96 protein-coding genes, 1 tRNA gene and 2 pseudogenes (1 of these 99 running past the window's edge) are annotated in these 115,343 nt (G+C 71.3%); 54 read left to right on the top strand and 45 right to left on the bottom strand.

All coding sequences use genetic code 11. From position 1 onward, the window contains the following. The 5 genes in view from ABZ818_RS06535 to ABZ818_RS06515 are tightly spaced (at most 8 nt apart) and all read right to left on the bottom strand, a layout consistent with a single transcriptional unit that may run on beyond the window. Positions 1-242, bottom strand: the 5' portion of a protein-coding gene (locus tag ABZ818_RS06535) for a CoA transferase (RefSeq protein WP_361411565.1). 976 nt of this gene lie to the left of the window's left edge; the window shows 242 of its 1,218 coding nt (coding positions 1-242); the start codon lies at positions 240-242; its stop codon lies beyond the left edge, outside the window. After that, complete coding sequence (locus tag ABZ818_RS06530; RefSeq protein WP_361411563.1) at positions 239-1,630, bottom strand: ADP-ribosylglycohydrolase family protein; 1,392 nt, start codon at positions 1,628-1,630, stop codon at positions 239-241. Before ABZ818_RS06530 ends, ABZ818_RS06535 begins: the two co-directional genes overlap by 4 nt. After that, positions 1,618-2,805 carry an ADP-ribosylglycohydrolase family protein gene (locus ABZ818_RS06525; RefSeq protein ID WP_361411561.1) on the bottom strand — a complete coding sequence of 396 codons (1,188 nt, stop codon included), beginning with the start codon at positions 2,803-2,805 and terminating at the stop codon, positions 1,618-1,620. Before ABZ818_RS06525 ends, ABZ818_RS06530 begins: the two co-directional genes overlap by 13 nt. Positions 2,806-2,813: 8 nt before the next feature. Beyond that, the gene (locus ABZ818_RS06520) at positions 2,814-3,929 is read right to left on the bottom strand and encodes an ADP-ribosylglycohydrolase family protein (protein WP_361411559.1); all 1,116 of its coding nucleotides are present in this window, start codon (positions 3,927-3,929) and stop codon (positions 2,814-2,816) included. After that, the gene (locus ABZ818_RS06515) at positions 3,926-5,029 is read right to left on the bottom strand and encodes an ADP-ribosylglycohydrolase family protein (RefSeq protein WP_361411557.1); all 1,104 of its coding nucleotides are present in this window, start codon (positions 5,027-5,029) and stop codon (positions 3,926-3,928) included. Before ABZ818_RS06515 ends, ABZ818_RS06520 begins: the two co-directional genes overlap by 4 nt. Before the next feature lie 284 nt (positions 5,030-5,313). Between ABZ818_RS06515 and ABZ818_RS06510 the strand changes: the two genes are divergently transcribed. The 3 genes from ABZ818_RS06510 to ABZ818_RS06500 all read left to right on the top strand — a co-directional run bounded on the left by ABZ818_RS06510 (position 5,314) and on the right by ABZ818_RS06500 (position 12,481). Beyond that, positions 5,314-6,045 carry a VIT1/CCC1 transporter family protein gene (locus tag ABZ818_RS06510; protein ID WP_361411555.1) on the top strand — a complete coding sequence of 244 codons (732 nt, stop codon included), beginning with the start codon at positions 5,314-5,316 and terminating at the stop codon, positions 6,043-6,045. A 468-nt stretch (positions 6,046-6,513) separates the two neighbouring features. Beyond that, on the top strand, positions 6,514-11,025 hold the full coding sequence (gene gltB, locus ABZ818_RS06505) for a glutamate synthase large subunit (RefSeq protein ID WP_361411667.1): 4,512 nt from the start codon (positions 6,514-6,516) through the stop codon (positions 11,023-11,025). Further along, the gene (locus tag ABZ818_RS06500; protein WP_361411553.1) at positions 11,018-12,481 is read left to right on the top strand and encodes a glutamate synthase subunit beta; all 1,464 of its coding nucleotides are present in this window, start codon (positions 11,018-11,020) and stop codon (positions 12,479-12,481) included. Before gltB ends, ABZ818_RS06500 begins: the two co-directional genes overlap by 8 nt. A gap of 122 nt (positions 12,482-12,603) precedes the next feature. Here the strand turns inward: ABZ818_RS06500 and ABZ818_RS06495 are convergent, their stop codons facing one another. From ABZ818_RS06495 to ABZ818_RS06485, 3 genes are all read right to left on the bottom strand, one after another. After that, complete coding sequence (locus tag ABZ818_RS06495) at positions 12,604-13,509, bottom strand: chitosanase (protein ID WP_361411551.1); 906 nt, start codon at positions 13,507-13,509, stop codon at positions 12,604-12,606. A gap of 22 nt (positions 13,510-13,531) precedes the next feature. Next, positions 13,532-14,452, bottom strand: a complete 921-nt coding sequence (locus ABZ818_RS06490) for a rhomboid family intramembrane serine protease (protein ID WP_361411549.1) — start codon at positions 14,450-14,452, stop codon at positions 13,532-13,534. Between the two features lie 121 nt (positions 14,453-14,573). After that, the gene (locus ABZ818_RS06485) at positions 14,574-15,473 is read right to left on the bottom strand and encodes a hypothetical protein (RefSeq protein ID WP_361411547.1); all 900 of its coding nucleotides are present in this window, start codon (positions 15,471-15,473) and stop codon (positions 14,574-14,576) included. Positions 15,474-15,644: 171 nt separating this feature from the next. Between ABZ818_RS06485 and ABZ818_RS06480 the strand changes: the two genes are divergently transcribed. The 5 genes from ABZ818_RS06480 (at position 15,645) to ABZ818_RS06460 (ending at position 22,981) form a co-directional block, all read left to right on the top strand. After that, on the top strand, positions 15,645-15,992 hold the full coding sequence (locus ABZ818_RS06480; RefSeq protein ID WP_361411545.1) for a chorismate mutase: 348 nt from the start codon (positions 15,645-15,647) through the stop codon (positions 15,990-15,992). Between the two features lie 105 nt (positions 15,993-16,097). After that, positions 16,098-18,611 (top strand): aminopeptidase N, encoded by a 2,514-nt coding sequence (gene pepN, locus ABZ818_RS06475; protein WP_361411543.1) that lies wholly within the window; start codon positions 16,098-16,100, stop codon positions 18,609-18,611. A 199-nt stretch (positions 18,612-18,810) separates the two neighbouring features. Further along, positions 18,811-20,142 carry a transposase gene (locus ABZ818_RS06470; RefSeq protein WP_361411541.1) on the top strand — a complete coding sequence of 444 codons (1,332 nt, stop codon included), beginning with the start codon at positions 18,811-18,813 and terminating at the stop codon, positions 20,140-20,142. Positions 20,143-20,174: 32 nt separating this feature from the next. Continuing rightward, a complete protein-coding gene (locus ABZ818_RS06465) occupies positions 20,175-21,563 on the top strand; it encodes an aminotransferase class V-fold PLP-dependent enzyme (RefSeq protein ID WP_361411539.1) in 1,389 nt (462 codons plus the stop codon). Beyond that, positions 21,560-22,981 (top strand): SidA/IucD/PvdA family monooxygenase, encoded by a 1,422-nt coding sequence (locus tag ABZ818_RS06460; RefSeq protein WP_361411537.1) that lies wholly within the window; start codon positions 21,560-21,562, stop codon positions 22,979-22,981. Before ABZ818_RS06465 ends, ABZ818_RS06460 begins: the two co-directional genes overlap by 4 nt. A gap of 26 nt (positions 22,982-23,007) precedes the next feature. On the opposite strand, the gene ABZ818_RS06455 is transcribed toward ABZ818_RS06460, so the two are convergent. Continuing rightward, positions 23,008-24,831, bottom strand: a complete 1,824-nt coding sequence (locus ABZ818_RS06455; RefSeq protein ID WP_361411535.1) for a 5'-nucleotidase C-terminal domain-containing protein — start codon at positions 24,829-24,831, stop codon at positions 23,008-23,010. 138 nt (positions 24,832-24,969) lie between these two features. Between ABZ818_RS06455 and ABZ818_RS06450 the strand changes: the two genes are divergently transcribed. Then, the gene (locus ABZ818_RS06450) at positions 24,970-25,689 is read left to right on the top strand and encodes an SIMPL domain-containing protein (RefSeq protein WP_361411533.1); all 720 of its coding nucleotides are present in this window, start codon (positions 24,970-24,972) and stop codon (positions 25,687-25,689) included. Positions 25,690-25,847: 158 nt separating this feature from the next. Continuing rightward, on the top strand, positions 25,848-27,284 hold the full coding sequence (pyk, locus tag ABZ818_RS06445; RefSeq protein WP_361411531.1) for a pyruvate kinase: 1,437 nt from the start codon (positions 25,848-25,850) through the stop codon (positions 27,282-27,284). A 29-nt stretch (positions 27,285-27,313) separates the two neighbouring features. On the opposite strand, the gene ABZ818_RS06440 is transcribed toward pyk, so the two are convergent. Continuing rightward, a tRNA-Leu gene (locus ABZ818_RS06440) sits at positions 27,314-27,386 on the bottom strand. 105 nt (positions 27,387-27,491) lie between these two features. Between ABZ818_RS06440 and ABZ818_RS06435 the strand changes: the two genes are divergently transcribed. Beyond that, positions 27,492-28,163, top strand: coding sequence for a response regulator (locus ABZ818_RS06435; protein WP_361411529.1), 672 nt, complete (start codon positions 27,492-27,494; stop codon positions 28,161-28,163). Between the two features lie 88 nt (positions 28,164-28,251). Here ABZ818_RS06435 and ABZ818_RS06430 read toward each other — a convergent pair whose 3' ends face one another. From ABZ818_RS06430 to ABZ818_RS06395, 8 genes are all read right to left on the bottom strand, one after another. Beyond that, positions 28,252-28,968 (bottom strand): ABC transporter ATP-binding protein, encoded by a 717-nt coding sequence (locus ABZ818_RS06430; RefSeq protein WP_361411527.1) that lies wholly within the window; start codon positions 28,966-28,968, stop codon positions 28,252-28,254. Continuing rightward, positions 28,965-29,903 (bottom strand): ABC transporter ATP-binding protein, encoded by a 939-nt coding sequence (locus ABZ818_RS06425; RefSeq protein ID WP_361411525.1) that lies wholly within the window; start codon positions 29,901-29,903, stop codon positions 28,965-28,967. The genes ABZ818_RS06430 and ABZ818_RS06425 overlap by 4 nt, the downstream gene beginning before the upstream one ends. 3 nt (positions 29,904-29,906) lie before the next feature. Next, positions 29,907-31,739, bottom strand: coding sequence for a branched-chain amino acid ABC transporter permease (locus tag ABZ818_RS06420; RefSeq protein WP_361411523.1), 1,833 nt, complete (start codon positions 31,737-31,739; stop codon positions 29,907-29,909). A 5-nt stretch (positions 31,740-31,744) separates the two neighbouring features. Continuing rightward, positions 31,745-32,677: a branched-chain amino acid ABC transporter permease gene (locus ABZ818_RS06415; protein WP_361411521.1), complete on the bottom strand. Its 933-nt coding sequence runs from the start codon at positions 32,675-32,677 to the stop codon at positions 31,745-31,747. Positions 32,678-32,789: 112 nt separating this feature from the next. Beyond that, positions 32,790-34,022: a branched-chain amino acid ABC transporter substrate-binding protein gene (locus tag ABZ818_RS06410; protein WP_361411519.1), complete on the bottom strand. Its 1,233-nt coding sequence runs from the start codon at positions 34,020-34,022 to the stop codon at positions 32,790-32,792. A 287-nt stretch (positions 34,023-34,309) separates the two neighbouring features. Then, the gene (locus ABZ818_RS06405; RefSeq protein WP_361411517.1) at positions 34,310-34,942 is read right to left on the bottom strand and encodes a Tat pathway signal sequence domain protein; all 633 of its coding nucleotides are present in this window, start codon (positions 34,940-34,942) and stop codon (positions 34,310-34,312) included. A gap of 574 nt (positions 34,943-35,516) precedes the next feature. Next, complete coding sequence (locus ABZ818_RS06400; protein WP_361411515.1) at positions 35,517-35,993, bottom strand: hotdog fold thioesterase; 477 nt, start codon at positions 35,991-35,993, stop codon at positions 35,517-35,519. 83 nt (positions 35,994-36,076) lie between these two features. After that, the gene (locus tag ABZ818_RS06395) at positions 36,077-38,356 is read right to left on the bottom strand and encodes an FdhF/YdeP family oxidoreductase (RefSeq protein WP_361411513.1); all 2,280 of its coding nucleotides are present in this window, start codon (positions 38,354-38,356) and stop codon (positions 36,077-36,079) included. A gap of 201 nt (positions 38,357-38,557) precedes the next feature. On the opposite strand from ABZ818_RS06395, the gene polA reads away from it, so the two are divergent. Both polA and ABZ818_RS06385 read left to right on the top strand, forming a co-directional pair. Then, positions 38,558-41,284 carry a DNA polymerase I gene (polA, locus tag ABZ818_RS06390; protein WP_361411511.1) on the top strand — a complete coding sequence of 909 codons (2,727 nt, stop codon included), beginning with the start codon at positions 38,558-38,560 and terminating at the stop codon, positions 41,282-41,284. A gap of 825 nt (positions 41,285-42,109) precedes the next feature. After that, positions 42,110-42,496, top strand: coding sequence for a hypothetical protein (locus ABZ818_RS06385; protein WP_361411509.1), 387 nt, complete (start codon positions 42,110-42,112; stop codon positions 42,494-42,496). Between the two features lie 34 nt (positions 42,497-42,530). On the opposite strand, the gene ABZ818_RS06380 is transcribed toward ABZ818_RS06385, so the two are convergent. Continuing rightward, on the bottom strand, positions 42,531-43,457 hold the full coding sequence (locus tag ABZ818_RS06380; protein WP_361411507.1) for a DUF4184 family protein: 927 nt from the start codon (positions 43,455-43,457) through the stop codon (positions 42,531-42,533). A gap of 283 nt (positions 43,458-43,740) precedes the next feature. Between ABZ818_RS06380 and ABZ818_RS06375 the strand changes: the two genes are divergently transcribed. Further along, positions 43,741-45,543: a lytic transglycosylase domain-containing protein gene (locus tag ABZ818_RS06375; RefSeq protein ID WP_361411505.1), complete on the top strand. Its 1,803-nt coding sequence runs from the start codon at positions 43,741-43,743 to the stop codon at positions 45,541-45,543. A gap of 122 nt (positions 45,544-45,665) precedes the next feature. On the opposite strand, the gene ABZ818_RS06370 is transcribed toward ABZ818_RS06375, so the two are convergent. Next, positions 45,666-48,419, bottom strand: a complete 2,754-nt coding sequence (locus tag ABZ818_RS06370) for an ATP-dependent helicase C-terminal domain-containing protein (RefSeq protein ID WP_361411503.1) — start codon at positions 48,417-48,419, stop codon at positions 45,666-45,668. A gap of 56 nt (positions 48,420-48,475) precedes the next feature. Beyond that, the gene (locus ABZ818_RS06365) at positions 48,476-49,363 is read right to left on the bottom strand and encodes a class I SAM-dependent methyltransferase (protein WP_361411501.1); all 888 of its coding nucleotides are present in this window, start codon (positions 49,361-49,363) and stop codon (positions 48,476-48,478) included. A 317-nt stretch (positions 49,364-49,680) separates the two neighbouring features. On the opposite strand from ABZ818_RS06365, the gene rpsA reads away from it, so the two are divergent. The 4 genes from rpsA (at position 49,681) to ABZ818_RS06345 (ending at position 53,425) form a co-directional block, all read left to right on the top strand. Continuing rightward, positions 49,681-51,171, top strand: coding sequence for a 30S ribosomal protein S1 (gene rpsA, locus ABZ818_RS06360; RefSeq protein WP_358732746.1), 1,491 nt, complete (start codon positions 49,681-49,683; stop codon positions 51,169-51,171). Positions 51,172-51,349: 178 nt separating this feature from the next. Then, positions 51,350-52,288, top strand: coding sequence for a PAC2 family protein (locus ABZ818_RS06355; RefSeq protein WP_361411498.1), 939 nt, complete (start codon positions 51,350-51,352; stop codon positions 52,286-52,288). Between the two features lie 88 nt (positions 52,289-52,376). Further along, on the top strand, positions 52,377-53,012 hold the full coding sequence (coaE, locus tag ABZ818_RS06350; protein ID WP_361411496.1) for a dephospho-CoA kinase: 636 nt from the start codon (positions 52,377-52,379) through the stop codon (positions 53,010-53,012). Between the two features lie 50 nt (positions 53,013-53,062). Beyond that, on the top strand, positions 53,063-53,425 hold the full coding sequence (locus tag ABZ818_RS06345) for a tetratricopeptide repeat protein (RefSeq protein WP_141361911.1): 363 nt from the start codon (positions 53,063-53,065) through the stop codon (positions 53,423-53,425). 39 nt (positions 53,426-53,464) lie between these two features. On the opposite strand, the gene ABZ818_RS06340 is transcribed toward ABZ818_RS06345, so the two are convergent. Continuing rightward, on the bottom strand, positions 53,465-53,731 hold the full coding sequence (locus ABZ818_RS06340) for a DUF6343 family protein (RefSeq protein WP_361411494.1): 267 nt from the start codon (positions 53,729-53,731) through the stop codon (positions 53,465-53,467). A 143-nt stretch (positions 53,732-53,874) separates the two neighbouring features. On the opposite strand from ABZ818_RS06340, the gene ABZ818_RS06335 reads away from it, so the two are divergent. Continuing rightward, positions 53,875-54,570: a class I SAM-dependent methyltransferase gene (locus ABZ818_RS06335; RefSeq protein WP_361411492.1), complete on the top strand. Its 696-nt coding sequence runs from the start codon at positions 53,875-53,877 to the stop codon at positions 54,568-54,570. A 94-nt stretch (positions 54,571-54,664) separates the two neighbouring features. Next, positions 54,665-55,135, top strand: coding sequence for a DoxX family protein (locus ABZ818_RS06330; RefSeq protein ID WP_361411490.1), 471 nt, complete (start codon positions 54,665-54,667; stop codon positions 55,133-55,135). Between the two features lie 40 nt (positions 55,136-55,175). Here ABZ818_RS06330 and ABZ818_RS06325 read toward each other — a convergent pair whose 3' ends face one another. Next, positions 55,176-55,670: an RNA-binding S4 domain-containing protein gene (locus ABZ818_RS06325; protein ID WP_361411488.1), complete on the bottom strand. Its 495-nt coding sequence runs from the start codon at positions 55,668-55,670 to the stop codon at positions 55,176-55,178. Positions 55,671-55,725: 55 nt separating this feature from the next. Between ABZ818_RS06325 and ABZ818_RS06320 the strand changes: the two genes are divergently transcribed. Further along, positions 55,726-56,424, top strand: coding sequence for a uracil-DNA glycosylase (locus ABZ818_RS06320; protein WP_361411486.1), 699 nt, complete (start codon positions 55,726-55,728; stop codon positions 56,422-56,424). 59 nt (positions 56,425-56,483) lie between these two features. Further along, positions 56,484-57,446 carry a prolyl aminopeptidase gene (gene pip / locus ABZ818_RS06315; protein ID WP_361411484.1) on the top strand — a complete coding sequence of 321 codons (963 nt, stop codon included), beginning with the start codon at positions 56,484-56,486 and terminating at the stop codon, positions 57,444-57,446. A 16-nt stretch (positions 57,447-57,462) separates the two neighbouring features. Here the strand turns inward: pip and ABZ818_RS06310 are convergent, their stop codons facing one another. The 5 genes from ABZ818_RS06310 to ABZ818_RS06290 form a co-directional block, all read right to left on the bottom strand. Next, positions 57,463-57,921, bottom strand: coding sequence for a GNAT family N-acetyltransferase (locus tag ABZ818_RS06310; protein WP_361411665.1), 459 nt, complete (start codon positions 57,919-57,921; stop codon positions 57,463-57,465). Between the two features lie 248 nt (positions 57,922-58,169). After that, entirely contained in the window at positions 58,170-60,932 is a 2,763-nt protein-coding gene (locus tag ABZ818_RS06305) for a bifunctional YncE family protein/alkaline phosphatase family protein (protein ID WP_361411482.1), read from the bottom strand. A gap of 4 nt (positions 60,933-60,936) precedes the next feature. Next, complete coding sequence (locus ABZ818_RS06300; RefSeq protein ID WP_361411480.1) at positions 60,937-62,295, bottom strand: ABC transporter permease; 1,359 nt, start codon at positions 62,293-62,295, stop codon at positions 60,937-60,939. Then, positions 62,292-63,233 (bottom strand): ABC transporter ATP-binding protein, encoded by a 942-nt coding sequence (locus ABZ818_RS06295; RefSeq protein ID WP_361411478.1) that lies wholly within the window; start codon positions 63,231-63,233, stop codon positions 62,292-62,294. The genes ABZ818_RS06300 and ABZ818_RS06295 overlap by 4 nt, the downstream gene beginning before the upstream one ends. A 164-nt stretch (positions 63,234-63,397) precedes the next feature. Beyond that, entirely contained in the window at positions 63,398-63,850 is a 453-nt protein-coding gene (locus tag ABZ818_RS06290) for an ATP-binding protein (RefSeq protein WP_361411476.1), read from the bottom strand. Between the two features lie 279 nt (positions 63,851-64,129). Here ABZ818_RS06290 and ABZ818_RS06285 point away from each other — a divergent pair. From ABZ818_RS06285 to ABZ818_RS06270, 4 genes and pseudogenes are all read left to right on the top strand, one after another. Continuing rightward, positions 64,130-64,225 (top strand): annotated as a pseudogene (locus ABZ818_RS06285) (helix-turn-helix transcriptional regulator); the annotation flags it as partial. 78 nt (positions 64,226-64,303) lie between these two features. Next, the gene (locus ABZ818_RS06280; protein ID WP_361411474.1) at positions 64,304-64,885 is read left to right on the top strand and encodes a DUF5753 domain-containing protein; all 582 of its coding nucleotides are present in this window, start codon (positions 64,304-64,306) and stop codon (positions 64,883-64,885) included. Further along, positions 64,882-65,070 carry a DUF397 domain-containing protein gene (locus ABZ818_RS06275; RefSeq protein WP_361411663.1) on the top strand — a complete coding sequence of 63 codons (189 nt, stop codon included), beginning with the start codon at positions 64,882-64,884 and terminating at the stop codon, positions 65,068-65,070. The genes ABZ818_RS06280 and ABZ818_RS06275 overlap by 4 nt, the downstream gene beginning before the upstream one ends. Before the next feature lie 250 nt (positions 65,071-65,320). Then, a complete protein-coding gene (locus tag ABZ818_RS06270) occupies positions 65,321-65,506 on the top strand; it encodes a hypothetical protein (RefSeq protein ID WP_361411472.1) in 186 nt (61 codons plus the stop codon). A gap of 30 nt (positions 65,507-65,536) precedes the next feature. On the opposite strand, the gene ABZ818_RS06265 is transcribed toward ABZ818_RS06270, so the two are convergent. Together ABZ818_RS06265 and ABZ818_RS06260 are read right to left on the bottom strand one after the other, a co-directional pair. Beyond that, positions 65,537-65,989: a hypothetical protein gene (locus ABZ818_RS06265; protein ID WP_361411470.1), complete on the bottom strand. Its 453-nt coding sequence runs from the start codon at positions 65,987-65,989 to the stop codon at positions 65,537-65,539. After that, positions 65,980-66,618, bottom strand: coding sequence for an ATP-binding protein (locus ABZ818_RS06260; RefSeq protein WP_361411468.1), 639 nt, complete (start codon positions 66,616-66,618; stop codon positions 65,980-65,982). Before ABZ818_RS06260 ends, ABZ818_RS06265 begins: the two co-directional genes overlap by 10 nt. Before the next feature lie 245 nt (positions 66,619-66,863). Here ABZ818_RS06260 and ABZ818_RS06255 point away from each other — a divergent pair, with 245 nt between their 5' ends. From ABZ818_RS06255 to ABZ818_RS06245, 3 genes are all read left to right on the top strand, one after another. After that, positions 66,864-67,724, top strand: a complete 861-nt coding sequence (locus ABZ818_RS06255; protein ID WP_361411466.1) for a helix-turn-helix transcriptional regulator — start codon at positions 66,864-66,866, stop codon at positions 67,722-67,724. Continuing rightward, entirely contained in the window at positions 67,725-67,997 is a 273-nt protein-coding gene (locus ABZ818_RS06250) for a DUF397 domain-containing protein (protein WP_361411464.1), read from the top strand. A 92-nt stretch (positions 67,998-68,089) separates the two neighbouring features. Beyond that, entirely contained in the window at positions 68,090-68,878 is a 789-nt protein-coding gene (locus tag ABZ818_RS06245) for an SAM-dependent methyltransferase (RefSeq protein ID WP_361411462.1), read from the top strand. Positions 68,879-68,947: 69 nt separating this feature from the next. On the opposite strand, the gene ABZ818_RS06240 is transcribed toward ABZ818_RS06245, so the two are convergent. Then, positions 68,948-70,435: a glutamate synthase subunit beta gene (locus ABZ818_RS06240; protein WP_361411460.1), complete on the bottom strand. Its 1,488-nt coding sequence runs from the start codon at positions 70,433-70,435 to the stop codon at positions 68,948-68,950. 171 nt (positions 70,436-70,606) lie between these two features. Beyond that, positions 70,607-71,297 (bottom strand): annotated as a pseudogene (locus ABZ818_RS06235) (DUF2293 domain-containing protein). Positions 71,298-71,378: 81 nt separating this feature from the next. Here ABZ818_RS06235 and ABZ818_RS06230 point away from each other — a divergent pair. After that, positions 71,379-72,020, top strand: coding sequence for a uridine kinase (locus ABZ818_RS06230; protein ID WP_361411458.1), 642 nt, complete (start codon positions 71,379-71,381; stop codon positions 72,018-72,020). Positions 72,021-72,035: 15 nt separating this feature from the next. Here the strand turns inward: ABZ818_RS06230 and ABZ818_RS06225 are convergent, their stop codons facing one another. After that, complete coding sequence (locus ABZ818_RS06225) at positions 72,036-73,127, bottom strand: magnesium and cobalt transport protein CorA (RefSeq protein WP_361411456.1); 1,092 nt, start codon at positions 73,125-73,127, stop codon at positions 72,036-72,038. Positions 73,128-73,282: 155 nt separating this feature from the next. On the opposite strand from ABZ818_RS06225, the gene ABZ818_RS06220 reads away from it, so the two are divergent. Next, positions 73,283-74,233, top strand: a complete 951-nt coding sequence (locus ABZ818_RS06220; RefSeq protein ID WP_361411454.1) for a methyltransferase domain-containing protein — start codon at positions 73,283-73,285, stop codon at positions 74,231-74,233. Between the two features lie 100 nt (positions 74,234-74,333). Here ABZ818_RS06220 and ABZ818_RS06215 read toward each other — a convergent pair whose 3' ends face one another. Next, entirely contained in the window at positions 74,334-75,563 is a 1,230-nt protein-coding gene (locus ABZ818_RS06215) for an FAD-dependent monooxygenase (RefSeq protein ID WP_361411452.1), read from the bottom strand. A 149-nt stretch (positions 75,564-75,712) separates the two neighbouring features. Between ABZ818_RS06215 and ABZ818_RS06210 the strand changes: the two genes are divergently transcribed. Both ABZ818_RS06210 and ABZ818_RS06205 read left to right on the top strand, forming a co-directional pair. Next, positions 75,713-76,321, top strand: coding sequence for a hypothetical protein (locus ABZ818_RS06210; protein WP_361411450.1), 609 nt, complete (start codon positions 75,713-75,715; stop codon positions 76,319-76,321). Positions 76,322-76,498: 177 nt separating this feature from the next. Further along, positions 76,499-77,071, top strand: a complete 573-nt coding sequence (locus ABZ818_RS06205; RefSeq protein ID WP_361411448.1) for a TetR/AcrR family transcriptional regulator — start codon at positions 76,499-76,501, stop codon at positions 77,069-77,071. A gap of 455 nt (positions 77,072-77,526) precedes the next feature. On the opposite strand, the gene ABZ818_RS06200 is transcribed toward ABZ818_RS06205, so the two are convergent. Continuing rightward, positions 77,527-78,441, bottom strand: coding sequence for a PfkB family carbohydrate kinase (locus ABZ818_RS06200; RefSeq protein ID WP_361411661.1), 915 nt, complete (start codon positions 78,439-78,441; stop codon positions 77,527-77,529). Between the two features lie 11 nt (positions 78,442-78,452). Then, on the bottom strand, positions 78,453-79,358 hold the full coding sequence (locus tag ABZ818_RS06195; RefSeq protein ID WP_361411446.1) for a pseudouridine-5'-phosphate glycosidase: 906 nt from the start codon (positions 79,356-79,358) through the stop codon (positions 78,453-78,455). Between the two features lie 101 nt (positions 79,359-79,459). On the opposite strand from ABZ818_RS06195, the gene ABZ818_RS06190 reads away from it, so the two are divergent. Continuing rightward, complete coding sequence (locus ABZ818_RS06190) at positions 79,460-79,906, top strand: VOC family protein (RefSeq protein ID WP_361411444.1); 447 nt, start codon at positions 79,460-79,462, stop codon at positions 79,904-79,906. 76 nt (positions 79,907-79,982) lie between these two features. Here the strand turns inward: ABZ818_RS06190 and ABZ818_RS06185 are convergent, their stop codons facing one another. Both ABZ818_RS06185 and ABZ818_RS06180 read right to left on the bottom strand, forming a co-directional pair. Continuing rightward, entirely contained in the window at positions 79,983-80,558 is a 576-nt protein-coding gene (locus ABZ818_RS06185) for a methylated-DNA--[protein]-cysteine S-methyltransferase (RefSeq protein ID WP_361411442.1), read from the bottom strand. 110 nt (positions 80,559-80,668) lie between these two features. Further along, a complete protein-coding gene (locus ABZ818_RS06180; protein WP_361411440.1) occupies positions 80,669-81,547 on the bottom strand; it encodes a glycerophosphodiester phosphodiesterase family protein in 879 nt (292 codons plus the stop codon). A gap of 287 nt (positions 81,548-81,834) precedes the next feature. On the opposite strand from ABZ818_RS06180, the gene ABZ818_RS06175 reads away from it, so the two are divergent. The 7 genes from ABZ818_RS06175 (at position 81,835) to aroQ (ending at position 90,714) form a co-directional block, all read left to right on the top strand. Continuing rightward, on the top strand, positions 81,835-82,713 hold the full coding sequence (locus ABZ818_RS06175; RefSeq protein WP_361411438.1) for an MHYT domain-containing protein: 879 nt from the start codon (positions 81,835-81,837) through the stop codon (positions 82,711-82,713). 40 nt (positions 82,714-82,753) lie between these two features. Further along, the gene (gene uvrB, locus ABZ818_RS06170) at positions 82,754-84,910 is read left to right on the top strand and encodes an excinuclease ABC subunit UvrB (RefSeq protein WP_361411436.1); all 2,157 of its coding nucleotides are present in this window, start codon (positions 82,754-82,756) and stop codon (positions 84,908-84,910) included. 132 nt (positions 84,911-85,042) lie between these two features. Continuing rightward, on the top strand, positions 85,043-85,621 hold the full coding sequence (locus ABZ818_RS06165) for a TerD family protein (protein WP_361411434.1): 579 nt from the start codon (positions 85,043-85,045) through the stop codon (positions 85,619-85,621). A gap of 71 nt (positions 85,622-85,692) precedes the next feature. Next, the gene (locus tag ABZ818_RS06160) at positions 85,693-87,795 is read left to right on the top strand and encodes a TerD family protein (RefSeq protein WP_361411432.1); all 2,103 of its coding nucleotides are present in this window, start codon (positions 85,693-85,695) and stop codon (positions 87,793-87,795) included. A 170-nt stretch (positions 87,796-87,965) separates the two neighbouring features. Further along, positions 87,966-88,985, top strand: a complete 1,020-nt coding sequence (locus ABZ818_RS06155) for a TerC/Alx family metal homeostasis membrane protein (RefSeq protein WP_361411430.1) — start codon at positions 87,966-87,968, stop codon at positions 88,983-88,985. Between the two features lie 70 nt (positions 88,986-89,055). Next, positions 89,056-90,156 (top strand): ionic transporter y4hA, encoded by a 1,101-nt coding sequence (locus ABZ818_RS06150; protein ID WP_361411428.1) that lies wholly within the window; start codon positions 89,056-89,058, stop codon positions 90,154-90,156. Between the two features lie 81 nt (positions 90,157-90,237). Then, complete coding sequence (gene aroQ, locus ABZ818_RS06145; RefSeq protein ID WP_361411426.1) at positions 90,238-90,714, top strand: type II 3-dehydroquinate dehydratase; 477 nt, start codon at positions 90,238-90,240, stop codon at positions 90,712-90,714. 231 nt (positions 90,715-90,945) lie between these two features. On the opposite strand, the gene ABZ818_RS06140 is transcribed toward aroQ, so the two are convergent. After that, a complete protein-coding gene (locus ABZ818_RS06140; RefSeq protein ID WP_361411424.1) occupies positions 90,946-91,602 on the bottom strand; it encodes an MBL fold metallo-hydrolase in 657 nt (218 codons plus the stop codon). Positions 91,603-91,650: 48 nt separating this feature from the next. Continuing rightward, positions 91,651-92,337, bottom strand: coding sequence for a maleylpyruvate isomerase family mycothiol-dependent enzyme (locus ABZ818_RS06135; RefSeq protein WP_361411422.1), 687 nt, complete (start codon positions 92,335-92,337; stop codon positions 91,651-91,653). Between the two features lie 234 nt (positions 92,338-92,571). Here ABZ818_RS06135 and uvrA point away from each other — a divergent pair, with 234 nt between their 5' ends. Beyond that, complete coding sequence (gene uvrA, locus ABZ818_RS06130) at positions 92,572-95,595, top strand: excinuclease ABC subunit UvrA (RefSeq protein ID WP_361411420.1); 3,024 nt, start codon at positions 92,572-92,574, stop codon at positions 95,593-95,595. A 65-nt stretch (positions 95,596-95,660) separates the two neighbouring features. Here uvrA and ABZ818_RS06125 read toward each other — a convergent pair whose 3' ends face one another. Continuing rightward, a complete protein-coding gene (locus ABZ818_RS06125; RefSeq protein ID WP_361411418.1) occupies positions 95,661-96,572 on the bottom strand; it encodes a carbohydrate kinase in 912 nt (303 codons plus the stop codon). 170 nt (positions 96,573-96,742) lie between these two features. Between ABZ818_RS06125 and ABZ818_RS06120 the strand changes: the two genes are divergently transcribed. After that, the gene (locus tag ABZ818_RS06120) at positions 96,743-97,171 is read left to right on the top strand and encodes a Rieske (2Fe-2S) protein (protein WP_361411416.1); all 429 of its coding nucleotides are present in this window, start codon (positions 96,743-96,745) and stop codon (positions 97,169-97,171) included. A gap of 23 nt (positions 97,172-97,194) precedes the next feature. On the opposite strand, the gene ABZ818_RS06115 is transcribed toward ABZ818_RS06120, so the two are convergent. After that, positions 97,195-98,142, bottom strand: a complete 948-nt coding sequence (locus ABZ818_RS06115) for a hypothetical protein (RefSeq protein ID WP_361411414.1) — start codon at positions 98,140-98,142, stop codon at positions 97,195-97,197. 275 nt (positions 98,143-98,417) lie between these two features. Here ABZ818_RS06115 and uvrC point away from each other — a divergent pair, with 275 nt between their 5' ends. The 11 genes from uvrC to pgi all read left to right on the top strand — a co-directional run bounded on the left by uvrC (position 98,418) and on the right by pgi (position 111,528). Continuing rightward, positions 98,418-100,523, top strand: a complete 2,106-nt coding sequence (gene uvrC, locus ABZ818_RS06110) for an excinuclease ABC subunit UvrC (RefSeq protein ID WP_361411412.1) — start codon at positions 98,418-98,420, stop codon at positions 100,521-100,523. Continuing rightward, the gene (gene rapZ / locus ABZ818_RS06105; RefSeq protein WP_361411410.1) at positions 100,520-101,521 is read left to right on the top strand and encodes an RNase adapter RapZ; all 1,002 of its coding nucleotides are present in this window, start codon (positions 100,520-100,522) and stop codon (positions 101,519-101,521) included. The genes uvrC and rapZ overlap by 4 nt, the downstream gene beginning before the upstream one ends. Further along, entirely contained in the window at positions 101,518-102,612 is a 1,095-nt protein-coding gene (gene yvcK / locus ABZ818_RS06100) for a uridine diphosphate-N-acetylglucosamine-binding protein YvcK (RefSeq protein WP_361411408.1), read from the top strand. The genes rapZ and yvcK overlap by 4 nt, the downstream gene beginning before the upstream one ends. After that, positions 102,603-103,592 carry a DNA-binding protein WhiA gene (whiA, locus tag ABZ818_RS06095; RefSeq protein ID WP_141362000.1) on the top strand — a complete coding sequence of 330 codons (990 nt, stop codon included), beginning with the start codon at positions 102,603-102,605 and terminating at the stop codon, positions 103,590-103,592. Before yvcK ends, whiA begins: the two co-directional genes overlap by 10 nt. Positions 103,593-104,279: 687 nt before the next feature. Further along, positions 104,280-105,287, top strand: coding sequence for a type I glyceraldehyde-3-phosphate dehydrogenase (gene gap, locus ABZ818_RS06090; protein ID WP_361411406.1), 1,008 nt, complete (start codon positions 104,280-104,282; stop codon positions 105,285-105,287). A gap of 164 nt (positions 105,288-105,451) precedes the next feature. Then, positions 105,452-106,663: a phosphoglycerate kinase gene (locus tag ABZ818_RS06085; protein ID WP_361411404.1), complete on the top strand. Its 1,212-nt coding sequence runs from the start codon at positions 105,452-105,454 to the stop codon at positions 106,661-106,663. A gap of 6 nt (positions 106,664-106,669) precedes the next feature. Beyond that, entirely contained in the window at positions 106,670-107,446 is a 777-nt protein-coding gene (gene tpiA / locus ABZ818_RS06080) for a triose-phosphate isomerase (RefSeq protein ID WP_361411402.1), read from the top strand. A gap of 157 nt (positions 107,447-107,603) precedes the next feature. Further along, positions 107,604-107,840 carry a preprotein translocase subunit SecG gene (gene secG / locus ABZ818_RS06075; RefSeq protein ID WP_361411400.1) on the top strand — a complete coding sequence of 79 codons (237 nt, stop codon included), beginning with the start codon at positions 107,604-107,606 and terminating at the stop codon, positions 107,838-107,840. 215 nt (positions 107,841-108,055) lie between these two features. After that, positions 108,056-108,391, top strand: coding sequence for an RNA polymerase-binding protein RbpA (locus ABZ818_RS06070; RefSeq protein WP_073952427.1), 336 nt, complete (start codon positions 108,056-108,058; stop codon positions 108,389-108,391). Positions 108,392-108,528: 137 nt separating this feature from the next. Beyond that, positions 108,529-109,809 carry an MFS transporter gene (locus ABZ818_RS06065; RefSeq protein WP_361411398.1) on the top strand — a complete coding sequence of 427 codons (1,281 nt, stop codon included), beginning with the start codon at positions 108,529-108,531 and terminating at the stop codon, positions 109,807-109,809. Between the two features lie 66 nt (positions 109,810-109,875). Next, positions 109,876-111,528 carry a glucose-6-phosphate isomerase gene (pgi, locus tag ABZ818_RS06060; RefSeq protein ID WP_361411396.1) on the top strand — a complete coding sequence of 551 codons (1,653 nt, stop codon included), beginning with the start codon at positions 109,876-109,878 and terminating at the stop codon, positions 111,526-111,528. Positions 111,529-111,649: 121 nt separating this feature from the next. Here the strand turns inward: pgi and ABZ818_RS06055 are convergent, their stop codons facing one another. The 3 genes from ABZ818_RS06055 to ABZ818_RS06045 form a co-directional block, all read right to left on the bottom strand. Then, positions 111,650-113,932: an FtsX-like permease family protein gene (locus ABZ818_RS06055; protein ID WP_361411394.1), complete on the bottom strand. Its 2,283-nt coding sequence runs from the start codon at positions 113,930-113,932 to the stop codon at positions 111,650-111,652. A 109-nt stretch (positions 113,933-114,041) separates the two neighbouring features. Then, positions 114,042-114,797 carry an ABC transporter ATP-binding protein gene (locus ABZ818_RS06050; RefSeq protein ID WP_100569501.1) on the bottom strand — a complete coding sequence of 252 codons (756 nt, stop codon included), beginning with the start codon at positions 114,795-114,797 and terminating at the stop codon, positions 114,042-114,044. Further along, entirely contained in the window at positions 114,794-115,309 is a 516-nt protein-coding gene (locus ABZ818_RS06045) for a PadR family transcriptional regulator (protein ID WP_361411392.1), read from the bottom strand. The genes ABZ818_RS06050 and ABZ818_RS06045 overlap by 4 nt, the downstream gene beginning before the upstream one ends. Positions 115,310-115,343: the final 34 nt, after the last annotated feature.

Genomic DNA, 115,343 nt, shown 5'->3' with positions numbered 1-115,343 from the left:
AGCGTGATGGTGTGCTTGTTGCGGCCGAGCAGTTTCCACCACAGGCCGACCCCGTCCTTCGAGGGCCCGTGGCCCCGGGACGGGTCCGGCTTGACCGGGTGCTCCACCTTGATCACCTCGGCGCCGAAGTCACCGAGCATGGTGGCGGCGATGGGTCCGGCGAAGAGGGTGGCGAGGTCGAGCACGCGCAGACCGGCGAGCGGCCCGGTGGCGTCGGGTGCGGCGTCGTGGGGCGCGGTCATGAGGTGAGCCGGTCGATGTCGCTCATGGGGCGGGACGCCTCCAGGTGCGTGAGGTGGGCCAGGGTGTCGAAGCCGGTGCCGTCGAAGTCGCCCACCGATGTGGCCAGCCGGTTCTTGAGTGGCGCCGTCCAGCGGTTGGGCAGCGCGTGCGGGGATCCGGCGAGGAGGGCCGCGACACCGCCGGCCGTGGCACCGTTCGAGTCGGTGTCCCAGCCGCCGGAGACGGCGCGGCAGACGGAGCCGGTGAAGTCGCCGTCGGCGTGGGTCAGGGCGGCGGCGATCAGCGCGGTGTTGGGGACGGCGTGCACCCAGTGGCAGTCGGCGTGGGTGGCGTGGAGTTCGTCCACGACCGTCTCGAAGTCCTCGTGGGCTCTCGCCAGTTGGACGGCGTGGCGCACGGCGCGGGCGAGTCGGGAGCCGGGCGGTACGACGGTCAGGCCGGTGGCCAGGCAGGTGTGGACGTCGTGGGTTCCGGTCGCCGCGGTGGCGATGGCGGCGGCGGCGAACATCGCGGCGTAGACACCGTTCGCGGTGTGGGTGAGGGTGGCGTCGCGGTGGGCCTGCGCGGCCGCGGCCGCCGGGTCGCCGGGGTTGGTCCAGCCGTGCATGTCGGCGCGGATCAGAGCGCCGATCCACTCGCGGAAGGGGTTGCGGTGCCGCGCGGTGTGCGGGGGGTCGATGCCGAGCAGCAGGTTGCGGTAGGCGACGCGTTCGGCGGTGAAGGTGCGGCCTGCGGGGAGTTCGTCCAGCCAGAGGCGGGCGGTGTCGGTGGTCGTGAACCGCTTCCCGTGGCGTTGCAGCAGGAGGAGGTTGAGCAGGGGATAGTTGAGGTCGTCGTCCTCGGGCATGCCGTCGATGTTCTCGGCCAGGGAGTTGGCCGCCGAGCGGCGGTTCCAGGGGTACGCGGCGGCCAGGTCCTCGGGTACGCCCTTGCCCGTGAACCAGGTGCTCAGGGGCCAGTTGCCGGTGGCCCGGGCGAGTTGGCGGATGCCGGTGAGGGGCAGTTTCTCCACGGGTTTGCCCAGCAGGCAGCCGGCGGCCCGGCCGAGCCAGGCGGCCTCCAGGGGCTCGGCCGTCCCCGTGGGCGCGAGGGCGCCCGGCTGCTCGGGCCAGGCCGTGCACAGGGCCTTGATCGCGGCCAGGTCCGTCGGTTCCGCGTCCGCCAGCCGGCTGGGGAGTTCGGCCAGTTCGTCCAGGAGGTCCTCCGCGAGGAGGCGCAGGTAGCGGGAGGCGCGTCCTGGGGACGCGCCCGCGCGGGCCGGGGCCTCGGGTCCGCCCGCCGCGCGCCAGCGGGCGGCGATCGCCGACGGTTCGCGGCCGTCCTGCACCGCCTGGCGCAACTCGTGGCCGAGCAGGTCCTCCGGCTGGATCCAGGTCAGTCGGAGCATTCCGGGCCTCTCATTCCGGCGAACGCCCGCTCGTGTGCGCGCCTTCGCCGTACGTCCTTCTCGAAGATCTCCCGGGTCACTCCGGCCAGCGTGCGCGCCGGATCCCACAGGTCCAGGCGGCTGGCCTCGGACACCGTCTTCGCCCAGTCCTGAGGGACGGGTGAGCCCAGCGCGCCCGCCAGCGCCCCGGCCATCGTCGCGATGGAGTCGCAGTCGCGGCCGTAGTTCACCGCACCGAGGACGGCCTGGCGGAAGTCGCCGCGCGCCACCGTCAACATGCCCAGCGCGACGGGCAGTTCCTCGATCGCGTGCAGTCGGGAGGGGCGGCGGGCGCCCAGGGACGGGTTCCGGTAGTCCGGCCCGACCGTGTCGTACGGCGCCACCGCCTCCCGCAGCGGGCCCAGCGCCGACTCGAAGTCCGTGCGGCCGCGGGCCACTTCGCAGACCCGCTCGATCGCGGCGCGGGTGCCGTCCTTGGCCAGCGACAGGCACGCGGTCACCACCGACTCCGGACTCGCCCCCGGCGCGCACGCGGCCGCGACCCCGGCCGCCAGGACGCCTGCCGCCTCCCTGCCGTAGGACGACTGGTGGGCGCCCGCGATGTCCAGGGCCTCGGCGTAAGCGGCCGCCGGATTGGCCGCGTTGACCAGGCCCACCGGCGCCATGTACATCGCGGCACCGCAGTTGACGATGTTTCCGGTGCCGGCCTCGCGCGGGTCGACGTGGCCGTAGTGCAGTCGTGCCACGAGCCACTTCTCCGCCAGGAAGACCCGGTGCAGCGGCAGCGCCTCCGCCTGGAGTTCCGGGATCCAGCGCGGGTTCGTCATCAGGTCGGGCACCAGGTGGTCGGCGATCGCGTAGGCGTCGAGGTGGTCGCGGACGCGTGCGTACACCCGCACCAGGGCGTGCGTCATCAAGGTGTCGTCGGTGACGTGGCCGTCGCCCTTGTGGTACGGGGCGATGGGGCGGGCGGAGCGCCACCGTTCGCCGTGCCAGGGGCCGACGACGCCGTGCACGCGGCCGCCGTGGCGCTCGAGGATCTGGTCGGGGGAGTAGCCCTCGACGGGGCCGCCGAGCGCGTCGCCGACGGCCGCTCCCACGAGCGCGCCGACGATCCGCTCCTCCAGGTCCGCGTCCCGGACCACGCCTCGGCTCTGTTCTCCTTTGGGCGTCATGCCCGGAATCATCCTCCTGGAGGGGCCGGTTGTGCGGCTTCCAGGAGTTCGGCGAGTTCCACGAGGTCGGTGCCGGTGAGGCGGGGCAGCACGCAGCCGGACAGGGTGCGGCAGGCTTCCCGCCAGGACTCCGGGATCGCCTCGCCGCCGCCCAGCGCGCCGGTCAGCGCGCCCGCCAGGGCCGGGGCGGAGTCGGCGACCCGGGACAGGCAGGCCGCCGCCGGCAGCGCCTCGGCGATCCGGCCGTCCGCCGCCGTGGCCAGGGCGAGGGCGACCGGAACCGTCTCGGCGGCGGCGATGCCGTAGCTGTAGACGTGGTCGACGATCCGGTGCTCCAGCAGCGGGACGAGCGCGAACGCGCCCTCGGTGTCCCGGGCCAGGCGCAGCGCGTGCCGGGCGTTGCGGCCGATCTCCGTCCGCTCGGGCAGTTCGGCCAGCGCCGCCGTGACGCACGCCCCGACCTCCGCGCCCGCCAGTGCCTCGGCGAGTGCCGCCGCCATCGCGCGGGCTCCGTGGACGCCGTCGCCGTCCTGGGTGTACCGGGCGTCGAACTCGGCCAGTTCGGCGGCGCACCGGGGGTCGCCCGGGTGGGCCGTGGCCAGCACACAGGCCCGTACGCAGGCGGCGTCGTCGAAGTAGTGCGGGTTGTCGTGCCCGCTGGCGGGCGGGCGCAGTCCGGTCGCCAGGTTGCCGAGCCCGGCCCGGACGGAGATACGGGCGCGCAGCGGCAGTACCGCCGACTCGACCTCTGGGGCGCGTTCGGCCGCCGCCGCGACCTCGCCGGCGACGGCGTTCCAGGTCAGGTCGATCGCGGCCCGGATACGCCGCTCCCGGCCGAGGTCGCCGAGCGCCCCGTCGTCCCCGGCCCGCAGCAGGGCCTCCGCGGCGAACACCGCCCACTCCGCGTCGTCGGAGGGGCCGAGGCGCAGCGGCTCCGGAGGCTGGTTGAGCGCGATGGGCACGGGCAGCGTCGTCGTCGCGTTCAGCTCGGCGAACGTGTCCAGTTCCCGGGTGAGCCGCCGGGTCCACTCCGGCATCCGAGCGGCCCGGTGCCGCGCGGCGGGCCACCCGGCGGCGTCCCCGGCGGCCAGCCCCAACAACAGCCCTTCGACCCGCCGCGTCACGGCCGCGCCTCCTCTTCTCCTTCTCCGGCGGTGAGTGCGTACGCCGACCGGTCCGGAGCGGGGAGTGCCTCAGGTCGTACGGGGGCTTCGTGCCGCGGGAGACCGGTGGAGGCGCTCACCAGCAGGTCCGCCACGTCCAGTACGTGCCGGCCCGCCATCGACGGCAGGCAGCTGCCCCGGGCGGGGCCGATGGCCGTCGCCCACTCGTCCGGGATGGCCGAGAGGCCCTGCGTCGCGCCGGCCAGCGCGCCCGCGACCGCCGCCGTGGTGTCGGCGTCGCGGCCCATGTTGACGGCGGCGAGGACCGCCTCGCGGAAGTCGCCGTCGGCGGCGGCGTACGCGCCGAAGGCCAGGGCGACCGCTTCGGGGGCCAGGTCGGTCCAGGGATAGCCGCCGATGACCACCGCGGAGCGGACCGCGCGTTCGCCGCGGTGGGCGGCGGCCGTGGCCCGGCGCAGCGAGCGGGCCGTCCAGGAGTCGTCCGGGACGGCGGCGAGGGCGGCGGCCACGACCGCGACCGGCGGCGCGCCCGCCATCGCCGCCGCGACCCCGGCGGCCACCGACCGGCCGCCGTGGATGCCCTCGCCCTCGTGGCTGACCGAGCCGTCGATCGCCACCAGCCGGGCCGCCTCGGCGGGCCGCCCGGCGGCGAACACCCCGAACGGCGCCGCCCGCATGGCGAGCCCGTCGCTCCAGGCGTGCCGGTGCTGGGCGGAGATGGGGGCGGCCAGCCCCCGGCGCAGGTTCTCCAGCGTGCCCCGCTCGCTGAATCCGGCCCCGCGGAAGGGGCCCTCGGCGCGGTCGGCGATGAACTCGTGCCAGGCCGCCTCCACCAGGGCAGGGGTGAGCGCATGGCCGTGCCGGGCCAGCAGCAGCCCGGAGAAGATGGCGTACTCGGTGTCGTCCGTGCCGGCCGGCCGGTCGGTGACGTAGCCGGTGATCCGGCCCCAGCGGGCGCGGATCTCGGACGGCTTCAGGTTCTCCGCGGGCGCCCCGAGCGCGTCTCCGACGGCGAGGCCGAGCAGCGCGCCGCGTGCCCGTTCGCGCGAGGCAGCCGGGGCCGGCGCCGGGGTCTGCGGGGCGCGGATGGTCGATCCCATGGCGGGCTCTCCTCTCGGGGCGACCCGCAGGGCGGGGAGCCCTCAGCGGAACTGTCCCCGGCGCGGGGCCCTGTGCAGCCTCGGGAACCTCACCATCACCCGTACGACATCTGTGCGCATCACGTCACGGATGAGCGCCGCGGCGCAAAACCGCAGGTTAGCCCAGCCTTCCCTTGCTGGCGGCGGTGAAATTTCCAGCGTAGATTCGGCGTTGTCAAAAAGTAGAACTCGTCCAAAAGTCAGCCTTACCTAAGTTCTCGCCCAGCGCTCAGGGGGACCTCGCCATGGCCATCATCGACACCGAAGCGACGCTCCACGAGGCGCACCGCGACAACCACACGCACCGCGACGTGAACGGTGGCTGGCTGCGTCCCGCGGTCTTCGGCGCGATGGACGGCCTGGTCTCCAACCTCGCCCTGATGACCGGTGTGGCGGGCGGCGCGGTGGGCCAGCAGACCATTGTCCTCACCGGCCTCGCGGGCCTGGCCGCGGGTGCCTTCTCCATGGCGGCCGGCGAGTACACCTCCGTCGCCTCGCAGCGCGAGCTGGTCGAGGCCGAACTGGACGTCGAGCGCCGCGAGCTGCGCAAGCACCCGGAGGACGAGGAGCGGGAGCTGGCCGCCCTGTACGTCTCGCGCGGCGTGGAACCCGGGCTCGCCCAGGAGGTGGCCCGGCAGTTGTCGAAGGACCCGGAGCAGGCCCTGGAGATACACGCCCGCGAGGAGCTGGGCGTCGACCCCGGCGACCTGCCCTCCCCGCTGGTCGCCGCGGTGTCGTCGTTCGGCTCGTTCGCGCTCGGCGCGCTTCTGCCGCTGCTGCCGTACCTGCTGGGCGCCAGCGCGTTGTGGCCGGCCGTGCTGCTCGCCCTCCTCGGGCTGTTCGCCTGTGGCGCGGTGGTGGCCAAGGTGACGGCGCGCAGCTGGTGGTACAGCGGTGTGCGGCAGCTCGCCCTGGGTGGTGCCGCCGCCGGTGTGACCTACGCCCTGGGTACCCTGTTCGGCACCGCCGTAGGATAGGCGCTGGAACTTATGCGGATAGTCGTATAAGTAAGCCGTTGCTCGTTACCCGTTGGTTTCGGCCGTGTGACCACGGGGCATGAGCCGTAAGCACCCGCAGGCAATGAGGCCTGTCGCGCATGCGCAGGGCCGGGCGACTCCGTCCTCCCTGTTCCCCCGGGCCGACGGACATCGATCCGACCGATCTCGTCCGCCCGCCCCACAGCTTTCACCGCCGGTCGCGGTACCCCCTGTCGACCCACGGTGCCCGCATGTTGGAACGGAGTTTCCGATTCCCGAGAAACCGCCCATCATGTAACCTGCACGAAATTTCGCATTTCAGGCAGAGGGCCAACGTCGTCCCTCGGCACTCGCACTTGCCACATGACGACGACGGGAGAGCCGATGCGTATGCCGCGCCAGCCGTCCCAGCATCCCGCGAACGACCAGAACTGGTCGTTCATGGATGCTCGCCCTGCCGCGCAGGGTATGTACGACCCCCGCAACGAGCACGACGCCTGCGGCGTCGGCTTCGTGGCCACCCTCACCGGCGAGGCGAGCCATGCGCTGGTCGAACAGGCGCTCACGGTTCTCCGCAACCTGGAACACCGCGGCGCGACGGGCTCCGAGCCCGACTCCGGCGACGGCGCCGGTCTGCTCTCCCAGGTGCCCGACGCGTTCCTGCGCGAGGTGGCCGGATTCGAACTGCCCGCGGCCGGTGCCTACGCCGTCGGCATCGCCTTCCTGCCCGAGGACGGCACCGAGGACACCGTCTCGCGCATCGAGGCGATAGCGGGGGACGAGGGCCTGACCGTCCTCGGCTGGCGCGAGGTCCCGGTCGCCCCCGAGCTGCTCGGCGCCACCGCCCGCTCCACCATGCCCGTCTTCCGCCAGCTGTTCGTCACCGACGGCGTGAGCGAGGGCATCGCCCTGGACCGCAAGTCGTTCGTGCTGCGCAAGCGCGCCGAGCGCGAGGCCGGCGTCTACTTCCCGTCGCTGTCGGCCCGCACCCTCGTCTACAAGGGCATGCTCACCACCGGCCAGCTCGAGCCCTTCTTCCCGGACCTGTCCGACCGCCGCTTCGCCTCGGCCATCGCGCTCGTCCACTCCCGCTTCTCCACGAACACCTTCCCGAGCTGGCCGCTCGCGCACCCGTACCGCTTCGTCGCGCACAACGGCGAGATCAACACCGTCCAGGGCAACCGCAACTGGATGCGCGCCCGTGAGTCCCGGCTGGCCTCCGGCCTGTTCGGTCCCCAGGAGACGCTGGAGCGGACCTTCCCGGTGTGTACGCCGGGCGCCTCCGACTCCGCCTCCTTCGACGAGGTCCTGGAGCTGCTCCACCTCGGCGGCCGCTCGCTGCCGCACTCCGTGCTGATGATGATCCCGGAGGCGTGGGAGAACCACGACGCCATGGACCCGGCCCGGCGCGCCTTCTACGAGTACCACTCCACGATGATGGAGCCCTGGGACGGCCCGGCCTGCGTCACCTTCACCGACGGCACCCAGGTCGGCGCCGTGCTCGACCGCAACGGTCTGCGCCCCGGCCGCTACTGGGTCACCGACGACGGCCTCGTCGTCCTCGGCTCCGAGGTCGGCGTGCTCGACATCGACCCGGCCAGGGTCGTCCGCAAGGGCCGGCTCCAGCCCGGCCGCATGTTCCTCGTCGACACCGCCGAGCACCGCATCATCGAGGACGACGAGATCAAGGCGACCCTCGCCGCCGAGGAGCCCTACGCCGAGTGGGTCCAGGCCGGCGAGATCGAGCTTGGCGACCTGCCCGAGCGCGAGCACATCGTGCACACCCACGCCTCGGTCACCCGCCGCCAGCAGACCTTCGGCTACACCGAGGAGGAGCTGCGCGTCCTGCTCGCGCCGATGGCCAAGACCGGCGCCGAGCCGATCGGCTCCATGGGCACCGACTCGCCGATCGCGGCCCTCTCCGAGCGCCCGCGGCTGCTCTTCGACTACTTCACCCAGCTGTTCGCGCAGGTCACCAACCCGCCGCTGGACGCGATCCGCGAGGAGCTGGTCACCTCCCTGCGCAGCTCGCTCGGTCCGCAGGGCAACCTGCTCGAACCGACCGCGGCCTCCTGCCGCAGCGTCGTCCTGCCCTTCCCGGTGATCGACAACGACGAGCTGGCCAAGCTCATCCACATCAACGCCGACGGCGACATGCCCGGCTTCAAGGCCGCGACCCTCTCCGGCCTGTACCGGGTCTCCGGTGGCGGCGAGGCGCTGGCCGCGCGCATCGAGGAGATCTGCGCCGAGGCCGACGCCGCCATCGGCAACGGCGCCCGCCTGATCGTCCTGTCCGACCGCCACTCGGACGCCGAGCACGCCCCGATCCCGTCGCTGCTGCTCACCGCGGCCGTCCACCACCATCTGATCCGCACCAAGCAGCGCACCCACGTGGGCCTGCTGGTGGAGGCCGGCGACGTCCGCGAGGTCCACCACGTCGCCCTGCTGATCGGCTACGGCGCCGCCGCGGTCAACCCGTACCTGGCGATGGAGTCCGTCGAGGACCTGGTCCGCGCGGGCACCTTCCTGCCGGGCGGCGAGCCCGAGGACGCCCTGCGCAACCTGATCCACGCCCTCGGCAAGGGCGTGCTGAAGGTCATGTCCAAGATGGGCATCTCCACCGTCGCCTCCTACCGCGGCGCCCAGGTCTTCGAGGCCGTCGGGCTGGACGAGGCCTTCGTCGACAAGTACTTCGACGGCACCGCCACCAAGATCGGCGGCGTCGGCATGGACGTCGTCGCCAAGGAGGTCGCCGCCCGCCACGCCAAGGCCTACCCGGCCTCCGGGATCGCCCCGGCGCACCGCGCGCTGGAGATCGGCGGCGAGTACCAGTGGCGCCGTGAGGGCGAGCCGCACCTGTTCGACCCGGAGACGGTCTTCCGCCTCCAGCACTCCACGCGCACCGGCCGCTACGACATCTTCAAGCAGTACACGGACCGGGTGAACGAGCAGTCCGAGCGCCTGATGACGCTGCGCGGCCTGTTCGGTTTCGCTTCCGACCGCGCGCCGATCCCCGTCGAGGAGGTCGAGCCGGTCTCCGAGATCGTCAAGCGCTTCTCCACCGGCGCGATGTCGTACGGCTCCATCTCCAAGGAGGCGCACGAGACCCTCGCCATCGCCATGAACCAGCTGGGCGGCAAGTCCAACACCGGTGAGGGCGGCGAGGACGCGGACCGCCTGTACGACCCGGCCCGCCGGTCCGCCATCAAGCAGGTGGCCTCCGGCCGCTTCGGGGTGACCAGCGAGTACCTCGTCAACTCCGACGACATACAGATCAAGATGGCCCAGGGCGCCAAGCCCGGCGAGGGCGGCCAGCTGCCCGGCCACAAGGTCTACCCGTGGGTGGCCAGGACCCGGCACTCGACCCCCGGCGTCGGCCTGATCTCCCCGCCGCCGCACCACGACATCTACTCCATCGAGGACCTGGCCCAACTGATCCACGACCTGAAGAACGCGAACCCGCGGGCGCGGATCCACGTCAAGCTGGTCTCCGAGGTCGGTGTCGGCACGGTGGCCGCCGGCGTCTCCAAGGCGCACGCGGACGTGGTCCTGATCTCCGGTCACGACGGCGGTACCGGTGCCTCCCCGCTGACCTCGCTGAAGCACGCGGGCGGCCCCTGGGAGCTGGGCCTGGCCGAGACCCAGCAGACGCTTCTGCTCAACGGGCTGCGGGACCGCATCGTCGTGCAGACCGACGGTCAGCTCAAGACCGGCCGCGATGTGATGATCGCGGCGCTGCTGGGCGCCGAGGAGTTCGGCTTCGCGACCGCGCCGCTGGTCGTCTCCGGCTGCGTCATGATGCGCGTGTGCCACCTGGACACCTGCCCGGTCGGCATCGCCACCCAGAACCCGGTGCTGCGCGAGCGGTTCTCCGGCCAGGCCGAGTACGTGGTGAACTTCTTCCGGTTCATCGCCGAGGAGGTCCGCCAACTGCTCGCCGAACTGGGCTTCCGCTCCGTCGAGGAGGCCGTCGGCCACGCCGAGGTCCTCGACGTGACCCGGGCGGTCGACCACTGGAAGGCGCAGGGCCTGGACCTGGAGCCGCTGTTCCACGTGCCCGAGCTGCCCGAGGGTGCGGTACGCCACCAGGTGACCGCCCAGGACCACGGCCTGGAGAAGGCGCTCGACAACGAGCTGATCAGGCTCGCCGCCGACTCCCTGGCCGCGCCCGGCGCCGCCGACGCCCAGCCGGTGCGCGCCCAGGTCGCCATCCGCAACATCAACCGCACGGTCGGCACGATGCTCGGCCACGAGGTGACGAAGAAGTTCGGCGGTGCGGGACTGCCCGACGACACCATCGACATCACCTTCACCGGCTCGGCCGGCCAGTCCTTCGGCGCCTTCGTCCCGCGCGGCATCACGCTGCGCCTGGAGGGCGACGCCAACGACTATGTCGGCAAGGGTCTTTCGGGCGGCCGGATCGTGGTCCGCCCGGACCGCGCCGCCGACCACCTCGCCGAGTACAGCGTCATCGCGGGCAACACCCTCGCCTACGGCGCGACCGGCGGCGAGATGTTCCTGCGCGGCAAGACCGGTGAGCGGTTCTGCGTGCGCAACTCCGGCGCGCTGGTCGTCTCCGAGGGCGTGGGCGACCACGGCTGCGAGTACATGACCGGCGGGCGCGCGGTGGTCCTCGGCGAGACCGGCCGCAACTTCGCGGCCGGCATGTCCGGCGGCATCGCCTACGTCGTCGACCTCGACCGCGACAACGTCAACCCCGGCAACGCCGACGCGGTCGAGCCGCTGGACGACTCCGACCGGCAGTGGCTGCACGACGTGGTGCGCCGGCACCAGGAGGAGACGGGCTCGACCGTCGCCGAGAAGCTGCTCGCCGAGTGGGACACCGCGGTGGAGCGCTTCAGCAAGATCATCCCCAGCACGTACAAGGCAGTGCTCGCCGCCAAGGACGCCGCCGAGCGGGCCGGTCTGTCCGAGACCGAGATCACCGAGAAGATGATGGAGGCGGCGATCCATGGCTGACCCGAAGGGCTTTCTGAACCACGGCCGCGAGGTCGCCGAGTCCCGCCCGGTCGAGGAGCGCAAGAGGGACTGGAACGAGGTCTACGTTCCCGGCTCGCTGCTGCCGATCATCAGCAAGCAGGCCGGCCGGTGCATGGACTGCGGCATCCCGTTCTGCCACAACGGCTGCCCGCTCGGGAACCTGATCCCGGAGTGGAACGACTACGCCTACCGCGGGGACTGGGCCGCCGCCTCCGAGCGGCTGCACGCGACGAACAACTTCCCCGAGTTCACGGGCCGGTTGTGCCCGGCGCCCTGCGAGTCGGCCTGTGTGCTCGGAATCAACCAGCCGCCGGTCACCATCAAGAACGTCGAGGTCTCGATCATCGACAAGGCGTGGGAGAGCGGCGACGTCGCCCCGCGGATCCCCGAGCGCCTGTCCGGCAAGACCGTCGCGGTCATCGGCTCCGGCCCGGCGGGCCTGGCCGCCGCCCAGCAGCTGACCAGGGCGGGCCACACCGTCGCCGTCTACGAGCGCGCGGACCGCGTCGGAGGCCTCCTGCGCTACGGCATCCCCGAGTTCAAGATGGAGAAGCGGCACATCAACCGCCGTATCGAGCAGATGCGCGCGGAGGGCACCCGCTTCCGTACCGGCGTCGAGATCGGACGCGACCTGAAGGCCACCGACCTCAAGAAGCGCTACGACGCGGTCGTCATCGCCGCCGGCTCCACCACCGCCCGCGACCTTCCCGTCCCCGGCCGCGAACTCAAGGGCGTCCACCAGGCGATGGAGTACCTGCCCCTGGCCAACAAGGTCCAGGAGGGCGACTACGTGGTGGCGCCGATCTCGGCGGAGGGCAAGCACGTCGTCGTCATCGGCGGCGGTGACACGGGCGCGGACTGCGTGGGCACCGCCCACCGCCAGGGCGCGGCCTCCGTCACCCAGTTGGAGATCATGGCCCGCCCGAACGACGAGCGGCACCCGGTCGACCAGCCCTGGCCGACCTTCCCGATCCTCTACAAGGTCACCTCCGCCCACGAGGAGGGCGGCGAGCGGATCTACTCGGCCTCCACGACCCACTTCGAGGGCGACGAGGACGGCAACGTGCAGTGGCTGCACCTGGCCGAGGTCGAGTTCGTGGACGGCAGGCCGGCCCCCAAGCCGGGCAGCGAGCGCAGGATCCCGGCCCAGCTGGTCACCCTGGCCATGGGCTTCACCGGAACCGACCGGGAGAACGGCTTGGTCGACCAGTTCGGCCTGGAGCTGGACGAGCGCGGTAACATCGCCCGTGACGCGGACTTCCAGACCAACGTGCCCGGTGTCTTCGTCGCCGGTGACGCCGGCCGCGGCCAGTCCCTCATCGTGTGGGCGATCGCCGAGGGCCGCTCGGCCGCCCGCGGCGTCGACCGCCACCTCATGGGCGCCGGCGACCTGCCGGCCCCGATCCGCCCGACGGACCGCTCGCTGACGGTCTGACGGCACAACGGTGACCTGACGGTCGCTCATGTACGTCCCACACAAAGGCGTGTGGAACACAGGCGGCGCCCGCCCAGTCCCCGACCGGACCACAGGGCAGGCGCCGCCGCATGTCCCAAGAGCTAGGACGCCTTGTACGTCTCCCCGTACACCTTCCACACCAGCGGGGTCTTCAGGTCCATGTTCCCGTCGTACAGGAACTGCCGCTGGGCGGTGTCGATGCGGCTGGTGTCGCGGTTCGTCTTCCGGGCCTTCATGGCCTCGCGGCGGACGTCCAGGAAGACGTCGAGGTAGCTCTTCTCCCGGCCGCCCGCGGCCGGGGTGTCGGCCTCCTTCAGGGCGTGCTCGCGCAGGGCGTAGAAGCCGTCCTTGTCGACGCCGGGGCCGTGGAAGACCATCGCGTCGTAGTAGATGAACTGGCCCAGCGTGCCGAGGCCGTCGAGCTTGGCTAGGCGGACGGCCGGGTTGAAGTAGGCGCGGTCGCGCTCGTCCTCCTGGGCCTTGCGGAACGCCGGACGTTCCGACTCCGCCTTCCACGCCGCGGTGAAGTCCGGGTCCAGGCCCTCGTGGGAGTCCGTGCCGTCGACCTCGCGCAGCGCCGGCAGGAACCGGGCGAGGCCGTTGTCCGGGTGGGCCTTGGTGTAGCGCTCGACCAGGGTGAGCAGGTCGTGGGTACCGGTGCAGTAGCCGACGATCCCCGCGGTGTAGCCGTCGCCGTCGTCGACGTCCTCGATATAGCCGTAGGTGCTGCGCCAGTCGAGCGTGGAGTTCTCGGCGCTCGCCACGAGCCGCTGGGCCAGCTCCTTCTTCGCGGGCGCGGCCAGGCCCGGCGGTGCCTCGGCGACCACCTCGTCGTCCTGGGCCTTCTCCGACCGTTCGGCCCGCGCCTTGGCGTCCGCACGGGACTCGTGCGCGGCCGTGTGCTGCTTCGGCGTGGACGGGTCCGGGTCCCGCGGATCGAAGGCGAGCAGAACCGCCAACGCGACGACCGGAGTGGCCGCCAAAAAAAATATTCCAGGACGTTTCATGTCAATTACCGTGCGGCCCTGATCAGGCCGCCCCTCCCGACAGTTCCGAGACCTTCGCCCAGCTGAGCGCCATGAGCAGGACCAGCAGGGCCACGCACACGCCCGCCTGGACCAGAGTGCGACGGCCGCCGCGCGGCGCGTAGGCGTACGCCAGGGTCACCACGCCGCCCGCCAGCAGGCCACCGAGGTGCGCCTGCCAGGAAGTGAGCCCGGCGGAGATCACCAGCCACAGCAACAGGCCTGCCATGTACCGGTTGACGCCGTTCATGTCGTAGCCCAGCCGGCGGGCCATGACGTAGTACGCGGCGCAGAGACCGAAGATCGCGCCGGACGCGCCGACCGTCAGGGCGTCCGGTGCGATCAGCAGGACCAGGACCGAGCCGCCGAGCGCCGACAGCAGGTACAGGGCGAGGTAGCGGGCGCGGCCCAACTGCGCCTCGACCACGCGGCCGGTGTTCCACAGCGCCGCCATGTTCATCACGATGTGCAGGATGCCGAACGTCCCCTCGGTGGCCGGCATGTGCAGGAACGCGCCGGTCAGCAGCCGGTACCACTCGCCGCCGACCAGCCCCTCCGCGTGCATGTCGGAGCCGTACGGGTACTCCCACAGGTAGTGGCCGCCGTCGGTCCCCGCCAGTCCGCGCCCGAGCATCCCCAGACTGTCCACGACCGCCGGGCGCACCAACTCGCCCAGATAGGCGAGGACGTTGAGCCCGATGAGGACGTACGTCACGACCGGCACCGCGCTGATCCGGCCGCCGAACGCCGTCCGCGCCTGCCGCACCGACCGGGCGCCCTCCCTCACACACTCCGGGCACTGGTGGCCGACGGAGGCCTCCCGCATGCAGTCCGGGCAGATGTACCGGTCGCAGCGGACGCAGCGGACGTGGGACTCCACTCTGTGGTGGCGGTAGCAAGTGGTGACGGCGGACTCGGCATCCACGACCGGCTCCTCGGGCAACGCGGGGACATGGCTGAGCCGGTGGGGACGGCGGCGAACAAAATAGCGAAGTGCTGTGACAGATGGTAAAGGTGGGGCCTGCGATCCCGGAACCGCGATCAGGTCAGGTGTCGCACTCCAGGACGGTGCGGCACAGGGCGCACCGGGCGCGCATACGGCCGCCGACCGGGACCCTGATGCGCTGGTGGCAGGTGGGGCAGGAGAAGGACACCCGCAGGAGCTCCGGGCCGCCGCTGCTGAAGGAGTACGGCGCCTCCGGCTGGACGAGCGGCGCACGGCCGTGGTCCTGGGCGTGCCGGCGGTCGCGGGCGTACCGGCGGCGGCCCGCCCAGCCCGCCGCCGTCAGGGGCGGCTGCTGCTCGTCACTGCGGGCCCGGGCCATGCCCTTGACGTACGCCTCGTACCCCTGGGGGCTGGTGAACCACGTCGAGGGATCCTCGCCGAACACCAGCGCCCGCTTGGCCAGCACGTAGCCGAACTCCTCCGGAGTGAGGTAGCCGAGCTTCTGCGACGACACGCCGTCCTCCCGGAAGGCGTCCAGCAGCAGCCAGCCCGCGCCCAGGTACGTCGCCACCGTGTCGGTGAGGATCTCGTTGTCGCGGGTGCTGGGGAAGGTCAGGTCCAGGCGGTGCAGGTAGACGTGGGTCACCTCGTGGGCGAGGGCCGCGCCGATGTCCCGGCGGTGGGTGCGGAAGCGGTCGTTCAGCTCGACGAAGTACTCGGGGCCCGCCGCCAGCTCGACGTTCGCCGCGTGCGTCATCTCGCGGAAGCCGACGATCATGCGGGCATCCGGCAGCCGGTAGTGGCGGACCAGTTCGCGGGCCACGCGCTGGGCCCCCAGATGCAGGTCGTCGGTGTCGCAGAAGGCCACGTCGGCCGGGGCCACGCTGGTCGCGAACGTCTGCACGGTGCCGTAGGAGAGCCGCTTGTACAGGGAGGTGATCGCGGCCCGCACCGTCACCAGATGCGGGTAGCCGTGCACCACCGGTCCGCCGTTCGCCACGTCCGAACCCCCAAAGACGCCCTGAACTCTCTCCCACTTTATGCGCGGGAGCCCCGATTCCGCCTGGCGTCCGCGCCCCGCGGCACCTGGCGCCCGCCGTCCGCACCCGCTGTCGCCCACGGGTCGGACGCTCATGATCGGAGCGCCGCCCACCCCGTAGGGTTGGAGCCCATGACCACCAGCAGCACCGGTACCGGTGACGTCGCCCCCGCCGTTCACGAGGAGCTCGCGCGGCTGCGCGAGAGCATCGACAACATCGACGCGGCCGTCGTCCACATGCTCGCCGAGCGGTTCAAGGCGACCCAGCAGGTCGGCCACCTCAAGGCCGCCCACCAGCTGCCGCCCGCCGACCCGGCCCGCGAGGCCCGGCAGATCGCCCGGCTGCGCGCCCTCGCCGAGGACGCCAAACTGGACCCGGCGTTCGCCGAGAAGTTCCTGAACTTCATCATCGCCGAGGTGATCCGCCACCACGAGCGCATCGCGGAGGACGCCGGCAACGGCGAGACCCCGGCGACCTGACGTCGCTTGCCTGCCCGCGCGCCGTCGAACGCGCCCCCGCGGACCGCGAACGCCTTGCGTCCCCCGGCGACACCCCCTCGTGCCCGCTCCGGGCCATCAGGCAGCATGGCCTCCATGTCCGTACTCACGCGCGACGAAGCGCAGACCCGTGCCAAGCTCCTCGACGTCCACCGCTACACCGTCGACCTCGACCTGACCGGCGGGGACGACACCTTCGACTCCCGGACCGCGATCCGGTTCTCCGTACGGGCAGACCGGGACAGCACGGACACGTTCGTCGAGCTCAAGCCCGCCCACCTGCGCTCCGCCACCCTCGACGGACAGCCCCTCGACCCACGCGATCTCACCGGTAACCGCCTGCTGCTGAAGAACCTCGCCCCCGGTGAGCACGAGCTGCGCGTCGACGCCGCCATGCGCTACTCCCGCACCGGCGAGGGCATGCACCGCTTCACCGACCCCACCGACGGCGAGGCCTACGTCTACACGCAGCTGTTCCTGGACGACGTCCAGCGCGTCTTCGCCGCCTTCGACCAGCCCGACCTCAAGGCCGTCTTCGAACTCGCCGTCACCGCCCCCGAGGGCTGGACCGTCCTCGCCAACGGCGTCACCGAGCACACCGGCGACGGCGTCTGGAAGGCCGCGCCCACCCCGCTGATCTCCACCTACCTCGTCGCCGTCGCCGCCGGCCCCTGGCACTCCGTACGCACCGAGCACCGCGGCCTGCCCTTCGGCATCCACTGCCGCCGCTCGCTGGCGCCCCACCTCGACGCGGACGCCGACGAGATCCTCGACGTCACCCGCGCCTGCTTCGACCGCTACCACGAGAAGTTCGACGAGCCCTACCCCTTCGACTCCTACGACCAGGCCTTCGTCCCCGAGTTCAACGCGGGCGCCATGGAGAACCCGGGCCTGGTCACCTTCCGCGACGAGTTCGTCTACCGCTCCGCCGTCACCGACACCGAGCGGCAGACCCGCGCCATGGTCATCGCCCACGAGATGGCCCACATGTGGTTCGGCGACCTGGTCACCCTCAGGTGGTGGGACGACATCTGGCTGAACGAGTCCTTCGCCGAGTACATGGGCTACCAGACCACCGCCGAGGCCACCCGCTTCACCGGCACCTGGACCGACTTCGGCGTCGCCCGCAAGTCCTGGGGCTACGACGCCGACCAGCGCCCCTCCACCCACCCCGTCGCCCCGGACGCCGTCGACGACACCGCCTCCGCCCTGCTCAACTTCGACGGCATCTCCTACGCCAAGGGCGCCTCCGCGCTGCGGCAACTGGTCGCCTGGCTCGGCGAGAAGGACTTCCTGGCCGGTATCAACACCCACTTCAAGCGGCACCGGTTCGCCAACGCCACCCTCGCCGACTTCATCGACTCCCTCGCCTCCGCCACCGACCGCGACGTGCACGCCTGGGCCGAAGCCTGGCTGCGCACCACCGGCGTGGACACGCTCACCGCGTCCGTCGACGCCGTGCCCGGCCAGTGGACCCTCGCCCTCGACCGCGACGGCAGCCGCCCGCACCGCGTCACCGTCGGCGTCTACGACCGCGACCTGGGCGACGGCCGCAGCCTGGTCGTCCGGGAGCGCTACGAGACCGACGTCCCGCAGGACGGCACCGGCCGCGCGCGCTCCGGCACCCGGCCCGCCCTGGTCGTGCCCAACGACCAGGACCTGACCTACGCCAAGATCCGCCTGGACGAGACCTCCCTGGAGACCGCCCTGCGCGGCCTGTCCGGCGTCCCCGACGCGCTCACCCGCGCCGTGGTGTGGAACACGCTGCGCGACATGGTCCGCGACGGTGAACTCGCGCCCGCCGACTATCTGGCGACCGCCGCCGCCCATCTGCCCGAGGAGACCGACCTCGCCCTCGTCCAGGGCGTCCTGGCCTTCGCCACCGGGCAGATCGCCGACCGGTACGTCGACCCCGGGCAGCGGCCCGCCGCCGTCGCCGCCCTCGGCTCCCTGTGCCGCGACCTCATCCGCCGCACCGAGGACGGCGACAACCCCGGCCTGCGCCTGATCGCCGTGCGCCACTTCATCGACGTCGCCGCCCACCCGGACACCATCGCCGCCTGGCTCGCCGACGGCACCGTCCCCGGCGGCCCCGAACTCGACCCGGAGCTGCGCTGGCGCGTCCTGAGCCGCCTCGCCGTCCTCGGCGCCGTCGACCAGGCCGCCATCGCCGAGGAACTCGACCGCGACCCGTCCGCCACCGGCCAGGAGGGCGCCGCCCGCTGCCGGGCCGCGCTGCCCGACGCCGAGGCCAAGCGCGCGGCCTGGGAGTCGATGTTCGCCACCGACGAGCGCACCGACCTGTCGAACTACCTGTTCATCGCCACCGCCCAGGGCTTCTGGCAGCCCGAACAGGCCGATCTCGTACGGGACTACGTCCCCCGCTTCTACCAGGACGCGGTCGCCCTCGCCGACCGCCGCGGCCCCGCCATCGCCGAGGCCGCCGGACGCTGGGCGTTCCCGGTGCACACCGTCGACGCCGAGCACCTGCGGCTGGGCGAGGCCTGCCTGCACGACGGCGCCCCCACCCCGGCGCTCCGCCGCAAGCTCGTCGACCAGCTCGACGACCTGTCCCGGACGCTGAAGGTACGGGAGGCGTAGAACACGACCGGTCGCCGCCGGTCTGCGGGCCGGCGACGACCGGGATCACCGCCCCGCTGTGGGCAGCCCGCGAAGCCGGCCCTCCTGCTCTCCTCCCCGAAGACCGGCGCTACGTCGAGCCCGTCCACCACCCCCTTTCCGAGGGGACGCCCGGCTGTTCAGGGCGGTGGTGTGGTGGTCACTCGTTCGTGTGGGCCTGGTGGGATTCGAAGAGGGGAGCGAGCGGTGGGATTACGTTGACGGCATGTCACGTTTTCGTATGTATCCGACGAGCGAACAGGCGGGCATCATGCTCGAACACTGCGCGCACGCCCGGTACGTGTGGAACCTGGCCGTCGAGCAGCACGCTCACTGGGCGCCGGACAGGAACCCCGCCCCGGGGTTTGCCGAGCAGTGCCGTCAGCTGACCGAGGCGCGCCGGGCAAGTGAGTGGCTGCACGCGGGGAATGCTGATGTGCGGCAGCAGGCATTGAAGGATTTCGCCAGGGCGAAGAACGCGCGGTTCACCTCCGGGCTCGGCGAGCCGACGTGGCGGAAGAAGTTCGTGCACGAGGGTTTCCGCGTGATCGGCACGGATCGCATGCCGGAGTTCGAGGGCGACGGTAGGCCGAAGCTGAACGCCAGGGGCAGGCAGGTCATGAGCCGGTTGGTGGTGGTGCAGAAACTCAACCGGCGCTGGGCTCAGGTGAGGGTTCCCGGCTGTGGCTGGGTACGGTTCAGGACCACCCGCCCGGACCTGCCCAAAGCGAAGACGTTCCGTGTCACCTTCCGCAACGGTCAGTGGCACATCGCGTTCGCGGTCATCCCCGAGCCGATCGGTGCATCCGGCACGGGTGGAGTCATCGGCGTCGACCGGGGAGTCAGGATCACCTCCGCGTTGTCGGACGGGCGGAAGCTGAACTGCCCGCAGCTCACCGTCCGGGAGCGTGCCCGGATCCGTAAGCACCAGCGTCGGGCGGCCCGCGCCCCGAAGGGAAGCGAGTGCAAGCGGGCCGAGCACGCCAAGGTGGCCAAGCTCAAGGCCCGCGAAGCCGGCCGACGCAAGGACTGGTGCGAGAAAACCTCGACGATGCTCGCCCGCAGCTATGACCTGGTGCGGTTCGAAAAGCTGAACATCAAGAACATGACCGCCTCAGCGAAGGGGACCATCGAGCAGCCCGGCAGGCATGTACGAGCCAAGGCTGGGCTGAACCGGGCGATCCTTGCCCAGGGCTGGGGCCTCCTGCGTCGTCGGACGCAGGAGAAGGCCCCTGGCCGGGTCGAAGACGTACCCGCCCAGTACACGTCTTTGCGCTGCAGTGCCTGCGGATGGATCGAGAAGAACTCGCGCAAGAGCCAAGCCGAGTTCGTCTGCGTGTCCTGCGGGTTCAGCTGCAACGCCGATGAGAATGCAGCACAGAACGTCGCGGCAGGACAGGGCGGCATTCCCCGCCCCCGGCGCACAGCCGGTGCCGGAGGGGTGACAGCGGCCACCAGCCGCTCGAGCGCCCGTGAACCTCAACCCGCCTGGGTTGGAATCCCCCTCTTTTGAAAGAGGGGGAGGATGTCAAGGAGGACAGTCCCATGAGCACCCCGCCGCCCCCGGAGCACCCCGCCCGTCTCGCCTCCGGTCCCGACGGCCCGCATGCCCTGCGGCCCCTGCTCGACACCGTGCTCGACGCCCTCGACAGCGGCCGCCGCGCCCGCGGCGGCCCCCTGCCCGCGGGCGGGCCCGAGGCGGTCGCCGCCCGAGTGCGCGACGCCGTGGGCGAGGTCCTGCCCGAGCACGGCGACCCGGACGCCCTGCGCGGCCTCGTGCACGCCCTCGCCGAAGGCGCCGCCGACCCCGCCGACCCGCTGTGCGCGGCCCATCTGCACTGCCCGCCGCTCGCCGTGGCCACCGCCGCCGACCTCGCCGTCAGCGCCCTCAACCCGTCCCTGGACTCCTGGGACCAGGCACCCGCCGCCTCCGAACTCGAAGCCCTCGTCACGCGGACGCTCGCGCACGAGGCAGGACTCGCCGACTCCGTCGTCACCACCGGCGGCACCGAGTCCAACCAACTCGCCCTGCTGCTCGCCCGCGAGTCCTGCGGCGGCGGCCTCCGCCTGGTCTGCGGCGCCAACGCGCACCACTCCCTGCCCCGCGCCGCCTGGCTGCTCGGCCTGCCCGAACCCGTGGTCGTGCCCGCACCCTCCGGCACCCTCGACCCCGCCGCGCTGCACAGCGCCCTCACCGACCTCGGCGGACCGCGCGGCTCCCTCCTCGTGGCCGCCACCGCCGGCACCACCGACGCCGGCCTCATCGACCCTCTCCCGGAGATCGCCGGACTGTGCGCCGCCCACGGCGCTCGGCTGCACATCGACGCCGCCCACGGCGGGGGACTGCTGTTCAGCGAACGCCACCGGGACAAGCTGACCGGGCTCGAAGCCGCTCATACCGTCACCCTCGACCTGCACAAACTCGGCTGGCAGCCGGTCGCCGCCGGACTCCTCGCCGTCCGCCACCCCCGCGACCTCGCCGCCCTGCACCAGCGCGCCGACTACCTCAACGCCGGGGACGACACCGAGGCCGGCCTGCCCGACCTGCTCGGCCGCTCCCTGCGCACCACCCGTCGCCCCGACGTCCTCAAGATCGCCGTCACCCTCAAGGCCCTCGGCCGCCGCGGCCTCGGCGCCCTCGTCGACCAGGTCTGCGCCCGCGCCCGCGAGTTCGCCGACCTCATCCACGACCACCCCGGCTTCGAGCTCCACGACCGGCCCACCATCAGCACCGTCCTGTTCCGGCCCGCCGGCGCCACCGACGACGCCGTCGCCGCCGTACGCCGCCGACTCCTCACCGAAGGCCGCGCCGTCCTCGGCCGCGCCCGCCTCGACGACCGGCTCTGGCTCAAGGCCACCCTGCTCAACCCGGACACCCGGACCGAAGACCTCGCCGCCCTGCTGAAACTGGTGGAAGGAAGCACCCCCCGATGAACCATCCCGCGCACCACACCTCCCAGGCCCCCCGCGACCTGGTCGGCATCGGCATCGGGCCGTTCAACCTGTCCCTGGCCGCGCTCGCCCACCCGCTCACCGGCCTCGACACCGTCTTCTACGAGCGGCGCCCCCGTTTCCACTGGCACCCCGGCCTGCTCATCGACGGCTCCCGCGTCCAGGTGCCCTTCCTCGCCGACCTGGTCACCCTCGCCGACCCGGCCAGCGAGTGGTCCTTCCTCAACTACCTCAGGACCCGCGGCCGGCTCTTCCCGTTCTACTTCGCCGAGCGCTTCCACATCCAGCGCGCCGAATACGACGCCTACTGCCGCTGGGTCTCCGAGAACCTGCCCGCGGTGCGCTGCGGCCACCAGGTCGACGCCGTCCGCTGGAACTCCGAACTCGCCCTCTTCGAGGTCGACTTCACTCAGCTCGACGCCGACGGAGAAGCACAGGCCGTCGGCCGCGCCCACACCCGCAACGTCGTCCTCGGCATCGGCACCGAACCCCATGTGCCCGCCCCGCTCAGGCCCCTCGTCGACGCGTCCGGCGTCCCCGTCGTCCACGCCGCCGACTACCTCGGCCACCGCGACACCCTGCTCGCGGCCGGCCACATCACCGTCGTCGGCTCCGGACAGTCCGGCGCCGAGGTCTTCCTCGACCTGCTGCGCCACCGCCGGGCCTGCGGCGAGCGGCTGCACTGGATCGGCCGCACCGAGGCCTTCGCCCCGATGGAATACTCCAAGCTCGGCCTGGAGCACTTCACCCCCGACTACATGCGCTACTTCCACGGCCTGGCCGAACCCGTGCGCGACCGGCTCGTCGACGGCCAGTGGCAGCTCCACAAGGGCGTCGACGCCGACACCCTCGCCGCCATCCACGACGAGCTCTACCGCCGCACGCTGGACGGCGGCTGGCCCGACGCCGTCCTGACCCCCGGCGTCCGGGTCCGCACCGCCGGCCGGGTCGCCGGCTCCCGGATCGAACTCCACCTCGAACACATGCAGCAGGGCACCCGCACTCGCCTCACCACCGACGCCGTCGTCCTCGCCACCGGCTACCGCGAACGCCCCGTCACACCCCTGCTCACCGGTCTCGACCCCTGTCTGCGCCGCGACGGCAAGGAACGCCTCCGTGTCGACGAGCAGTTCCGCCTCGCCCTCGACCCGGCCATCACCGCCACCGGCTGCCATGTCTACGTGCAGAACGCCGAACGCCACACCCACGGCGTCGGCGCCCCCGACCTGGGCCTCGCCGCCTGGCGCAGCGCGACCATCCTCAACGCGGTGACCGGAACACAGGCCTACCCGCTGCCCGCCCGGACCGCCTTCACCACCTTCGGCCTGGAACGGGAACGGCCCCAGATCCCGCCGTCCCGCCAGGTCAAGGCGCTGACGCCGCTGGCGGACGGGATCTGAGACCGTCCCTCGAAGAGGGAAACCGATCAGAACACCGGCGTGCCGTTACGCGTCAGCTTCCAGTCCAGCGACGCAAAGTCCTTCGGGTCGAGCACGCCCTTCGCCGTGACCCACTCCGCGATCCGGGTGCGGATCTCGGTCGACTCCGCCCACAGCTCCTTCGCCGAGGCCACGTGCGGGAACGCGCCACCGCCGTTGGCCCGGTAGTTGTTCACCGCCATCACGAACTCCTGGGCATCGTTCAGAGCCGCACCGTTGAACGTCAGGTTCTTGATCCGCGAACCGGCCGGCTGGGCGATGTCGATGTCGTACTGCAGCCCCGACACATAGTCGTAGTTGTAGTCCGGGCGGCCGCCCGCGTTCGTCAGCTTGTTCACGTCGACCGTCGCGCCGGCGGCCGTCTGCACGAAGTACTCCGCCGAGTACTCCAGGTACGCCCGCAGCTGGGCACCCGTCATCAACTTGGCGACCAGCGTGTTGTCGTACACGTACAGGCTCGACAGGTCCCGGATCGTCACCTTGCCGGCCGGGATCTCCGAGGTGCGCGAGAAGGGGGAGGCCTGCGAGACGACCGGCAGCGCGGCGTACTGCGTGCCCGCCAGCGCGGCCTTCACCACGTCCTCCTGCACCTTGTTGATCAGGTCGATGATCGGGGCGTCCTTGTAGCGGGCGTCGACGGTGGTGAGGGTCACCGTCGCCTGGCCGACCACCTGGTTGACGTACTTCACGACCTCCGCGTGCTGGTCCGACAGCAGCTTGGTGATCTTCGGGTCGTCGGCGACGGTGTTGGCGTTGCGCAGCGAGGCGGAGACCGACTCCACCTCCCACTGGCCCTTGACGAGGACCAACTCGATGTCGAAGAGGGAGAGCCGCTCGGCGTAGCACAGCGGCTCCGACAGCACGACCGTCTTGCCGGTCTTGTCGTTGACGACCTTCAGCTCCGCGATCTCCTTGTGCGCGTGGCCCACCAGGATCGCGTCGATGCCGGGCACCTGCCGGGCGATGTTCGCGGCGGCGTCCTCCACGTACGGCAGCTGGTCGCCGTACGACGAGGTGCCGGACGTGCCCGAGTGCGCCGAGACGATGACCACGTCCGCGCCCATCGAGCGCAGCTTGGGCACCCACTTCGCGGCCTGCTCCTCAAGGCCCGGGAAGTCCAACTTGCCCTGGACATAGGCCTTGTCCCAGATCGCGATGCCCGGGTTGGTCAGGCCCAGCACGGCCACCGTCACCGGGGCGGCGCCCGGCGCGTGGAACTTCTTCATGAAGTACGGCGGGAAGGCCGGCTTCTGGGTCTTGTGGTCCACCGCGTTCGCGCCGAGCAGCGGGAAGTCGCACTGCTCCTCGAACTTGCGCAGCGTCTCGAGGCCGTAGTTGAACTCGTGGTTGCCGAGCGCCACCGCGTCGTACCCGATGGCGTTCATGGCCTTGGCCATGGGGTGCACCGGACCACGCTTGGCGGTGATCGGGTCGACCTTCGCGTAGTAGTACGTCAGCGGGGTGCCCTGAATCGTGTCACCGGCGTCCAGGAGCAGCGTGTTCTCACGGCCCTTCTCCTTGCGGACCTGGTCGACCAGCGTGGAGACCCGGGCCAGGCCCTGGGCGTTGCCCGCCGCGTCGCTGTACTCGCCGTCCTTGAAGTAGTCCCAGTTGAACACGTGTCCGTGCAGGTCGGTCGTGCCCATGACGGTGAGGGAGTAGCGCTTGCCAGGGTTCTCGGGCTTCTGGCCCGCCGTGGGGGAAGCGGCGGGCGCGGCCTGCGCCGCCGGAGCCGCCACGGCGCCGGCCAGCGCCACCCCCGCCCCGGTGGCGGCGGACTTCGAAAGGAACTTCCGGCGGTTCAACGGCATGTCTGGCTTCTCCTCGTGAACAGGTCGATGACGCGCGTAGATTCTGGCGGCCCGCGACGAACCGCAACACCCCTGGGAGGTTGCGATCTGATGACCGGCAGGCGCGGAGAACCGGGCACTGGTGACAGAGTGGGACGTATGACCTCAGCCCCCGCCCCGGAACCCGTCCCCGCCGTCCCCTACGGCACCCCCGACGCACCCCGGATCGCCGTCCGCGGTGAGGCACACCTCGAAGTCGACCCCGAGATCGCCCGTATCGACATCACCGTCACCGCCCGCGGCAAGGACCGCCGTTCCGCCCTGGACGACCTCACGCGGCGCAACGCCCGCGTCCTCGACCTCGTCAAGTCCTACGGCCAGGTGGTCGAACACCTGGAGACCGGCGCCTTCTCCATCGCCCTCGAACCGGCCCGGCACGGTCGCGGCGAGCGCGTCCGCACCTACCACGGCGCCGTCCGCCTCACCGCCGAACTCTCCGACTTCACCGCCCTCGGTGAACTCACCACCCGACTGGCCGACTTGGAACTCACCCGGGTGGACGGACCCTGGTGGTCGCTGCGCCCCGGCTCGCCGGCCCACCGGGAAGCACGTCGGCAGGCCGTGCAGGAGGCCGTCCAGCGGGCCAGGGAGTACGCCGAGGCGCTCGGCACCTCGCTCACCGCCCTCGTGGAGATCGCCGACATCGGAGTGGAGAGCGCCCCGCCCCGGCCGCAGGCGCCCGGACGGATGCGGGCGATGGCGGCCTACGGAGGTCCGGCGCCGCAGGAGGAGGCCGCGCCGCTGGACCTCGAACCCGAGCGGCAGTACGTCCACGCGCAACTCGACGCGCGATTCGTCATGGCACCGCCCAGACTGTGATTACGTCAGTTGCGTCTTCCGGTCCGCGAACGGGGCGAACGCTCGTCGGAGCGCCGCCCCGCACAGTTCAACAGTTGTCAATACTCCTTCATTCAAAGGTTGTTGAGTAGTCACGTCGTACCAATCGTCTACCCACTGGTAAGGCCTAGGCTCACATCATGCGCCGAGCAAAGATCGTCTGTACTCTGGGGCCCGCCACCGACACGTACGACCAGATCAAGGCACTGGTCGACGCCGGAATGGACGTCGCCCGATTCAACCTCAGCCACGGCGGCCACGCCGAACACGAGGAGCGTTACCGGCACGTACGCTGGGCCGCCGACGAGACCGGACGCAGTGTCGGAATACTCGCCGACCTTCAGGGCCCGAAGATCCGGCTCGGCCGCTTCCGCGAAGGACCCGTACTCCTCGAACGCGGCGACACCTTCACCATCACCGTCGAAGAGGGTGTCGAGGGTGACCGCCGCATCTGCGGCACCACCCACGCCGGCCTCGCTGAGGACGTCACCCCCGGCGAGCGCATCCTCGTCGACGACGGCAAGGTGGGCCTCGAGGTCACCGCCGTCCACGGCCCCCGCGTCCGCACCCGGGTGATCGAGGGCGGCGTGATCTCCGACAACAAGGGGCTCAATCTGCCGGGCGTCGCCGTCTCGGTCCCCGCCCTGTCCAAGAAGGACGAGGACGACCTGCGCTGGGCGCTGCGCACCGGCTTCGACGTCGTCGCGCTGTCCTTCGTCCGCAGTGGCCGGGACATCCTCGAGGTCCACCGCATCATGGACGACGAGGGCCGCCGCCTCCCCGTCATCGCCAAGATCGAGAAGCCGCAGGCGGTGGAGGCCGTCGACGACATCGTGGCCGCCTTCGACGGCATCATGGTCGCCCGCGGTGATCTGGGCGTGGAGATGCCGCTGGAGCAGGTCCCCATCGTCCAGAAGCGTGCGATCAAGCTGGCCCGGCGGAACGCCAAGCCGGTGATCGTCGCCACCCAGATGCTCGACTCGATGATCGGCAACTCCCGCCCGACCCGTGCGGAGGCCTCGGACGTGGCCAACGCGGTGCTCGACGGCACCGACGCGGTGATGCTGTCGGGCGAGACCAGTGTGGGCAAACACCCGGTGGAGACGGTGCGGACGATGGCCCGCATCGTCGCGGCGGCCGAGGAGGACCTCCTCGCGAAGGGGCTGCCGCCGCTGACCGATCACAACAAGCCCCGCACCCAGGGCGGCGCCGTCGCCCGCGCGGCGGCGGAGATCGGAGATTTCCTCGGTGCCAGGTTCCTGGTCGCCTTCACGCAGTCGGGCGACACCGCCCGGCGGCTCTCCCGCTACCGCTCACCCATTCCGCTGCTGGCCTTCACCACGGAGCCGGCCACCCGTTCCCAACTCAGCGCAACCTGGGGCGTGGAGACGTTCCTGGGTCCGCGCGTCGACTCCACCGACGCCATGGTCGACCAGGTCGACGAACTGCTGCTGCGGTACGGGCGCTGCAAGAAGGGTGACGTGGTGGTGATCACAGCGGGCTCGCCCCCGGGGGTGCCGGGCTCGACGAACCTGGTCAGGGTTCACCACATCGGGGAGGACGACACTCCCAAGTAGAACTTGCGACCTTGGATTCGGAGGAAACGTACCCCGGGTCGGATTCGAACCGACGCTGGATGGTGTTTGAGACCATTGCCTCTACCGCTGGGCTACCGGGGCCCCCTTTGAAACAAAGATCGACGGTCACCCGCCGTCCCCCCACCTTACCGCAGCTGGGTACGCTCTTGGAGCAGTACCGTCCGCCCCGGAACAAGGAGCGCCCCCGTGACCGCCGAGTCGCCCGAGCCCGTAGACGTGTCCGACGACGACAAGTCGCACGTGCCTCCGCTGACGACCCGCGTCGTCATCGCCGAGGACGAGGCGCTGATCCGGCTCGATCTCAAAGAGATGCTGGAGGAAGAGGGCTACCGGGTCGTCGGTGAGGCCGGGGACGGCGAGCGAGCCGTGGAGCTGGCCCGCGAGCACCACCCGGACCTGGTGATCCTCGATGTGAAGATGCCCAAGCTCGACGGCATCTCGGCGGCGGAGCGGATCGCCGAGGAGCGGATCGCGCCCGTGCTCATGCTCACCGCCTTCTCACAGCGCGACCTGGTGGAGCGCGCCCGGGACGCCGGGGCGATGGCGTACCTGGTGAAGCCGTTCAGCAAGAGCGACGTCGTTCCCGCCATCGAGATGGCCGTCTCGCGGTTCACCGAGCTGAAGGAACTGGAGAAGGAGGTCGCGGACCTCGCCCAGCGGCTGGAGACCCGCAAGCTGGTCGACCGCGCCAAGGCGATCCTTCAGACGGAGTACGGGCTGACCGAGCCGGCCGCCTTCCGCTGGATCCAGAAGACCTCGATGGACCGCCGCATGTCGATGCAGCAGGTCGCGGAGGCGGTCATCCAGGACAGCGAGGAGAAGAAGGCCGCGAAGGGCGCCAAGCCCGACCAGGACTGAGCCGGGCGGGCCGGTACCCGCAGGCAATGGGCCCGCGTCCCCTCACGGGACGCGGGCCCATTCTCGTTCCGGTGGTCACCGGGCGGGGTCAGTCCTCGCCCAGGTACGCCTTGCGGACCGATTCGTCGTGCAGCAGGTCCTGGCCGGTGCCGGACAGCACGATGTTGCCGACTTCCATGACGTGTCCCTGGTCGGCGAGGGAAAGCGCCGCCTGGGCGTTCTGCTCGACGAGCAGAATCGTCGTGCCCTGGGATTTCAGCTCGGCGATGGTCGCCATGATCTTCTGCATCATGATCGGCGAAAGACCCATGGAGGGCTCGTCGAGCATGAGCAGTTTCGGCCGGGACATCAGTGCCCGGCCCATGGCGAGCATTTGCTGCTCGCCGCCGGAGAGAGTGCCCGCGGCCTGCTTTCTGCGTTCACCCAGGATGGGGAAGAGGTCGTAGGCGCGCTGAATGTCCTTTTCGATGCCTTCCCTGTCCTTGCGCAGGAAGGCGCCGAGCCGCAGATTGTCCTCGATCGTCATCCGCGGGAAGATGTGCCGCCCCTCGGGGGAGTGGGCGAGTCCCAGCGAGACGATCTGGTGGGCGGGGACCTTCTTCAGCGACTTGCCGTTGAATCTGATGTGCCCGCCGACCGGCTTGAGCAGCCCGGACAGGGTGCGCAGCGTGGTGGTCTTGCCGGCGCCGTTGGTGCCGATGAGGGTGACGACCTGGCCGGCCTCGACCGTGAAGGAGATGCCCTTGACGGCCTGGATCTTGCCGTAGGCGACGCGGAGGTCCTCTACTTCGAGCAGTGCGGTCATCGGTCGTTCTCCTTGCCGGGCGCGGCGTCCTGCGGGGTGTCGTCCTCTGCCTGCGCCTCGGCCGCCTCGGCTTGTATCTCGGCCTTCTCGACCTCGGCGGCCTCCTCGGCGCCGGGGGCGCCCTCGAAGGGTTCGCCGAGGTAGGCGGCGACGACGCGCTCGTCGCGCTGGACGGTGGCGCTGTCGCCCTCGATGAGCTTTTCGCCCTGGACGAGCACGGCGACGCGGTCGCAGAGGTTCATGATGAACCGCATGTCGTGCTCGATGACGAGCACGGCGATGCCCATGTCCCGGATCGCGAAGACCAGTTCCTCGGTGGCCCGGGTCTCCTGCGGGTTCATGCCGGCGGTGGGCTCGTCCAGGAGCAGCAGGCCCGGCTCACTGGCCAGGGCGCGGGCGATCTCCAGCTTGCGCTGCTCGCCGTAGGGCAGGTTGCGCGAGAGGTGCTCGGCCTTGTGGGCGAGGCCCACGAACTCCAGGAGTTCCATGGCCCGTGCGCGGGAGGCGGCTTCGGCCCGGTGGAATCCGGGGCCGCGCAGCAGGGCGGACCAGAGTCCTTCCTTGGTGCGGGTGTGCCGGCCGACGAGCACGTTCTCCAGGACCGTCATGTTGGCGAACAGACGGATGTTCTGGAAGGTGCGGGCGATGCCGGCGGCGGTGACCTTGAAGGACTTGGGGGGCAGGACGTTGCCCTTGTAGCGGACCTCGCCCTCGGTGGGGATGTAGAGGCCGGTGAGGCAGTTGAAGAAGGTGGTCTTGCCGGCGCCGTTGGGGCCGATGAGTCCCACGATCTCGCCGCTGTGGACGGTGAGGTCGACTCCGCGTACGGCGGTCAGGCCCCCGAAGCGCATGGTGACGCCGCGTGCGTCGAGGACGGTCTCGCCCGGCGCGGCCGGGGTGGGCGTGGTGTCCCTGGTGGTGGTGTCGGTAGTCATGGGTCAGACCCCTGCCTTGCTGAGGACCGCGGGTGCCTCCGTCTGCTCGTGGAACTCGAGCTGGCGGCGCCGGTTGGGGATGAGGCCTTCCGGGCGGAAGCGCATCAGCAGTACGAGTGCGAGACCGAAGGCCAGCAGCTGGTAGTCGCCGAGGAACTGGAGCTTGGCCGGGATGAGGTAGAGCAGCGCCGCACCGACCAGGGGGCCGCTGATGGTGCCCATGCCGCCGAGGACGACCGCGGCGAGCAGGAAGGCGGAGTTGGGCGGCACGACATGGGCGAACTGGTACTGCTCGGGGGTCACGGTGTAGGTGACGTGGGCCTGGACGGCGCCGGCGAGGCCGGCCAGGGTGGCGCCGAGGGCGAAGGCGATGAGCTTGACGCGGAAGCCGTTGATGCCCATGGCGCGCGCGGCGGTCTCGTCCTCGCGGATGGCGATCCAGGCGCGGCCGATGCGGGAGTCGCTGCTGCGCCGGAAGACCACCACGACGATCAGCGTGATGAGGAGCATCAGCAGGAAGTAGTTGGCGAAGCGGGCGATGGTGAACCCGAGGAAGGTGTGCTCCTGGCCGAAGTCGAAGCCGAGGATGTTCAGGTTCGGGATGGACGAGATGCCGTTGGAGCCGTTGGTGACGTCGGGTCCGGAGGTGCCGTCCATGTTGAGGACGGCGATCCGGAAGATCTCACCGAAGCCGAGGGTGACGATGGCGAGGTAGTCGCCGCGCAGCCGCAGGGTGGGGGCGCCGATGAGGACACCGAAGATCATGGCGACCACACCGCCGAGCAACGCCGAGGCCCAGAACGGCAGATGGAGGTTCAAGGGCGAGGACGGCGAGCCGGAGACCAGGGCCGCGGTGTAGGCGCCGACGCCGAGGAAGGCGACGTAACCGAGGTCGAGCAGACCGGCGAGGCCGACGACGATGTTCAGGCCGAGCGCGACGGTGGCGAAGATCAGGATGTAGACGCCGATGGTCGCGTACTGGTCGTCGGACTGGGTGAAGGGGAAGGCGGCGGCGGCCACGAAGGCGCTGAGCATGGTGACGTTGCGGTGCTTGGCGGTGATCGCCGAGACACGGGCCACCAGTCCGGCCTTGAAGATCGCGGCGAAGCCGAAGCCGACGGTGATGAGGAAGCCGATGAAGAGCTCGTCGTACGAGGTGCTGATGCCGTATGTGAAGACGGTGAGGCCGATGGCCATGGCCACGATGATGACGAGGATCTCGGCGTAGAGCGGCAGGGCGCGAGCCGGAGCGGGGGTGCCGGAGGAGACCACGGCACGGGCCACGGCGAGCCGGTTGCGCGTGTTGTGGCGTATCTGGTCCCAGGTGCTGTCCTCGGGGTCGGCGGGTTCGGTCGCCGGCCGCTCGAACGGCAGGGAGAGCACGCCGATCACGGTGATGACGGTGGCCGCGGCGAGGATCCAGGCGCCCGGTTCGAGGTTGACCAGTCCGCCGAGCTTGCCGCTGATCGCGAGGACGGTGTACCAGGCGGTGCCGAAGGTGCCGAGTGCGGCCAGGGTGAGCGCGCCGGTGCCGCCGGCGGGTACGAGCCAGCCGAGGCCCTTGAGTCCGTAGGCGGCCAGGCCCAGGAGGGCGGTGAGTACTCCGCCGATGAGGACGAGGACCTGGAGGCCGCCCGGGTAGCCGTAGACGGTGAGGTCGCCGGGGAACTCGGAGGTCCAGGTCCAGGCGAGGAAAGCGGAGACGACGGTCAGGACGGCGCCGCTGGTGGCCAGGGCGAGGCCGATGCGTTGCGGCAGGCGGATGATGCCGGTGGCGGCGGCGCTGCCGGCGCCGGTGGCGCCGGCGGCGTCGGGTGCGGTGGTCTGTGTGGTCATCGGTGTCACGCCCTGTCCGCCACGCGCTCGCCGAGCAGACCCTGAGGCCTGAACAGCAGCACGAGGATGAGGAGTACGAACGCCCAGACGTTGGCCCAGGACTGGCTGCCGAACTGGTGCATGCCGGGGATGTCGGAGATGTAGGCGGTGGCGAGGGTCTCGGCGACGCCGAGGACGATGCCGCCGATCATGGCGCCGTAGATGTTGCCGATGCCGCCGAGGACGGCCGCGGTGAACGCCTTCAGACCGAGGATGAAGCCCATGCGGAACTGGATCTCGCCGTACTTGAGGCCGTAGGCGACGGATCCGACGGCGGCGAACGTGGCGCCGAGGGCGAAGGCGACCACGATGATGCGGTCGGTGTTGACGCCCATGAGCTTGGCGGTGTCCGGGTCCTGCGCGGTGGCCTGCATGCCTCGTCCGGTACGGGTCTTCATGACGAAGTAGGCGAGGATGGCCATGCTGAGGGGAGCGGCGCAGATGAGGAAGATGTCACCGGTCTGGATGGTGACGCTGCCGATCTCGAAGGGGCCTCCGGCGATCTGCGGGAAGGTGCGGGCGGACTTGGCGTCCGGGTACCAGGCCCACACCGCCTGCTGGAGCGCGAGGGAGAGACCGATGGCGGTGATCAGGGGCGCCAGGCGTGGGCCGCCGCGCAGGGGACGGTAGGCGAACCGTTCCGCCCCGATGGCGACCAGGACGGCGACGATGATGGCGCCGACGAGCATGAGCGGCAGCGCGATCCACATGGACGTGCCGTTCGGAAGCACCCACAGATAGACCGAGAGCGCGCCGAAGGCGCCGGTCATGAAGATCTCGCCGTGAGCGAAGTTGATGAGCTGGACGATGCCATAGACCATCGTGTAGCCGATGGCGACCAGCCCGTACATGGATCCCAGTAGCAGGCCGTTGACCAGCTGCTGCGGCAGTTCGTTCACCGCATGTCCTCCGAGACGTTCGGATGTTCGACGAATTGTGGCCGGATGTGAGTGCGCGCGGGGCGCCAGTGGAACAGCGCCCCGCGCGACTGGTGAGCGGTGCTGGTGCGGCTCAGCCCGTGTAGGTCCCGGAGTGGACCGGGGCCCACTCGCCGTTCTTGACGGCGTAGACGGTGAGCTGCTTGTTGGTGGCGTCGCCGAACTCGTCGAAGGAGACCTTGCCGGTCACTCCGTCGAAGGAGACGTTCTGCATGGCCTCGGTGACCTTGGCGCGGGCGTCGGAGGGCAGCTTGCCGTCGTTGTCGTCGACGACCTTCTTGACGGCCTCGATGATGGCCCAGGCCGAGTCGTAGGAGTAGCCGCCGTAGGCGGAGTACTCCTCCTTGTAGCCGGCGTCCTTGTAGTCGGCCATGAACTGCTTGGCGGAGTCGAGCTCCTCGACCGGGGCGCCGACGGAGGTGGCGAGGTCGCCGTTGCTCTCGGAACCGGCCAGCTGGATGAACTTGGCGTCGTAGATGCCGTCGCCGCCGATGAGCGGGATCTTGGCGCCGGCGGCCTTGATCTGCTTGCTGAGCGGGCCGGCCTGCGGGTACTCGCCGCCGTAGTAGACGACGTCCGCGCCGGACTTCTTGACCTTGGTGGCGACCGCGGAGAAGTCCTTGGTGTCCGGGTCGATGTGCTCCGTGCCGACGACCTTGCCGCCGAGCTTCTTGAACTCGTCGGTGAAGGTGCCGGCCAGGCCGGCACCGTAGGTCTTCTTGTCGTCGATGACGAAGACCTTCGTCTTCTTCGAGGTGTTGAAGACGTACTGCGCGGCGAAGGGGCCCTGGATGGCGTCCGTGGTCGCGGTGCGGTAGTACGACTTGTACTGGCGCACCTTGTTGGTCCGCCAGTCGGCGCCCTGGGTCAGCGAGGGGCCGGTGTTGGCGGGGGAGACCTGGACCAGCTTGGCGTCGTCGAACACGCGCTGCATGGACTCCGCGACGGAGGAGTTGAGGGGGCCCACGGCGCCGAGGACGTCCTTGTTGGCGACGAGCTTGACGGCGTTCTGCTGGCCCGAGGAGGGCTGGGCCTGGTCGTCCAGGGCCTGGATCTTGAAGGTGACGCCCTTGACGAACTTCTGCTTGTTGGCCGTCTTGGCGGCCAGGTCGGCGGAGTTCTTGATGCCGAGACCCAGCGCGGACAGGTCGCCGGTCAGCGGGGCGTCGACGCCGATGACCACGGTGGTGCCACCGTTGCCGGAGTCCGAACCCTTGTCTCCGCCACCCCGCGAGCCGCAGGCGGTGAGGGTGAGTGCTCCCGCTGCCAGTGCTGCGGTAATGGCGATGAGTGAACGTTGACGCACGATCAGTCCTTTCCCTGGCACGGCCCCTCCCCCCTGGAAGAGGTCGAGTCGAGCGCGGAGTCGAAGAGGTAATCCGACGCGCCGTGACTGGCGGTGACTCTAGGCGTGCGCAGGGAACGTCGAGGAGGGCTTGGCCAAGGCTGTGACGCTCTTGTTATGACACGACGTATTGCGGAGCGGTACACGGAGGGTCGAACAGCGGAATTCAGGCCGAATTGCCCGGTCCGGAATCTGAGAACTCGCAGGACGCGCGACGCTGAGTTCAGGTGTCTCGCCAGTTTTGGTGATTACAGGGCACCGTTGCCGCAGGCGACTTGCAGGGCTTGGGAGAGGCTCTGCGCATAGCGTGGTCCGAGGATGAAACTGTGCACCTGGATTGCGCGCTTATTACGCAGTGTTACGTCCAGGAAAGGGAGTCCGGCGTTCCCCGGCACTTTTCCGCATTCCTTCACATGCATGGTGATCACAACTTTATGGGCGGATCCCGCCCTTGTGCGGAATGGGGTGCGGGGCTCGGAGGTGAGGGAAAGTCCCGCGTACGGCTGGGCGATGCCGGTGACGGTCACGGGCGGGCCGGACTGCACGCTGACCAGCACCGCGAAGCTGAATGTCCGGGTTCGGGCGTGGCCGGGGGCGGCGACCGCGTCCAGGTAGGACACGTCGGTCACTTGGGAGGGGTAGGGCGGCGCCGGCGGCTGCGGCCGGGGCTGCGCCGTGTCCTGACGGGTGGTGAACAAGTAGCCGCCGCCCGCGAGGAGAAGGGCGAGCGTCAGGGCTGTGAGGGCGGCGCGGCGGTGCCGCTGGTACAGCCGCGCGAGAGAGCTGTGCGCGAGGCCGTCGGTGCGGGGTGGGTCGTCCGGGTCGGGTGTGCCCCACGCGCGCGTGCCCTCGCCCGGTTCGAGCGGCCCGACGCCGCTCACGGCAACGGCCTGGCGCCGGACGTGCCGACTTGGTGCCGGCCGGTGCGGTCTCGTGGGGGGTGGCGGCGAGTCAGTTCGCCGGCGGGGCAAGCGGCTTGGCGCTTCCCCTTGGGGCCCGACCAGCGCGGGGCGAGCCGAGGTGGTGCCGGGGGCGGGGCGCCGTGTCCGGGCGGGATCCGGGGTGGTGTTGGGGGTGCGGTGCCGTGCCTGGTGGGTGTGGGTTCGGCGTGGGCAGGTCCGGTGGGTGCGGGCCTGGCGGGTGTGGGTTCGGCGGGTGTGGGTTCGGCGGGCGTGGGCCCGGCGGGTGTGGACTTGGCGTGGGCAGGGCTGACGGGCTTGGGTTCGGCGGGTGTGGGCTTGGCGGGTGCGGGCCTGGCCGGGGTGGGTTCGGCGGGCGTGGGCCCGCCGGGCGTCCGCCCGCCCGGGGTGGTCGCCGACGCGGTTGGCGGGGGCGGTAGTTGAGGGCGGGACCGGCTCGACCGCGCCCCCGGCCGGGGGGCTCCTCCCGTTGTCATGGCAAGAAGCTAGGCGGCCCGGTGTCCGGGGGCAACGGTGGAGGGGGCGCCTCCGCGGCTCAGCCGACGGGGCCGTCGCCCGGCTTCGCGTCGCGCAGCAGGCAGGTCAGGCGGGCGCTGCACACCCGTCGTCCTTCCTCGTCGCTGATCACGACCTCGTACGTCGCCGTCGAGCGTCCCCGGTGGACGGGTGTGGCAACGCCCGTGACCAGGCCGGAGCGCGCCCCGCGGTGATGGGTGCAGTTCAGGTCGACACCGACCGCGATCTTGGAGCTGCCGCCGTGCAGCATCGCACCCACCGAGCCGAGGGTCTCGGCGAGGACGGCGGAGGCGCCGCCGTGCAGCAGTCCGTAGGGCTGGGTGTTGCCCTCCACCGGCATGGTGCCGACGACGCGCTCGGCGGACGCCTCCAGGATCTGCACGCCCATGCGGGTGCCGAGGTGTCCGGCGGAGAAGAGGGCGGGCAGGTCGACGCCGAGCGCGGCGTACTCGTCGAGGACTTCCTGCGGGAACTTCACGTTCTGCTGCTCGCCCATGGGGTCCGGCTCCGTTCGTCCTTGATCGGCTCGGCGTCGACCGGTTCGGCGTCGATCGGCCGCCGCATTCACTGAGCGAACGCTCAGTCGGCCGCCGATTGTTCCAGACGCACCACGACGGACTTGCTGGCCGGGGTGTTGCTGGTATCGGCGGTGGCGTCCAGCGGCACCAGCACGTTGGTCTCCGGGTAGTACGACGCGGCACAGCCCCGGGCCGTCGGATAGTGCACGACCCGGAAGCCCGGCGCCCGCCGCTCCACGCCGTCCTTCCACTCGCCGACCAGGTCCACGTACGACCCGTCGGCCACTCCCAGCGCCCGCGCGTCCTCCGGGTTGACCAGCACCACCCGACGGCCGTTCTTGATCCCCCGGTAGCGGTCGTCGAGGCCGTACACCGTGGTGTTGTACTGGTCGTGCGAGCGCAGCGTCTGCAACAGCAGGCGCCCCTCGGGCAGTTCGGGGTACTCCACCGGCGCGGCGGTGAAGTTGGCCTTGCCGGTGGCCGTCGGGAAGCGGCGCTCGTCGCGCGGGGCGTGCGGCAGCGCGAAGCCACCGGGGTGGGCCACGCGCGCGTTGAAGTCCTCGAAGCCGGGGACGACCCGGGCGATCCGGTCGCGGATCGCGGCGTAGTCCTTCTCGAACTCCTCCCACGGCACCACGGTCTTCTCGCCCAGCACCCGGCGGGCCAGCCCGCACACGATGGCCGGCTCGGACTTCAGCTGCGCGCCCGCGGGCCGCAGCCGGCCCCGGGAGGCGTGCACCATGCCCATGGAGTCCTCGACGGTGACGAACTGCTCGCCGCCGTCCTGCACGTCCCGCTCGGTGCGGCCGAGGGTGGGCAGGATCAGCGCACGCGCGCCCGTGACCACGTGGGAGCGGTTGAGCTTGGTCGACACGTGCACCGTCAGCCGGGCCCGGCGCATGGCGGCCTCGGTGACGTCGGTGTCGGGGGACGCGGAGACGAAGTTGCCGCCCATGGCGAAGAACACCTTCGCCTCGCCGTCGCGCAGGGCCCGGATGGCCCGTACGACGTCGTAGCCGTGCTCGCGCGGCGGCGCGAAGCCGAACTCCTTCTCCAGGGCGTCCAGGAAGTCGTGGTCGGGGCGCTCGAAGATGCCCATCGTGCGGTCGCCCTGCACGTTGGAGTGGCCGCGCACCGGGCACACGCCCGCGCCCGGGCGGCCGATGTTGCCGCGCAGCAGCAGGAAGTTGACCACCTCGCGGATGGTCGGCACCGAGTGCTTGTGCTGGGTCAGGCCCATCGCCCAGCACACGATGGTGCGCTGGGAGGCGAGGACCATCTCCAGCGCGCGGTCGATCTCCGCGCGCGTGAGCCCGGTCGCGGTGAGCGTCTCGTCCCAGTCCGCGGCGCGGGCGGCCTTCGCGAACTCCTCGTAGCCATGGGTGTGTTCGCGGACGAACTGCTCGTCCACCGCGCCTTCGGCGTCGAGGATCAGCTTGTTGAGGAGACGGAAGAGGGCCTGGTCGCCGCCGATGCGGATCTGGAGGAACAGATCGGTGAGCGCGGCGCCCTTGAGCATGCCCTGCGGGGTCTGCGGGTTCTTGAACCGCTCCAGACCGGCCTCGGGCAGCGGATTGACGCTGATGATCTTCGCGCCGCCCGCCTTCGCCTTCTCGAGGGCGGAGAGCATACGAGGGTGGTTCGTCCCCGGGTTCTGCCCGGCGACGATGATCAGGTCGGCCTTGTACAGGTCCTCCAGGAGCACACTGCCCTTGCCGACCCCGATCGTCTCCGACAGGGCCGAGCCGGAGGACTCGTGGCACATGTTGGAGCAGTCGGGCAGGTTGTTGGTGCCCAACTCGCGCGCGAAGAGCTGGTAGAGGAACGCGGCCTCGTTGCTGGTGCGGCCGGAGGTGTAGAAGAGGGCCTCGTCGGGGGAGCCGAGGGCTGCGATCTCCTCGGCGACGATGTCGAAGGCGCGCTCCCAGGTGACCGGTTCGTAGTGATCGGCGCCCTCGGGCAGGTACATGGGGTGCGTGAGCCGCCCTTGCTGGCCCAGCCAGTACCCGCTCCGGTCCGCCAGATCGGACACGGAGTGCGCGGCGAAGAACTCCGGGGTGACCCGGCGCAGGGTGGCCTCCTCGGCGACCGCCTTCGCACCGTTCTCGCAGAACTCCGCCGTGTGCCGGTGCTCCGGCTCCGGCCAGGCACAGCCCGGGCAGTCGAAGCCGTCCTTCTGGTTGACCCGCAGCAGGGTCAGCGCGGTGCGCCTCACCCCCATCTGCTGCTGGGCGATCCGCAGCGTGTGCCCGATGGCCGGCAGCCCGGCCGCCGCGTGCTGCGGCTCGGCCACCTGCGGCGCGTCCTGAACCGGATCACCCATGGGGGGCTTCGTGGCCATCGCACGCTCTCCTTCGACTGCGGTGTGTGAAGAACGTCTCCGATCCTCGCACGGCCCCCTGGCAGGGCTTACGGCCGGGGACGCCGACCGCGAGGGCCCCGCGCGAAGGCCGGGTCGGCCGGACCCGGGCCCGTCCGTCCCGCGGACCGCGGAGGCGGACGGCGGCCCCGGCTGTCAGTGGCACGTGGCAGGATCGGGGACGTGGCAGAGACAGCATCGAAGAAGACCGACACGACCCCCGGCGGCGCCCGGCCGCGGCTGATGCTCATGGACGGGCACTCGCTGGCCTACCGCGCGTTCTTCGCGCTGCCCGCGGAGAACTTCACGACCGCGACGGGCCAGCCGACGAACGCCATCTACGGCTTCGCGTCGATGCTGGCCAACACCCTGCGTGACGAGGAGCCGACGCACTTCGCGGTCGCCTTCGACGTCTCCCGCAAGACCTGGCGCTCCGCGGAGTTCACCGAGTACAAGGCGAACCGCTCCAAGACCCCGGACGAGTTCAAGGGCCAGGTCGAGCTGATCGGCGAACTGCTCGACGCGATGAACGCCTCCCGCTTCGCCGTCGACGGGTACGAGGCGGACGACGTGATCGCCACCCTCGCCACCCAGGCCGAGGCCGAGGGCTTCGAGGTGCTGATCGTCACCGGCGACCGCGACTCCTTCCAACTGGTCTCCGAGCACACGACGGTGCTCTACCCCACCAAGGGCGTCTCCGAGCTGACCCGGTTCACCCCGGAGAAGGTGATCGAGAAGTACGGACTGACACCGGCCCAGTACCCGGACTTCGCGGCGCTGCGCGGCGACCCGTCGGACAACCTGCCGGGCATCCCCGGCGTCGGTGAGAAGACGGCCGCGAAGTGGATCAACCAGTTCGGTTCGTTCGCCCAGCTCGTGGAGCGGGTCGAGGAGGTCAAGGGCAAGGCCGGCCAGAACCTGCGCGACCACCTGGAGTCCGTCAAGCTCAACCGCCGGCTCACCGAGCTGGAGCGGAGCGTGGAGCTGCCCAAGGCGGTCGCCGACCTCGCCCGCACGCCGTACGACCGCAAGGCCGTCGCGATGGTCCTGGACACCCTGGAGATCCGTAACCCCTCCCTGCGCGAGCGGCTCTTCGCCGTGGACCCGGGCGCCGAGGAGGCCGAGACGACCCCGATCACGACGGACGGGGTGCAGCTGGACGGCACCGTGCTCGGCACCGGCGAGCTGGCCGGCTGGCTCGCCGAGCACGGCACGCAGGTTCTCGGTGTCGCCACCGTCGACACCTGGGCGCTGGGCGCCGGCTCGGTCGCCGAGATCGCGCTCGCCGCGCCCGGAGGAGCGGCCGCCTGGTTCGACCCGTCGCAGCTGGACGAAGCGGACGAGAGCGCGTTCGCGGGCTGGCTGGCCGACGCGGACCGGCCCAAGGTCTTCCACAACGCCAAGGGCGCCATGCGGGTCTTCGCCGAGCACGGCTGGACCATCGAGGGCGCCACCATGGACACCGCGCTCGCCGCCTACCTGGTCAAGCCGGGCCGCCGCTCCTTCGACCTGGACGCGCTGTCCCTGGAGTACCTGCACCGGGAGCTGGCCCCCGCCGCCGCGGCCGACGGTCAGCTCGCCTTCGGCGCGGACGAGGGCGCCGAGGCCGAGGCCCTGATGATCCAGGCCAGGGCCGTCCTCGACCTCGGCGAGGCCTTCGAGGCGCGCCTTCCGGAGGTCGGCGCGGCGGACCTGCTGCGCGACGTGGAACTGCCGACGTCCGTGTTGCTGGCCCGCATGGAGCGGCACGGCATCGCGGCGGACCGCTCCCACCTCGAGGCCATGGAGCAGACGTTCGCGGGCGCGGTGCAGCAGGCCGTGAAGGAGGCGCACGCGGCGGCAGGGCACGAGTTCAACCTCGGCTCGCCCAAGCAGCTCCAGGAAGTCCTCTTCGGCGAACTCGCCCTGCCGAAGACGAAGAAGACGAAGACGGGCTACACCACCGACGCCGACGCCCTGGCATGGCTGGCCACCCAGACGGACAACGAGCTGCCGGTCGTCATGCTCCGCCACCGCGAGCAGGCGAAGCTGCGCGTCACCGTCGAGGGCCTGATCAAGACGATCGCGGCCGACGGCCGGATCCACACCACGTTCAACCAGACGGTCGCCGCGACCGGCCGTCTGTCGTCGACGGACCCGAACCTTCAGAACATCCCCGTCCGCACCGACGAGGGCCGTGCCATCCGGCGCGGCTTCGTGGTCGGCGAGGGCTTCGAGTCGCTGATGACGGCCGACTACAGCCAGATCGAGCTGCGTGTGATGGCCCACCTGTCCGAGGACGCGGGCCTGATCGAGGCGTTCACCTCCGGCGAGGACCTGCACACCACGGCGGCCTCGCAGGTCTTCGGCGTCGACCACTCGGCGGTGGACGCGGAGATGCGGCGCAAGATCAAGGCGATGTCCTACGGCCTGGCCTACGGGCTGTCGGCCTTCGGCCTCTCCCAGCAGCTGAACATCGAGGCGGCCGAGGCGCGCGGCCTGATGGACGCGTACTTCGAGCGCTTCGGCGGCGTACGGGACTATCTGCGCCGTGTGGTCGACGAGGCGCGGGCGACCGGCTACACCGAGACCCTCTTCGGCCGCCGCCGCTATCTGCCCGACCTCAACAGCGACAACCGCCAGCGCCGCGAGATGGCCGAGCGCATGGCCCTCAACGCGCCGATCCAGGGCACGGCGGCCGACATCGTCAAGATCGCCATGCTGCACGTGGACCGCGCCCTGCGGGAGGCGGGCCTCGCCTCCCGCATGCTCCTCCAGGTCCACGACGAAATCGTCCTGGAGATCGCCCCCGGCGAACGCGAGACCGTGGAGCAGATCGTCCGCCACGAGATGGCGGGCGCGGTACAGCTCAGGGCCCCCCTGGACGTCTCGGTCGGCGTGGGCCCGGACTGGGAGTCGGCGGCGCACTAGCCTGCGGCGACGGGGGCGTCTGGGTGCCCCGGCCCTCCGCGACGGCGGCTCGGCGTGCCGTGCCTTTCCAGGCGGTCCCGCGGCGCCACCCGCGGGGGCGCACGGCGCACCGTCCGGCGCGGAAGGCCCGCCGACCCGCGGCGGAGCGGCGGGGGCGCTTGGGTGCCGCGGTGCCTCCGCGATGGTAGCTCGTGGCGGCTGTGCCTCCGCGGCCTGTGAGGGTGCACCGTCCGGTTCGGGAGCCCTGTCGGACCGCGGCGGAGCGGTGGGGGCGTCTGGGCGCCGGGGTGCCTCCGCGACGGTGGTTCGGGGCGGTCGTGCCTCTCATGAGGCCCCGCAGCGCGGCCTGCAAGGGAGCACCGTCCGGCTCGGGAAGCCCGCCGGTTCGCGGCGGTGTGGCGGGGGTGCTGGTGCTGCGACGCCTCCGTGACGGTGGTCCGGCCTGCCGTGCCTTTTGCGGCCGTCCCGCAGCGCCGCCCGCGCGGGCGGCTGCCCGGTTCGGAAGCCTGCCACCACGGGAGGGCACGGCGCGGGGCGGTCCTCCCTGCGGGCATCCTGCCCCGGAGCCGGAGCCGGAGCCGGAGCCGGAGCCGGAGCCGGAGCCGGAGCCGGAGCCGGAGCCGGAGCCGGAGCCGGAGCCGGAGCCGGAGCCAGAGCCCCGTGCGTTCCCTGTGCACCGCGCGCCGGTCTCTGGGGGGCGGCTTCGGGTGCTTTGGCGCGCTCACGGCGGGGGGTTCCCTCCCGTGGCGCACACGCGGCAGGGCTCGTCACTCACGTGGACCCCGCGGAGGCGCAGCCGTGCGCCGTGGCCGACAGGATGCGGGCATGGGTATACGCATGCTCAACCGCCGACCGGCGGTGATACGGGCGGACATGGGCGAGGTTCCCTCAGGGCCACCTCCGTCGGTCCGGCCCGTCGCGGCCGACGCCAGTACGGCTCGCGTTCCCGCGGATCTGACGGCGACCCTGCGCCGTGCCGCGAGCGGACTCCGGGACCGGTGCGGCCCCGGCGATCCCGTCCTGGGGGAGACACCCCCCTGGTGCTTGTGGGCGGACACCGCGCGCGGCTACCTCGCGCTGTTCCTCTCCCCGCTGCACCGACCTCGCCCCGTGCGCAGCGTCACCGTCTTCGTCGCCACCGTGACCACCACCGGCGACAGGCCGGGCGGCCCGCCCGGACACCGCCCCCGCCAGAACCGCCGGAACCACTGAGACCGACCGAACCGGCCTCACATGACGGGACCGGCTAACCTGCGGACACTGAACCGCTCCCACCGCCGCGACCGCCGGAGGCACCCGCACCGGCACAGTCCCCCTCATGGCTGGAACCGATCGCTCCGTCCGGCCCGGCCACACCGTCCCCGCCGCCCGGAGCCCGGGCACTACGACGGAGCCTGACGTCCAGGGCGTACAGGGGCAGGCCCACGGCCAGGCCCGCGCCCGCGCCGAAGCACAGGGTCGGAATCAGTTCCCAGAGAGCGGCCGTCGACCCCCGGCCCGTCCACCACTGCCAGGTCCGCTGCACGGCACCGGCGACCGCGCAGACCGCGATCACGGCGAAGGCCCGCCGCCGGTCCCGTACCGACAGCTCGGGGACCCCCAGCGGCTCACCCGCCGGAGCCCGCCGCAGCGCGTACACCAGGAACCCGGCGATCACGACGGCCGCCACCGCCGAGCTGCCGTACTGCAGGTACCAGTAGGCAGGTGCCCCGGCCAACTCTCGGCCCAGCACAGGGAACAGCCGCATCCCCCACCGGTCGTGGTGGGTGAACGCGTCCCACACCACGTGCGTCAGCGCGCCCAGCGCGGCGGAGGCGTACCACCACGGCACCGACGCCGGGCGCGGCCGCGTCCAGGGCGTACCGCACCGCGTCAGCGAAGCCGTCCGCCCCTGACGCGCGCGCGGCAGCAGTGCGACGAGCGGCTCGCGCAGCAGCAGCCACACCCCGACCAGCAGCCAGGCGACGAGCACATCGAGGGTGAAGACCCCGGCGAAGGAGTGCGTGACCGCGCCGAACTCCATCGCCCCGGGCACAACTCCCGCCGTGTAATAGGTCAGATCGGGCGCGAAGGAGCCCGCCACGAGCACCGACGGGACCAGCCGGCCCCGCCCCCTTCCGTCGCCGCGCACCGCCGGCAGTACGGCCGCCGCATGGCTAAGAGTGAACGGCAACGGTGCTCCTCCTGGCGCGCGTCGACCGGGCCGGCGGGCCCGTGTGATCATCGCCGTCCAGTATGCGCGTCACGCGAGGGGCGCACCCGTTAACCAGTCGTGGCCAACCGGTGAAAATCGGGCGCGAACGGGTCCCTATGAGAAGGAAGTTGTCGTAGGGTCACCTGGATTCGTCAACCGTGCGGCTCCGCGAGGGCAACCAGTCACACGGGTCGATCGTCACACCAGGGCGAACGGACAGACAGAGACGGGCGCCCGGGCGTCCACAGGAGGGGCTCACTCTATGGCGGCGCATTTCGGCAGCAGGCTGCGCAAGGGAGCGGCAACCACGGCCGTGGCCGCAGCGGCGGTCGCGGCTCTGTCTGCCTCGCAGGCTCCCGGCGTCACCGTCGACGACCACGGCAGACAGGCCTCCGCCGAGGCGACGCCCCAGCCCGACGGGAACGCCGACGGCAGCGCGACCGGCGGTTCGCCGTACTACACGGACCTGCCGCCCCTCAACAGCCCCAGCCCGGCGCCCGTCGTCGGCACCCCGATCTCCAAGGGCCCGGCCGAGTCCGGCATACCCGCCACCGTGCTCGACGCCTACAAGAAGGCCGAGGCCGAACTGCGCGCGTCCAAGCCGGGCTGCAACCTGCCCTGGCAACTGCTCGCCGCCATAGGCAAGGTCGAGTCCGGACACGCCCGCGGCGGCAACGTCGGCGCCGACGGCACCACGGTGTCCCCGATCCTCGGCCCGGTCCTCGACGGCAACGGCTTCGCCCACATCAGCGACACCGACCACGGCCAGTACGACGGGGACAGCAGGTACGACCGCGCGGTCGGCCCCATGCAGTTCATCCCCTCCACCTGGGCCTGGGCGGGCCGCGACGGCAACGGCGACGGCAAGAAGGACCCCAACAACGTCTACGACGCCGCCCTCGCCGCCGGCCACTACCTGTGCCGCAACGGCTGGGACCTGTCCACCGACGGCGACCTCCGGAGCGCGATCCTCAGCTACAACAACTCGACGGACTATCTGAACACCGTCCTGACGTGGCTGGAGTTCTACCGCAAGGGCAGCCACTCCGTCCCGGACGGGACCGGCCCCCTGCCGTCCCACCGCAGCGACCACACCCCCGGCGCGGACCCCAGTCCGACGCCGCAGCCGCCTGCCCCGAGGGCGAGCGACAAGCCCGGCGGTTCCGGGGGTGCCGGCAGCCCTGGCGGCTCCGGCAGTTCCGGCAAGCCCACCGCGCCCGGCAAGCAGGGCGGCGGGTCCGCGAGTCCGAGCCCGGCCCAGCCGTCCCAACCGGCTCAGCCGTCCGAGCCGACCCCGCCGTCCACCCCGGGCACGCCCACCGCGCCTCCCACCGCGACCGACACCGTGCACCACCTCCAGGACGCGGGCACGGGCAAGCTCACCGCCATGGCCGGCGACGCGTTCGCGGAGAAGATCAGCACCCGTGCCGTGACCAGGGACGGCAAGGCCGTCGGCAAGGTGCGGATCCGGTTCACGATCACCGGTGACACGGACGCCGCCTTCACCGGCGGCGAAAAGGTCGCCACCGTCACCACCGACGCCGCCGGCGTGGCCGTCGCACCCGCGCTCCGGGCCGGCGAGAAGACGGGCGACTTCACCGTCCGGGCGGCGGTCGTCGGTCGTACGCTCCCCGGCGTCGACTACACGGCAACGGTCACCGTGCGCGCCGCCGACGCCCTCACCCGCACGACCGGCACCGCGCTGGTCTGCACCCCGGGCGGCGAGTTCGCCGACCAGCTCGAGGTCAAGGCCACCTACAAGGGCGCGGTCGCGGACCGGGTCGCGGCCACCGCCACCCTCGTCAAGTCGGCCGACGACCCCACCCAGAACGACAAGGGCCCCTACTTCAAGGACGCCGACGGCAAGCCCGTGCGCACCCTGAAGGACCTTCAGACGGATGCAGGCGGCCTGCTGAAGCTGCCGAAGTTGTACGCGGACGACACCACCGGCACGTTCCTGCTGCGCATCACCACGGCCGGCGGCGCGACGCTGACCGTGGAGCTGAAGGTGGCGGCGGCCGACACCTCGGCCGAGCCGTCCCCCAGCCCGTCGGCATCCTCGTAGTAGCACCGGCCTGGACATCATGAGGGCGCCCCGCCACAGCGGCGGGGCGCCCTCATGATGTCCGATGACCGTCAGCCCGGCCCCCGCCCGGAGGGCGGAAGCCGAACGGAGCCCCACACCGGTCAGCGCCTGAGCCGGGCGTTGGTGTGCCGGGTCGGCTCCGCGGACGCCGGGTCCTCGGGCCAGGGGTGCTTCGGATACCGCCCGCGCAGCTCCGCCCGTACGTCCCGGTAGCCGGTCCGCCAGAAGGAGGCGAGGTCGGCGGTGACGGCGGCGGGACGCCCGGCCGGGGAGAGGAGGTGCACCAGGACCGGGACCCCGGCGACCGTGGGCGAGTCGTCCAGGCCGAACATCTCCTGGAGCTTCACGGCGAGCACGGGCCGTTCGGGATCCGCGTAGTCGACCCGGATCCGGGACCCGCTGGGCACGGTGAGTCGTTCCGGGGCGAGCTCGTCCAGCCGGACGGCGTCACCGGAGGCCCAGGGCAGCAGCCGGGCCAGCGCCTGTCCGGCGTCGATCCGCGCCAGGTCCGCTCGCCGCCTGGCCCGCCCGAGCTCCGGTTCCAGCCACTCGTCCACGCGCGCGTGCAGCGCGTCGTCGGACACGTCGGGCCAGGGCTCGCCGAGGTGCCGGCGCAGGAAGGCGAGCCGCTGCCGCAGCGCGTCCGCCTCCGCCGACCAGCGCAGCAGCCCGAACCCTTCCTGTCGCAATCCGTCGAGCAGCGCCGCTCGTACGAGACCGGGCTCGGCGTCCGCCAGGGGCCGCACCGCCAGTTCCACGGCCCCCAGCCGCTCGACCCGTCGCGCGACGACGTCCCCGTCGCCCCAGCGCACCTCGTCCTGTTCCGCGCGGAGCGCCCCGGCCGCGAGCCGGGCGACGTCCTCGTCGACGACCGCGGCGAGCTGCACGCGCGCGTGCCGCCTGCCCACCGGCCGATCGGCCACGGCGACGGCGATCCAGGGCGCGCCCCACAGCGGGGACCCGTCCGTGAGTTCCGCCCGGGTCCCGGAGACCATGAGATACGAACCACCGTCGAGCCGGGCCACCCGCTCCGGGAACGCAAGAGCGGCAACAAGCCCCACAAGCCCCACGCTCCCGGCGCCCTCCGCTCGGCTGCCGCCACCGGACAGTGCTCCCGCGTCCGCTTCACGGTCGGTTCCTGAGTGTGCGGGCCGGAGCCCGGCGAGGCCGGTATCCCCGGCGGTCCCCGGCCGGAGCCCGGCGAGGCTCGTATCCCCGGTGGCCCCCCGTCGGGGGACGCTCACGGCCCCGGCGCCGGACAGCCGTTCCGCCGCGGCCTCCCCCTCCGGGCCCACCGCCTCGGCCTCGCGGTCTGTCCGTGAGGGGGCGGGCCGGGTGGACCTGTCGGAGACCTCCGACACGGCGGCCCGCAGTCGCCGGACCTCCGTCCGCCACCGTGCCGCGTACGCGTCACCGCCGCGCCGGGCAGCACGCAGAGCCGCGGCGAGATCGTTCCCGTACTCCCGGGGCAGCTCCTCGCTCAGCAGTGCGACGACCTCGGCGGCCCGCTCGGCCCCGCCGGCGGCGGACGCGTCCAGCAGGGCCCGCCCCAGCCGCGGATGCACTCCCAGGCGCGCCAGCGACCGCCCCCGGTCCGTGGCCCGCCCGGCGGAGTCCACCGCGCCGACGGCCGTCAGCACCGCCCGCGCCGCCGCCATCGCCCCGCCCGGCGGCGGGTCCGGCAACGCGAGGCCGGAGGCGTCCGGATCGCCCCAGCAGGCCGCCTGAAGGGCGAAGGCCGTCAGATCGGCCACCTTGATCTCCGGCGCGGGATAGGCGGGCAGACGCGCCTCCTCGGCCTCCGCCCAGCACCGGTACACCGCACCCGGCGCCTCGCGTCCGGCACGCCCCGCCCGCTGCCGCCCGGAGGCCCGCGAGGCCCGTACCGTCGTCAGCGCGCTCAGCCCGCGCGCGTGGTCCACGCGGGGCTCCCGCGCGAGCCCCGAGTCGACGACCACCCGCACCCCGGGCACCGTCAGCGACGACTCGGCGACCGAGGTCGCGAGCACCACGCGGCGCCGGCGCCCCGGCACCAGCACCGCGTCCTGCACGTCCGCCGGCGCCCGCCCGTGCACCTGGAGCACGTCCACGTCCCCGAGATCCCCCAGCAGACCCGCGACCCGCCCGATCTCGCCCACGCCCGGCAGGAAGCACAGCACGTCCCCCGCGCGCTCGGCCAGCGCCCGCCGCACCACCGACGCCACGTGCGTCAGCAGCGCGGGGTCCACCCGCATCCCGTGCGGCGGCCGTACCGGCCGGGCCGGCGGCGCCCACACCGCCTCCACCGGATGCGACACGCCGTGCGCCTCGACCACCGGCGCCCCGCCCAGCACCCGCGCCCACACCCGCGCGTCCGTGGTGGCCGAGGCGGCCACCAGACGCAGTTCGGGCCGCAGCGCCTCGCGTACGTCCCACAGGAACGCCGCCACCGTGTCCGCGTCCAGATGCCGCTCGTGGCACTCGTCGAGCACCACCACGTCGACGCCCGCCAGCTCCTGGTCCCGCTGGAGCCGCTGGAGCAGCACACCGGTCGTGACGACCTCCACGCGCGCGTGGCGCCCGACGACACGCTCCCCGCGCACGGTGTAGCCGACGCTCTCGCCGACCTTCTCGCCCAGCAGCCACGCCATCCGCCGGGCCGCCGCACGCGCCGCGATCCGCCGCGGCTCGGCCACGACCACCCGCCGCGCGGGCCCCTCGCCCAGCAGCCCGGCCAGCTCCAGTGGCACCAGCGTGGTCTTGCCCGTGCCGGGCGGCGCCACCAGGACCGTGGTCCCGTGACCGTCCAGGGCCTCGTGAAGGGCCGGCAGCGCGCCGCGCACCGGCAGCGCGCCCAGCTCGTCGTGGCGGATCACGCGCTCAGTCCCGTACTCCCGCACTCGGTCACTCGGTCCCGCACTCACTCCCGCATTCAGTCCCGTACGCAGACGAAGATCGCCGTTCCCGGGATCAGGCCCCCGCGCAGCGGCGACCAGCCGCCCCACTCGGAGGTGTTCCAGACCGGCCACTCCGGCTCGACCAGGTCCACCAGCCGGAAGCCCGACGCCACCACGTCGCGCACCCGGTCCCCGACGGTCCGGTGGTGCTCGACGTACACCGCGCGGCCGTCCTCGTCCTGCTCGACGTACGGCGTGCGGTCGAAGTAGGAGCCGGACACCGACAGCCCTTCCGGGCCGGGCTCGTCCGGGAACGCCCAGCGGATCGGATGCGTCACCGAGAACACGAGCCGCCCGCCCGGCCGCAGCACCCGGCGTACCTCCCGCAGCACCGCGCGCGGGTCGGCGACGAACGGCAGCGCCCCGTAGGCCGAGCACGCCAGGTCGAAGGAGCCCTCCGCGAACGGCAGCGCGCCCGCGTCGGCGCACACCAGCGGAAACCCTCCGCCGATGCGCAGCGCGTGCTGGAGCTGGCGGTGCGACAGGTCCAGGGCGACCGGGCGCGCGCCCTGCCCGGCCAGCCAGCGCGAGCACTGGGCCGCGCCGGCCCCGATCTCCAGGACGTCCTTGTCCTTGAGGTCCTCGGGGTCGCCGAGCAGCCCCGCCTCCACCTCGTCCAGGCCCTCCGGGCCCCACACGAAACGGTCGTCGCCGAGGAACGTGCCGTGCTCGATCTGGTACTCGTCCGCGTTGCGGTCCCACCAGCCCCGGTTGGCCCGGGAGCTCTCCGCGGCACCGGCCTCGCGCCGGGTGGCCTCCGGTTCGGCCGGTTCGAACTGTTCGGACGGTGCTGGCTCTTGGATGATCGGCTCCCTCGTACTAATCTGCGGGCTCTCCCGTCCGGCCGGTCCCGGCGCTGTCAACACAGGGACTCGCTCGGGTCGGCATGGCCTCGGGAGACGGGTTTTCTGCCGGATATGAGGCGATCTGTCCCGGCTGTGCGGCTTCGCGCATTGACCATGTCCGGCTGCCCCCGTATGCTACAAGTTGCGCTGCGGGCCTGCGCGCCTCAGACGGAGCAGGCTGCGCTCGCATCTGTTGTATGTCCCCTCGGTTGTCGAGGCGCCACCAGTGGTTTCATGTGACGCTTCCTTGGCTGTCCGGCTTCTACAGAGCGAAACGGGCTCCCGGCGTAAGCAGTGCCTACGACTTCAATGTCCGTACCGGAGCCCTTTCCCACATGACGAGCAGCACCGAGACCACCGCCACCACCCCGCAGGTAGCGGTCAACGACATCGGTAACGAGGAAGCCTTCCTCGCAGCGATCGACGAGACGATCAAGTACTTCAACGACGGCGACATCGTCGACGGCGTCATCGTGAAGGTCGACCGGGACGAGGTCCTGCTCGACATCGGTTACAAGACCGAAGGTGTCATCCCGAGCCGCGAGCTCTCGATCAAGCACGACGTCGACCCGAACGAGGTCGTGGCCGTCGGCGACGAGATCGAGGCCCTGGTCCTCCAGAAGGAGGACAAGGAAGGCCGCCTGATCCTCTCGAAGAAGCGCGCCCAGTACGAGCGCGCCTGGGGCACCATCGAGAAGATCAAGGAAGAGGACGGCATCGTCACCGGTACCGTCATCGAGGTCGTCAAGGGTGGTCTCATCCTCGACATCGGCCTCCGTGGCTTCCTGCCGGCGTCCCTCGTCGAGATGCGCCGTGTCCGCGACCTCCAGCCGTACGTCGGCAAGGAGCTCGAGGCCAAGATCATCGAGCTGGACAAGAACCGCAACAACGTGGTCCTGTCCCGCCGTGCCTGGCTGGAGCAGACCCAGTCCGAGGTCCGCCAGACGTTCCTCACGACCCTCCAGAAGGGTCAGGTCCGCTCCGGTGTGGTCTCCTCGATCGTCAACTTCGGTGCCTTCGTGGACCTGGGTGGCGTCGACGGTCTGGTCCACGTCTCCGAGCTGTCCTGGAAGCACATCGACCACCCGTCCGAGGTTGTCGAGGTCGGCCAGGAGGTCACCGTCGAGGTCCTCGACGTCGACATGGACCGCGAGCGCGTCTCCCTGTCGCTGAAGGCGACCCAGGAAGACCCGTGGCAGCAGTTCGCCCGCACCCACCAGATCGGTCAGGTCGTGCCCGGCAAGGTCACGAAGCTGGTTCCGTTCGGTGCGTTCGTCCGCGTGGACGAGGGCATCGAGGGTCTGGTGCACATCTCCGAGCTGGCCGAGCGCCACGTGGAGATCCCGGAGCAGGTCGTCCAGGTCAACGACGAGATCTTCGTCAAGGTCATCGACATCGACCTCGAGCGTCGCCGCATCAGCCTCTCGCTGAAGCAGGCCAACGAGTCCTTCGGTGCCGACCCGTCCGCGGTCGAGTTCGACCCGACCCTGTACGGCATGGCCGCGTCCTACGACGACCAGGGCAACTACATCTACCCCGAGGGCTTCGACCCCGAGACCAACGACTGGCTCGAGGGCTACGAGAAGCAGCGCGAGGAGTGGGAGCGCCAGTACGCCGAGGCGCAGTCCCGCTTCGAGCAGCACCAGCAGCAGGTCATCAAGTCCCGCGAGGCGGACGCCGCTGCCGCCGCCGAGGGTGGCGAGGCCGCCGCTCCGGCCGCGTCCGGCGGTTCGTACTCCTCCGAGGGTGGCGACACCTCCGGCGCCCTGGCGTCGGACGAGGCGCTGGCCGCGCTCCGCGAGAAGCTGGCCGGCGGCCAGAGCTGAGCTCCCGTACAGGGGCCCAGCCGCTGAGGCTCAGCCGATGACTTGAAGGGCCGCACCCGTTCCGGGTGCGGCCCTTCGGGCTGTTCGGAGTGGGTCGCGACCACTTGGCGCCGGTGGGGAATGCGAACGTCCCACAGCTCGTTGTGAACCTACGAATACGAGGAGGGGCGGTCACACAGTGCTTGATCCGCAGGGTTTGTACGCATGGGAGCCGAAGGGTCTGGCCGTCGTCGACATGGCGCTCGCCCAGGAGTCGGCCGGTCTTGTCCTGCTCTACCACTTCGACGGATACATCGACGCGGGGGAGACCGGCGACCAGATCGTCGATCGGCTGCTGGACTCGCAGCCCCACCAGGTCGTGGCGCGCTTCGACCACGACCGGCTCGTGGACTACCGGGCCCGCCGCCCGCTGCTGACGTTCCAGCGGGACCGCTGGACCGAGTACGAGGTGCCGGGCATCGAGGTGCGTCTGGTCCAGGACGCCACCGGCGCGCCGTTCCTGCTGCTGTCCGGGCCCGAGCCCGACGTGGAGTGGGAGCGTTTCGCGGCGGCTGTACGGCAGATCGTCGAGCGTCTCGGCGTACGCCTGTCGGTGAACTTCCACGGCATCCCCATGGGCGTCCCGCACACCCGCCCGGTGGGCCTGACCCCGCACGGCAACCGCAGTGACCTGGTACCGGGCCACCGCAGCCCCTTCGAGGAGGCGCAGGTGCCGGGCAGCGCGGAGGCGCTGCTGGAGTACCGCCTGATGGAGGCCGGGCACGACGTGCTGGGCGTGGCCGCGCACGTGCCGCACTACATCGCGCGCTCCCCGTACCCCGACGCGGCGCTGACGGCCCTGGAGGCCATCACCTCGGCCACCGGGCTGGTCCTGCCGAACGTCGCCCACTCCCTGCGCAACGAGGCCCACCGCACCCAGACCGAGATCGACCGGCAGATCCGTGAGGGCGACGAGGAGCTCACCTCCCTCGTCCAGGGCCTCGAGCACCAGTACGACGCCGCGGCCGGCGCGGAGACCCGGGGCAACATGCTCGCCGAGCCCGTCGAGATCCCGTCGGCGGACGAGATCGGCCGCGAGTTCGAACGCTTCCTGGCGGAGCGGGAGGGCGAGAACTGACGCGGAGGGCGTGAGCCGACGGGGGAGGGCGAGAGGTGGTGCCCGCCCGGCGGGCGGGCCGCCGGGGACAGGGCCTAAGCTGCCGCTCATGCTGAAAGTGGGCCTCACCGGGGGCATCGGTGCCGGTAAGAGCGAGGTGTCGCGGCTGCTCGTGGAGTGCGGGGCGGTGTTGATCGACGCCGACCGCATCGCGCGCGAGGTCGTCGCTCCGGGCACGCCCGGCCTCGCGGCGGTCGTCGAGGCCTTCGGCCCGGACGTGCTGACCGCCGACGGGAGCCTGGACCGGCCCAGGCTGGGTTCTCTCGTCTTCGCCGACTCCGGGAAGCTGGCCGTCCTGAACTCGATCGTGCACCCCCTGGTGGGCGCCCGCTCCCGCGAACTGGAGGAGGCCGCCGCCGAGGACGCCGTCGTGGTCCACGACGTCCCGCTCCTCACGGAGAACGGCCTGGCCCCGCTCTACGACCTTGTGATCGTCGTGGACGCCAGCCCCGCGACCCAACTGGACCGGCTCCTGCGGCTGCGCGGGATGACCGAGGAGGACGCACGTGCGCGCATGGCCGCGCAGGCGACCCGTGAGAAGCGCCTGGAGATCGCGGACGTCGTGATCGACAACGACGTACCGTTGGAGCGGCTCGAGCGACGGGTGCGGGAGGTCTGGGCGGAGCTGGTCCGCAGGGCGCACGCGCCCCGTCGGGCGCACCGGGAGCAGGGAACCCAGGAATAGGGCTGCCCGGCCGGGGCGTTGAACCACCTCGGCCAGGGAAGGAAGTAGTCGTGCCCGAACGTACTCCGGAGACTCACGTCATCGACTACCGCGCCGCCGAGAAGCTGCTCGCCGCGCGGGACCCGCGGGGCGCGGTCAAGCTGCTCGACCGGGTCATAGCAGCCCATCCAGAGAACACCTCGGCCCGGCTGCTGCGGGCCCGCGCCTTCTTCGCGGCCGCCCAGCTCCGGCCCGCGGAGCTGGAGTTCACCATCGTGCTGGAGCGTGAACCGGACAACGCGTACGCGCACTTCGCGCTCGCCCGCACCTATGAGCGGCAGGGCCGCCCCGACGAGGCCAGGCGCCACTTCCGGCTGGCTGCCGCGCTGGACCCGAACCCGGAGTACCTGCAACGGGCGCGGTTCGACACCTGAGGCCCGCCCGCGGCGGGCCATCCTCCGCGCGGCCGGCGGCTAGCGCTGCCGGTCGTCCGGCGGCCAGTACGGCGGTACGTCCCGCCCCGGCTGGTAGTGCGGACCCTGCCGCAGGTGCCGGACGATCACCATGAAGTCGACGGCCATCACCAGCCACAGCACCCCGCAGGCCGCCGCCCAACCGGGCCGTCCGAGCAGCACGAAGATCACCGTGCCGAAGCTTGCCCAGACCAGCCCCCACACACTCAGCCAGAACCGCGCCCGCAGGGCACTGCGCGCGGTGGCGGGTTCACTGCCTGTACGCATCGCCGATCTCCACTCCTCCTTGGAACGTAACTCTCGCGCGGGCCGCACTCCAAAGCCGTGCTGGCCTCACTCGGACGGGTGAACCAGGCCGGGAGGGGAACGGCTGTGCGGAGGCGGGCCGTTGTTCGGGCATGGAGCTGAGAATGCGCGAGGGTCATCAGGGGACGGGACCGGGAGCGATCACGCCGGACGGCTGCGCGGTGGAGCTGTACGCGCGGCTGCCCGTGGGGAGCGAGCCGGACGTCATCGCCGCGGCCGTGCCCGCGGGCGCGCACATCCTGGAGCTGGGCTGCGGTGTGGGCCGCGTGACCCGTCCGCTGATGGAGCGCGGCTTCACGGTCACGGCGGTGGACGAGTCACCGGACATGCTGGAGCGGGTGCGCGGGGCGCGGACCATATGCAGCCCCATCGAGAGCCTGGACGCGGGGGAGACCTTCGACGCCGTGGTGCTCGCGTCGTTCCTGGTGCACACGGGCGACCCCGAGGTACGGCGAGGGCTGCTGCGCACCTGCGCACGGCATGTCGCGGAGGGCGGCTGCGTACTGATCCAGCGGGAGGGCGGCGACTACCACATCAATGTGCCGCGCGAGCGGATGGACCCGGCAGGTTTCACGGTGCGGATCCTGTCGGCCGAGCCGGTCGGGGACGGGGTGAACAGGGTGCGCGCGGAGTACGTGTTCCCGGACGCGACCTGGACCCAGACCTTCCGGTCCCGGCCGCTGACCAAGGAGGAGTTCGAGGAGGCGCTGGCGGAGGCGGGCCTGAGGGTGGACAGGTATCTGACCGAGGACGGGATGTGGGTGAGGGCGGTGCCGGAGGTGCGGAAGGAGCGTCCTTGACGGAGCCCGGACAGCGATGAGTTCCGGGGCGCGGCCCGGTCTACCCCTGCGAAAGCACCACAGCCGCTCCTCATCACCGCACAGGGAGACCCACATGTCCGAGCGCACCGCGCCCATCGCATCCACCGCGACCACCACTGCCGTCCCGTCGTCCGTCACCGCCGAGCCGTCCGCCTCCGGCCGCCGCGCGGCCCGTGTGGCGCTGCGGGTCGTGCAGGTGCTGCTCGGGCTGTTCTTCGTGTTCGCCAGTGCGCTGCCCAAGCTCATCGCGCATCCGACGGCGGTCGAGATCTTCGACGAGATGGGCTGGGGGAGTGCGGGCATGTACAGCATCGGGGTGCTGGAGCTGGCCGGGGGCGTGGCGCTGCTGGTCCCGGTGCTCCAGTCGGTGTCGGCGGTGGCGCTGAGCGCGCTGATGGTGGGGGCGTTCATCGTGCAGATGACCGCCTTCGACGGGCAGAACGCGGCGACTCCGATCGTCCTGATCGTGCCGCTGGCGGTCATCGCCTGGGCGCGGCGGGACCACAACGCACAGCTGCTGCGGCTGGTGCGGCGGCAGGCGTGACGGGCGCGGCCGTCCTGACCGCGGCGCGCCCGGACCGGCGTCACCGCCCCTTGGGACGGCTCTCCTGGCCGCCTCCGGAACCACCCGGACCGCCCAGGTCCCGCAGGCGTTCCAGCTCGCGGCGGTCGCGCTTGGTCGGGCGGCCGGTGCCGCGGTCGCGGATGCCGATCGGGGCGACGGCCTCGCGGGGCGGGGGCGGCGGGGAGTTGTCGACGTAGCACTGGACGGCGATGGGAGCGCCCACGCGCTTGCGGATCAGCCGCTTGACTACGACGATCCGCTCGCGGCCCTCGTGCCGCAGCCGCACCTCGTCGCCGACGCGCACCGAGTGGGCGGGCTTCACCCGCTCCCCGTTCACCCGGACATGCCCGCCCCGGCACGCGGTGGCGCCGACGGAGCGGGTCTTGACCAGCCGGACGGCCCAGATCCAGCTGTCGATCCGCACGTTCTCCCCGCTCGCCGGCCCGGCCGCCTCGGCGGCGGCGACGGCGGCGGCGGTCTTCGGATCCACGTCTCGGTCGTCCTGTGAAGCCATGTGTCCGACCTTAGCGGCCCGACCGCTCCGGCCCGGAGGTAATTACCGTGGAGCCATGGACAGCAACACCCTCGCCACCCTCGACGAGCGGATCGCCTGCTGTCGGGCCTGCCCGCGGCTGGTCGCCTGGCGGGAGGAAGTGGCCCGCACCAAGCGGGCCGCGTTCGCCGATTGGACCTACTGGGGCCGTCCGGTACCGGGCTACGGACCGGCGGACGCCCGCCTGCTGATCGTCGGACTGGCCCCGGCGGCGCACGGCGGCAACCGCACCGGCCGCATATTCACCGGTGACCGCTCCGGCGACGTGCTGTACGAGACGCTGTACGAGCTGGGCCTGGCCTCCCAGCCCACCTCCACCTCCGCCGACGACGGCCTGGAGCTGTACGGGGTACGCGTCACCGCACCCGTGCACTGCGCGCCCCCCGCCAACAAGCCCACCCCCGGCGAACGCGACACCTGCCGCCCCTGGCTGGTCCAGGAACTGACCCTGCTGCGCCCCACCCTCCGCGCCGCGGTCGTCCTGGGCGCCTTCGGCTGGCAGGCGGCCCTTCCGGCCTTCGCCGAAGCCGGCTGGCCGGTACCCCGCCCCCGCCCGCCCTTCGCCCACGGCACCCGGGTGTCCCTCGACGGCCTCGACCTCTTCGGCTGCTTCCACGTCAGCCAGCGCAACACCTTCACCGGCAAACTAACCCCCGGCATGCTCCGGGACGTCCTGCGGACCGCGGCCCGAGCGGCGGGGCTTCCGGTGGGATAGCGCCTGGCCACCTGGGAAATGAGGCGACGAGGCCGCCGTGCGCCCGTTACGGTGCCCCGATGGGCCTGTATCCGGAGATCGAACCGTACGACCAGGGCATGCTCGACGTCGGCGACGGCAACCGCGTGTACTGGGAGGTCTGCGGCAACCCCCGCGGCAAGCCGGCGGTGATGCTGCACGGCGGGCCGGGCTCCGGGTGCACGCCGGGCCACCGGCGCTACTGCGATCCGGCCGTGTACCGGATCGTGCTGCTCGACCAGCGCGGCTGTGGTCGTTCCACGCCGCACGCGAGCGCGTACGGCACCGACATGAGCGTCAACACGACCGCGCACCTGATGGCCGACCTGGAGCTGCTGCGGCGGCACCTGGGCGTCGAGCGGTGGCTGGTGTGGGGCGCTTCGTGGGGATCGGTGCTGGCGCTGCGTTACGCGCAGACGCATCCCGGCGTGGTCTCAGAGCTGGTGCTGACAGGGGTCGCGACCGGCTCCAACGCCGAGGTGACCCTGCTGACCCACGGCCTGGGAAGGGTCTTCCCCGAGGCCTTCGAGCGGTTCCTCGCCGAGCTGCCCGTGCCGGACCGCGCCGGAAACCTCGCCGCCGCCTTCAACCGGCTGATCGAGTCGCCCGACCCGGCGGTGCGCGAGCGGGCCGCTCGCGCCTGGACCGACTGGGAGACGGCGACCATCCCCGCTCCGCCCCGCTCCGTCGAGCGCTACGAGGACCCCGCGTTCCGCATGGGCTTCGCCCGTACGGTCACGCACTACTTCGGCAACGACCACTTCCTCGGCGACGGCAACGACGAGGGCGTGGTGCTGGGCGACGCCCACAGGCTCAAGGGCATTCCCGGCACCCTCGTCCAGGGCGGCCTCGACTTCGGCAACCTCCTCGGCACCCCCTGGCGCCTCCACCGGGCCTGGCCGGACAGCGAGTTGACCGTCGTCGACGAGGCCGGTCACGACTCGGGAGCACCGGGCGTGGTGGAAGCCCTGGTGGCCGCGACGGACAAGTACGCCCGGCGTTAGCCGTCTGGGCCCGGACTCACGGCCGCCACACGTACCGCACGTCCGGCTCCCGCTCCTCGTTCCCGCTGCCGTCGGTGTACTCGGCGGCCATGAAGCCGTGGCGCTCGTAGAAGCGGTGGGCGGGACGGTTGACCTGGAAGGTCCACAGGGAAAGGCCCTGCGGCCTGCGCTCCTTGGCGAGGGCGACGAAGCGGTCGCCGAGGCCGCGCCCGCGCCAGTCCGGGGCGAGGTACAACTGCTCCAGCATGTCGTCGTCGAGCACCATGACCCCCACGACGCCGCTGCCATCGCCGGCCTCGGCGACCCAGGTCTCCTGCCGCGGCACCACCACCTCCTGGAACCAGGCGCGCACCGCGTCGTCGGAGTGCGGCCTCACGACGCCCGGCAGCGCGGCGGCGAAGGACCGCAACCACACGTCGGCGGCATCCCGCGCGTCCCCTGCATCGGCCCGCCGCAGCACGACACCAGTCACCACACTCACGCTCACGCCCCGTTCCTTCTTCCGCCTCCGGCACGACCGCCGACTTCCCGATCATGCGCGCCCGCCCTCGGTGGCGCAGCCGAATTATCACCGGGACCTGGACCTGGTTCAGCGGACCGCGAAGGCCCCTGACCGGCATCACCGCCGGTCAGGGGCCCCTTCACGCGATCAAGCAGCCGTCAGCCGTCAGCCGTCAGCCGTCAGCCGTCAGCTGTCAGCTGTCAGCTGTCAGCTGTCAGCCGTCAGCCGTCCGACTCCGGCGACGGGATGTACGCGCCCGGCACGTCCTCCGGCGCGAAGATCTTCTTCTCGCCGGGGTACGGCTTGCTCCAGCCGTGCGTCTCGTACCACGTGAGGTGGTTCATCTGAGCGGGGTTCGCGAAGTCGGGCTTGGCGTTGGGACCGGTCAGCCGCTGCTTCGTCTTCCAGTTGTCCCACTTCGTCGCGACCGCCTGCATGTCCGCCGGCACCGCCGCCGACGGCACGGCCGCTGCCTTGGGGTTCTGCGGCGCCGGGGTGTCCAGGCCGCAGGAAGGCGCGGTCTTCACACCATCGGTCAGCGGGGTCCGGTTGGGCACAGCGGTGAACGGCGTGAAGTCCGGCTCCTCGGTGAAGGCCCCACGCATCGGGCTGGCCGCGCTGTCCTTCTGGTTCATCGGGTGGATCCCGAGGATCTGCTCGATGGTGCGGATCATCGTGATCTGGGAGTAGTAGCGGCTGTCGACGGTGCCGTGCTGGGCCCAGGGGCTGATGATCTGGATCGGGGCCCGGTGGCCGTCGATGTGGTCGAGGCCGGCCTGGGAGTCGTCCTCGACAACGAAGATCGCCGAGTCCTTCCAGTACTTGCTGTGAGAGATCGTGTCGACGATCTTGCCGACCGCGAGGTCGTTGTCCGCGACCTGGGCGGCCGCGCTCGCCGGACCGCCGGTGTGGTCGCTGGAGAGCCAGAACATGTTCAGGTTCGCCGGCCCGTTCTTCTCGAAGTCACGCTTCCAGATCTGGGCCCGGTAGACGTCCGGGACGCTGAGGTCGTACTTCGGGTAGCCGGACACCGACACGTCGTTGAGCGACGGGATCGGCGAGGACGACTTCAGGGTGTAGGCGGTGTCCTGACCGTTCGCCTCCATGTTCTTGCTGTCGCAGTACAGGTTCTGCCAGGTCGCGTCCGCCGGCTTGGTCAGGAACTGGTGGAACTCGCCGAAGTTTCGCACGGACTTGCCCGCCGCCTGCGCACCGCTCCAGAGGAAGCCGGTCCGCTGGTGGCCGAGAGCGTCGTCCTCGGTGTCGTAGCTGCGTACGTACTCGCCGGCCGAGGACTCGGTGTACTCCGGGTTGTCGGCCTGCATCAGCCAGTTGTGACCCTCGGCCGAGTTGGTGCCGATGTCGTACGTGTTGTCGTACAGCCCGAACTGCTTGGCCATCGCGTGCTGGTTCGGCGTCACGTTCTCGCCGAACTGGGTCAGCGACGGGTCGCCGTTGCCCTGCGGGATGTCACCGAAGACCTGGTCGTAGGTCCGGTTCTCCTTGACGATCAGGAAGACGTGCTTGATCGTCGAGGGGTCGCCGAGCTTCGTCGGGACCGGCACCGGCGTCCGGCCCAGGCCCAGGCCCTCGGCCAGCTTGACCGAGTTCTTGGTCCAGCCGTTCCTCTTGAAGATCTTTGCCGTCTCGGACTTGATGACGTTGTCGTCCGGCAGCGTGAACCGCTGCACGCTCGACGTCGTGTCGTGGGTGCCGTGCCCGGCCTTGGTGGTGGGGCGGCGGGCGTCGATACCACGGGTGTTGGAGACCACTACCTCGTTGCCGACGGTGGCGATCTCGGAGGGGAAGTAGTCCGTCGGGAGCAGGCCGACGTAGCTGACCGGCTCCTGCGGGGTCGTGTACCGATAGACGGCGACCGCGTTGGCGCCGCCGAGCGTCACCAGCAGGTGACCGTCGTCGGTGAGCGTCACCGCGTTGGGGTGGTAGCCCACCGACGCCTCAGGCCACGGCTGGGTGGCAATGGTCTGCACGACCTCGTTGCGGTGCGTGTCGATGACCGACACGTCGTTGGTGGCGGTGTTGGTGACGAACACCGCCCCCTTCTTGGCGTACATGGCGGTCGGGTGCAGACCGACGTCGATGCTCCCGACGGCGGCGGTCGGGTCCGCCAGGTCGATGACGCTGACCGTGCCCGTGGTGGTGGCACCGGTCTTCGGGTCGGCCGGCACCTGGGTGCCGTACGAGTTGATCGTGGTGTCGCCGGACTTCGCCGGACGCCCGCCCTCGTTGCTGACGTAGAGCTTGGTGCCGACCTGGACCATGCCACGCGGGGCGTTGCCCACGGTCCAGCTCTGCTCGATGGCCCCGGTCGCCGCGTTGATGGCGACCACGCGGTTCTGGCCGTTGACCGCGGAGTACACGGTCTTGCCGTCGGCCGAGAACACCGCAGCACTCACGAGCGCGCGCTTGGACCCGTCCTTCGGGATCGGGATGAACGTCGGGTTGGCGACGGTGCCGTCCGGGTTCACGGTGAACTTGCGGTAGCCGTCAGCCTGGCCCAGCCACAGCTGCGAACCGTCGGGCGAGTACGTGGGGCCTTCCTGGCCCACGTCGTTGCCGCTGATGCGCAGGTCCGCAGCCGCGTTGTTGCCGACGAGCTGCTGAACCTTCCAGTCCTTCAGGTCCACGATGGCCAGCGCCATTCCACCGTCGGTGACCGAGGCCGCGACGTGGGTGCCGTCCGGGCTGACCGAGGACGACATGATCTTGCCGTTGTTGATGACGAGGCGCTCGCCGATCGGGTCGATGTACTGGTCGCTGGACATCAGCTGGCCCAAGTCGGTGGTCTGGCCGACCTGGTCGGTGCCGAAGTGGTTTGTCGCGGCGAAACCGATGCCGGTGCTGACGGCGAGGACGACCGCGGTGGCGGCTGCCGTCATGACGGTTCTCCGGCTGCCGGTCTGTCGACCGAGAAGGCCTGAAGCGTTCTTCCCGACATGCACGCGGCGGCGTGTGACCTGCATTGAGTTATCCCTTCGGGGTGGTGGAAAGAAGTTCGACGTTGCCGTCGAACTGCCAGAGCGGGTTCGGTGTGTCCCCGGTAGGGGTCCGCACCAGGAAGTAGCCGTTCACTTCCTTCGGTCCGTCGCCGTCGGCCACGAACCGGCCGTCCGCGGTGACGTCGAGCTGGTAGATGGCGGTCCCCGGGGCCTCGACGCCGGGGAGATGCCAGGTGACGACGCAGCGCCAGTCGTTGCCCGGCCCCTGTGCGGCGACCTGGCCGCCGCCCTTGTTGCACGCCGCCGTGACCCGCAGCCGCGCCTCGGTGACGTCCGGGCGGTTGAGCTGCTCGGTCTGCATGCGGTAGAGGTGCGCGAACGCCGTGGCGACGGACCGCTGCACCTTGTCCTGCTCGATTCCGGAGCCAGTCGACGGTGTCGCCACGGCGACGACCGCGACCGTGAGGGCGGTCAGTCCGACGAGCGGCAGGAGCCCGGTGGTGATCGCGCGGCGCCCGGAGCCGTCGTAGGCCGGGTTGGTGAAGTCGCGCCGCAGGAAGAGCAGATACGCCAGGGCCGTGGCGGCCACCGTCCACACCAGGGCGACCACGATGCCGATCAGGAGCGGGCCGAGCTGCGCCGGGCTGGTGAACAGGCCGTTCCAGGCGATGAAGGCGTAGCCGGGCAGGGCGAGGCGTACGGCGACGGGCAGCGGCAGCATCTGGGCGAGCTGCATCGCGAGCGCGGTGAGCGCGGGCAGCAGCAGCCCCATCGGGGACCGCCCCAGCGCGACGGACCCGAGCAGTCCTATCGCGGCGAGGGCCAGGGTGGGGGCGAGGACGCAGAGCCAGGCGAGGAGGACCTTGCCGGCGGCGTCCGCCGGAGTCAGCAGGTGGCCGTCGAGGCCGACCAGCGGCTGGTTGCCGACCGCGAGGACGCCGCCGACCGTGCTCGAACAGGCCAGTCCGGCCACGAGCAGCAGGATGACGGTGAGGCCCGCCAGCGCCTTCGCCGCGAAGATCCGCCGGGGCGAACGGACCGCCACGAGCAGGTGGCGCCAGGTGCCGAGCCGGTCCTCGGCGGCGAACACGTCGCCGGCGACCACCGAGGTCAGCATCGGGAGGGCCCAGGTGCCCGCGAAACCGAGCATCACCAGCGGCCCGGCCCACCCGGTGGCGTGCATCCAGCGGCCGAAGAGGGTGTCGGAGGGGAGCGTGCTCTGCAGGCTCACCGCGGCGACGAAGAGCGCGGGCACGATCCAGCAGGCGAGGACCAGCAGGCGGATCCGCCATTGCGAGACCAGCTTGACCAGTTCGAAGCGGTAGGCGCGGGCCACCGGGACGCGGTGGGCGCCGGTGACGCGCTCGGGAGTGGCGGTCGCGGTCATCGGCCGACCTCCTGCTGCTCGGTCAGGGCGAGGAACGCGGCCTCCAACGGCGACACCACGGGGGCGAGTTCGCGCAACGCGATGCCCGCGCCCACGAGCCGCGCCACCAGTTCGTCGAGAGCGGGCACCGGCGCGCGTACGACGAGCGTCTCGGCGCCGTACCGCGCCCCGGCGCCGTCGACGACGCGGATCCCGGCCGTGCCGTCGGCCAGTTGGCGGGCGGTCTGCGGATCGGAGGTGAGCAGCCGGTAGTCGAGTTCGCGGTTCTCGGCGGCCAGCTTGCTCAGCGGGCCGGAGAAGACGACCCGGCCGGTGGCCAGGATGGTGACCTCGGAGCACAGCGCCTCCAGGTCCTCCATGCGGTGGCTCGACAGCACGACGCAGGCGCCGTCCGCCGCGAGCCGGGTGAGGACTCCGTGCACGTGGTTCTTGCCGGCCGGGTCGAGGCCGTTGGCGGGTTCGTCGAGCACGAGCAGCCGGGGCTTGGTGAGCAGGGCCGCGGCGAGTCCCAGCCGCTGACGCATCCCGAGGGAGAAGCCGCGGGCCGGGTCGTCGGCGACATCGGTGAGCCCGACCTGGTCGAGCACGTCGTCGATCCCCGCCGCCCGCGCGTCGAGGCCGCGCAGAGCGGCCAGCGCGGCGAGGTTCTGCCGTGCGGTGAGCGAGGGGTAGAGACCGGGCCCGTCCACGAACCCGGCGACACCGTCGGGAGCGGCGAGCGCCCGCCCGACCGGCGTGCCCAGGATCTCGAGGGACCCGCTGTCGGCGACGGCCAGGCCCAGCAGCAGACCGAGCAATGTCGTCTTGCCGGCGCCGTTCGGTCCGACCAAGCCGTGGATCTTGCCGCGCTCCACGGTCAGATCGACGCCGTCGAGCGCGACGACATCGCCGAAACACTTGGTCGTCCCGCTCGCCCGGATCGCGAGAAGTGTGTCCATGAGTCCCTTCCTTCGCAGACCTCAAGGACCGTAGGGACGGCACACGACCCGTGCGGGGACGGCGAGTTGAACGCTCATGGAACGGAATGCAGAGATCGTGCCCACGACAACACCCACCAAGTTGACACGTACGGTGTCCACTTGGGGCTTGCGCGGCATGCCGGTCATACGGGGCAGGCGCACTCCGCCCATACGGTCTTGGCGGGACCGGCAGGCCGGGGAACCACACCCCAGTCGTCCGCCAGAGCCTCGATCAGGAGCAGACCGCGCCCCGACTCCCCGTCAGGACACGGCTCCCCGCGCGCGGGCAGCCGCTCGGTACGGGTGTCCGTGACCTCGACGCGCGGGATGCCCCGGCTCTCCGCGAGCCGAAGATGGAAGTCCCGCCCGGGGACATGGCCGTGCCGGACGGCGTTCGCGGTCAGTTCCGCCGTGACCAGGGTGACGGTCTCGTTCAGGGACGAGGCGTACGGGTGCCCCCAGTCGTTCAGCCGGTGTGCCACCAGCCGGCGGGCCAGCCGCGCCCCTCTCGGTGTCGACGTGAACCGCATCGCGAACTCGCGCAGCGCCGCCGGGTCCCGCGGCGTACGCCCTTGTGGGGAAGTCGCTGATCTCATGGGGTAAACGGTCGCTGCCTGTACGTGACGTCGACCAGGCGTGACGCTGTCACCGGCACCGGCTGTACGCCGCCGGTCCGCGGCTGTACGCGCGTGAGGCGTGACCGGCCCTCCATGCGGCGCGTTGGTCCCGCGAGCGGTCGTGGCGCGGGTTCGGTGTTCGGCGGGGGCGGTACGCACGGGAGGTGCCGGGCGTGGAGGAAACGCAGGCGGAGGACGAGCGGGAGCGCGAGTACGAGCCCGGTTCGGGGATCCTGCACATCTTCGGACGGCAGTTGACTGTGCCGTGAACGGGCGGGGCTCGACCGGGCGGAGTTCGGCGGCCGGGTCGGATACTCGGCCTCGACGATCGCCTCCTTCGAGCAGGGGAGGCGGATCCCGCCGCCCAGGTTCATCGACCAGGCCGACGACCTGCTGAACGCCGGTGGGGTGTTGAAGGCGGGAAAGGAAGGGGTGGCTCGGGCGCAGTATCCGGCGTTCTTCCGGGATGCGGCCAGGTTGGAGGCCGACGCTGTTGTTCTGCATGTATACGCCAACCAGGTCGTGCCCGGGCTGCTGCAGACGGACGAGTACGCACGAGCGGTGTTCACCATGCGCCGTCCGTTGCTGGCGGAAGAGATCATCGAGCAGCGTGTCGCCGCTCGATTGGCCCGGCAGGAGATCTTCTGCCGAACGCCGATGCCGATCATCAGCTTTGTCATCGAGGAGTCGGTACTGCACAGGCCGCTGGGTGGTTCGACCGTCATGCGAGGTCAGCTGGAGCAGCTTCTTCTGCAGGGGGACAAGCGGAACGTGGAGATCCAGGTCATGCCGACCGTACGAGAGGAGCACGCTGGATTGGCCGGTCCGTTCACCTTGATCGAAGCCAGGGATGGGCGGAGGATCGCGTACGTGGAGGCGTACAAGGACAGCCGCCTCTACACGGAGCGCGAGTCGGTCCGGGAGCTTGAGGAGCAGTATGGGCCTCTTCGTGCCGCTGCGCTCAGTCCGCGTGAATCGCTGGCCCTCGTTGAGAAGTTGCTGGGAGAGACCTGAACGCTGTACCCGAGTCGGCCTGGAGCAGGAGCAGCTACAGCAGCGGCGAAGGCGGCGAGTGCGTCGAGGTCGCCTCCTGGTCGGGCGCCACGTACGTGCGCGACTCGAAGGACAAGGCCGGTCCTGCGGTGATCGTCGAGCCGGAGGCCTGGGCCGAATTCGTCGGGTTCGCCGCTCGGCACTGAACGTGGCGGTGCCCCGTGACCCTCACCTCGGGTCACGGGGCACTGGCGTGCCTACGGCGGCGCACGCGTGAACACGGAGTGTACGCGGACCAGCGCGGATGGTGCTCGTACCGCCCGGAAATGTGAAGTGGGACGCACCCTTGGTGGTGAACTGGTGTCACGTACGTCTCAGTAGGGTCACCAGGAGAGGCGTTCGCCCCTTGCAAGGCGTTTAAATCTGCAAGTACAGCATTGAACGTGGAGGTGCAGGGTGAACGGGCGAACGGTGCTCGAGCGCTTTCCCGCCGGCGGTCCGCGCGGGTCGTGGCCGGCGGAGGAGTTCGCGCATGCGCGGCGTCTGGAAGGCCTGCCCGCCGAGGTTGTCATGGACCTCGCGACAGACACGTTCCTGGTGATCGTCCGGGGCGGAGAGTCCGGCGGTGGCGCCACGGCGTGACCCGTCGGCTTACCGGCCCCTCCGGTTTCCTTACGCGCTGACCGTGCGGGACCAGGCCGGCGTCGTCCCGGTGATCCGGCACAGCGCCAGATAGAGGGGGATTGGCGGGGTGTAGGGGATCGTGCCCGCCGGGCGGTGCACGAGCGTGGGCGCCGTCGGAGAGGCGGGGAGCGTCGCGCCCGGGGAGTAGTGGGCCGGGGCGGGCCAGCGCAGGGCGTAGTCGGAGTCCGCGGGGACGATCCACCACCAGTGCGCCCGGTCGGCGAAGACGCAGCCCACGCGAGGCAGTCGGGGCATCAGCTGCGGGCCGAGGTGGGCGGGGATGGCGACCGCGTCGCAGCCCAGGGGGACGGTCATGTCCTCGGGCACGGAAAGCCGCCGGGGTTCGGCGTGGGTGCGCAGACTGCGCCCCAGGCGTACGAGCGTGTCCAGGTCGAGCGACTGGCCGGAGCCGCCCAGGGCGCCGGAGCCGGTCACAGCCATGCGGCCCCCGTTCCGTGATGTGCCTGCCGGTGCGTCTGCCGGTGCGCCTGGCCGTGAGCCTGCGCCTCGTTCTTGTCGCCCGTGTCGCGGGCGGGGGCCGGCTTGGGGCGGGCGCCCCAGCCCAGGTCGCTCCGGGCGGGCGCGGTGCGGCGCGGCAGCTCCGCCCACACCACCAGGCCGGTGCCCTGCTCCTGGGCTCCCCAGGCCAGACACATGGCGTCGACGAGGAGCAGTCCCCTTCCGTGCTCCTCCTCGGGCTGTCGCGGCGACGGCTGCGGCTCACCCGGCGCGCACCCCTCGTCACGCACCGCTATGCGCACCAGCTCGTCCTCGTCCTGCAGCTCGCACACGATCTGCCTGCTGGCGGTGTGCACGACGGCGTTGGTGACCAGCTCGGAGACGACCAGGGCCGCCGCGTCGCAGGTGTCCTCGCACACGGACCAGCCGGTCAGCCGGGTCCGGGTCAGGTGCCTGGCCCGCGCGGGGGAACCGGGGTGCGCGGCCAGCTCGAAACGGAACCGACGCTCGGCGACGGCCCCACCGGGGACCGCTCCCGTACTCGCGCCGCGGCTCAGCGGGCTCGCGGCGGCGTCTGTTCCTAAGGGCGGAGACGGAATCACGCTTGCCACTATCGCCCCGCCGTGAACACTTGGCAAGTGGCACTCTGAAAAATGCAGAGTGTTGTTGACGCGCTCAGGTGCCATGGCACACTGCTCGCAACAGCACGTCGAGCGGCGCCAGTTGAGGCCGTCGGCTCCGCCGGATTTTCGAACGGGTCTTCGAGCGGTTGCCGAGGGCAGTGCGGGATTCATGACGGGTCCTGAATCCTCACGTCCGTCCGTACAGTTCGCTCTTGGGTCAGTGGAGGTGGAGTGTGAGCGAGCCGCGGTCCGCGCCGACCGTCGGGCAGGTCGTGCTCGGCCGGCGCCTGTTGGACCTGCGGGAGAGCGCGGGGCTCAAGCGTGAGGAGGCCGCTCGCATCCTGCACGTGGCCCCCGCCACCGTGCGCCGGATGGAGATGGCCGAGGTCGCCCTCAAAATCCCGTACCTCCAACTGCTGCTGAAGGCATACGGCGTCTCCGACGAGGAGGCCGAGGCCTTCATGCGGCTGGCCGAGGACGCCAACCAGCCGGGCTGGTGGCAGCGGTTCCACGACATCCTGCCGGGCTGGTTCTCGATGTACGTCAGCCTGGAGGGTGCCGCCGCCCTCATCCGGTCCTACGAGCCGCACTTCGTCCCCGGGCTGCTCCAGACCGAGGATTACGCGCGCGGAGTGCTCAAGTCCGGCGCCGTCGGCCAGACCAGCCCCGAGGACATAGAGCGCCATGTCGCACTGCGCATGCAACGCCAGGATCTGCTCACCCGTCCGGACGCCCCCAGGTTCTGGGTGGTGATGGACGAGACCGCACTGCGCCGGCAGGTGGGCGATCCCGAGGTGATGCGTGCTCAGATCGACAGGCTGCTGGAAGCCGCGAAGCTGCCCAACGTGACGTTGCAGGTCGCCCCGTTCTCCGCGGGGCCGCACGCCGGCACGTACGGGCCCGTCGTGCTGTTCCGATTCGCCATGCCCGAACTGCCGGACATGGTCTACAGCGAGTACCTGACCGGCGCGGTCTACCTGGACGCGCGTCAGGAGGTGGCGAGCCATCTCGAGGTCATGGACCGCATGGCGGCGCAGGCCGCTACTGCACATCGCACGAAGGAGATCCTCCGGGATTTCCGCAAGGAGCTGTGAATGGAACGCATCACGTCCCAGCCCAAGCCGCGGCTGCGCCGCGGGATCTACAACGGCATGCCCGCCCGTGAACTCGGCAGCGAGGGCTGGCACAAGCCGTGGAGCGGGGGCAATGGAGGCAACTGCCTGGAGGCCATGAAGCTGGACGACGGCCGGATCGCGGTCCGTCAGTCGACCGACCCGGACGGACCGGCCCTCATCTACACCACCGACGAGATGACGGCGTTCATCAAGGGCGCGAAGGCGGGAGAGGCGGACTTCCTGCTGACCTGAATGACCCCTGTCTGTTGGCTATCTCAACTCCCTAATCTTGGTACCGACTTGATCATGACCACTGCACATTCCAGACGCTTACGAGGTGCCGTATGACCGAGATCGACACCAGCAAGCCGCACCCCGCGCGGATGTACGACTGGTACCTCGGCGGCAAGGACAACTACCCGGTCGACGAGGAGCTCGGCCGGCAGATGCTGGCACTCGACCCGCGGGTGCCGGTGATGGCCAAGGTCAATCGCGCGTTCATGCACCGGGCGACGCGGTGGCTGGCCGGCCAGGGCGTACGGCAGTTCCTGGACATCGGCACGGGCATTCCGACCGAGCCGAACCTGCATCAGGTCGCCCAGTCGGTCGCGCCCGACGCGCGTGTCGTCTACTGCGACAACGATCCGATCGTGCTGGCCCACGCGGCGGCCCTGCTGCGCAGCGCGCCGGGGGGCGTCACCGAGTACGTGCAGGCCGACGTCCGCGACCCGGCCACGATCCTGGAGGGCGCCGGGAAGGTCCTGGACTTCGGCCAACCCGTGGCCCTGTCCCTGGTGGCGCTGCTCCACTTCATCACCGACGAGGACGGCGCCCACGACCTGGTCGCGCGTCTCCTCGCCGAACTGCCCTCCGGCAGTTATCTGATGATGACCCACGCCACCTCGGACTTCACCCCGGAGGAGTCGGCGGCGGCCACGGCCAAGCTGAAGGCGGGAGGCGTCACCCTCGCCCTCCGCACCCGCGAGGAGTTCACCCGCTTCTTCGACGGCCTGGAACTCGTCGACCCCGGCGTGGAGGTCGTCCACAAGTGGCACCCGGAACTGGGCGAACCGGTCCCCGGTCAGGACGACGGAGTCATCCCGGGCTACGGGGCGGTGGCTCGGAAGCCGTGACGGAGTGATGTCCGCGGCGCCCCGCCTGCCAGGTGGGGCGCCGTCGGCCAGGGTGGGGCACCGTCGGCATCACACCCGCATCGGACGGTCGTACGGGCCGATCGGGGACGGGAGGCTCCAGGCACCCGTCAGGTGGTGGTCCACGGCCGCCGCGACCGCGCGGCCCTCGGCGATGGCCCAGACGATCAGCGACTGGCCGCGGGCCGCGTCCCCGGCGGCGAACACGCCCGGGACGTTGGTCGCGAAGGCGGGGTCGCGGGCGATCGTGCCACGCGGGGTGAGCCGCAGACCCAACTGGTCGATGAGGCCGTCCTCCTGGGACGGGCCGGAGAAACCCAGCGCCAGCAGCACCAGATCGGCCGGGAGCGTGCGCTCGGTGCCCGGCAGCGGGCGCCGAGCCGCGTCCACCTCGGTCAGGTGCAACTCGCGGACATGCCCGCCGGCGTCACCGGCGAAGCGGAGCGTCGACGCGGCGAACAGCCGCGCGTCGGCGTCCGCGGCCGGCGCCGTGCCCAGGTCGCCCGCCTCCTGGTGCGCGGGCGACAGCCGGTAGATCTTCGGGTAGGTCGGCCACGGCTCGAGGTCCTCGTCGCGCTCGGCCCTCGGCTGGGCGTAGATGTCCAGCTGGGTCACGGACGCGGCGCCCTGCCGCACCGCCGTGCCCAGGCAGTCGGCTCCCGTGTCCCCGCCGCCGACGATCACGACGTGCCGGCCGGCCGCGGACACCGGGGAGGTCTCCACGTCGCCCTCACACACCCGGTTGGCCAGCGGCAGGTACTCCATCGCCTGGTGGATTCCGATCAACTCCCGCCCTGGTACCGGTAGTTCACGCCAGGCTGTGGCGCCCGTGGCGATCACCACGGCGTCGTAGCGCGCCCGCAGCTCCCCGGCCCCGACATCCCGCCCGACCTCCGTCGACGTACGGAACTTCGTCCCCTCGGCCAGCATCTGCTCCAACCGCCGTTCAAGATGGTGTTTCTCCATCTTGAACGCGGGGATGCCGTACCGCATCAGCCCGCCGAGCCGGTCGTCCCGCTCGTACAGGGCGACCGTGTGTCCCGCGCGCGTCAGCTGCTGGGCCGCGGCGAGCCCGGTCGGCCCCGACCCGACCACCGCGACGGTCCGCCCGGACAGCCGGTCCGGCGGGCGCGGCGGGGTGAACCCCTCCTCCCAGGCCCGGTCGGCGATCGCGCACTCGACGTTCTTGATGGTGACCGCCGGCTGGTTGATCGCCAGCACGCACCCCGCCTCGCACGGCGCCGGACACAACCGCCCCGTGAACTCGGGGAAGTTGTTCGTCGCGTGCAACCGGTCGGCGGCCGCCCGCCAGTCCTCCCGGGACACCAGGTCGTTCCACTCGGGGATCAGATTGCCCAGCGGACAGGCCTCGTGGCAGAACGGCACCCCGCAGTCCATGCACCGGTCGGCCTGCTTGCTGATGATCGGAAGCAGCCCGCCCGGCACGTACACCTCGTGCCAGTCCCGCACCCGCTCCTCGACCGGCCTGCGGGGCCACTCCTGGCGGGGTGTGGTCATGAAACCCTTGGGATCGGCCATGGCCGTCCCCCTTGCCTCGGGCACCACCTCTTTCCGGCCACGATACGACCGCCACGCCCCAGGTGCAGAGCCCGGTATGCCCGTGGTGAGGGGCGCGCGGAGCCGGGTGTGTCCGTGGATCGGGGGGTGCGTGGTGAGGGGCGCGCGGAGCCGTCGGCTCGGGTGTGGGTGCTACGCGTGCGGGCTCTGCTCCCGCCAGGCCCGCAGCACCGAGTCCACGGCGGCCCTGATCCGCTGCCGGGCCTCGGGCCGTGCCACCCTGCTCATCAGCAGCCGGTCGTACGGCGTGTCCAGGTGGCGTACGGAGGCCGCCACCGCCGAGATGACCGCGGTCTCGGACAGCGCGCGCCCCGACGCGCTGCGGCCGACCCGTCCGCTGCCGCGCAGGGAGGCGTGCCCGGCGATGGCCCGCGCGCTCCGGCGGGCAGGCGGGAAAGAGCCGCAGGATCTCCGCCGCGAACGCGTCCGCGAACCGTATGTCCTCGGCCGCCCGCCGCCGTGCGTCGCGCGCGCGGCGACGGCGCCGCGCCTCGGCGTCCGCCAGGCACCGCAGCTCCGCGCGGGCGAGCGCCGCCTCCTCGACGAGGACGCCCTGCCGCTCGTACCGGCTTCTGCGCCGGTTGAACCGCACCACCACCGCCGACAGCGCGCTCTCCTCCCGAGACCGGCGCGTCAGCGCGGTGTCGCCGCGCGGCAGGAAGACCAGGTGCCCGAGGTCGGCGCAGTCCAGGCACCGCGGCACCCCTTCCTCCAGTACGAGCAGCGGCAGCGGGCCGCGCCGGCACGCGGCGCAGTGCTTGCGCCGCAGCGGCTGGAGGACGAGGAGGCCGTCGGACGGCCGGGGGTCCGGGAGCGGGGCCATACGCGAGGCCATACGACGTACATTCCCGGGCGCGTACCCGGACGCTCCTCCCGCCGCATCCCGCTTCCAACCTGACGCATCATGGGCCGTGTGCGTCTTCAAGCGATCACCTGGGAACGGCTCGGCGACCTCCTCGCCGAGCGCCTGCTCGACCTGAAGCCCGCCGATGGCAGCCCCTGGCCGCGCATCGCCTTCGACGGTGCCCCCGCGGCCCTCCCGGGCGACCTGGCCCACCGCGTCGCCGAGGCGTTGCGGCCCCTCGGCCGCCCCGCGCTGGTCGTGGGCACCGAGGGCTTCCTGCGCCCGGCCTCCCTCCGGCTGGAACACGGCCACCGGGACGAGGAGTCCTACTACAACGGCTGGCTCGACACCGGCGCCCTGTGGCGCGAGGTCTTCGGCCCGCTCGAACCCGGCGGTGACGGACGCGTCCTGCCCGACCTGTGGGACCCGGTCACCGACCGCGCCACCCGCAGCGCCTATGTCCAGCTCCCGCCCGGCGCCCCGTTGTTGCTGCACGGCCCCCTCCTGCTGCGTCACTGGTTCCCCTTCGACCTGACCGTCCACGTCCTCCTCTCCCTGGGTGCCCTGCGCCGCCGCACCCCGGAGGCCGAGCACTGGACGCTGCCCGCCTTCGAGCGCTACGACGCCGAGACCGACCCCGCCCGCACCGCCGACGTCCTGGTACGCGCCGACGACCCCCGGCACCCGGCCTGGAACGGCTGAGCCCGGGCCGGCGGCTCAGAGCCAGCCGTTGCGGCGGAAGCCGCGGTACAGCGACACGCACACGGCCGATATCAGGCAGATGACCAGTGGATAGCCGTACCGCCAGTGGAGCTCCGGCATCACCTGGAAGTTCATGCCGTACACCCCGCACACCATGGTCGGCACGGCGATCACCGCGGCCCATGCCGTGATCTTGCGCATGTCCTCGTTCTGCGCCACCGTCACCTGCGCGAGGTGGGCCTGGAGAATCGAGTTCAGCAGTTCGTCGAAGGCGGCTATCTGCTCCTTGGCCCGGGTCTGGTGGTCCAGGACGTCCCTGAAGTACGCCTGTATCTCCGCGCCGACCACCTGCATCGGCCGGGCGGAAAGCTCCTCCAGCGGGCGGCCCAGCGGCACGACCGCTCTCTTCAGCTCCAGCAGCTCCCGCTTGAGCTGGTAGATCCGCCCCGGATCGACCCGCGCGCCGTCGTCCGCGAACACCTCGGTCTCCACCTCGTCGATGTCCTCCTGGAACGAGTCGGTGACGCTCAGGTAGTCGTCGACCACATGGTCCGCGATCGCGTGCAGCACCGCCGCCGGCCCCTTGGCGAGCTGCCCCGGATCGGACTCGAGCTCCTCGCGCAGCGGACCGAGCGAGCCGTGCCGGCCGTGCCGCACGGTGATCACGAAGTCCTGCCCGGTGAACACCATGATCTCGCCGGTGCTGACCACCTCGCTGGTCGGCGTCAGCTTCTCGTGCTCGAGGTAGCAGACCGTCTTGAACACCGCGAAGAGCGTCTCGCCGTACCGCTCCACCTTCGGGCGCTGATGCGCCTTGACCGTGTCCTCCACCGCCAGCGGGTGCAGGTCGAAGAGGTCCGCGATGCCCGCGAACTCCTCGTCCGTCGGCTCGTGCAGCCCCAGCCAGACGAAACCGTCACGGGCCTTGCGCACCCGCGTCACGGCCTCCACGAGATCGCCGGCCTCCGGGATCCGCCCGCCGTCCTGGTAGGCCACGCAGTTCACCACGGAGGAGCCCAGCGGGGACCGGGCGGGATGGCTCAGGTCGACCCGGCGCCGCCCTCGGGCCAGCCGAGCCACCTTCCGCAGATTCCCTGCCATGGACATCCGGATCTCCTCGCGTGCACCTTTTGCCGCCTGGTCGAGCCAGTCTGCCAGGCTCACGTGAGCGCCGGGTAAGCCTGTGGAAACCGCACATTCCGCTTTGTTCCCGCCTGTGGACGGGCACGGCAGGCGCCGAAGGAGGCTGGGATGATCCCGGTATGACGCACAACGACGGGCACCCGGACGGGCATTCGGGAGCGGACACCGACCAGGACGAGGGCTGGGACGAGGACCGGGACAAGGGCTGGGACAAGGACGGCGACGAGGGCCCGGACGCGGGTCAGCACGAGAGCCGGGGCGAGGGGCGGCGCGAAGGCCCGGGTGGAAGCCGATATCTGCTCGAGAACCGGCAGACCGAGGCCGGCGAGCGCTTCGACGCCTTCGCGACCCTCTTCGATCCCACGACGTTTCGCCACTTCGAAGGACTCGGCGTCGGACCAGGATGGCGCTGCTGGGAGGTCGGCGCCGGCGGTACTTCCGTCGTCTCCTGGCTGGCCGAGCGGGTCGGCCCCACCGGCGCGGTCGTCGCGACCGACATCGACACCTCACTGGTCGCCGGGGCCACCCGGCCGCAGGTGGAGGTGAGGGTGCACGACGTGGGCGCCGAGGAGCCGCCGGGGGAGGGTTTCGACCTCGTGCACGCCCGGCTCGTCCTGGTGCACGTGCCGGAGCGGGAGCGGGCACTGCGGTCCATGATCAAGGCACTGCGCCCCGGCGGACGGCTGTTGCTGGAGGACGCCGACCCCGCCCTCCAGCCCCTGCTCTGCCCGGACGAGCACGGTCCGGCGGAGGAACTGGCCAACCGGCTGCGCCGCGGCTTCCGCCGCCTGCTGGCCGACCGCGGCGCCGACCTGTCCTACGGCCGCAGACTCCCGCGCCTGCTGCGCGAGGCCGGCCTGCGCCAGGTGGAGGCCGACGCCTACTTCCCGGTCACCTCCCCGGCCTGCACCGCCCTGGAGTCCGCCACGGTCCGGCAGATCCGCACCCGCCTCGTCACCGCAGGCCTGGCCACCGACGAGGAGATCGACCAGCACCTGGCCAATGTGGCCTCCGGCACCATGAATCTGACCACAGCGCCGATGATCTCCGCGTGGGGCACCAAGCCGTAGCACCGCGGGGCCGCCGACCGGAATGTCACCTCACCGACCTCGCAGGCGGCCTCAAGACCCTCGGTCAGAAGCAGGCGATCACGGTCATGAACCGAGACGCCTACATCCAGGCCGACCCAGAACGCGAAGCCGACCCCGAGCCGCCGCCTCGCCGGCGGGCGAGGTACCAGCGTCGGCCAGTGTCAAAGGCGCGCCGTGCCGTGCGCACCGCAGCGATCTGAGTGGCGAGGTGGAGTTGGTGGTGCCAGGGGTTCTGGCCACCGTGGCGTACCGACATGGCATGCGCGAACGCCACAGCATCGCGGTCGACGTACTGGTCCAGGTGCTCGAACCACGCCATGCTCGTACGCGAGGCCGCCTGCACCGGATGGAGTTCCGCGCGGCGATGGCGGTCGTACTCCCGCAGCGCGTCCTCCACGTCAAGGTATTTCTGCAGGCTGTGTGCAAGGACGATCGCGTCGATGATCGCCAGTCTGGTGCCCGACCCCAGCGTGAAGTGGGTGGTGTGGGCAGCGTCGCCGACGAGCACCGTCGTGCCGTGGTACCAGGTCTTGTTGGTCACGTGCGCGAAGCGCTGCCAATGCGCCGGTGCACCCCGTGATCGGCTGATCAGGCGGTGGCCGTCGAGTGCGTGCTTGAAGATGTCCTCCAGCAGTCGCACTCCCTGGTCGCGGCCGAGCACGTCGAGTCCCAGACCGTGCCAGGTCTGCGGTGAGCATTCGACGATGCAGGTGCTGATTCCCGCGACCGAGGGGTAGGCGTGAAACCAGATCCATCCGGCGGACGTCCGCTCGAAGCTGAACACGAAGCTGCGGAACGCCTGATCCGTGCCGAGCCAGATGTAGGGATTGAGACCGACCTCGTTGCGAGTTCCGAACGCTGCGCTCTGTCCCCGGATGCCGCTGTTCGCACCGTCGGCAGCAACGAGAAGGTCCGCTTCGGGAAGCGTCGAGAGATCTGCAACACGGTGGCCGTACTGGACGTCGACGCCGAGCTGCAAGGCACGCCGGGCCAGGACGTCGAGCAATGCGGATCGGCTCATGCTGTATCCGTACCCCCCGAAGTACGCCGTCTGCTCGCTGCCCGAGCCGTGCACACGCACCTCCTGGTCCTGCCACAGCACGGACCTGGCGGTGACCTCCCGGGCGCTTTCCGGATCGTTGCGATAGAGGACGTCCAGCAGGTCGTCCCAGTACACGACGCCCCAGCCGTAGGTGGCCGCGGGTGGGTCACGGTCGTACACGGTGATCTCGTGCCCGGCATCGCGCAACTTGGCCGAGATCGCGAAGTACAGCCCCGCAGGCCCCGCACCGACGCACACGATCCTCACCGCTACACACCGCCCCGACTACCGGTCGGATGGGAGGCCTGCCACTCCAGACGGCTCCGGATGCCCGAGACGTCCGGGCATCCGGATGCGGCACTCACAAAACTGCCGCAGGTAGATCGCGAGCTCACTGCGCTGGAGCGTCAGTAGCCATGCCCGCCACCGCCGTGCCCGCCACCGCCGCGGTCACCGCCACCGAAGCCGTGATCGCCACCGAAGCCGTGGCCACCACCGAAGCCGTGGTCACCACCGAAGCCGTGATCGCCACCGAAGCCGTGGCCACCACCGAAGCCGTGGTCACCACCGAAGCCGTGATCGAAGCCCCAGCCCCAGCCGTCACCGAAGAAGCAGCGGACTCCCCAGCCCCAGCCCCAGCCGTCACCGAAGAAGCAGCGATCTCCCCGGACCTTGCTGTCGGGAGCCGAAGCGACATGGGACGCCGAGGGGAAAGCGGCCGCGCTGGCAGCGCCGGCTCCGGCCGCGATGGCAAGGATGGGTGCCGTGCAGACCACAGCGGCTATTCGCCGCATCCTGCTCGTAGTTGCGCGCATGATGATGTCCCCCTTCCGGGGGTCGAAACAGGGATCTCGGGCACTCGACGGGATGCCCATACGCGCCAGATCCTGCGCGCGGGTCTGACGCGCAGCGACCCACCCGCCGGACGTACTGAACATCGGCGCAGCAGTTTCCAGGCAGGCTTAGCGGATCTTACTATTGAGTACAAGATGGGGCATACGGTACGAAACGCCCCGTTTCGCTAAACATAGAGCCATTTTCCGGGCCAAGTCAACGGGGGTGCCAGTGGCTCACAAGGGAGGCATGCGGTGGACACTCCCAGGCCCCAGGACGGCCGTCAAAGCGCTTTGGCTCCTGATTACGCCCAGCCCGACCGCATCACGCCTGACTCGCGGCGGCGCCGCCGGGAGTCTCACGAAGCCGTGCTCCGAGCCACGAAAGACCTCCTCGGCGAGGTCGGATACCAGCGGCTGGCCTTCGAAGGCATCGCCCGGCGGGCCGGAGTCAGCAAGGCCACCATCTACCGGTGGTGGCCGAACAAGGCCGCACTCGTGATCGAGGCCCTCAGCGGGGAAGTCCCCCTGCCTGCCATCCACGAGACCGGCGACCTCGAAGCCGACCTGCGCACCGCCGTCCGTCTCACGATCGAGCTCGTCTCCGCCATGCCCACTTGTCTGATCCTCCCGGCGCTTCTCGCCGACGTGATCGAGGATCCCACCGGCACGAAAGCCTTCGCCGAGCTCATCGAACCCCGCCGCGCGTCGGTCGTGAACCTGCTGGAGCGGGCCCGCCTCGAAGGCCGGTTGCCGCCGGACACCGATACGTCACTGATGGTCGACATCTACTCCGGGACGGTCGTGTATCTGGCCGCGGTGAACCGCATACCGCCGGGCGAGGCGGTGGTGGACCAGCTCGTCAGCCTCCTCTTGCACGGCCACCTTCCGGTCTCGAAAGGACCCGCCCCCGCAGACCGGGACGGATCGCCAGGAGGGTGAGCCGGCCGCGCAGAAGTCGCCCCCTTGCGGGGACGACTCGTCGATCTGCTGCAGCCGGGGGCAATCTTCACTCGTGCACCACAGTTGACGATCACCCGGAACGGCGCGCCAGCATTGTCGTTCACCGCACCAGACTTCGCTTCGGGGAAACGGTCGTGGTCCTGGCAGAGCTGTACTGGCGCGGCGAGCGCTGGAAGGTCCGCGCCGTGAGGTAGGGATACGCCTCTGGTGGTGGAGCTCCCGCACGACAGGCCGGCCGGGCTCTCATGCATCGAGGGATCTCCGGTGCCGGCGTCCCGGCTGGCCCGCCGACGGGCGGCAAGGCTCCGGTCCGGGCCGACCGGGCGGCGTCGGCGGGTGATCCGGACGAGCGGATCCGGCAGCTGGAAGCGCGGGTGGCCGAACTCGAGCTCAGCGAGCGCAAGCTCGCGACCGGCTCTCGAGGCATCGGAACGTCACCGGGCTCTTGGAGGTCTCCCGCCCACCCGCGCCACCGCGAGCGCGCCTGCCGCGCAACCCCGGGCTGCCGCGGTTTGGGGGTCGGCGCCGGCCAGAAGGGCGGCGAGGAAGGCGCCGGTGAAGGCGTCGCCCGCGCCGGTGGTGTCCCGCGCGGTGGCCGGCACCGCGGGTACGTGGGCGCGGACGGCACCCGCGTGCGCCACCCGTGCCCCGGCGGCGCCCTGCTTCACGACCACCAGCGGGACGTGGCGGCTCAGCTCGGCCGCCGCGTCCGCCGGGTCGGGCAGGCCCGTCAGCAGACAGGCCTCGTCGCGGCTCGGCAGCAGCACGTCCACCCCCTCGACGAGCGAGAGGAACCGGTCCACGCCGAGCGTGACGAGGAACCCGGCCGACGCGGGATCCAGGCTCACCGGCACCCCACGCGCGCGGGCCGCCGCGACGGCGCTCGCCACCAGCGCCCGACCCGTACCGGAGAACAGCAGGTAGCCCGACAGATGCAGCCTGGCCACCCCGTCGAGCAGCGCGTCGGACCAGTCACCCGCCTCAAGGCGCAGCGAAGCCCCGCTGTCCGTGAGGAACGTGCGCTCGGCCGCCGCCGAGGAGTCGACGAGGCAGACCACCGTCCCGGTCGGCGCCCCGGGATCGACGACCAGGTGGGGGCGTACTCCCGAGGCGACCAGCGCGCGTTCGTGCCAGACCGCCGACTCCGCGCCCACCCGCCCCAGCAGCCGGACCTCCCGGCACCCGCTGTGGGCCGCCCAGCAGGCCACGTTGGCCCCGGCCCCGCCGGGCAGCATCCGGACCGCGGCGGAGGTGTCGGTGCCGGTGGCGAGAGGGCCGCGATGCCGTACGACGACATCCGTCACGACGTCCCCGACCACCAGCAGCGCCCCGCCCCCGCCGTCCGTCACAGCGGGGCCCGTCACGGCAGGGCCCACGCCGCCGCGATCCGCGCCGCCAGCCGTACGTTGCCGCGCACCGCCGCCAGGTTGGCGCGCAGCGAGGCGCCGTCGGTGTGCCGCACCAGGTAGTCGAGCAGGAAGGGGGTGACCGCCTGCCCCGTGATGCCCTGCTCCGCGCACGCGTGCAGCGCGTCGGCGAGCACACGCGCGTGCAGGTCGGGATCCAATTGTTCCTGCCGCGGCACCGGGTTGGCGACGATCAGCGCCGACTCCGGCGCCCGCAGCGCGTTCTGTGCCCGCATCACCGCGGCCACGTCCTCCGGCGTCCGCAGCGTCCAGTCCACCGGATGACCGGAGTCGGACAGGTAGAACCCGGGGAAGCGGTCCGTGCCGTACCCGGCCACCGCGACCCCCAGCGTCTCCAGCCGCTGCAACGTCGCCGGCACGTCCAGGATCGACTTGACCCCCGCGCACACGACCGTGATCCGCGTGCGCGCCAGCAGCCCGAGGTCGGCGGACTCGTCCTGCGTCACCGTCCACTCCCGGTGCACTCCGCCGAGCCCGCCCGTGGCGAACACGCGGATGCCCGCCAGCGAGGCCAGCAGCGCCGTCGCCGACACCGTGGTCGCACCGCTCGCCCCCGCGGCCATCGCGAGCGGCAGGTCGCGGTGGCCGAGCTTGCGCATCCCCTCCTCGTTCGCGACCCGCTCCAACTGCCCCTTGTCCAGGCCGACGTGAGGACGGCCGTCCAGCACCGCGATGGTCGCGGGCACGGCACCCTCCTGCCGCACCGCCTCCTCAAGCTCCAGCGCCACCTGGAGATTGCGCGGGCGCGGCAGCCCATGGGCGATGATCGTGGACTCCAGGGCCACCACGGGACGACGCGCGGCCAGCGCCTCCCGCACCTCTTCGGACACCACCAGCACGTGCCTGCCTCCCGTCTGTCGCGCTCTCCCCTCATCTCTGGCGGGTGCCGCACCGGGTCAAACCCTTGCGGCCCGTACCGCACGGCACCAGCCTGGGACGCATGACCGAGAACACGCCACGCCTCGACCATGTCGTCCTCTGGGTGCGCGACCCGGTCGCCGCGGCAGGCTTCTACGAGCAGACGGTCGGCCTGGAGCCGGTCAGGGTCGCCGAGTTCGCCGCGGGCGAGGTGTCCTTCCCCTCCGTACGCCTGAACGAGGAGACGATCCTCGACCTCGCCCCGCTCGACATGGCCGAGCGCATGAACATGGTCCCCGGTGCGGCCGACAGCGCGGGCCATCCCGTGAACCACGTCTGCCTGTCCCTGCCCGCCGACGGCTTCGACGCCCTGCGCGCCCGCCTGGAGGAGCACGCCGTCCCCGTCTCCGGCTTCTCCCACGACTCCTTCGGCGCGCGCGGCAAAGCCAGGCGCAGCTTCTACTTCCGCGACCCGGACGGCAACGTCTTCGAGGCCCGGCACTACGACCAGCACACGCGCGGTGACTAGCGCACGCGCGGTCCGGCCCCACGAGGAGGGCACGCCCGGCCAGGTACTACGAGCAGTGCGCCTCGCGCCCGGCGCCTCAGAACAGCGGCTCGGGCAGCACGCCTTCCAGCGCGAGCAGCCTGCGCTTGGCCTCCAGACCGCCGCCGAAACCGCCGATGCCGCCGTCGCTCTCGACGACCCGGTGGCACGACACGACCACCGGCAGCGGATTGGCGCCCATCGCCGCGCCCACCGCCTGGGCGGCACCCGGCTGCCCCACCCGGTCGGCCAGGTCGCCGTACCCGACGACCGTGCCGTACGGCACGCCCGACGCCAGTTCGCGCAGCACCTGCCGGTTGAAGCCGGAGATCAGCGACCAGTCCAGCGGCAGCTCGAAGTCCTGCCGCTCGCCCGCGAAGTACGCCCGCACCTGGCGTATCGCCTCAGCGAGCAGCGGGGAGCCGGGCGCCTCGACCGGCTCGGTGCCCAGCCGGGACGCCAGCCGGTCCAGCGCGCGCTCCCGTATCGCGTCGGTGGCATGGAAGACGACGTTGACCAGGCCCTCGGGGGTCGCGGCCAGCAGCAGGGGGCCGATGCCGGTACCGACGACGGCCCACACGACCTGCTGCTCGTCCGGTACGACCCGCTGCTCGTCCTGCTCGTGGCTGTCCATGCGATTACGGTACGGCCCGCCACTGACAGCGCCCTCTGACCTGCGCCGCCGCGAGACCAGACGGTCTTGGGCGATCAGACGGTCTTGAGCGATGAAACGGTCTTGAGCGATCAGACGGTCTTGAGCGCCGCGCGCACCACCTCCGGCTTGTTCGTGATGATGCCGTCCACTCCATAGCCGGCGACGGTCCGGGTGCCGGCGGCGTTGTCCACCGTGTAGGCGAAGATCCCCAGCGGGGCGCCGTGCGGTCCCCGGTGCGCGCGGACGGCCGCCGTGTAATGCGCCGACAGCGTGCGGTAGGAGGGGTTGATCAGGTCCACGAAGGCCGCGTACCGGTGCAGGTCCGCCGTGTCCGGACGGCCGAGGAAAGCGGTGCGGACGGCGGGCTTCAGCGCGTGCACGGTCCGCACGCTGGCGGCGCTGAAGCTCTGCACGATGAGCCGGCTCGCCAGGTGCCGGTGGTCGAGCCAGCCGTCGTTGGCGAGCACCTTGAGGGTCTGTGCCTCGATCCCCGGATACAGCTCTGGATGCTTGATCTCCAGGAGCAGCTTCTCGTGGTTGTGTTCGAGCCGGCGCATGTACTGGTCGAGCGTCGGCACGCGCGTGCCCGCGAACCTGGGGGAGAACCAGCTGCCCGCGTCCAGGCGGGCGATCTCGGCGGCGGTGAAGTCCTTCACCTTCCACGGGGCCCGGCCGGGAAAGACCTGCTCGACGTTGGTCGTCCGCTTCAGGGTGGCGTCGTGGATGACCACGAGCTCGCCGTCCCTGGTGCGCTGCACGTCGTTCTCCACCCAGGAGAAGCCGAGCGCCGCCGCCTTGTCGACGGCGGGCAGCGTGTTCTCCGGGGCGTGGGCGGAGGCACCCCGGTGGGCGACGACCACGGGCCGCGGCCGGTGGGCGTCCGCGGCTCGTACCTCCGAGCCGGGCAGGAACAGGGCGACGGCCGCCGCGAGGGCGGTGGCCAGGGCGGCGACTGCGCGCGCGTGCATACGTACTCCTCGCGACGAATGATCACAGACAGTGCAAGAGTGGCAGCACAGAGTCAACGAGGCGCTCACGGAAGGGCCACGGGTGGAGTCACGGTCCGCACAGAGTCGGCCGCGCCCGCTCACGGGTGCCGCACATCTGCGACGAGGCCGTGCTTCTTTGCCGGAAAGTCGTTCGGTCATTCCGGTGGCGTTCATACTCTCAGCGTCAACCCTGATCGCGTGGCGGTCCTGGGACGGGGGCATTCACGGATTTCCGGGACTTCAAGAGGGCGGAAGGGCAACCGCGCATGCACGGCACCGTCGACGGATTCAGCTACGGGCTCGTCACCCCGCTGGTGGCCTGTCTCATGGCCTGCCTCGGTGGGGCACTGGGCCTGCGCTGCACCACCCGCGCCCTGCTCGTCGCCCGCTCCTGGCGCCCCGGCTGGCTCGCCCTCGGCTCGGCCGCGATCGGCTCGGGCATCTGGACGATGCACTTCGTCGCGATGACCGGTTTCACCGTCGAAGAGGCGCCGATCGGCTACGACCGGCCGACGACGTACGCGAGCCTGGCCGTCGCCATCGTCATGGCGGGGATCGGGATCTTCATCGTCGGCTACCGGGGCGCGACCGGCTCCGCCCTGTTCACCGGCGGCACGATCACCGGCCTCGGCGTCGCCAGCATGCACTACCTGGGCATGGCCGGGATGCGGCTCGACGGCACGCTCGAGTACAACACGCTCACCGTCGCGGCCTCCGTGGTCATCGCCGTCGTCGCCGCGACCGCGGCCCTCTGGGCGGCCGGGCGGGCGAAAGGGTTCCTCTGGAGCGTCGGCGCCAGCCTCGTCATGGGTCTCGCCGTCGTCGGCATGCACTACACGGGCATGGCCGCCCTCAGCGTCCACCTGCACGAAACGGGCGGCGCCGCCGCCGGCGAGTCGTCGGCCGCCCTGCTCACACCGATGCTGATCGGTCCGCTCCTCTTCCTCCTGCTCACCGGTGCCGTCGTACTGTTCGACCCGCTGATGATCACGGGCAGCTCCGACTGGACCCCCGTCGAGCACAAGCCGGGTGTGCCGGCGCGCGAACTCGTCGCCCATTCCGCCGGCCGCCCCCCGGCCGGCGCCCACCGCGACCCCGGCCGCGAGACGGTCCGCGAACGCCTCCGCGCTCCGCAGAACCGCTGATCCGGACCCGTTGTCAGTGGCGGGTCGTACGGTGGATGTCATGCGGCCCGTCTCTCACATCGAACGCACGGTGGCGCCCTTCGAGGTCGTCAGCCCCTACCAGCCCAGCGGCGACCAGCCGCAGGCCATCGCCGAACTCGCCCAGCGCATCGAGGCGGGGGAGCCGGACGTCGTCCTGCTCGGTGCCACCGGCACCGGCAAGTCCGCCACCACGGCGTGGATGATCGAGAAGCTTCAGCGCCCGACCCTCGTCATGGCGCCGAACAAGACGCTCGCCGCCCAGCTGGCCAACGAGTTCCGCGAACTGCTGCCGAACAACGCGGTCGAGTACTTCGTCTCGTACTACGACTACTACCAGCCCGAGGCCTACGTCCCGCAGTCGGACACCTACATCGAGAAGGACTCCTCGATCAACGAGGAGGTCGAGCGCCTGCGCCACTCGGCGACCAACTCGCTGCTCACCCGTCGCGACGTCGTCGTGGTCGCCTCCGTCTCCTGCATCTACGGCCTGGGCACCCCGCAGGAGTACGTGGACCGCATGGTGCCCCTCCGGGTCGGCGACGAGATCGACCGCGACGAGCTGCTGCGCCGCTTCGTGGACATCCAGTACACGCGCAACGACATGGCCTTCACTCGCGGCACCTTCCGGGTGCGCGGCGACACCATCGAGATCTTCCCGGTCTACGAGGAGCTGGCCGTCCGCATCGAGATGTTCGGCGACGAGATCGAGGCGCTGTCGACCCTGCACCCCCTCACCGGCGAGATCATCAGCGACGACCAGCAGCTGTACGTCTTCCCGGCCTCGCACTACATCGCCGGCCCCGAGCGCATGGAGCGGGCGGTCAGGGGCATCGAGAAGGAGCTCGAGGAGCGCCTGGCCGAGCTGGAGAAGCAGGGCAAGCTGCTGGAGGCCCAGCGGCTGCGGATGCGCACCACCTACGACATCGAGATGCTCCGCCAGATCGGCACCTGCTCCGGCGTGGAGAACTACTCGATGCACTTCGACGACCGCGCGCCCGGCACTCCGCCCAACACCCTGCTCGACTACTTCCCGGACGACTTCCTGCTCGTCATCGACGAGTCGCACGTCACCGTGCCGCAGATCGGCGCGATGTACGAGGGCGACGCCTCTCGCAAGCGCACCCTCGTCGAGCACGGCTTCCGGCTGCCGTCCGCCCTGGACAACCGCCCGCTCAAGTGGGAGGAGTTCCAGGAGCGCATCGGACAGACGGTGTACCTGTCGGCGACGCCGGGCACATACGAGCTGTCCCGCTCGGACGGGCAGGTCGAGCAGATCATCCGCCCCACCGGCCTGGTCGACCCGCAGGTCGTCGTCAAGCCCACCGAGGGCCAGATCGACGACCTGGTGCACGAGATCCGCGGGCGCGTGGAGAAGGACGAGCGCGTCCTGGTCACCACGCTGACCAAGAAGATGGCCGAGGACCTGACGGACTACTTCCTGGAACTCGGCATCCAGGTGCGCTACCTGCACAGCGACGTCGACACCCTGCGCCGGGTCGAGCTGCTGCGCGAGCTGCGCAGCGGAGAGTTCGACGTCCTGGTCGGCATCAACCTGCTGCGTGAGGGCCTCGACCTGCCCGAGGTGTCGCTGGTGGCGATCCTCGACGCCGACAAGGAGGGCTTCCTGCGCTCGGGCACCTCGCTGATCCAGACCATCGGCCGCGCGGCGCGCAACGTCTCCGGCCAGGTCCACATGTACGCCGACAAGATCACCCCGGCGATGGAGAAGGCCATCGAGGAGACCAACCGCCGCCGGGAGAAGCAGGTCGCGTACAACAAGGCGAACGGCATCGACCCGCAGCCGCTGCGCAAGAAGATCAACGACATCGTCGCGCGGATCGCCCGCGAGGAGGTCGACACCGAGCAGCTGCTCGGCACCGGGTACCGCAAGGGGAAGGACGGCAAGGGCGCGAAGACCCCCGTGCCGTCCCGCGGCGAGAACGGCGCCAAGGCCGCCGGTGCCGCCAAGCCGGCCAGATCCGCCAAGGGCAAGGCGAAGGAGACGGTGCCCACCGACCGTCCCGCCGCCGAACTCGCCGAGCAGATCGAGGAGATGACGGAGCGGATGCGCGCCGCCGCCGCCGACCTCCAGTTCGAGGTCGCGGCCCGGTTGCGCGACGAGGTAGCGGAGATGAAGAAGGAACTGCGCCAGATGCGCGAGGCAGGGCTGTCCTGACCGACTGCGCTGTGTTGCAAGACCGACACAAAGTGCGGACCCGTATGCGGCGCTACCACTGCCTCTGCGTAGGGTTCTTGGCAGCCGCGGAACCGGCGGCGACAGGGGTGTAGCTCGAGAGGGGAATCAGCCGTGACCGTCAACTTGACCAAGGGTCAGGCCATCAGTCTGCAGAAGAACGACGGAGGCAGCCTGACCGCGGTCCGCATGGGTCTCGGCTGGCAGGCGGCTCCGCGCCGGGGCCTGTTCGGCTCGCGCACGCGCGAGATCGACCTCGACGCCTCCGCCGTGCTCTTCGCCGAGAAGCAGCCGGTCGACGTCGTCTTCTTCCGCCACCTGGTGAGCGACGACGGCTCCGTTCGCCACACCGGCGACAACCTGGTCGGCGGCGCGGGCCAGGGCGGCGACGACGAGTCGATCCTCGTCGACCTCCAGCGCGTCCCGGTCCACATCGACCAGATCATCTTCACCGTGAACTCCTTCACGGGCCAGACCTTCCAGGAGGTGCAGAACGCGTTCTGCCGCCTGGTCGACGAGACCAACGGCCAGGAACTCGCCCGCTACACCCTGGCCGGCGGTGGCAACTACACCGCCCAGATCATGGCGAAGGTGCACCGCGTGAACGGCGCCTGGACGATGACGGCTCTCGGCGCCCCCGCCAACGGCCGCACCTTCCAGGACCTGATGCCGACGATCCTGCCGCACCTGTAGAACGGTCCGAACGGTTCGGACGGTCCGGCGAGCGGCGCACGACAGCACATGACACCAGGGGGACGAAGGCGATGACGGCCGAGCTGGTGCGGGGGCAGAACCACCCGCTCTCAGAGGTCCGCCTGGAGATCCGGATCTCGGCCGGCCGTCCGGTCGTGGCGGTGGCCACGCTCAGCGACGACAGCGGCAGGGCGCGGGGTGCCGAGTGGGTGGTGCACCCCGGCGCTCCCGTCCTGCCCGGTCTGGAGGTCTCGCGCCAGGCCGCCGCCGACCACCGGCTCGCCGTCGACCTGGGTGCCATACCCGAGGCGGCGCACCGCGTCGACGTGCTGCTGGCGCTGCCCACCGCGGGTGGGGGCCCGACCCGGTTCGGCGCGGTCGCCGCCCCCTTCGTCGCGGTCACCGGCCTGGACGGCACCGAACTCGTCAGCTACACGATCACCGGTCTTGACGCCGAGTCCGCCGTGATCGCGGTGGAGCTGTACCGCCGCCAGGGCGCCTGGAAAGTGCGCGCCGTCGGCCAGGGCTACGCGGGCGGCCTCACCGAACTCCTCACCGACCTGGGACTGACCCAGGCCGCTGAACTGGCCGGCGCCGCCGAAGAGGCGGTGGCCGAGGGACTGGCCCGCTCGGTGGCGGTACCCCCGCCCCGCACGACGGATGACGACCGTTCCCACCAGGCCTCCGCGCCGCCCCGGCCGAACCCGGCTGCTTCCGTTTCCTCCCACGAAGGTTCTTCCAGCGAGGGCTCTTCCCACGAGGGACAGGTCTCCGGGACCGCCGCACCTTCGGCTCCGCAGCCCGCGGGTCCCGGGGGATCCGGAGACGGGACCCCCGCGGCCGGACCATCGATGTCGGTGCCCGCGGGTGGAACCATCGACTACCGGCACCCGCGGCGACAGCCCGCACCCCCGTCCGGACAGCCTGCACCTCCCTCCGGACAGCCCTCGGGTCCGCCCCGACAGCCGTCGGCCCCACCTGGACAGCCGGCGCCGCCGCCGGCCGCACCGGCCGTGAGTCCCGGCCACGACGGGCAGCCCGCGCGGCCCATCGCGGGGGACGCGACCGGGTGGTCGATGGAGGAGCGGCTCTACAACCAGGTCTGGGGGATGTTCGAGGACCTGGCCCGCACCACGGCCGCCTACCGCAGCGCCGTCGACTTCGCCGAGTCGCGCATGGAGAAGGAGCTGGACCAGGTCCTGTCCGACCCGCGCAGCCGCATCGGCGGTCAGGGCGATGCCGCCCGGGAGGCGGCCCTTGTCAAGCACGCGCAGCTCGTCGACCAGGCCAGAGCGGCGCTCGACAGAGACCTGGCTCAGCTCACCGACGAGTCCGAGGTCGTCGAGCCGGCCCTGCCGGCGGCGTACGCCCGCTGGGACAATCCGGTCTGGCACGGCTACCGCGTGCCGATGGAGATCCCCATGGCGGTACGCCTCGGCGATCTCCACCTGCCCGAGGACCCGTCCCTGCGCATCCCCATGCTGATCCGGCTGCCGCTGGAGCGCGGCCTGTGGATCGACAGCGGCCGCTGGGCGTCCCCGGACGAATCCTTCGCGGACGAGGGCGAACGGCGCCGCCTGGCGATGGAGGCGGCCGTGGCGCACGCGGCCCGGCTGATCGCCGTCTACCCGGCGGGCGAGTTCGGCGTCCATGTCATCGACCCGGCCGGATCCGGAGCCCAGGCACTCGCGCCCCTGGTGCGCACGGGCGTGCTCGCGGGACCGCCCGCGGCCGCCGCCGCCGGGGCCGCGGACGTCCTGAGCCGGCTCACCCAACGGGTCGACCTGGTGCAGATGGCCGTGCGCGGGGGCGCGCCGGACGCGCTGCCGCCCGGCTTCGACGCCGCCGAACAGCTCCTGATCGTCAACGACTTCCCGCACGGATTCGACGACCGCGCCGTGACCCAGCTGCGCTACCTCGCCGACGAGGGCCCGGCCGTCGGCGTCCACCTGATGATGGTCGCCGACCGCGAGGACGCCGCCGCCTACGGCCCCTTGCTCGACCCGCTGTGGCGTTCACTGATGCGACTGACCCCGGTGCCCGACGACCACCTCGCCGACCCCTGGGTCGGACACGCCTGGACGTACGAGCCGCCGGTGGTGCCGCCGGGCAGCCAGGTGCTCCAGCTGGTGCTCACCGAGGTCGCGACGGCCCGCCGCGACTGGAACCGCTGAGCCGCCGCGACTGGAACCCCCAGTCGTCGCGACTGGAACCGCTGAGCCCGGGTACACGCCCCGCATCGCCCCTTCCTCAAGGAATCGTAAACTCCTCTGACCTGCGGCTTTGATCTTTTCTTTGCCTTGCCCTTTACTATTCCTTGGTGATTCGGGTACCGTTTTGTCCTGTGAATGTCTCGTTGTCCCTGTGGGTCCTGACCATCATCGGCCTGGCCGCCCTGATCGCCGTCGACTTCTTCATCGGCCGCAAACCCCATGACGTGTCGATCAAGGAAGCCGGGATCTGGACGGCCGTCTGGGTCGTCCTGGCCGGTCTCTTCGGGCTCGGTCTGCTCGTCTTCGGCGGCGGCCGGCCGGCCGGTGAGTTCTTCGCCGGCTTCATCACCGAGAAGTCGCTGAGCGTCGACAACCTCTTCGTCTTCGTCCTGATCATGGCCAAGTTCGCCGTGCCGTCGCAGTATCAACGGCGGGTGCTGATGATCGGCGTCCTCATAGCCCTGGTGCTGCGGGCCGGCTTCATCGCCGCCGGAGCCGCGATCATCGCGAGCTTCTCGTGGGTGTTCTACCTCTTCGGCGCCTTCCTGATCTGGACCGCCTGGAAGCTCATCCAGGAGGCCCGCTCCGGCGGGGACGAGGAAGAGGATTTCGAGGAGAACAAGCTGCTCAAGGCCGTCGAGCGCCGTTTCGGCGTGGCCGACCGCTACCACGGCACCCGGCTGTGGAGCCGGCAGAACGGCAAGCGGGTGATGACGCCGATGCTGGTCGTGATGCTCGCGATCGGCACCACTGACATCCTGTTCGCCCTCGACTCGATCCCCGCGATTTTCGGCCTCACGCAGGACCCGTACATCGTCTTCACCGCCAACGCCTTCGCGCTGATGGGCCTTCGGCAGCTGTACTTCCTGATAGGAGGCCTGCTCAAGAAACTGGTCCACCTGTCCTACGGCCTGTCGGTGATCCTCGGCTTCATCGGCGTCAAGCTGGTGCTGCACGCGCTGCACGAGTCCGGCGTGCACGTCCCCGTGATCAGCATCCCGGTCTCCCTCGGCGTGATCTGCGCGGTTCTGGCCGTCACCACCGTCACCAGTCTGCTGGCCGCGCGGAAGCAGGCCACGGAGGAGGTGCGGGAGACGGAGGCACAGGAGGAAGGCCACGAGGACGCGGCGAAGGACCGGGTCGATGCGTGAGTGCGAGCGGGAGCGCACCCGACCCCTGATCGCGCATGCGAACGCTCTGGGACTCTGCGACGATCGCAGCATGATCACGCGGCTCAGGGGGCTCTTGACGGCGTGGACGATCATCGTGCCGGTCCTCGCGGTCGTCCTGCTGATCCTCACCTGGGGGCGGTCCCTGCCCGGCGTGGTCGTCGGCGTGGCCACCCTGGTCCTCGCGGGCTCGGTCCTGGCCGCGGTGCACCACGCGGAGGTGGTCGCCCACCGGGTCGGCGAACCCTTCGGCTCCCTGGTCCTCGCGATCGCCGTCACCGTCATCGAGGTCGCGCTCATCGTGACCTTGATGGCGGACGGCGGCGACAAGTCCTCGACGCTCGCCAGGGACACGGTGTTCGCGGCCGTGATGATCACCTGCAACGGCGTGGTCGGACTGAGCCTGCTGGTCGGCTCCCTGCGCCATGGCACGGCCGTCTTCAACGCCGAGGGCACCGGCGCCGCGCTCGCCACCGTGGCGACCCTGGCCACACTCAGCCTGGTGCTCCCGACGTTCACCACCACCCAGCCGGGACCGCAGTTCTCCGGAGTCCAGCTCACCTTCGCCGCGATCTCCTCGCTCGTCCTGTACGGCCTGTTCGTGACCACCCAGACCGTGCGGCACCGCGACTACTTCCTGCCGATCACCCGGCAGGGCGAGGTGATCACTTCCGAGGACCACGCGGCGGCACCTTCCGCCCGCACCGCCTGGATCAGCCTGGGACTGCTGGGCCTGGCCCTGGTCGGCGTGGTCGGACTGGCCAAGGGCGTGTCGCCCACCGTCGAGTCCGCGGTGGAGTCGGCCGGTCTGCACCACGCGGTCGTCGGCGTGATCATCGCCCTGCTCGTGCTGCTGCCCGAGACCATCGCAGCGCTGCGCTCCGCCCGGCGCGACCGGGTGCAGACCAGCCTCAACCTCGCGCTGGGATCCGCGATGGCCAGCATCGGGCTGACCATCCCGGCCGTCGCGCTGGCGTCGCTGTGGCTGTCCGGGCCGCTCGTCCTGGGCCTCGGCTCCACTCACATGCTGCTGCTCCTGCTCACCGTGGTGGTCAGTTCGCTGACCGTGGTGCCGGGACGGGCCACGCCGCTCCAGGGCGGCGTCCACCTGGTGATCTTCGCGGCCTACCTGGAGCTGGCGATCAACCCCTAGGCGCACCGGCGTGCCGTGATAGACCGGGTCCGAGCGGCGGTCGCCCATCGGCCGCCGCAGGACGAACGGACCGGAGGAACCGTGCCCCGCACCCTGGCCAACGCCCCGATCATGATTCTCAACGGACCCAACCTGAACCTGCTCGGGCAGCGGCAGCCGGAGATCTACGGCTCCGACACGCTCGCGGACGTCGAGGCGCTGTGCGCCAAGGCAGCCGCGGCGCACGGCGGCACGGTCGACTTCCGCCAGTCCAACCACGAGGGCGAGCTGGTCGACTGGATCCACGAGGCCCGACTGAACCACTGCGGAATCGTCATCAACCCGGCCGCCTACTCGCACACCTCCGTCGCCATCCTCGACGCGCTCAACACCTGCGACGGGCTGCCGGTGGTGGAGGTGCACATCTCCAACATCCACCAGCGCGAGCAGTTCCGGCACCACTCCTATGTCTCCCTGCGCGCCGACGGCGTCATCGCCGGGTGCGGAGTGCAGGGCTACGCGTTCGCGGTGGAGCGGGTCGCGGCACTGGCCGGCGCACAGCGGGCGGCCGACGCGTAGCCGCCCGCCGCCGGGGCCGCCGGCCGAGGGCGGGACAGAGGACCGGCGGCCCGTACCGCGCGGGAGCCGTCCTCCCGTGCGGGGCTGCCCCCAGTCGACTACGCGACGACGCGGAGGGGGAGCGGGCGCGCGCCGCCGGTGTGTGCGCGGGGTTCACACGGGGTGCGCGGGGCGCACGGCCGGGGAGCGGGGGGCGGGCCGTACGCCGCCCGCTCACCACCAGCCGCCCGCTCACCAGCCGCGCGCGTGCCACTCCTGCAGATGCGGGCGCTCGGCGCCCAGCGTGGTGTCGTTGCCGTGGCCCGGGTAGACCCAGGTCTCGTCCGGGAGAGCGTCGAAGATCTTCGTCTCCACGTCATGGATCAGGCTGGCGAACGCCTTCGGGTTCTTGTGGGTGTTGCCGACCCCGCCGGGGAAGAGGCAGTCGCCCGTGAACACGTGCGGATGCCCGTGCGGGTCGTCGTAGACCAGCGCGATCGAGCCGGGGGTGTGGCCGACGAGGTGGCGGGCGGTGAGTTCCACCTGCCCCACCCGTACGGTGTCCCCGTCGCCCACGAGGACATCGGTCGGCACCGGGATGCCCTCGGCGTCGTCCCGTCCCGCGTACGTGCGCGCGCGCGTGGCCGCCACGACCTCCGCCAGCGCCTGCCAGTGGTCGGCGTGCCGGTGGGTGGTGACGACGGAGGCGATGCCGTCGTCACCGATCATGCCGAGCAGCGTGTGCGCGTCGTTCGCCGCGTCGATCAGCAGTTGCTCGTCCGTGGCCCGGCAGCGCAGCAGATAGGCGTTGTTGTCCATCGGGCCGACCGCGATCTTGGTGATCATCAGGTCCTTCAGCTCGTGCACGTCCGCCGGGCCGCCGACCTTCACCTCTCCGCTGTACGTCATGGCCGTCAGCCTATAGCGGGGGCGGCCGCCCGGGGACCGCGCACGCGGCTACAACGGTGGCAGTGCCGGGAGCGCGCCGCCCGCCACCGCCAGGGCGGATCCGTCGCGGCGTCCCGCGAGCCAGCCGAGCAGGTCCGCCCGGGCCCCCGTGACGGTGACCGCGGGCTGGTCCGTCTCCCGGCCCGTGTCCCACGCGTGCGTGCCGTCCGTCAGCCGGGCCGGCGGCACGTCCGGGTGCCCGGAGAACCGCTGGGCCAGGAACTCGATCTCCCGCTCGACGAACTCCGCCGGCAGGTCCTCGAGCTCGTGGCCGATGCCGAGGTCCACGTGGTGCAGTTCGACCTCCACCCAGCGCCGGAAGGGCACCCGGGACGCGGAGTCGGTGACGCCGTTGCGCAGCTCCACGGTCCGCGACCAGTCCGCGAGCTCGGCCGCCGTCCGCTGGAAGCGGGCCGCGGTGTCGCGCACGTCGGTGAGCTGGACGTCGAGGGGGCGCGGGGCGTCCCGCTCGATGTCGGCGTCCCGGGCCTCGGCGGACACGTACATGGGACGGCCCTCGAAGACGTTCACCAGCGCGTCCGCGTTGCGGGCGAGGTGGGCCAGGATGTGGCCCCGGGTCCAGCCGGGCAGACGTGACTGGTCGGTCACAGCCGCGTTGTCCATCTTGCCGACAGCGGTCAGCAGTCGTTCGGTTGCGTCCTGCACAGACGCCAGGTCGCGCGCGTGATCCATCATGACGCCGACCCTAGTCCCGCCACACCTTCGGGTGAAGGCGGTGAAGGACGGCCGTAAATCGAATGTACGTGCTATAAGGTCGGGAGTGGCATCGGGCATGCTGGAGAGCCGGGGATTGTTGTGTATCCGGGTGCATCCGGGAATCCCGCCCGGCGTTGTCAGTGGCTCCCCCTAGTCTGAGAAAGCACGGGGGCCCCGCCCCTGTCACTTCTCTCAAGAAAGGTGCGGACCGGCGTGGCCGACCGTCTCATCGTCCGTGGCGCGCGCGAGCACAACCTGAAGAACGTCTCGCTCGACCTGCCTCGGGACTCGCTCATCGTCTTCACGGGCCTGTCCGGGTCGGGCAAGTCCTCCCTGGCCTTCGACACCATCTTCGCCGAGGGCCAGCGGCGCTACGTGGAGTCGCTCTCCTCGTACGCCCGCCAGTTCCTCGGCCAGATGGACAAGCCGGACGTCGACTTCATCGAGGGCCTCTCCCCGGCGGTCTCCATCGACCAGAAGTCGACCTCGCGCAACCCGCGCTCGACGGTCGGCACCATCACCGAGGTCTACGACTACCTGCGCCTGCTCTTCGCCCGCATCGGCAAGCCGCACTGCCCCGAGTGCGGCCGCCCGATCTCACGGCAGTCGCCGCAGGCCATCGTCGACAGGGTGCTCGAGCTGCCGGAGGGGAGCCGCTTCCAGGTGCTCTCGCCGCTGGTGCGCGAGCGCAAGGGCGAGTTCGTCGACCTCTTCGCCGACCTCCAGACCAAGGGCTACTCCCGCGCGCGCGTGGACGGCGAGACCATCCAGCTCTCCCACCCGCCCACGCTGAAGAAGCAGGAGAAGCACACCATCGAGGTGGTCGTCGACCGCCTCACGGTCAAGGACTCCGCCAAGCGCCGCCTCACCGACTCCGTCGAGACCGCGCTCGGCCTGTCCGGCGGCATGATCGTGCTCGACTTCGTCGACCTGCCCGAGGACGACCCCGAGCGCGAGCGGATGTACTCGGAGCACCTGTACTGCCCGTACGACGACCTGTCCTTCGAGGAGATGGAGCCTCGTTCCTTCTCCTTCAACTCGCCCTTCGGCGCCTGCCCCGAGTGCACCGGCATCGGCACACGCATGGAGGTCGACCCGGAGCTGATCGTCCCGGACGAGGAGAGGACCCTCGACGAGGGTGCCATCCACCCCTGGTCGCACGGGCACACGAAGGACTACTTCGGCCGGCTGGTCGACGCCCTGGCCGACGCACTCGGCTTCCGCACCGACATCCCCTTCGCGGGCCTGCCGCAGCGCGCCAAGAAGGCCCTGCTCCACGGCCACAAGACGCAGATCGAGGTCCGCTACCGCAACCGGTACGGGCGCGAGCGCGTCTACACCACGCCCTTCGAGGGCGCCGTGCCGTTCGTCAAGCGCCGGCACAGCGAGGCCGAGAGCGACGCCAGCCGCGAGCGCTTCGAGGGGTACATGCGCGAGGTGCCCTGCCCCACCTGTGAGGGCACGCGCCTGAAGCCGGTCGTCCTCGCGGTCACGCTCATGGGCAAGTCGATCGCCGAGATCTCCGCGATGTCCATCAGCGACTGCGCGGACTTCCTGCGCGGGCTGAAGCTGGACGCCCGCGACAAGAAGATCGCCGAGCGCGTCCTCAAGGAGGTCAACGAGCGGCTGCGGTTCCTGGTCGACGTCGGCCTCGACTACCTCTCGCTGAACCGCGCGGCCGGCACGCTCTCCGGCGGCGAGGCCCAGCGCATCCGTCTGGCCACCCAGATCGGCTCCGGCCTGGTCGGCGTCCTGTACGTCCTGGACGAGCCGTCCATCGGCCTGCACCAGCGCGACAACCACCGGCTGATCGAGACCCTGGTCCGGCTGCGCGACATGGGCAACACGCTCATCGTCGTCGAGCACGACGAGGACACCATCAAGACCGCCGACTGGATCGTCGACATCGGCCCCGGCGCGGGCGAGCACGGCGGCAAGGTCGTGCACAGCGGCTCCCTGAAGGAACTGCTCGCCAACGCCGAGTCGCAGACCGGGCAGTACCTGGCCGGCAAGAAGGCGATCCCGCTGCCCGACATCCGGCGCCCGCTCGATCCGTCCCGGCAGCTCACCGTGCACGGCGCCCGTGAGAACAACCTGAAGGACATCGACGTGTCCTTCCCGCTCGGCCTGTTCACGGCGGTCACCGGAGTCTCCGGCTCGGGCAAGTCGACGCTGGTCAACGACATCCTGTACACGCACCTGGCCCGCGAGCTGAACGGCGCCCGCAACGTGCCCGGCCGGCACACGCGCGTGGACGGCGACGACCTCGTGGACAAGGTGGTGCACGTCGACCAGTCGCCCATCGGCCGCACCCCGCGGTCCAACCCGGCGACGTACACCGGCGTCTTCGACCACGTCCGCAAGCTGTTCGCCGAGACCACCGAGGCGAAGGTCCGGGGCTACCAGCCCGGTCGCTTCTCCTTCAACGTCAAGGGCGGGCGCTGCGAGAACTGCGCGGGCGACGGCACCATCAAGATCGAGATGAACTTCCTGCCGGACGTCTACGTCCCCTGCGAGGTCTGCCACGGCGCCCGCTACAACCGGGAGACCCTGGAAGTCCACTACAAGGGCAAGTCCATCGCCGACGTGCTCAACATGCCGATCGAGGAGGCGACCGAGTTCTTCGAGGCGGTCCCGGCGATCGCCCGCCACCTCAATACCCTCAAGGACGTCGGCCTCGGCTACGTCCGGCTGGGACAGTCCGCGACCACCCTCTCCGGCGGTGAGGCGCAGCGCGTGAAGCTCGCCAGCGAGCTGCAGCGCCGCTCCACCGGACGCACGGTCTACGTCCTGGACGAGCCCACCACCGGTCTGCACTTCGAGGACATCAGCAAGCTGCTGAAGGTGCTGTCCGGACTGGTCGACAAGGGCAACACGGTCATCGTCATCGAGCACAACCTCGATGTGATCAAGACCGCCGACTGGGTCGTCGACATGGGTCCCGAGGGCGGTGCAGGCGGCGGCCTGGTCATCGCCGAGGGCACGCCCGAGGAGGTCGCCGGCGTCCCGGCCAGCCACACCGGGAAGTTCCTGCGCGAGATCCTTCAGCCGGACCGGATCAGCGACGCCGCCTCCTCGGCCAAGGCCCCGCGCGGGACCGGCGCCAAGAAGGCCGTCGCGGCCGCGTCGGCGACCCGCAAGACGGCCACGGCGAGGACGACGACCAAGACCGCCAACAGCACGGCAAGCAAGAAGGCGACGCCCGTGAAGAAGACGACGCGGGCCCGCAAGGCCTGAGACACCGTCCGGCAGGCCACCGCGCCCCGCGGGCACTCCCGCGGGGCGCCGCTCGCTCCGGAGGTCTACGGCGCGCCCACCTCCGCCGCGTACGGCGGCTCCGCTCCCGCGCGCGAGCAGGTGATCGCCGCCGCGCGGGCCGCGAACCGCAGCAGCCGGTTCCAGCCCGAGGCGCCGAGGTCCGCAAGGCCCTCGGGGGAGAGGGCGTCCTGCACGGCCAGTGCGTGCAGCAGGGCCGCGTTCACGGTGTCGCCCGCGCCGATGGTGTCGACGACGTCGACCTTCTCGCCCGGCACGGAGTGCTCCGCGCCGTCCCGGGTGTACGCGGTGAGCCCGTCGCCGCCGTGGGTGATCACCACGGCCCCGGGCCCGGCGGCCAGCCACTCGCGCGGAGTACCGCCCAGCCACCCCGCGTCCTCCTCGGAGAGCTTCAGCAGCGACACCGAGGGCAGCCAGCTCGCGAAACGCGCCCGGTAGGCGTCCGCGTCCGCGATCAGCCCGGGCCGGATGTTCGGGTCCAGCGCGGTGAACACACCCTGCGCGGACGCCGTCCGCATCAGCTCCTCGTAGGCGCTCGCGCCCGGCTCCAGTACCAGCGAGCAGGTGCCGAAGGACACCGCGCGAGTTCCGGCGGGGAGGGCGGCGGGCACCGTGAACAGACGGTCGGCGGTGCCGTCGACGTAGAACGAGTACGCGGCGGAGCCGTCGGCGCCGACCGTGGCGACCGCCAGCGTGGTCGGCTCGGCGCCGCGCTGCACACCGGACACGTCCACTCCGGCCCCCCGCAGCCCGTCGAGCAGGGCCTCGCCGAAGGCGTCGTACGACGTGCGGGAGCAGAACGCCGTGGGCGAGCCGAGGCGGCCCAGCGCGACGGCCGTGTTGTACGGGCCGCCGCCGAGCGCCGGTCTGAGGTCCGCGAGGGCTCCCCTTCCCCGCGGTACCAGGTCGATCAGGGCCTCACCGGCGACGACGATCACGAGTCGGTTCCTCTCTCGGACAGCTCGGGCCGGGAAGCTATCCCATTGCGCGCCGGAGGTAAATCGCCGGCCCGGCTCGTCCGCGTCCGTCCGTCCGACCCGCCCCCGTCCGGTCCGGGCCCGGTGGGTATCGTCGGCGTTGTCCAGCCCCTTGACCAGTGGAGGCCTTCATGTCCGGCCGCCCCTCCGCGAGCCGCCGCACGATCCTGCGGGGAGCGGCCCTCACCCCCGTCTTCGCGATCGGGCTCACCGCCTGCGGACCGATCGGCGGCGGCGTCACGACCCCCGCCACGCCCACCGCGCCGGTCGACCTCGGCGCCGAGAGCGAGGTCCCCAAGGGCGGCGCCAAGCTGTACCGGGACCACAACGTGGTGGTCAGCCGGGGCGCGGACGGCACCCTGAAGGCGTACAGCACGATCTGCACGCACGCGCAGTGCCCGATCAACAAGCTCCAGGGGACGAAGCTGATCTGCCCCTGCCACGGCAGCGAGTTCGACGCCACGACCGGCGAGGTGGTGCGCTCCCCGGCAAGCGCGCCGCTGCCCGAACTGCCCGTGCGTGCCGAGGGCGGCAGGCTCGTCGCCGGACCCGGCGCCTGACGTCCGCCGCCGACCCGGCCCGCTCACTCCCAGTCCCAGCCGACCCCCACGGTCCCGGACCGCACGCGCGGCTCCACGAGGTGCACCGAACGGTGCCGCTCGCTGACCGCCAGCTCCCGGCGGCCGCTGCGCGGAGCCGCCGCCGACGCCTGAGTGAACCGGTGGCAGCGCACCGGCAGGGTGCCGGCGTCGAATCGCACCTGAAGGGCGTACTGGCCGCCGGCGGAGGTGAACTCCCGGACGTACTCGCGCGTCGTCCCGGCCGTTCCGTCCTCCACGCCGTGCCGGAACAGGAACGTGTCGCCGGCCCGCAGCCGGGTGTCGAAGAGCAGCTCGGCCACCAGCACCCCGGTGTCGTGGTGCCGGCGTATCCGCCCGGTGCGGCAGTTCTCCAGGGCCCGCACGGTCATCCGCTCCGGCGCGCACCCCGGATCGCCGTGGTGGACGGCCACGAAGCGGTCCACGCCGTCCCGGTGGGCGCGCACGATGTGCTGGGACTCGCGGCCCGCGAGCTCGCGGCGCGCCCCGATCAGCACCCGCTCGTGGTGCCCGAGCACGTGCAGCCCGCCGCCGGGCGGGCAGTCCAGCTCCGCCAGCAGCCCGCGCAGTACGTCGGAGGCGCGGACCAGGGAGCGGTAGGAGCGCACGGCGGGCCGCCCGCCGGCCGCGTGCTCGTCGGCGTCGGCCAGCAGCCGGATCAACGACTCGTCCGGCAGCTGCAGGATCTCCTCCAGCGCCCGCACGGCCCGCAGCGACTCCGGGCGCTGCGGGCGCCGGGCGCCCTGCTGCCAGTAGCTGAGGCTGGTGACGCCGACCTTCACCCCGTAACGCGTCAGATGGTGCTGCACGCGCTGCAACGGCAGTCCGCGGGCGGCGATCGCGGCGCGCAGCGCCACGTGGAAGGGGCCGCCCCGCAGGGCCGTGTCCAGTTCCGCGGTGGCGACATCCGCCTCCTGTGTGGCGTGCGGCATGCGCGGGCCTTTCTGTGAAGGTGCGGGCGGCTCGGCGGACCCTTCACGCGGGTCGTCGGGGCCGCCCCGCGCGAAGGCAGGGTTCTTCACATCCGTACGCCGTCGTTCACGGCCCCGAGTTCCCCCGCATTGAAGCGTGTTGACCAAGTCCCGACAACACCTGAGACCCGACAGGAGTGCGCTCCTGGCCAAGGAAGCAGCCGTGGCCGGGGCGCGCCGCTGCCCGGGTCGTGGAGGGCCGCCGCGGTGTCGGTGCTCGACAGTAGGGTTGAGACATGGCCGACCCCTCCAGCTACCGCCCCAAGTCGGGAGACATCCCGGACTCACCCGGGGTCTACCGGTTCCGTGACGAGTACCGCCGGGTCATCTACGTCGGAAAGGCCAAGAGCCTGCGCCAGCGCCTGGCGAACTACTTCCAGGACCTCGCGCACCTCCACCCGCGCACTCGCAGCATGGTCACCACGGCCGCGTCCGTGGAGTGGACGGTGGTGTCCACGGAGGTCGAGGCGCTGCAGCTGGAGTACTCCTGGATCAAGGAGTACGACCCCCGGTTCAACGTCAAGTACCGCGACGACAAGAGCTACCCGTACCTCGCGGTGACGATGAACGAGGAGTTCCCGCGGGTGCAGGTGATGCGCGGCCACAAGAAGAAGGGCGTGCGCTACTTCGGGCCGTACGGGCACGCGTGGGCCATCCGCGACACCGTCGACCTGCTGCTGCGCGTCTTCCCGGTGCGCACCTGCTCGGCCGGTGTCTTCAAGAACGCCGCCCGCACCGGCCGCCCCTGCCTGCTGGGCTACATCGGCAAGTGCTCCGCGCCCTGTGTCGGCCGCGTCTCCGCCGAGGAGCACCGCGAACTGGCCGAGGACTTCAGCGACTTCATGGCCGGCCGCACCGGAACGTATCTGCGCCGCCTGGAGAAGGAGATGACGGAGGCGGCCGAGGAGATGGAGTACGAGCGGGCCGCCCGCCTGCGCGACGACATCGAGGCCCTGAAGAAGGCCATGGAGAAGAACGCGGTCGTGCTCGCCGACGCGACCGACGCCGACCTCATCGCCGTCGCCGAGGACGAGCTGGAGGCCGCGGTGCAGATCTTCCACGTGCGCGGCGGACGGGTGCGCGGCCAGCGCGGCTGGGTGACCGACAAGGTGGAGGACGTCACCACCGGCGCCCTCGTCGAGCACGCCCTGCAGCAGTTGTACGGCGAGGAGAGCGGGGACGCCGTCCCCAAGGAGGTCCTCGTCCCCGCCCTGCCCGACCCGGTCGAGCCGGTCCAGGAGTGGCTCGCCGAGCGCCGCGGGTCGAACGTCTCGCTGCGCATCCCGCAGCGCGGCGACAAGAAGGCCCTCATGGAGACCGTGCAGCGCAATGCCCAGCAGGGGCTCGTCCTGCACAAGACCAGGCGCGCCTCCGACCTCACCACGCGCTCGCGCGCCCTGGAGGAGATCGCCGAGGCCCTCGACCTGGACAGCGCCCCCCTCAGGATCGAGTGCTACGACATCTCCCACCTCCAGGGCGACGACGTGGTGGCCTCCATGGTCGTCTTCGAGGACGGCCTCCAGCGCAAGAGCGAGTACCGCCGCTTCCAGATCAAGGGCTTCGAGGGCCAGGACGACGTCCGCTCCATGCACGAGGTGATCACCCGCCGCTTCAGGCGCTACCTCGCGGAGAAGGAGAGGACCGGCGAGTGGGCCGACGGCGAGGACGTCCCCGTGGACGGCTTGCCGGACGGCTCCCCCGACGGTGCACCTGGCGGCCCCGTCGGCGCGCTCACCGAGGACGACGGCCGCCCCAAGCGCTTCGCCTACCCGCCCCAGCTCGTCGTCGTCGACGGCGGGCAGCCCCAGGTGGCGGCAGCCCAGCGGGCCCTGGACGAACTCGGCATCGACGACATCGCCGTGTGCGGACTGGCCAAGCGGCTGGAGGAGGTCTGGCTGCCCGGCGACGACGACCCGGTGGTCCTGCCCCGCAGCAGCGAGGGCCTGTACCTGCTGCAACGCGTGCGCGACGAGGCCCACCGGTTCGCCATCACCTACCAGCGCACCAGACGGGCCAAGCGCTTCCGGGCCGGGCCCCTGGACGACGTGCCCGGCCTCGGCGAGACACGCAAACAGGCGCTGATCAAGCATTTCGGCTCGGTGAAGCGGCTGCGGTCCGCGACAATCGACCAGATCTGCGGGGTACCCGGTATAGGCCGTAAAACGGCCGAGACCATCGCCGCGGCACTCGCCCAGGCGGCCCCGGCCGCACCCGCCGTCAACACGGCGACTGGAGAGATCATGGAAGACGTGGAAGAAGCGCCGCCGGCGACTACGGCGGGTGACGCGGAGACGCCCGTGCCCACGGGCGTTCCGGACGACCGACGGGGGCAGGAGACATGACCGAGCACGACGCACGGCGAAGCGCCGAGCGAGATCAGTCCCACGAGGGACCGCGCGAGGAACAGCACGATCGCGCGTCCAAGGAAAACGGAGCACAGGTGAGTACGGGCATCGACACGGCCGGCGTCCCCGACACGGCCATTCCCGAGCTGGTGATCATCTCCGGCATGTCCGGGGCCGGCCGGTCCACGGCCGCCAAATGTCTGGAGGACCTCGGCTGGTTCGTCGTCGACAACCTGCCGCCGGCACTGATCCCCACCATGGTGGAGCTCGGTGCCCGCTCGCAGGGCAACGTGGCACGCATCGCGGTCGTCGTCGACGTCCGCGGCCGCCGCTTCTTCGACAACCTGCGCGAGTCCCTGGCCGGCCTGGAGGCCAAGAACGTCACCAGGCGGATCGTTTTCCTGGAGTCATCGGACGAGGCCCTGGTGCGCCGCTTCGAGTCGGTGCGCCGGCCCCACCCGCTCCAGGGCGACGGCCGCATCGTCGACGGCATCGCCGCCGAGCGCGAGCTGCTGCGCGAACTGCGCGGCGACGCCGACCTGGTGATCGACACCTCCAGCCTCAACGTGCACGAACTGCGCGCCAAGATGGACGCCCAGTTCGCCGGCGAGGAGGAGCCCGAACTGCGGGCCACCGTGATGTCGTTCGGCTTCAAGTACGGCCTGCCGGTCGACGCCGACCTGGTCGCCGACATGCGGTTCCTGCCCAACCCGCACTGGGTCCCCGAACTGCGCCCGTACACCGGCCTGAACGACGAGGTCGCCGCGTACGTCTTCAACCAGCCCGGCGCCAAGGAGTTCCTCGACCGCTACGCCGAGCTGCTGCGGCTCATCTCGGCCGGCTACCGGCGCGAGGGCAAGCGGTACGTGACCATCGCGATCGGCTGCACGGGCGGCAAGCACCGCTCGGTGGCCGTGTCGGAGAAGCTCGCCGCGCGGCTCGCGGCCGAGGGCGTGGAGACCGTCGTCGTCCACCGGGACATGGGGCGCGAGTGAGCGGACGTACTCCGCGGCTGAGCAGGCTGCGCCGGGTGGTGCCGGAGGGGCGTTCGGCGCGCCAGGCGATCGCGGCGCGCGCGGGGCGCCCGGCCGAGGCCCGGGGCGGCCGCGCGCGCCGCCGCGGCGCTCAGCCCAAGGTGGTCGCCCTCGGCGGCGGCATGGGCCTGTCCGCCTCGCTCGCCGCACTGCGCCGGATCACCGGCGACCTCACGGCCGTCGTCACCGTGGCCGACGACGGGGGCTCCAGCGGGCGCCTGCGCGACGAGCTGGGCGTGCTGCCGCCCGGGGACCTGCGCAAGGCGCTGGCCGCGCTGTGCGGCGACGACGACTGGGGCCAGACCTGGGCCCGAGTGATCCAGCACCGCTTCACCTCCCAGGGCGACCTGCACGACCACGCGGTGGGCAACCTGCTGATCGTCGCCCTGTGGGAACAGCTCGGCGACCATGTCCAGGCGCTGGACCTGGTGGGCAAGCTGCTGGGGGCGCACGGGCGCGTGCTGCCCATGTCCGCCGTCCCCCTGGAGCTCCAGGCCCTGGTCAAGGGGCACGACCCGGAGCGGCCCGAGGACGTCGACACCGTGCGCGGCCAGGCCACCGTCGCGCTCACCTCGGGCGAGGTGCAGTCCGTGCACCTGGTGCCGCTCGACCCGCCCGCCGTGCCCGAGGCCGTCGACGCGGTCCTGGACGCGGACTGGGTGGTGCTCGGACCCGGCTCCTGGTTCTCCTCGGTCATCCCGCACCTGCTGGTGCCCGAGCTCCTGGACGCGCTCACCGAGACCAGGGCCCGCCGGGTGCTGTCCCTGAACCTCGCGCCGCAGCCGGGAGAAACCGAGGGCTTCTCCCCGCAGCGTCATTTGGAGGTTTTGGGACGACACGCCCCTAAACTCGCCCTGGACGTGGTGCTGGCCGACGAGGCCGCCGTGCCCGACCGCGATGTGCTGACCGAGGCCGCCGAGCGGTTCGGCGCCGCGGTCGAGCTCGCGCCGGTGGCCCGGAGGGACGGAACTCCGCGGCACGACCCGGAGCTGCTGGCCGCCGCGTACGACCGTATTTTTCGGATGCATGGAAGGATCGGCCCATGGCGATGACGGCAGCGGTGAAGGACGAGATCTCCCGGCTCCCCGTCACCCGGACCTGCTGCAGGAAGGCGGAGGTCTCCGCCCTTCTGCGGTTCGCCGGCGGCCTCCACCTGGTCAGCGGGCGGATCGTGATCGAGGCGGAGCTGGACACCGCCATGGCGGCACGGCGCCTGAAGCGGGACATCCTGGAGATCTTCGGGCACAGCTCCGAGCTGATCGTGATGGCGCCGGGCGGGCTGCGCCGCGGCTCGCGCTACGTCGTGCGCGTCGTCGCGGGCGGTGACCAGCTGGCCCGCCAGACCGGTCTGGTCGACGGTCGGGGCCGCCCGATCCGCGGCCTGCCGCCGCAGGTGGTCTCGGGGGCCACCTGCGACGCGGAGGCCGCCTGGCGCGGTGCCTTCCTGGCCCACGGCTCGCTCACCGAGCCGGGCCGTTCCTCCTCCCTGGAGGTGACGTGCCCGGGCCCGGAGGCGGCCCTCGCGCTGGTCGGTGCCGCGCGGCGGCTGTCCATCGCCGCGAAGGCCCGCGAGGTGCGGGGCGTGGACCGGGTGGTGGTCCGCGACGGCGACGCGATCGGCGCCCTGCTGACCCGTCTCGGCGCCCACGAGTCCGTGCTGGCCTGGGAGGAGCGGCGGATGCGCCGCGAGGTCCGCGCCACGGCCAACCGCCTCGCCAACTTCGACGACGCCAATCTGCGCCGCTCGGCCCGCGCGGCCGTCGCGGCCGGCGCGCGGGTGGCCCGCGCCCTGGAGATCCTCGCCGACGACGTCCCCGAGCACCTCGCCGCCGCGGGGCGCCTGCGCATGGAGCACAAGCAGGCCTCCCTGGAGGAGCTGGGCGCCCTCGCCGACCCCCCGCTGACCAAGGACGCGGTCGCCGGCCGCATCCGCCGTCTGCTGGCCATGGCCGACAAGCGGGCCTCCGACCTCGGCATCCCCGGTACCGAGGCGAACCTCGCCGACGAACTGGCGGACAACCTGGCGGGCTGACCGCCAGGGGCCGGCCGACCGGCCGGCCCCATGTTCCGACCGGCCCACGTCCTGATCGTTCCCGACCGCCCTGCCGCCTCCGGCCGGCCGCGTCCTCCCGCCACGGGTCGGTCGGCGCCACCCGACCGACCCGCGCCGACCGCCATCGGCGTGCCGCCTCACATCGATCGTCACCTCACCCCGACCGGCCACCATCGGCCAACCAGCACCGGCTGGTTGGCCGATGGTGGCCGGTCGGTTGATTTACGGCTACCGACAGTGACCAGCCCCGGGGCGGCCGACGCGGGTCGGCGACGGTGCTTGACAGGCCGCTTCGGCCGCCGAGGAGGGAGGTCGCCGAGGTATGGACGGGCGGTGGGGACACTCCGCCACGGAGGCGGCCCCGTGGGTGAATTGACGGGTTTGCCGGAAGTCCGGATTGGCCGGAGATCGCGGCATTTCACAAGTGAGCTGAGGTGCTCACGAACGAGTGACCAACACGGTCAATTGGTATGGGCAATCCATAGCGAAATCGGGTGATCCCGGCGGCCTGCGCCAGGGGTTCGGACCTTTGTGGAAGCCGTGCTGTCCAGGACGCGTCCGGATGTCACTTCGGAGGCCTTGGAGGGGTAGGGTCGTGGGTGGTCGGGGACATCCCAATACAGCTCGCCGGCGTCGAAACCGGCGTACCAACGAGGAGATCGGTTCGTGACGATCCGCGTAGGCATCAACGGCTTTGGCCGCATCGGTCGTAACTACTTCCGCGCGCTGCTGGAGCAGGGTGCAGACATCGAGATCGTGGCTGTCAATGACCTGGGTGACACCGCGACCACCGCTCACCTGCTGAAGTACGACACCATCCTGGGCCGCCTCAAGCAGGAGGTCTCCCACACCGCCGACACCATCACGGTCGACGGCCACACCATCAAGGTGCTGTCCGAGCGCAACCCCGCCGACATCCCCTGGGGTGAACTCGGCGTCGACATCGTCATCGAGTCCACCGGCATCTTCACCAAGAAGGAAGACGCCGAGAAGCACATCGCCGGCGGCGCCAAGAAGGTCATCATCTCCGCCCCGGCGAAGAACGAAGACGTCACCATCGTGATGGGCGTCAACCAGGACACGTACGACCCGGCCAGCCACCACGTCATCTCCAACGCCTCCTGCACCACCAACTGCGTGGCGCCGATGGCGAAGGTCCTCGACGAGAACTTCGGCATCGTCAAGGGTCTGATGACCACCGTGCACGCGTACACGAACGACCAGCGCATCCTGGACTTCCCGCACAAGGACCTGCGCCGCGCCCGTGCCGCCGCCGAGAACATCATCCCGACCACCACCGGCGCCGCCAAGGCCACCGCCCTGGTGCTGCCGCAGCTCAAGGGCAAGCTGGACGGCATCGCCATGCGTGTCCCGGTTCCCACCGGCTCGGTCACCGACCTCGTCGTCGAACTCTCCCGCGAGGTCACCAAGGAAGAGGTCAACGCCGCCTTCCAGAAGGCCGCCGAGGGGGAGCTGAAGGGCCTCCTGGACTACACCGAGGACCCGATCGTCTCCTCGGACATCGTCAACGCCCCGGCGTCCTGCACGTTCGACTCCTCCCTGACCATGGTTCAGGACGGCAAGAACGTGAAGATCATCGGCTGGTATGACAATGAGTGGGGCTACTCCAACCGCCTCGTCGACCTCACCGTCTTCGTCGGCAACCAGCTCTGACCGGCAGGGCAGGCACCTCGATGTGAGATCAGGGCTCGGGCGGCGCGCCAAGCGCCGTCCGGGCCCTGACGCACGTACAGCGGGCCGAACGACCACAACCCGCCCACGTGCGGATCGATCAGCCCTCGTACGATCAAGAGCCCCCTCCTCAGGAGTCCCACCTCATGAAGACGATCGACGAACTTCTCTCCGAAGGCGTGGACGGCAAGCGGGTCTTCGTCCGCGCCGACCTCAACGTGCCGCTGGCCGACGGTGTCATCACCGACGACGGTCGCATCCGCGCCGTCCTGCCCACTGTCAAGGCCCTCGCCGAGGCCGGCGCCAAGGTGGTCGTCGCCTCCCACCTGGGCCGCCCCAAGGGCGCCCCGGACCCGGCCTTCTCGCTGCTGCCCGCCGCCGAGCGGCTCGGCGAACTCCTGGGCGCCCCCGTGGCGTTCGCTCAGGACACCGTCGGCCCGGCCGCCCACGCCGCCGTGGACGGCCTTCAGCCCGGCCAGGTCGCGGTCATCGAGAACCTGCGGTTCAACCCCGGCGAGACGTCCAAGGACGACACCGGGCGCGGCGAGTTCGCCGACCGGCTCGCCGCCCTCGCGGACGTCTACGTCGGCGACGGATTCGGCGCCGTGCACCGCAAGCACGCCTCCGTCTACGACCTGCCGGCCCGCCTGCCGCACTACGCCGGCTACCTCATCGCCACCGAGGTCGGTGTCCTGAAGAAGCTCACCGAGGACGTCCGGCGGCCCTACGTCGTCGCCCTCGGCGGCGCCAAGGTCTCCGACAAGCTCGCCGTCATCGACGAGCTGCTCGGCAAGGCCGACCGGCTGCTCATCGGCGGTGGCATGGCGTACACCTTCCTCAAGGCCCAGGGCCACGAGATCGGCACGTCCCTCCTTCAGGAGGACCAGCTCCCGGCCGTCAAGGAGTACATCGAGCGGGCCGAGAAGACCGGTGTCGAGCTGGTCCTGCCGGTGGACACGCTGGTCTCGCCCGAGTTCCCGGACCTGAAGGCCAAGGCCCCGGTCCACCCCACCGCCGTCGCCGCGGACGCCATGCCGGCCGGCCAGCAGGGCCTGGACATCGGCCCGGAGTCCCGCAAGCTGTACGCCGCGAAGCTCGCCGACGCCGCCACCGTGTTCTGGAACGGCCCGATGGGCGTCTTCGAGCACCCCGACTTCGCCGAGGGCACCAAGGCGGTCGCCCAGGCCCTGGTCGACTCGGACGGCTTCACCGTCGTGGGCGGCGGCGACTCCGCCGCGGCAGTCCGTACGCTGGGCTTCGACGAGACGGCATTCGGCCACATCTCGACCGGCGGCGGCGCCTCCCTCGAATACCTCGAGGGCAAGACGCTCCCCGGCCTCGCCGCACTGGAGGACTGAAACCGTATGAGCACGCGCACGCCGCTGATGGCGGGCAACTGGAAGATGAACCTCAACCACCTCGAGGCCATCGCGCACGTCCAGAAGCTCGCCTTCGCCCTGGCCGACAAGGACTACGAGGCCGTCGAGGTCGCCGTCCTGCCGCCCTTCACCGACCTGCGCTCCGTGCAGACGCTGGTCGACGGCGACAAGCTCAAGATCAAGTACGGCGCCCAGGACGTCTCGGCGCACGACTCCGGCGCGTACACCGGCGAGATCTCCGGTCCGATGCTGGCCAAGCTGAAGTGCACCTACGTGGTGATCGGCCACTCCGAGCGCCGGCAGTACCACAACGAGACCGACGAGCTGGTGAACGCCAAGGTCAAGGCCGCCTACAAGCACGGCCTGACCCCGATCCTGTGTGTCGGCGAGGAACTGGAGGTCCGCGACGCGGGCAACCACGTCGCGCACACGCTCGCCCAGGTCGAAGGGGGTCTGAAGGACCTCCCGGCCGAGCAGGCCGAGTCGATCGTGATCGCCTACGAGCCCGTCTGGGCCATCGGCACCGGCAAGGTCTGCGGCGCGGCGGAGGCCCAGGAGGTCTGCGGCGCCATCCGCGGCAAGCTCGCCGAGCTGTACTCGCAGGAGGTCGCCGACCAGGTGCGCATCCAGTACGGCGGCTCGGTGAAGTCGGGCAACGTCGCCGAGATCATGGCGCAGAAGGACATCGACGGCGCCCTGGTCGGCGGTGCCTCGCTGGACTCGGACGAGTTCGTCAAGATCGTGCGCTTCGCCGAGCAGTGAGCCGGGTCCACCGCGGGCACTGAGCCGGCCCGCCCTGAGCGGCGGGCCGGGCCGTGAGTATGCGTGGGCGGCGATCCGTCGTACCCTTGCGGGGGCATGGTAGGCATGACCTGCCACACCCCGTCGTCCATCCGAATCCGAGGAAGTTGGTCCAGCCGTGGTTTTGGGGTTCTCGATCGCCCTGATCGTCTTCAGCCTGCTGCTGATGCTGCTGGTGCTGATGCACAAGGGGAAGGGCGGCGGCCTCTCCGACATGTTCGGTGGCGGTATGCAGTCCTCCGTCGGCGGCTCCTCGGTCGCCGAGCGCAACCTCGACCGCATCACCGTGGTCATCGGCCTGCTGTGGCTCGCCTGCATCATCGTGCTCGGCATCCTGATGAAGTCGAGCAGCTGACGAGCGGCTGCCCGTCGGCCGGGACCGCACATTCCACACGTATGGCCCCATGGTCGGTACGCGCTCCTGAGCGCGGCCTATCATGGGGCTTGCGTCTGTGTGGGAGCGGTAACTCCCATCACTGGACGCGCGTTGGGCCTTACGTAGACTGAGGCGCTCGCGGCGGAGCGGAGGCCGACTCGCTTCGCGGCACCATCACGCAGGGAGTTACGACCGTGGCAAGTGGCAACGCGATCCGAGGAAGCCGGGTCGGGGCGGGGCCGATGGGCGAGGCCGAGCGTGGCGAGTCCGCGCCGCGTCTGCGCATCTCCTTCTGGTGCTCCAACGGACACGAGACCCAGCCGAGCTTCGCCAGCGACGCGCAGGTTCCCGACACCTGGGACTGCCCGCGCTGCGGCTTTCCGGCCGGACAGGACCAGGACAACCCGCCGGCCCCGCCGCGGACCGAGCCCTACAAGACGCACCTGGCCTATGTGCGGGAGCGGCGCAGCGACGCGGACGGTGAGGCGATCCTCGCCGAGGCGCTCGCCAAACTGCGGGGCGAGATCTAGGACTTGAGGTCCGGTCGGCCGCCTTCGGGTGCGGGGCCGGACCTGTTGCGTATCCGGGCGGACCGGCCGCCGCGGACCGATTGTCAGTGGTGCCCCCTACGGTTTTCGCATCGGTGAATCGTGAGGCGGGGGAAGCCATGACAGGGGTCGAGGCCGGGCGCGAAGTCGTCGACGCGGGTGCGCCGGCGTGGCGCGGTGGATTCGGACGGCTGTGGAGTGCCGCCGTGCTGTCCAGCTTCGGCGACGCGCTGCGTACGGTCGCGCTGCCGCTGCTCGCCCTGTCCCTGACCGACGACCCGCTGCTCATCGCCTCCGTCACGGCCTGCGGCTATCTGCCCTGGATCGTCTTCGGGCTGCTCGGCGGCGCCGTCGCGGACCGTGTGGACCAGCGGCGCGCGATGTGGGCGGCGGACACGGTACGGGGCCTCCTTGTCGGCGGCTTCGCCCTCGCGGTGGCCCTCGGCCACGCCTCGACCGGCCTGCTGATCGCCCTGGCCTTCGCGCTGACCACGCTCCAGACACTCTTCGACAACGCCGCCACGGCCCTGTTGCCCGCCCTGGTGGGACCCGAGGCGCTCGGCAGCGCCAACGCCCGTCTGATGACCGGGCAGCGCCTCGCGGGCGGGCTGCTGGGCGGCCCGGTCGTCCCCCTGCTGTTCGCCGCGGGGGCCGCCGCGCCCTTCGCGGCCGATGCCGCCACCTTCCTGGTGGCCGCCGCTCTCGTGGCCTCCCTGCGGGTCCCGGCGCCCGAGCGGCAGCCGAGACCGGCGGGCAGCACGCTGCGGCGGGAGACAGCCGAGGGGCTGCGCGCCCTCGGGCGGGACAGGGCCCTGCGCGGGCTGTGCGCCGCCACCGCCCTGTGCAACGTCGGGATGGGCGCGCTCATCGCCACCCTGGTGGTCGTCGTGACCGGCTGGCTGGGCGCGGGCACCAAGGGGTACGCGGCGGCGCTGACGGCGTACACGCTCGGCAGCCTGGCCGGGGGAGCGGTCAACCGGCGGATCGTGGCCCGGCTCGGGCGGATGCGGGCCGTGGTGCTCGCCGGCGTGGTGCAGATCGCCGCGCTGGTGGTCCTGGGGCTGGTGCCCAGCCTGGCCGCCGCGGTGGCCGCGCTGGCCGTGTTCGGGCTGATGGGCATGGTGTGGAACGTCAACACGACGACCTTGATGCAGCAGCGCAGCCCCGCCGGGATGCTGGGCCGGGTCAGCGCGGCCTTCCGGACCCTCGCGGTGGCCGGGGCGCCGCTGGGCGCGGTGCTCGGCGGGGCCGTCGCCGCCGCGTGGGGGCCGAACTGGCCGGCGCTGCTCACGGCCGCGTTCTTCGTCCTTTCCGTGGCCGCGCTGATACCCGCGCGCCGTGCCGACGTACTCGTTGTTACGCCGGATGACGGCGTGACGACGACTCATGTCACCCGCTGATCAACTAGGTTGGACCGGCAGCGGGGCAAGGACGCAGGACAGCTAGGAAAGAAGGCTGAGGTCCGAATGAACGCAGACGCCCGTACCGGGCTCAACCAGAGGCCCGAGTGGACCGCTCTGGCCAGGCATCGTGAGGAGCTCGCCGACGCCGGTCTGCGGGATCTGTTCGCGGCCCACCCGGAGCGCGGCGAGGCGTACGCCCTCCAGGTCGGTGATCTGTACGTCGACTACTCCAAGCACCTCGTCACCGACGAGACCCTGCGGCTGCTGCGGGAGCTGGCCGCCGCGACGGACGTGTTCGGGCTGCGGGACGCCATGTTCCGCGGTGCGAAGATCAACGTCACCGAGGACCGGGCCGTGCTGCACACGGCGCTGCGCGCGCAGCGGGACGCGGTGATCGAGGTCGACGGGGAGAACGTCGTGCCGGGGGTGCACGCGGTCCTCGACAAGATGAGCGACTTCGCCCACCGGGTGCGGTCGGGGGAGTGGACGGGGCACACCGGCAAGCGGATCCGCAATGTGGTCAACGTCGGCATCGGCGGCTCCGACCTGGGTCCCGCGATGGCGTACGAGGCCCTGCGGGCCTACACCGACCGCGGGCTGGCGGTGCGGTTCGTGTCGAACGTCGACGGCGCGGATCTGCACGAGGCCGTGCGGGATCTGGACGCGGCGGAGACGCTGTTCGTCATCGCGTCCAAGACGTTCACCACGATCGAGACGATCACCAACGCCACGTCGGCGCGCAACTGGTTGCTGGGGGAGCTGAAGGCCGGCCCGGAGGCGGTCGCCCGGCACTTCGTGGCGCTGTCGACGAACACGGAGAAGGTGTCCGAGTTCGGCATCGACGTCGAGAACATGTTCGAGTTCTGGGACTGGGTCGGGGGCCGGTACTCGTACGATTCCGCGATCGGCCTGTCCCTGATGATCGCGATCGGGCCGGACCGGTTCCGTGAGATGGTGGACGGCTTCCGCCTCGTCGACGAGCACTTCAGGACCGCGCCGGCCGAGTCCAACGTGCCACTGTTGCTGGGGCTGTTGGGGATCTGGTACGGCAACTTCCACGACGCGCAGTCGCATGCGGTGCTGCCGTACTCGCACTATCTGTCGAAGTTCACCGCGTATCTGCAGCAGCTGGACATGGAGTCCAACGGGAAGTCGGTGCAGCGGGACGGGGAGCCCGTGGAGTGGCAGACCGGGCCCGTGGTGTGGGGGACGCCGGGCACGAACGGGCAGCACGCGTACTACCAGTTGATCCACCAGGGCACGAAGCTGATCCCGGCGGACTTCATCGGCTTCGCCGAGCCGGTGGCCGAGCTGAGCGGTGAACTCCGGGCGCAGCACGATCTGCTGATGGCCAACTTCTTCGCGCAGACCCAGGCGCTGGCCTTCGGCAAGACGCCGGAGGAGGTACGGGCGGAGGGGGTGCCGTCGGAGTTGGTGCCGCACAAGACGTTCCGCGGAAACCACCCCACGACCACGATCCTCGCGCGCGAGTTGACTCCGTCGGTGCTGGGGCAGTTGATCGCCCTGTACGAACACAAGGTGTTCGTCCAGGGCGCCGTCTGGAACATCGACTCCTTCGACCAGTGGGGAGTCGAGTTGGGCAAGGTCCTCGCGAAGCGGGTGGAGCCGGCTCTGACGGAGGGTGCGGAAGTGGAGGGTCTGGATCCCTCCACGACGACCCTGGTCGCCAAGTACCGCGCCCTTCGTTCCCGCTGATCCCTTTTCCCACCCACCCGTCTTGCTGGAGCGGAGCCCCGGGGACCCTGGGACCCCGGGCTCTCCGGACCCTCGGGCCCTCCGGGGCTCCGCCCCAGCCCCCGCCCGGACCCTTGGACGTTCAGGCCACCGCTGACAACGTGTCTGCCAGGCGGCGGTGGGCGGCCCTGGTGGCGGGGAGGGTGGAGAGGGCCGCGGCGCCCAGAGCCGCCGAGGTGATGAAGAGGAGGAGCAGGAGCGGGGAGGGGGTTCTGGCGATGCCGGCGCCTATGCCGCTGGAGTGGCCCTGGGCGTTGATCAACCAGTTGGACAGGGGGAGCGCCAGGGCGGTGGCGGCGGCCGCGGCGGCCAGGGCCGTGCAGCTGGTCGCGGTCACCGTGATCGCGGTGATCTGGCGGGGGGAGAGGCCGATGGCCTTCAGGGCCAGGAGGTCCCGTTCGCCCTCGCGGATCGTGCCGCCGATCGCGGAGAGGAGCTCGATCAGGCCGATCAGGGCCAGGACGCAGATCAGGCCCACGATGACCGCGCGCATCGACGACAGTCCGTCGGCCGGGTTGGTCACCGGATGGACGTCCAGGTGGCCGTGGGCGGCGGCGGACAGGGCGGTGGCGACGTGGCGCGGATCGGCGCCCGGATCGAGGCGGAGCTGGTAGAAGGTGGGGCTGAGGTTCGGGTCGTTCTCGTGCAGGGTGTCCAGGGACGTGGAGATGACCCGGCCGGCGTTCTCCGGCTCGATGCTGCGGCCGACGATGTGCAGGATCTGCGGCTGGTCGCCCACCGTCATGCGCACCCAGTCGCCGACCCGGACGTCGAGCAGGTCCAGCAGGCCCTGTCCGGCCACCGCCTCGTCGGGCCCGTCGGCGCGGCGACCCTCGGCCAGGGCGAACGGGTAGGGAGCCTCGCGGGTGCCCAGGCCCCGCAGGGCGATCGTGGCCGTCTGGCCGGGGACCAGGGCGGCCACCTCCACACCGGGGTAGACGGCGGCGACGCCGGGTTCCCGGTCCAGCAGTTCCCGCGTCCCGACGTCGTTCAGGGTGCTGTCGGGGCGGACGGTCAGCGCGGCCGGCAGCCCCAGCTCCTCCGGCCGGTTGTGGAAGCGGTCGATCGTGGTCCAGGCACTCATCGCCACCACCATCAGCAGCAGCGGCAGCGCCAGCCGCCCCACCGTGGCGAAGGTGCGCGGGCGGCGGGTGAAGGCCCGGTGCCAGCCCAGGACCAGCGCGGGCGGCAGGCGCAGACCCAGCGCCCTGCGGGCGACCGCGGTCAGCCCGCCGCCCGCCACCGCCGCCGGGTGCGGCACCGGGACCGGCGGCACCCGCCCCGCCCGCCACGCCGCGAGCCCGGTCACCGCGCCGATGAGCAGTACCGCGCCCACCGGGACCGCGCCCATCGCCACCGTGTGGCCCGGCAAGCCCTGCCACACCCCGACCGCGTCGCCCAGCCGGCCCGGGATCCGCGCGCCCAGCCCCTCCGTCAGCACCACCGCGGCCACGGCACCCAGCACGGCGTACGCCACATGCTGGAGCAGGAAGATCCGGACCACCTGGGCGGGCGTGAAGCCGATCGCCTTCAGTACCGAGATGTCCCGCAGATGCCCCCGGATGCGGGTGCCGATCGCGCCGTGCACCGCCAGCCCGGCCGCGATCAGCGCGCCCAGCCCGAACAGGCCCAGCACCTGCCCGAGCAGCCGGTTGTCGCCCTGTGCCTCGGCCCGCGCCTGCTGCCAGGTGGACACCTCGCCGACCACGCCGGCGCCCAGCACGGTGACGGCACGCTGCACGGTGTAGTCCGTGTCGTCGGGATCGGCCAGCCGCAGCCCGACCACCCGTCCGCCGGGCTCGCGTACCGCGGACGGCTGCGCCCACACCAGTCCCGGCTGCTCGCCGGGGCCGTAGCGGGGCTCGGCGCTGTCGGCGATGCCCACCACGCTCAGCGCGCGCCCGGTGCCGGGCAGGGCGAGCGTGTCCCCGGGCTCGGCCAGCAGCGCCCTGGCCAGGCGGCTCTCCAGGACCACGCCGTCCGGCTCCCCGGCGTCCAGCCAGTGCCCGGCGGTGAGCAGCGGGCGTCCCACGGTGGGCAGCGAGGGCGTACCGCGAAGTTCCACGGTGGCACGGGTGCCACGGGAGACGACCGTGGCGGACTCGACGAGGTAGGCGTCGGTGACGGACTCGACGCCGTCCAGCGCGGCGAGCCGCTCCGTCTCGGCGGACCGCGCCGTGTGCAGCCACACATGGGCCCCGTGGGACTGGGTGAAGACCCGCTGCCAGGGGTTGGTCGCGTAGCCGAACAGTGCGGTGGCCAGCAGCAGCGAGGCGACGATGCCGGCCGTGGCAAGCACGATGAACAGCGCCTCCCCCCGGTGGGCGCGCAGATCGGAGTGCGCCCAGCGCAACGTGGCTCGCACCGGCCTCAGTCCCTCGGCCCGGAACGCGGACCCGGGCACGCCGGGCGGCCGCACCCCGGGCACGCCGGGTGGGCGCACCCTGGGCACATCAGGTGGTCGTACACCGCACTCAGTCCCTCAGTTCCAGCACGCCCGAGATCCCCGTGCTCCGCGACGGCGTCGTGCCGTCCAGTTCCGCGTCGTCGGCGATCCGGCCGTCGAAGAAACTGATCACCCGGTCCGCGGCGCTCGCCAGCCGGGCGTCATGGGTGACCAGCACGATCGTCTGGCCGCGCCCGTGGAAGCGGGACAGCAGCCGCATCACCTCGCGGGTGCCCTTGCTGTCGAGGCTGCCGGCGGGCTCGTCGGCGAGCAGCAGCGGAGGGTGGTTGACCAGCGCGCGGGCCAGCGCGACCCGCTGCTGCTCACCGCCGGACAACTCGCCCGGCATACTGCGCTCCTTGCCCTCCAGGCCCAGCTCGGCCAGCAGTTCCTCCCGCTCGGCACGCGCCTGCCGCGGCGAGCGGCCGGCGAGCAGGGCGGGCAGTTCGACGTTGTCGGCGACGGACAGGTTGGAGACCAGGTTGAAGAACTGGAACACGATCCCGATGCCGTTGCGGCGTTCCTCGGCCCAGCGGGCCTCGCCGTAGGAGTCGGTGCACCGGCCGTCCAGCCAGATGCTGCCCTCGTCCGGCCGCTGCAGTCCGCCGAGCAGGTGCAGCAGCGTCGACTTGCCGGCCCCGGACGGGCCGGTGACCGCCACGAACTCGCCGCGGGTCACCGACAGATCCACCCCGCGCACGGCCCGGGCGGGCGCCCCCTGGCCGTGGTGCGTCTTGACCAGGCCCTCGGCCCGCAGCAGCGCCGGAGCTCGGACGTCGCTCACTCCAGCCCCTCCAGTTCCTCCTGGCACCGCTCCAGCCAGTCCAGGTCGGCCTGAAGGTGCAGCATGGCGCCCTCGATCAGCAGTTGGGCGATTCGGTTGTCCCGGCTCTCGGCGGCGGCCAGCTTCGACAGGTTGCGCATGGTGTTGAGGTACTGGCGCCGCTGCTTGTTGATGAGGGCGATCTGGTCGGCGAGACCGGTCTGCGGGGCGAGGGCGAGCTTCATGAAGAACTCGTCCCGCACCCGCGGTTCGTCCTCGGGCTCCTCGAACCAGGCGCGCAGCGCCCCCCGCCCGGCGTCGGTGAGGTGGTAGATCTTCTTGTTGGGCCGGCTGGACTGCTCGACCTCCTCGCCCTCGATCAGTCCCGACTTCTCGAGGCGGCCGAGGGTCACGTAGATCTGGCCGACGTTCGGCTGAGGGTACGCGGAGCCCAGCAGTTGCTCAAGGTCCTGCTTCAGCTCGTAGCCGTGGGCGGGACCGCGCGCGAGAAGTGCCAGGAGGGGCAGGCGCACGCGTGCTCTCCTCCTAGGTCCTCGTCAGACGCGT

It is taken from the genome of Streptomyces sp. NPDC047453 (assembly GCF_040643155.1).
GTDB lineage: Bacteria > Actinomycetota > Actinomycetes > Streptomycetales > Streptomycetaceae > Streptomyces.
Note: the sequence above shows the minus strand (reverse complement) of the source record. Positions and strands in the feature narration are given on the sequence as shown.

Bases quoted from the DNA above. Each gene is read 5' to 3' on its own strand.
- ABZ818_RS06290 (WP_361411476.1), bottom strand. From the start codon at position 63,850: ATGAGATCAGCGACTTCCCCACAAGGGCGTACGCCGCGGGACCCGGCG.
- ABZ818_RS06375 (WP_361411505.1), top strand. From the start codon at position 43,741: ATGGCGGCGCATTTCGGCAGCAGGCTGCGCAAGGGAGCGGCAACCACG.
- ABZ818_RS06340 (WP_361411494.1), bottom strand. From the start codon at position 53,731: ATGCGTACAGGCAGTGAACCCGCCACCGCGCGCAGTGCCCTGCGGGCG.
- ABZ818_RS06065 (WP_361411398.1), top strand. From the start codon at position 108,529: ATGACAGGGGTCGAGGCCGGGCGCGAAGTCGTCGACGCGGGTGCGCCG.
- ABZ818_RS06150 (WP_361411428.1), top strand. From the start codon at position 89,056: ATGATCACGCGGCTCAGGGGGCTCTTGACGGCGTGGACGATCATCGTG.
- ABZ818_RS06230 (WP_361411458.1), top strand. From the start codon at position 71,379: ATGGGCCGTGTGCGTCTTCAAGCGATCACCTGGGAACGGCTCGGCGAC.
- ABZ818_RS06330 (WP_361411490.1), top strand. From the start codon at position 54,665: ATGTCCGAGCGCACCGCGCCCATCGCATCCACCGCGACCACCACTGCC.
- ABZ818_RS06240 (WP_361411460.1), bottom strand. From the start codon at position 70,435: ATGGCCGATCCCAAGGGTTTCATGACCACACCCCGCCAGGAGTGGCCC.
- ABZ818_RS06530 (WP_361411563.1), bottom strand. From the start codon at position 1,630: ATGCTCCGACTGACCTGGATCCAGCCGGAGGACCTGCTCGGCCACGAG.
- ABZ818_RS06300 (WP_361411480.1), bottom strand. From the start codon at position 62,295: ATGACCGCGACCGCCACTCCCGAGCGCGTCACCGGCGCCCACCGCGTC.
- ABZ818_RS06245 (WP_361411462.1), top strand. From the start codon at position 68,090: ATGACCGAGATCGACACCAGCAAGCCGCACCCCGCGCGGATGTACGAC.
- whiA (WP_141362000.1), top strand. From the start codon at position 102,603: ATGGCGATGACGGCAGCGGTGAAGGACGAGATCTCCCGGCTCCCCGTC.
- ABZ818_RS06120 (WP_361411416.1), top strand. From the start codon at position 96,743: ATGTCCGGCCGCCCCTCCGCGAGCCGCCGCACGATCCTGCGGGGAGCG.
- pyk (WP_361411531.1), top strand. From the start codon at position 25,848: ATGCGCCGAGCAAAGATCGTCTGTACTCTGGGGCCCGCCACCGACACG.
- ABZ818_RS06220 (WP_361411454.1), top strand. From the start codon at position 73,283: ATGACGCACAACGACGGGCACCCGGACGGGCATTCGGGAGCGGACACC.
- ABZ818_RS06510 (WP_361411555.1), top strand. From the start codon at position 5,314: ATGGCCATCATCGACACCGAAGCGACGCTCCACGAGGCGCACCGCGAC.
- ABZ818_RS06395 (WP_361411513.1), bottom strand. From the start codon at position 38,356: ATGGCCACGAAGCCCCCCATGGGTGATCCGGTTCAGGACGCGCCGCAG.
- ABZ818_RS06140 (WP_361411424.1), bottom strand. From the start codon at position 91,602: ATGACGTACAGCGGAGAGGTGAAGGTCGGCGGCCCGGCGGACGTGCAC.
- ABZ818_RS06430 (WP_361411527.1), bottom strand. From the start codon at position 28,968: ATGACCGCACTGCTCGAAGTAGAGGACCTCCGCGTCGCCTACGGCAAG.
- pip (WP_361411484.1), top strand. From the start codon at position 56,484: ATGGGCCTGTATCCGGAGATCGAACCGTACGACCAGGGCATGCTCGAC.
- ABZ818_RS06465 (WP_361411539.1), top strand. From the start codon at position 20,175: ATGAGCACCCCGCCGCCCCCGGAGCACCCCGCCCGTCTCGCCTCCGGT.
- ABZ818_RS06190 (WP_361411444.1), top strand. From the start codon at position 79,460: ATGACCGAGAACACGCCACGCCTCGACCATGTCGTCCTCTGGGTGCGC.
- ABZ818_RS06495 (WP_361411551.1), bottom strand. From the start codon at position 13,509: ATGAAACGTCCTGGAATATTTTTTTTGGCGGCCACTCCGGTCGTCGCG.
- ABZ818_RS06460 (WP_361411537.1), top strand. From the start codon at position 21,560: ATGAACCATCCCGCGCACCACACCTCCCAGGCCCCCCGCGACCTGGTC.
- tpiA (WP_361411402.1), top strand. From the start codon at position 106,670: ATGAGCACGCGCACGCCGCTGATGGCGGGCAACTGGAAGATGAACCTC.
- ABZ818_RS06250 (WP_361411464.1), top strand. From the start codon at position 67,725: ATGGAACGCATCACGTCCCAGCCCAAGCCGCGGCTGCGCCGCGGGATC.
- ABZ818_RS06225 (WP_361411456.1), bottom strand. From the start codon at position 73,127: ATGTCCATGGCAGGGAATCTGCGGAAGGTGGCTCGGCTGGCCCGAGGG.
- pgi (WP_361411396.1), top strand. From the start codon at position 109,876: ATGAACGCAGACGCCCGTACCGGGCTCAACCAGAGGCCCGAGTGGACC.
- pepN (WP_361411543.1), top strand. From the start codon at position 16,098: ATGGCCTCCATGTCCGTACTCACGCGCGACGAAGCGCAGACCCGTGCC.
- ABZ818_RS06265 (WP_361411470.1), bottom strand. From the start codon at position 65,989: ATGGCTGTGACCGGCTCCGGCGCCCTGGGCGGCTCCGGCCAGTCGCTC.
- rapZ (WP_361411410.1), top strand. From the start codon at position 100,520: ATGACCGAGCACGACGCACGGCGAAGCGCCGAGCGAGATCAGTCCCAC.
- ABZ818_RS06185 (WP_361411442.1), bottom strand. From the start codon at position 80,558: ATGGACAGCCACGAGCAGGACGAGCAGCGGGTCGTACCGGACGAGCAG.
- ABZ818_RS06450 (WP_361411533.1), top strand. From the start codon at position 24,970: ATGACCTCAGCCCCCGCCCCGGAACCCGTCCCCGCCGTCCCCTACGGC.
- ABZ818_RS06425 (WP_361411525.1), bottom strand. From the start codon at position 29,903: ATGACTACCGACACCACCACCAGGGACACCACGCCCACCCCGGCCGCG.
- ABZ818_RS06115 (WP_361411414.1), bottom strand. From the start codon at position 98,142: ATGCCGCACGCCACACAGGAGGCGGATGTCGCCACCGCGGAACTGGAC.
- ABZ818_RS06400 (WP_361411515.1), bottom strand. From the start codon at position 35,993: ATGGGCGAGCAGCAGAACGTGAAGTTCCCGCAGGAAGTCCTCGACGAG.
- ABZ818_RS06135 (WP_361411422.1), bottom strand. From the start codon at position 92,337: ATGATGGATCACGCGCGCGACCTGGCGTCTGTGCAGGACGCAACCGAA.
- gltB (WP_361411667.1), top strand. From the start codon at position 6,514: ATGTACGACCCCCGCAACGAGCACGACGCCTGCGGCGTCGGCTTCGTG.
- ABZ818_RS06525 (WP_361411561.1), bottom strand. From the start codon at position 2,805: ATGACGCCCAAAGGAGAACAGAGCCGAGGCGTGGTCCGGGACGCGGAC.
- ABZ818_RS06295 (WP_361411478.1), bottom strand. From the start codon at position 63,233: ATGGACACACTTCTCGCGATCCGGGCGAGCGGGACGACCAAGTGTTTC.
- ABZ818_RS06515 (WP_361411557.1), bottom strand. From the start codon at position 5,029: ATGGGATCGACCATCCGCGCCCCGCAGACCCCGGCGCCGGCCCCGGCT.
- ABZ818_RS06455 (WP_361411535.1), bottom strand. From the start codon at position 24,831: ATGCCGTTGAACCGCCGGAAGTTCCTTTCGAAGTCCGCCGCCACCGGG.
- uvrC (WP_361411412.1), top strand. From the start codon at position 98,418: ATGGCCGACCCCTCCAGCTACCGCCCCAAGTCGGGAGACATCCCGGAC.
- ABZ818_RS06180 (WP_361411440.1), bottom strand. From the start codon at position 81,547: ATGCACGCGCGCGCAGTCGCCGCCCTGGCCACCGCCCTCGCGGCGGCC.
- ABZ818_RS06420 (WP_361411523.1), bottom strand. From the start codon at position 31,739: ATGACCACACAGACCACCGCACCCGACGCCGCCGGCGCCACCGGCGCC.
- ABZ818_RS06335 (WP_361411492.1), top strand. From the start codon at position 53,875: ATGCGCGAGGGTCATCAGGGGACGGGACCGGGAGCGATCACGCCGGAC.
- ABZ818_RS06480 (WP_361411545.1), top strand. From the start codon at position 15,645: ATGACCACCAGCAGCACCGGTACCGGTGACGTCGCCCCCGCCGTTCAC.
- ABZ818_RS06210 (WP_361411450.1), top strand. From the start codon at position 75,713: ATGCCCGCCACCGCCGTGCCCGCCACCGCCGCGGTCACCGCCACCGAA.
- ABZ818_RS06160 (WP_361411432.1), top strand. From the start codon at position 85,693: ATGACGGCCGAGCTGGTGCGGGGGCAGAACCACCCGCTCTCAGAGGTC.
- rpsA (WP_358732746.1), top strand. From the start codon at position 49,681: ATGACGAGCAGCACCGAGACCACCGCCACCACCCCGCAGGTAGCGGTC.
- uvrB (WP_361411436.1), top strand. From the start codon at position 82,754: ATGCGGCCCGTCTCTCACATCGAACGCACGGTGGCGCCCTTCGAGGTC.
- ABZ818_RS06325 (WP_361411488.1), bottom strand. From the start codon at position 55,670: ATGGCTTCACAGGACGACCGAGACGTGGATCCGAAGACCGCCGCCGCC.
- ABZ818_RS06305 (WP_361411482.1), bottom strand. From the start codon at position 60,932: ATGCAGGTCACACGCCGCCGCGTGCATGTCGGGAAGAACGCTTCAGGC.
- ABZ818_RS06500 (WP_361411553.1), top strand. From the start codon at position 11,018: ATGGCTGACCCGAAGGGCTTTCTGAACCACGGCCGCGAGGTCGCCGAG.
- ABZ818_RS06085 (WP_361411404.1), top strand. From the start codon at position 105,452: ATGAAGACGATCGACGAACTTCTCTCCGAAGGCGTGGACGGCAAGCGG.
- coaE (WP_361411496.1), top strand. From the start codon at position 52,377: ATGCTGAAAGTGGGCCTCACCGGGGGCATCGGTGCCGGTAAGAGCGAG.
- ABZ818_RS06175 (WP_361411438.1), top strand. From the start codon at position 81,835: ATGCACGGCACCGTCGACGGATTCAGCTACGGGCTCGTCACCCCGCTG.
- ABZ818_RS06320 (WP_361411486.1), top strand. From the start codon at position 55,726: ATGGACAGCAACACCCTCGCCACCCTCGACGAGCGGATCGCCTGCTGT.
- ABZ818_RS06385 (WP_361411509.1), top strand. From the start codon at position 42,110: ATGGGTATACGCATGCTCAACCGCCGACCGGCGGTGATACGGGCGGAC.